Here is a 111,371-nt window from a genome sequence, read left to right as displayed (position 1 = left end):
CCGGAGAGATATTTGGAGGTCCCCAGCACCACCGCAACCCGGTTGTAGGGCACCTTGTCTACCTGATCGTAGGTGTAGTGACGGGCATCCGAGACGATCCACTCGCTGTAGCCCAGCAGCATGGCAATCAGGGCCAGCAGCAAAACGAGGCAGGCGAGGAGGATCTTGGCAAACTTCTTCATGCGCGGTGCGGTCAGGGTCTGAAGTTGGGAGTGGCTATCGGCATTCTATTACAACTCGGCCGCTGGCGTCAGGCTTGATAACGGGCGGGCACCTCATTCGGGCAGAGGTTGTCGCAGCAGAGGCCGGGAGAGCGGGAGGATAAAGAGAGGGGCTGCGGTGGCAGCCCCTCTGTTGGGTGAAGGTCTATCAGTGGGCGGAGTCGTTACCCTTGCAGGCGTCTGACTCCTTGTTGGCTTGCCACCAGGGCAGCAGATCCCGGGCGAGCCACGCCTGATAGGCGTCGCTGTCGTTGGCGATCAGGCGGTCCAACTCCCCTTCGAAGTCGCTCATCGCCTGCTGTCGATCCGGATTGCGCAGCGCCTGTGCCAGCGCCAGCCAGCTGGCGCCGCGACCGGTATCATTGAGGAAACGGTGCACGGTATAGGACCAGGAGTAGACCATCTCGCCACCCTGGTCGTAGTCAAGGTGGAGGATAGCCGCCAGTGTCGGACGCTGTTTGGCGGGGCGGTTTGCTACGTTATCCAGACCCCGGGCAAAGCACTGGCCGTGGGCGATGTACTCTGCAATCCCCTCTGCCCACCAAGTGGTGCGGTTGAGCGGATAGTGGCCGAAGCTGCCGTACTGGTTGAAGCGGCCGTCGAGATAGTGAACGTACTCGTGGCGCAGGTTCCACACCTGGAAAGCGGGGCGTTTCCACTCTGCCTCATAGGCGAAGAAGCGGGCCTGATTGCCGGGGCGAGCCGGATCCCCCTCGATATAGATGCCGCCATTGTCGGTGGATACGCCAAACAGCGCGCTGCCGTAGCGGCCCCAGTCGGCGGAGGAGTTGAAGATCACCAGCTCCAGCGTTTCGTTGTGATCATCGGCTACCGGTTGCCAGCCAGTCTCCATCTGCTGGTGGAAGCGCTGCTCTTCATCACCCAGCTCGCGGCAGATCCCTTCGGCCTGAGCCAAGGTCAGATCCTGGGCGCGCAGACGCAGGGTGGGCGAGCAGGTGTGCTCGAACGGCAGAATATCTTCCATGCGGATCGGTGTGCAAAGCCCGGTAAACTCGCCGCTGACACAAGCCTCGCTGGTGCGATCCGTGTAGGTGAGGTAGTAGCTGGAGAGAGTCAGGGAGACCTCTTCCAGCATGGCAGCCGGATGCTGTCCGCCCGGGATCAGCCCTTGCTGGCGCATGATGGCGATCACATCGCGATCCAGCTGTTGGCGATAGGCGATCGCCTTATCCGGGCTGGTGTGATGGAGGTAGCGCATCATCTGGTAGAGGCGGCTATGGGCATCGAGGATGTTGTTGAAGATAAACAGATCCCGTGAGCCATCGCGCTGTTTCCAGAGGGCCAGCTCGCTCAGGCCCAGTTGCAGCAGGCTCTGGCGCAATGCCGCTTCCTGTTGCAGCACAGCTGCGCTGAAGTCTGCCTGCTGACCGTAAGAGGCGCTCTGATCGACCAGATTGAGCAGCTCGAACAGGCCATCGGCCCAGGGTTTGTGGCCATTGATCTGTGCCGCATGTTGCACCGCATAGCCGAGCACCTGGTTGAGCTGGGCCAGCATGGGGGCGGCACTCTGGCGGAAGGCGGCTTGCCCAAGTTGTCCCTGCGCTGCCACGCTCCAGGCTTCCAGCACTGTGCCAGCCTGATCCTGCGGTTCAGCTCCCAGCAGCAATGGGTGGTTGAGCAGATCAATCATTACCCCGGCCAGTGCCCGGGCAGCCTGATCACTCTCTTTGCCAACGCCGCCGTGGTAGTTGTGGGCGCGCACATAGTAGAGCAGCTTGTCCATTGCCGGATGGGTCGGCTGGTTGGCCGCCAGCAGAGCACGCATGCCGCGCACCACCGCCATCAGCTTGGCGTCATCGTGGCCGTAATCCGCCTGCCAGGCAGGACTGTTCTGGCCGCTCACGTCGGCTACCAGTTTGGCGGCATCGCTGTCGAGCAGATCCACATCGGGCTGCTCGGGCTCGGAGCAGAGACGACCGTTGGCGCGGCGGCACTCCAGCTGCTCCTCCTTGCTGGCCAGCACGATGGGGCGATTGAGCACCCGGCTCTCCTGCCACTCTTTGCTCTCTGGCAGGGGTTGCCACTCGCCGCCAGCGACCGGGTATTGGTAGCCGTTATCCTGCAGCGTCACCTGAACCTCGCTGCCAGCGGGGATCACCTGACGGCAGATGCGATAGCGGATGGTGTTGCTCCCCTCCTTGCGCTCCTGCGGCTCATCACACTCCTGCTGAGGCGTGAGCTGATCCAGCTGCCACTGATAGCGGCGCCAGACATGGATCTCGCTGACCTGAGCGGCAGCCTGACTGCCTGCCACCGGCTGCAGGCGGAAGAAGATCTGCTCCAACCGGCCATCCCGCTCACTCGGGGTCTCTTCAAGTACCTGCAACTGCTGCCAATCCTGCGGCTGATAGTGCCACTCCGACTCTGCGCAGCGGCCTTGTGCGTTGAGTTCGCAGCGATCCAGCTCCCTTTCGCTCTGACCCAGGATGATGGCTTGTGGCAGCGGCAGACGATCCTGCCGCTGGGCGGTCGGCGTGCCCGCCAGCTGCTCCCAGCGACCCTGCTTGAGGCCATAACCAAAGTCATAACTGCTGGCGGGAATGAGCTTGCCCGCCGGAATCCGATCTTCACAGCGCACGAAGCGGATCTGCCAGCCCGCATCTACCTTGAGCTGCGGCTCGCCACACTGTTGCTCGGCCAGTGCGGCGAGAGCGCTGCTCTGCCAGTCGAAGCGACGGTAGACCCTAAGCTGCTGGTAAGGAGCGTTGCTGCTGCGCGCCTTGAGCTCGTAGGTGATCTCGGTGATGCGCGCGGCCAGTTGCCGGCTCGATTCGCCAGTCAGCTGATACTGTCGCCAGTCATTGGGGGAGTAGTTGGCTTGCGCCGAGGATGTAGCCAAAAGCAGGGGGCCTGTCAGCAGCAGCCACCCGGTACCTGAACGGTTCATTTTTATCCCTTTGTTCTTGTTTGTGTATTGTCTTGCGAGTAATCGCAAGGCAATTTAAACGGTTCCAAAGGGATATCAATTGCCAATTAAAAATCAGATAAATCAATAAGATGGTGGCTTTTTGAGTCTGATCGAATTATCGCGGGTTGGCGCCGCAGTGAGGACTCACATGTTTCTTTTTTGTTTTCAAAGAAGATCGGTAAATTGTGAGTCCGATCTCATTCAGCTTGTCGTACCCGAGTGGTCTGTTGTCGGGCTACCTTGCCCAGCAGTTGGCGAGAGGGCTTGAGATTGCCGCCAAGATCGGGCCAGGGGAGCCAGTGGTCGGGCACCATAAAGCCGGGCAGGGTACTACGGATCCAGGCTGCCAGTTCGGAGTCGGGAACCGGCTCGCCGTGCCAGTCGATAAAGGCGGCGGGGCGTTGCCCCCACTCGTCGCTCGGCACCGGCACCACCAGCGCCTGGGCGACGGCGGGATGATCTACCAGTCGCTGCTCTATGGTTTCGGGCTGGATGTTTTCGCCACCCGAGATAAAGAGGTTGTCGAGCCGTCCCTCTACCAGCAGCTCCCCTGCCGCAGTGAACCTCCCCTTGTCGCGGGTATGAAACCAGCCTTCGTTATCGAGGGGCAGTTCCAGCTCGCCATCTCGGTAGTAACCAGCAAACAGGGTAGCGCCGCGCACGCAGATCTCCTGCTCCCTGATGCACACTTCCCGTCCCGGTAGCGGTTTGCCAACTACGCCTGCATCGCCGGGGATAGCGGTGCAGACCTGACTGCCCATCTCGGAGAGACCATAACTCACCTTGGGTTCGAGCCCCATGGTGCAGAGGCGGCTCACCAGCGGCTGCGGGATGGCGGCGCCACCGAGCAGCAGCTCGCGCAGGCGGGTGCGGGCGGGAGCAAAACCCTCTGCCAGCAGGCGCCAGAGCTGGGTAGGTACCAGAGACAAGTGAGTGATGGGTTGGCACTCCAGCCGCTCCTTGAGGGGGCGTTCACGTTGATCCAGTACCAGAGTCGCACCCGCCAGAAAGACCCGAAACAGGATGGCGTAGCCGCCCACATGGAACAGTGGCAGGGAGAGCAGCCAGCCGCAGGTCTCATCGAGGGGAATGAGGGTGGCAGAGCCGCGTGCCGAGGCAAGGTGGTTGCAGAGCCGGTGCGCCACCGCTTTCTGCGTACCGCTGGAGCCGGAGGTGAGGATCATGTTGTTGAGCTGAGTCGATTCCAGCGGCCACGCTTCCTCGCTTGCCGGCAGTTCGCGCGTGAAGTCGAGCTGCAAGGGCTGCCAGTTGTCTGCCGGGATCTCCCCTGCCGACCAGAAGGCATCGGCATCGAGTTGCACCGCCAGCTCGCGCTGCTTTTCGAGAGGAAAGGCGGGGTTGAGCGGGCAGAACACCACGCCGCTGCGTACGCAGGCCCACGCCAGCAGCACATCTTCCAGCGCACCGCGCACCACCGCCGCCAGATGAGCGCCACGACGCACTCCGGCTTGTTCCAGCTGTTGGCACAGGCTGTTGAGGCGAGCATCGAGCTGGCGATAACTGAGAGGCGAGGCGGTGTGGATGGCAATGCGGTTCGGGGCTGTGATTGCCCGGTGGCGTACCGGGCAAGGCGTCTGTTCGGGTGAACGGGAGGGGTCAATCACGGTAATACAGTTGCTCCAGTCGGCTCAGATCCGGTTTGCCATCTTCCCCCAGCAGATTGCCTGCCATCCAGCGGCGGGTATCCAGACCCGGCGCCTGTTCCGGCGCCCATTCGCCCGCCAGATGAAACAGCTGGTTCAGGCCCAGATCCGATTCGAAGCAGGAGGAGATGATCACCTTGAGCCGCAGTTCGCGGGCGCGGGCGATCAGCGCTTCGCAGTTGGCGAGTGAACCGAGCAGGGTAGGCTTGAGCACCAGCGCGCGCAGTTGCGGGATCGGCTCCCACGGCTTGCCTTGTGCCAGCAGTTCGTCCAGCGCCACCGGCATGCCGGTGCGGTTGGCGACAAAGGCGATATCGGCAAAGTCGGCGCAAGGGTCTTCCAGATACTCGATACGATTCGGGTCGAGGTGGCCGCAGAAGGTCCACGCCTCCTCGCGAGTCCAGCCCTGGTTGGCATCCAGCACCAGCTTGAGGGAGGGGAGGCGATCGCACAGCAGGCGGATCAGCGCCAGCTCGTCACGCATCGGGTAGCGCGCCACCTTAAGCTTGGCCTTGCCGGGCGTGCGGTGCAGCCACTCTTTCCAGTTGCGCAGCAGCTCCTGGGGGGAGCCTTGAATGAGGGGATAGGGCTCCGGCAGCGGGTTGCGCTGCTCGGGCCATGTCCGGCGCGCGCAGTCGAGGCCAAATTGCACCGACGGCAGCACGGGGTTCGGGGTGTCGCCGGCGGCCAAGGCTGCCAGCGTGGCAAGGGCTTCTGCCTCTGCCTGTTGCAGGCTCTCTTTCGAGAAGCCGGGCAGGGGGGCAATTTCCCCCCAGCCGTCGTTGATGCGCACCAACAGCCCCTCTCGCGCCACCTCCACCTTGCCGTGAAAGGTCAGTGGCTGGGTAAAAGGCAGTTGATAGCGATACAGGGCTAGTGTCATCAGGGGTTCCGCTTGTATTTGGAGAAGTCGGGGCGACGCTTTTCATTGAAAGCGTTGCGGCCTTCCTGACCCTCTTCGGTCATGTAGAAGAGCATGGTGGCATTGCCCGCCAGCTCCTGCAAGCCCGCCTGACCATCACAGTCAGCGTTGAGGGCGGCTTTCAGGCAACGCAGCGCCATCGGGCTGTTTTGCAGCATTTCACGGCACCAGCGCACGGTTTCGCGCTCCAGTTCTGCCAGCGGCACGACGGTGTTGACCAGACCCATGTCGAGGGCTTGCTGGGCATCGTACATGCGGCAGAGGAACCAGATTTCGCGGGCCTTCTTCTGGCCGACGATACGAGCCATGTAGGAAGCACCCCAACCGCCGTCGAAAGAGCCTACTTTCGGGCCGGTCTGGCCAAACTGGGCGTTGTCGGCGGCGATGGTCAGGTCACACATCATGTGCAGCACGTGGCCGCCACCGACTGCGTAACCGGCCACCATGGCAACAACAGGTTTCGGGCAGGTGCGGATGTCGCGCTGGAAGTCGAGCACGTTGAGGTGGTGAGTCCCCTCATCATCCCGGTATCCACCGTAGTCGCCACGGATCTTCTGGTCGCCGCCGGCGCAGAAGGCTTTCTCGCCAAAACCGGTCAGGATGATGGTACCGACCTGATCGTCATAACGGGCATCGGCCAGTGCCTGCAGCATCTCTTTGACGGTGCGGGGGCGGAAGGCGTTGCGCACCTGGGGACGGTTGATGGTGATCTTGGCAATGCCATCGTTGGACTTGTGATAGAGGATGTCCTCGTAACCGGCGGAGCAATCCTGCCACTCAACAGGAGCGTACAGTTCCGCTTCCGTCATTGCTTCAATCATGGTTTTTTTCCTTCTGATCTGGGAGAGTGCAGTTGAGCACCGAGTTGAACACTGAGTTGAGCAATCCCGGCATGTTGAACGGGTGCATACAGTTCAGCTTCCGTCATTGCTTCAATCATGACTCGTCTCTTCTTGTTGGTTGACCCACTCCGCGAGGAGTCGGGCAAAGTTATCAGGCTGATGGGCGTGCAGATTATGGCCGCCATCCAGCACCAAGTGGTTGATTCTGCGATCCTGGTTTGCCAGCTGGCAAGCCAGCTGATGGAATTTGTGATCCCGCTTGCCACTCACATAAGTAACCGGCAGCTGGCTCGCCATGAGCCAGGGGGCGAGATCCGGCTGCTTGCCTAGCGAGGTGGCGCGCAGCATGGTGGCGATGCCCTGACCGTCGTTGCCAAGGCGGCGGGCGATCTGGCTGGCCCGGGCCGCATCGTCAAGATCGGCAAACACCCCTTGCCGGTACCAGTCTGCAAGCACGTCAGCCAGGGGCTCATGCTCAAAGCGCTGCGCCCACTGTTCATCGTGCTGGATGCGGGCGGCCCGTTCACTGGCCGGTAGTCCCGGGTTGCAGTTCTCCAGCAGCAGCCCCTGCAGCCCGGCGGGCTCGCGGCTGGCGTGATAGAGGGCCAGTCGCCCACCCAGCGAGTAACCCGCCAGCAGATAGCGTTCAAGGTTGCGGCTGGCCAGCTCGGCGACCAGCCACTGGTGGCTCTGCTCAAAGTCGTTGACGTTGAGAGCGCTATGCTGACCATGACCCGGCAGATCGAGGGTGATGCATCGGATGGCGGGCAGCCGGTCGATCACCGGTTGCCAGTCGCCGCTATCCCCCAGCAGGCCGTGCAGTAGCACCAGTGGTACATTGGCATCTTTATTTGCCACGGATGGCGGCCCCCAGCGCCTTGAGATCATCGGCCACCTGCTCGCTCGGTACCCGGATCTCGATCAAGGTAACGCCATGTTGGAGGGCGGCGCTGTAATCGCGTTCGAACTCAGGCAGGGTGGTCGGCGCCCGATAGGCGAGACCAAACATGGCGGCAGCATGTTCAAAACTGAGGCCGTGGGGCAGCCGGTAGTAGCTCTCCAGCAGCTCCCCTTCGGTGGGCACCGGCAACATACGAAAGATGCTGCCGCCATCGTTGTTGAGCAGGATCACCACCAGCGGTCGACTCGCCTTGCTGAGCAGGGCGAGGCTGTTGAGGTCGTGCAGGGCGCTGAGATCCCCAAGCAGCAGGGTGGTGGGCTCATCACTGTCCTGCTCGATTGATTGGGCAAAACCGTAGGCGGTGGCGATCAGGCCATCGATGCCGGAGGCGCCGCGGTTGGTCATCACCCGGCTCGGCCCCTTGCCCGTTTCGCCGAGCATATCCATCAGTCGGGCTGGCATGCTGTTGCCGACAAACAGTTGCCCTTCGATCAGGCGGTTGAGGCGATGGCAGACCCCGAGCTCGGAGAAGTGCTCGCAGGCGGCGGTGATCTGCTGGCTGGCGTTATGTTGCAGCTCTGCCAATGTGTGCCAAGGGGCTTGTGTGGTGACCGGATGGGCCGCAGCAAAGGCGCTGGCACTGCAGAGCAGCCGGTTGCGCAGCCGGTAGTCGGGATCTAGCCGCGCCGGTTGCGGATCCACCAGCCAGTAATCCTGCCATGAATGGTGTTTTATGAACTGGCCAAGCCGCTTGGAGACAAGCCGCGCGCCAAATTGCAGCAGCACCTCGGCGCGGCCCAGCTCGGCGACAAATTCAGGGTCGTTGAGCGCCAGATCCATATGGATGAGGTTGCGGCTATCGAAGCGGATCTGGCTCTGCAGGTCTGCCAGTAGCGGCCAGCCGAGTAGTTCTGCCAGTGTGGCGACGGCCTGTGCCTGATTCGGGTCTGTAATGCGGCCAGCTACAACGATGCCGCGCTGTTGTCGAAAGGTTTCCCACTCCGCCTGAGGAGGGCAAGTCGGTTCGCTCTGTTGCCACGGACTCCAGGGTGTCTGCGAGTTGAGCCAGTCACCGAGGGGGGCCAGATAGTCGGAGAAATCCTGATAGTGCTCGCCCGGGTAGAGGGGCTCGGGGTACATGCAGTTGAAGTGCACCACCCCGGGGGTGAGCACCTGCTTGGCCAAGGCTTGGTCCACCGAACTCAGCACAAACGCCGCCGGAATGGTCGGGGTGGGGCTCGGCAGGTTCTGCTGATAGACGGGGTAGCGGCCGAAGATCCCCTGCTGGTCGATCGCCTGATTGGCGCCGTTGTCGATAAGCTCGTGAGGGCGATCGGCGGAGAGAATAATCAGCGGCACGCCGGTGAGCTGGGCCTCTGCCACGGCGGGCCAGAGGTTGGCTACCGCGGTGCCCGAGGTCATGATCACCGCCACCGGCCGGTTGCTCCCCTTGGCCAGCCCGAGCGCCATAAAGCCGAGGCCGCGCTCGTCAAAGTGCAGGTGACGACGAAAGCCCTGATGGGCCGCGGCCGCCATGGTCAGCGGCGCAGAGCGGGAGCCGGGGGCCAGCGCGATGTCGCGCACCCCGAGGCGAAAGAGCTCCTCCAGCAAGAGGGAGGACCAGACGTGGTTGAAGGTGGCGTGCTGGTTCGAAAACGGGGGGCAGGCAAACTCTTCGCTGGCAGGCTCTTTACGGGTGGGCATAGGGGCTCTCGTAGCGTGAAAAGGGTGAATGACTATCCCAGCAGGGAGAGCACATTGGCGATCTTGTTGTCGAGCTCGGCCCACTCGGCGACAGGCTCGGAACCGGCGACAATGCCGGCACCGGCAAACAGGGTGACGCTGCCCGGCTGAATGCGGGCGCTGCGAATGGCGACCGAGAACTCCGAGGTCTCCCGGCTCAGCATGCCGCAAGCACCGGCGTACCAGCCCCGATTATAGGGTTCGAACTCGCGGATAAAGGCGAGCGCCGCTTCGCGCGGGGCACCGCCCACCGCAGGAGTCGGATGAAGGGCGTCGAGCAGGTGCCAGTCGCAGACCCCAGGTTTGAGCTCGGCTTCGATATCGCACTTGAGGTGCTGCAGCAGCCGCAGTTTGAGAATGCGCGGCTCGGTCAGGGTGGCATCGTGGGTCAGTGGCGCCAGACGGCTGAGGATGTCGGCATGTACCAGCCGGTTCTCCAGCCGGTTCTTGCTGTCGGCCAGCAGCTCGGCAGCCAGTTGGGCATCCACCTCTTCATCGCCGGAGCGGCGGATGGTGCCCGCCAGCGCCTCAGTAAAGAGGTGGCGATCTTCCCGGCGGTAGAGCCGCTCGGGGGAGCAGGCGATAAAGGCCTGCTCGGGGGAGAATTGAAAACCGAAGTGGAAGCAGTCCTGGGCGTGGCGGGCCCACTGGTCGAGCATGGCCCAGGGATTGATATCCGCATCATGGTTCGGACTGGTCAGCAGGCTCTCCCGCGACAGCACCACCTTGGGAGTGTGGGCCTGAAAATCGGGGGCAGTGACGCGCTCAACCAGCGTCTGCCACTGGGCGGGGCCGGGGCAATCCTGTCGCTGCCAAGGCTGCTTTTGCAGGGCGGGCAGCGGGGCTTCCGGGCGCAGGGCATCGAGGGCGGCGTCGGCCGCCTGCAGTTCGGCCTCGAGATTGTTTTCATCCAGCCAGAGGTTGAGGCAGAGACTGACGCACTCGCCACGGCGCACCAGCTCGATGCGGGGCAGCACGAAACGGCAGGGGCCAAACCCTTGCCAGCCGGACTGGGCCGGATCGAACGCCAGACCGCCATAGTAGCGGGGGCTGTCATCATGGGGCTCTGCCGTGTTGCTGCACACCTGACGGATATCTTCCGGCGCAGTCAGCTCCTGAATGGCGCCCAGCGCGACATATTCGGGGCTGCTCTGGCCACGGGCATGCCAATAGATACGCGGATAGAGGGTTTGCGCCGCGAGCCAGCCCAGAAAAGAGCGGATCTCGAACGTCACGCGCAGCCGCACGAAGCCGCTGGCCTTGCTGTGACGCAGGGCGTCCAGTTGTTGCTTGATATGGGTCTGAGCCAACATGGATTCTTTTCTGAGCCGGGTAGTAACGAGCGATCCGGTAGCTGGATGCCGTAGGTTTATGCCAAAGGGCGATGATTTCCTATATATTATCTGCCCATTCGTCCATGTAAATCGCCCGCGGGAGCTTCACTCTCCGGGGCCAAGTATACCCAAATCCGGTTCGATAACCCTTAACACGATCAATATCCGATTGTTTGGCCATCACAAAATGACAAATACCTTCTCTGTTTGGTTGCTGGCGGCGCGTTTGCGAACATTGCCGCTCGCCTGCTCTTCCATCCTGCTGGGCTCGGGGCTGGCTGCCAGTCGTGGTGCCTTCGATGGCGCCATCATGGCGCTCTCCCTGCTGACCGCCATCCTGCTGCAGATCCTCTCCAATCTGGCCAACGATTACGGCGATGCGGTCTCCGGCGCCGACAACGGCGAGCGGATCGGTCCGCAGCGGGCGGTGGTCTCCGGTCTTATCACCAAAAAGCAGATGTGCGTGGCGATGGGGCTGACCGCACTGGCGGCGGTGGCCAGTGGCCTGCTGTTGCTGGGCTGTGCCTTCGGCGGCCAGTGGCTGCAGATTTTGGCATTTGTGGTGCTGGGTGGCGCGGCCATCGTCGCGGCGGTGACCTACACCGTCGGCAAGACCCCTTACGGCTATCGCGGGTTTGGCGATATCTCTGTGTTCCTCTTCTTCGGCCTGCTCGGGGTGCTCGGCTCCTACTACCTCTTCACCAAGACGCTGGAGTGGGATCTGCTATTGCCTGCCACCGCCTGTGGCCTGCTGGCCACCGCCGTGCTCAATATCAACAATGTGCGCGACATCGAGACCGACGCCGCCAGCGGCAAGATCACCCTGGCGGTGCGCCTTGGCCGCCATCGCGCCATCGCCTATCACTGGGTACTGCTGGGGGCAGCGCTGCTGGCGACCATCGCCTTTATCCTGATCCAGCCCGCCAGTTTCTGGCCGTGGATCTTCCTGCCCGCCATGAAGCCTCTCAGCGATGCGGCCAAGACTCTTCGCGAAAGCTACGATGGCGAGGTGCTGACCGGTTCCCTCAAGAAGACCGCCATCAGCGCGTTTCTGTTCAGCCTGCTGCTCTCCATCGGGTTGGCGCTCTCCTGATGAACGACCGGCTTGTTGTTATGTGAAACGGGCTCCCGAGGCGGGAGCCCTTTTTGTGTGCCGATGCTACGCGTTGGTACTGAATCAGTCAGACAGGAAGACTGCCATGCGTGCATCACTCAAACAGAAAATCATTCAGGTATGCCAGCAGAAAATCGCCCAGAAGGGGGAGACGGTCGGGCTCTCCTTTTATGCTTTTTTTGCCAATCGCAATGACGATCCCGAGTTGTTGATGGAGGCGGCGACCTGGTGGATCCGGACCCACAAGCTCGATCACTTCGAGAAGGCCAAGAAAATTCTCTTGTTGGTCGAGCAGGAGTGATAGTCGGCGGCCATGAAACAGAGAGGGCTCCCAAGCGGGAGCCCTCTATGCTGGTTAATGATGTTATCGACTAGCTGGCGCGTGCCACCCTGAGAGGGCGGCGGGAGAAAATCAGGGTATCCAGCAGCCAGATGGCGACCATGGAGGCGCCCACCAGCGGGAAGGCGATCCCCAGCAGGATCAGCAGGGCGATGGCACCACGCATCGGCGGCAATTTGGCGGGCAATGGCGGCGCGGCGAGACGCCCTTGCGGGCGGCGGCACCACCAGATCCAGAGGCCGCTCACGGCGCTGGCCAGCACCATCAGGCAAATAAGCAGCATGGCGAGCTGATGGGGCCAGCCGTAGAGCTTGCCCATGTGCAGCATGACGCCGCTCTCCACCGTTTTGGCGACCGGGCCGTAATCCTGCCAGCGCACATCGGCCAGCACCTTGCCGCTGTATTGATCGATATGCAGGGTGGCGTCGTTGCGCGGATCGTCGGCAAACAGGGCGATGGTGTAGACGCAGGTGGCGCCGACCGGCGGTGTGATGCTGTAACCCGGTTGGACTCCCCGTTCATTAGCGATCTCGACCACCCGTTGCAGCGCAATGTGCTGGCTCGCCATCACCACTCCCTCGTGCTCGCCGTGGTTCATGGCACCGTGATCGTGCCCCTCATCGACCGGCTGCGAGCTGGGCATGGGGGTGTTCTCCACCGCCCAAGGGACGGTCTGCTCATGGGCCTGATTCAGGGTGCGGGCCAGCGGCGCCGATTTGGGCACCTCGTTCCACATGGCGGCCGGGAAGCGGTTCCAGACCGCGGCGAACTGATCGCCCCAGAAACCGGTCCAGGTCATGCCGCTCAACAGCAACAGCAGCAGGAAACCTGCGCCCCAGAAGCCGACCACGGCGTGCAGATCGCGCCACCAGAGGCGGCCACGCTGGCTCACTCTGGGCCAGAGAATACCGCCCACGCCAGGCCCCTTGCGCGGCCACCAGAGATAGAGTACGCTCAGCAGCAACACTATCCCCCAGCCGGCAGCCAGCTCGATCAGCCTATCTCCGGTGGTACCGAGCAGTAGCTCGGCGTGCAGAGCGCGAGCGACTGCCTGCAGATTCCACTTGTTATCCATGGTGCCGAGCAGGGCGCCGCTGGCGGGATCCATAAACAGAGTCAGCTCCTGTTCACCCCGATTGACGATGAACTGAGCGCTCAGGTCGGGAGCGGCAGGCGGCAGGTACTTACGCAGGCTGGCATCGGGCATGGTCATCATCGCCTTGGCCAGTAGCTGGTCGGCACTCAGGGTCTGGCTGGCGGGGGTGACCTTCATCAGCTCGGGGTACATCAGGTTGTCGAGCTGGGGTTTGAACAGATAGACGATCCCGGTCAGTGACAGCAGGATCAGGAAAGGTGCGACAAAGAGACCGGCGTAGAAGTGCCAGCGCCAGATCCGTTGGTAATGACTCGAGTCCCTGTTTTTCATTGCACATCCTTGTTGAGGTGCCAAACCTTTCGGCTGGTGGAATGTTTGTGGCGGCGCGGATGATAGCAGTAACGTTTCGTTAACTGCAATCGCACATCTTGAGACCGATTCAGTGCGGGATGTGGGTAACATGAGGTGCCGACGGTTTGCTGGATAGGATGACCACGCTTTGGGGAAAGCCTGTTTGCTGCTGGACTTTTCCTTATAAATTATTACCTTGTGGTAACAATTTGCAGGCGATGGTGGTGGTAACGGAATGGGAGCAGTCATGCAGCCACATGGGCAATTCGACATGGAGCGCAGGGGCCAGATGCTGATCTGCCGCCCGAGTGGCCCCTTCAATTTGGCAGGTGCCATGGCCTATGAGGCGCGATTTCGTCACGAACTGGCCGGTCTGATGGATGGCCCCTGGGGGATTGTCGAGGTCGCAACCGAGTTTGAAGCGGCCGGGCCCGAGGTGCTGGCCTGTTTTCGTCGCCAGTTTGGCTGGTGTGCCGAGAGTGGCTGTCAGTTTCTGGCGGTGGTTTTCGTAGGGGGCTTCAAGCGCTATCTGGCGGATAACATCTTCAAGGGATTGCCCTTTCGGGCGGTACGTTACTTCGAGCAGGAGGCAGCGGCCATCCAGTGGCTGGGGGAGCAGCTCAACACCGCTCCCTGTGAACCTGCGAGCGCTTGACGACCCCGAATTCTGGTTGGCTCGGGTTTACTCCAGCTTGATAAACCACTTGTCCCGCTCGTCAACGCAGTCGGGTTCACCCATTTCGAATTCACGGCAGATCAGCGGTCGCACCTCGTAGATACGGCACATCATGGTGTTGCGGTCGAGGGCGGCGCACCAGCCATCGTCCAGCCGGCGCATGACCGGTATCTCGCCATCCCGTTCCAGTACATAACGGTCCGGCACGCCGGTATCGGTAAAGAGCATCACCTCGAGGCGGCAGCAGCAGGCTTCGCAGTTCTGGCAGCTCACTTCGGTTTGGATTGCTTGGGTCATGGTGCCTGTCTTGCCGCATGGCGGCATTGGAGATATGAAACAGGCGCCTGTCAGGCGCCTGTGGTCTGGCTAACGGCTTGCAAAGAACCTTAGCCCAGTTTGCGGGCGCGGTAGCTGCGACCCTTGATCTTGCCTTCCTGCAACCGCTTGAGGGCGGCGCTCGCCACGCTGCGCTTCACGGCGACGTAGGAGTACTGCTCGGAGATCTGGATCTTGCCGACGTCGGCGCCGGCAATGCCGCCTTCGCCCGTCAGGGCACCCAGAATGTCACCGGCCCGCACCTTGGTCTTGCGACCTGCATCGATGGAGAGGGTCACCATCTGCGGGGCGATCGGCTTGATGTCGCGGCCGATGCTGTCGAGATCACCCAGCGGCATCGGAGCCTGCTGGTACTCTTCGATAAAGTTGACGCGCTGGGCCTCGTTCGGCTGATAGAGACTCAGAGCCAGACCCTGCTGGCCGGCACGACCGGTACGACCGATGCGGTGCACGTGCACTTCCGGATCATAGGTCAGCTCGTAGTTGATGACGGCGCCCAGCTCCTTGATGTCGAGGCCGCGGGCCGCCACATCGGTGGCCACCAGAATGGTGGCACTGCCGTTGGCAAAGCGCACCAGCACCTGATCCCGCTCGCGCTGTTCCAGATCGCCATTCAGCGCCAGCGCCGAGAAGCCCTTGGCGGCCAGATGGTCGGCTACGTCGTTACAGGCGCGCTTGGTGTTGCAGAACACCACGCAGGAGCTGGGCTGGTAGTAGCTCAGCAGCCAGGTGAGGGCGTCGAGGCGCTGACCGGCAGGCACTTCGTAGAGCTTCTGTTCGATGGCGCTCCCCTCGTGCAGGGACTCCACGCTCACCTCGACCGGATTGCGCTGCACGCCGCGGCTCATCTGGGCGATCCCTTCCGGATAGGTCGCGGAGAAGAGCAGGGTCTGGCGCTGCTGGGGGGCATAGCTGATGACCCGGTTGATATCTTCGCCAAAGCCCATGTCCAGCATGCGATCCGCTTCATCCAGCACCAGCGTCTTGAGGCCGGATAGCTCCAGCGTGCCTTGCTCCAGATGCTTGAGAATACGACCCGGGGTGCCGACGGCAATGTGGGCACCAAAGCTCAGGGTGGCGGACTGCGGTGCGGTCGGGGTGCCGCCGCACAGGGTCACCAGCTTGACGTTGGGCAGGGCGCGCGCCAGACGACGGATCTCCTGAGCCACCTGGTCCGCCAGTTCGCGGGTCGGGCAGAGCACCAGCGCCTGCACTTCGAGGCGGTTGACGTTGAGCTTGGCCAGCAGGCCGAGGCCGAAGGCGGCGGTCTTGCCGCTGCCGGTTTTTGCCTTGGCGATCAGGTCTTTGCCATCGAGCACCAGGGGCAGGCTCTGGGCCTGGATCGGGGTCATCTGCAGGTAACCCAGGCTGGTGAGGTTCTCTTGCAGGGCGGGGGAGAGATTGAGGCTGCTAAATTCGCTGTTGTTCACAAAAGGACTCTATTTCGGAGAAAACGGGGATGCGCTAGCGCTAAGGCCGCGCATCATACCAGAATGTGGCACCGGATGTGGCGGATTTTTGAACGGCTGGTCACGAGGGGCCATGAAAGGTTCATTTGTTGCCAAACCGATCGCGGACGATCACCGACAATGCGATAAGGACTATTTTTCAAACACTCATCTAATTATTTATCATGGATAAACGTTTTCTATTTTCAGTATTTTAATATAATGACTGGAAAATATTCTGCGAGCAGTTACTGCGCCACAAGGAATGTTGCGAAAATGCTGATTAAATATTTTCAAAGAACATGAAAACGGCGCCGCCATTACTCAACATGATGTTTTTAAAGGATTTATGTTACCCGCGTTGCGCGATTAATATCAGTTCATTGCACAATTAATTTAAAAACGTTTGTATTATCCTGCCTCCATAATATTGCGCGGGATTGTGATGGCTATCTGATTTTTAAATGTGCAAATGTCTATGATGGCGCCGGTCAAAAATTACAATTTACTCAGGTGCTACAGGTATGGAATACGTTCACTTTGTGCTCGGACTGGTGATGGTCCTCGCTCTCTCTCTGCTGGCTAACCGCCACAACTGGAAACAGATCAAGCTGCGTTATATCGGCCAGCTGCTGGTGGTCGAACTGGCGCTGGCCTGGTTCATGCTGAACTCCGAAGTGGGTCTGGCGGTGGTGGGTGGCTTCGCGGCCGGCTTCACCAAGTTGATGGAGTTTGCCAAACAGGGTACCGACTTCGTGTTCGGTGGTCTGGTCAACGAAGGGGCCTTCTCCTTCTTCCTGATGGTGCTGATGCCCATCGTCTTCATCTCCGTGCTGATCGGTATTCTGCAGTACATCCGCCTGCTGCCGCTGGTGATCCGCGGTATCGGTACCGTGCTGGCCAAGATCAACGGCATGGGCAAGCTGGAGTCTTTCAACGCCATCAGCTCGATGATCGTCGGCCAATCCGAGAACTTCATCGCCCTCAAGAACATCCTGCCGCACCTGAACGAGAAGCAGATGTACACCCTGGCTGCGACTGCCATGTCTACTGTATCCATGTCCATCGTCGGTGCCTACATGCAGCTGATCGAGCCGCGCTACGTGGTTGCCGCGCTGGTGCTCAACATGTTCAGTACCTTCGTGGTGCTCTCTCTGATCAACCCCTACGAGCCGGATAACTCCGTGACCGACATCAAGGCTATTGCCGAAGGTGACGAGCACCACACCCCGAAGAAAGAGAACTTCTTCGAGATGCTGGGTGAGTACATCATGGCCGGTTTCACCGTTGCCGTTATCGTGGGTGCCATGCTGGTGGGCTTCATCGCTCTGATCGCCCTCATCAACTACCTGTTCGAGATGGCATTTGGCGTGAACTTCCAGTTCGTCATGGGTTACCTCTTCTACCCGATCGCCTGGATCCTGGGGATCCCGAGTGGTGAAGCGCTGCAAGCCGGCTCCATCATGGCGACCAAGCTGGTGACCAACGAGTTCGTGGCGATGATGGATCTGGGCAAGGTGGCTGCCGAGCTCTCTCCGCGCACCGTCGGCATCCTCTCCATCTTCATGGTCTCTTTCGCCAACTTCAGCTCCATCGGCATCATCGCCGGTGCGGTAAAAGCGCTGAACGAAGAGAAGGGCAACATGGTTTCCCGCTTCGGCCTGAAGCTGGTCTACGGTTCTACCCTGGTCAGCCTGCTCTCTGCCGTTATCGCAGGCATCATGATCTGATCCTCTGGCGGCACCCGCCACGGTTTGAGCCCCTGACCTCGTCAGGGGCTCTTTTGTTTCTGGCTCACAGCCGCCAGCCGCACCACCAGCCGGCGACCAGCAAGGTGAGGGTGCAAAAGCCGGTTTCGATGGCACCGCCGCTGCGCAGCGGCCAGCCCGGCAGGCGGTAACGGCGCTTGATGGGCCAGAAGAGCGGAATGCCCGCCGGGGTGAGCCAGTCCCCCAGCAGATGGCTGAGGTAGCCGACGATCAGCGCATCCTTGACCCCCATGGGCAGGGTGTCCGGCGGCAGGCTCTGGTTCAGCCCCCAGACGGCAGCAGCGACCGCCAGCAGACTGTGGGTGAAGCCGCGATGGCCGAACAGCCGCGACAGAGGTTTCGAGATCCACGGCAGGCGCTGCCCCAGCACCGATTTGGGGTGGTCGAGGTCGGGCAACAGGGCGCTGGCCAGCGCGGCAGGGATTGTCTGCCACAGGCTGGCATCGGCCAGTGCCGGAGTGAGCTGCAGTTTATGGGCGATCAGGGTGCAGGTAACGGAGAAGAGCAGGTGCCCTTGGGCGGTCATGATGATTACGGCGTGGACAAGATGGCGGCGCATCTTACCAGCCTGACGGTTGTGGTCAGTTCTTATTTTAAAAATCAGGATGTTACGGCGAAAAAGCGCCCAAATTGGGCGCCTTTATAGCCTATTTACAACTTGCCTTTGACCAGCCACTTGTCGAGAGCGTTGGCGAAGCGCTGTTTGTCGGCGGCATTGAAGGGGGCCGGGCCGCCGGTCTGCACGCCAGCCGAGCGCAGCTCTTCCATAAAGTTGCGCATGCCGAGCCGTGCCTTGATGGTCTCGCGGGTGTAGATCTCGCCGCGGGGATTGAGCGCCTCGCCACCGGCATCGATCACCCAGGAGGCGAGGGGGATGTCGCCGGTGATCACCAGATCGCCGGGCTGAACCTGCTGGGCGATGACATGATCTGCCACATCGAATCCCTTCCCCACCTGCTGGGTTTTGATGAAGGGCGAGGGGGGCACCCGCAATCCCTGATTAGCCACCAGGGTGGTGACGACTTGGGCGCGGTGGGCGGCGCGGTAGAGGATCTCCTTGACCGGAATGGGGCAGGCATCGGCATCAACCCAGATGGGCATGGCATGGTTTCCTGTAGTGAAAGCGGATGGAAAACGAGAGCGGGCATGTTAACACAGGCCTCCCTTCCCGGCGCGGGGCTGAGTCGGCCCCGCCTTTGGTGTAAGCTGGGGCCAGCACATGAAACGAGAAGGAGACGAGATGGATCGGGTGCCCGGTGAAGTGATTTATGCCCTGACTCTGGATGGCAAGGGTGGCATGGCGCCGCTGACGGCGGGAAGCGAAGTCCCGGCGGCACATCCCGGCTGGCTGCATCTGGATTACGGCAATCCCGATTCGGCGCGCTGGCTGTTGCAGACCCCCTTGCTCAGCGAGGCGGCCAGGGAGTCGCTGCTCGGCCAGAGCAATCGTCCCAAGCTGGTGCGGATGGGGGAGACGGTGCTGCTGATCCTGCGCGGCATCAACCACAACAAGGATCACAGGCCCGAAGAGATGGTGGCGCTGCGCATCTTCATCACCCCGGATCTCATCATCAGCAGCCGTCGTCGTCCGCTGCTCTCCGAGCAGGATGTGTTCAACCAGCTCAAGCTGGGGGGCGGCGCCGATACCCCGGCCGACTGGCTGGTGGAGATCTGCGATGCCCTGACCGACCGGGCGGGGGAGTTTGTCGAGGAGCTGCACGACAAGATCCTCGATTTGGAGGAGATGGTGCTGATGCGCGACATGCCAGCCAATGGCCGGCTGGCGCTGATCCGCAAGCAGCTCATCATGATCCGTCGTTACCTCTCCCCCCAGCGGGATCTGGTGGCGCGCCTTGCCAACGAGAAGATCAGCTGGCTGGATGAGGATGATCGCCGCCGTCTGCTCGATATCGCCGACCGGCTGCGGCGCTGGCTCGATGACCTCGATGCCGGAGTGGCGCGCACCGCCGTGCTGGCAGATGAGATCAACAATCTGATGGCAGAGGCGACCAACCGCCGCGCCTACCAGATGTCGGTGATGGCGCTGCTCTTTTTACCTGCCAGCTTCCTGACCGGTCTGTTTGGCATCAACCTCGGCGGTATCCCCGGGGCCGAGAATCCGACTGCCTTCTGGGTCTTCTGCGGATCCTTGGTGGCGCTGGCAAGCGGGCTGGCTATCTGGCTCAAGCATCGGCGCTGGTGGTAAGGAGGCATAACCCATGTGGCAATCAATTGGCCTGACCCTGCTGCTGTTGCTGGGTCATACCCTGATCCGGCGGCTTATTCACAAGAGCCTGCTGGCGCTCGGTCAGAGCAGGCAGGTGAGCGAGAACCGGGTGCTCTACGTGGCCCATGTGTTCCACTTCCTGCTCGGCTGCGCCACCTTGCTGGTGCTGGCCGGGGTGTGGGGGCTCGACTTCTCCCGACTGGTGGTGCTCGCGTCCTCCTTCTTTGCGGTATTGGGGGTCGCCATGGTCGCCCAGTGGTCGATCCTCTCCAACATCACCGCCAGCATCACCATCTTCTTCGCCTTCCCCTACAAGATTGGCGACCGGATCCGCATCCTCGACAAGGATGATTCGGTCACCGGCGTCATCACCGAGATCGGCCTCTTCTACGTGCGGGTGCGTGATGACAGCGGCGATCTGGTCACCTATCCGGCCAACCTGATCCTGCAAAAGCCGGTCAGAAAGCTGGAGGGCAAGGTGGCGGAACCGCTGCAACCGGAGTAGAAAGCAACCGGAATAACAAAAGGCTCCCTCGGGAGCCTTTTTACTGTGCGGTGGGTGGCGCTAGCGTTCGAAGAAGCGGTAGAGGTGCTCCACCTGAACCGGGCAGTCGGCCACCTGATGCAGATGTTCGCGGGCCTGCTCAACGGTGCCGAAACTGACCGGGCAGCCGAGGGTGTCGGTCAGCTCGTAGAGGGCGCCATCCTTGCCTCTGAATTCGATGAGCCAGCCGGGAATAGCCACATCGTGGAGTATTTCGGCCTCTTGCAGGATCTGTTGCTGATAGAGCTTACGAAGTTCACTGACTGTCATGATGCTCTCCTGTGGGGAATATCCAGCTCCAGTCTATGCCTGCCCTTTATATGCAGCAACGGGATCATCCCCGCAGGACCTCCCATGCCCAGCGGATGCGGACAAAAGTCTCGGCATTGCCGCCCCGATCCGGATGGTGCAGCAGTGCCAGCTCCCGCCAGCGGCGGCGGAGCGCCTCCTGACTTACCCCTTCATTCAACTCGAACAATGCCAGCGCCTCGGCTTTGTGCCCCTCACCGTCGTAAGCGCGCCAGAAGCGGTTGAGCAGGGCCTCCACTTCGGCACGGTCGGTCTGCCAGAACACCTGCCAGTCGAGATAGTAGCTACGCAGATTTTCGCCAAGGGCAAAGCCGTGGTTGGCCTCCAGGTTCCCAGCCAGCGGTTCGAGCCGGATATCCAGGGTGCTGATCACCAGCCACCAACCCTCTTCATAAAGCTCGGCCTGCAGCTGGTAGAGGGCGTTCATGATCAGGAAGTTGACCCGAAACAGCTGCAGCTGCTCGTCGTCGGCCAGCCGGGGGATCGCTCCCTGCTGGCGCAGAGCCGCCATCAGTTCATGCACCTTGTAGCTGCCCGCCGCCTGTTGCAGCAGCACCAGCAGAGGGGCGACCAGCGGATTGTGGTTGGCTTCGTTCATTCGGCGCCCTGCTCTCTGGGCGGCTGCAGGGCGATCAGCAGCTCACCCGCCTGCGGGGTGACGGGGCCGGTGACGATCCGGGGCTTGCCCTTGCCATCGATTACGAACAGCGGGATGGCGCCGGGATTGGCGGCCTGATACTGGGCCCAGTCGAACGCCTCGCTCAGGCGGGTCGCTTTGATCTGGCCACCCCGGCTCAGCAGGCCGCTCAGCCGGGCATAGTTGATGTCGGGGCCGAACAGGTTCTGGCGAGCGCGAAAGGTGGCGCTCTCCCGGTTGGCCTTGCCGTGTTGCTCGCTGGATCGCAGGGAGTAGACCTGCTCCTCGCCGTAGAGGTGGGCGAAGTGCAGCACCCCGAGGGCGTTGTTGTGGCGGTTGGGGGAGAGTGCCAGCACGGTACTGATGCTGGTAAGCGGCAGGTGCAGCTCGGCATGTTCCGACTGGGGGTTGCCGAAATAGCAGGGGAGGTTGCTCATCCGCGCCTGTTTGCAGAACTCCCAGGCGGGATCGCAGAGCTGTACCGGCACCCCCTGATCCGCCAGCGCCCGGCCTATGGCCCGCGCCACCGAGTTGGCCCCTATGATCAGCCAGGTGTTGGGGGCGCTCTGGCGCATCTTGAGCAGGCTGGCCAGCGGTGCCGAGGTGAGGCTCTGCAACACCACGGTGGAGATGATCACCGCAAATACCAGCGGCACCAGCTTGTCGGCATCGGGGATCTCGGCCTGATGCAGGCTGATGGCAAACGAGGCACTGACTGCCGCCGCGACTATGCCGCGAGGGGCGATCCAGCTTAGCAGGGCGCGAGCTCGCCAGGAGAGATCCGAGCCCCAGGTCGAGACCAGAATACAGAGCGGGCGCGCCACAAACTGCACCACGCAGAGCAGCGCCAGCACCATGGGGCCGAGCTGCCAGAGCTGGGCCAGGTCGAGGCGAGCGGCCAGCAAAATAAACAGGCTGGAGATAAGAATAACCGCGAGATCTTCTTTGAAGGCCAGCACCTCCTCCAGATCCAGCCCATCCTGATTGGCGAGCCAGATGCCAAATACGGTCACTGCCAGCAATCCCGATTCATGGCTCAGCCAGTTGGAGAAGCTGAAGGTGACCAGCACCAGCGCCAGCACGCCGAATTTGTGCAAGCTGACCGGTAGCCAATCCTTGCGAATAAGCAAGGTGGTGATCCAACCTGCCGCTACCCCGATCAGAGAACCGACCAGTACCGTCTTGCCCAGTGCCAGCAGGGTATGGCTGATGAGATCCCCCTGACTGCCGAGGCGTACCGCCTCGAACACCAGCACCGCAAACAGGGCGCCGATAGGGTCGATGACGATCCCCTCCCAGCGCAGGATCCGGTCTACCTCCCGGGTGGGGCGGATCACGTTGAGCATGGGGGCAATCACCGTCGGACCCGTCACCACCAGTACCGCGCCGAGCATGGTGGCGACCCGCCAGTCCAGCCCCAGCAGGAAGTAACCGGCGCTGCCGATGACCGCGAAACTGACCAGCATGCCGGTGGAGCAGAGGTTGCGCACTACCTTGCCGATCCCCTTGAGCTCTGTCAGATGCAGGGTCAACGCCCCTTCGAACAGGATGATGGCCACCGACAGGGAGACCAGCGGAAAAAGCAGCTCTCCGAGCAGGGCATCGGGGTTGAGCAAGCCGCTGACCGGACCCAGAGTCAGGCCGGTAAGAAGTAGAAACAGGATGGCGGGTACCCGCAGCGACCAGGCGAGCCATTGGGCCGCACGGAGACCAGGGCGATCCCGGCCAGAGAGAGGGCAATCATGCAGACCTCGATTCAGGCAGTGAGTATGGAGCTAGTGTAGTGGCTAAGTTGGTCAGATTGACACCTGAAGGAGCGTGCATTATGGCCGGGATGGGGAGATGTGCGACAGTCGGCGTCATGGTGGCTGGCTGTGGTGTGCAGGGCGCCAGCCAGACGCCAACCGTGGTGATGGGGTGGCCTTGGGGCTGGATTAGATGGGGCTCTCCTTGTGGAGCTCGCCGACACAGTTGGCCAGCGCCAGTACCAGTGCGGAGCGCACCATCTGATCGAGCCGGTTGAGCTGCATCTGGTAGAAGGCCCAATCCTCTTCGCTGGCGGGGGGCTCCAGCTTCATCATGCCGCCCTGATTGACCCCGTGCAGGCTGTCGAGCAGATCGCGGATCGGCTTGTCGCTGAAGCGGTAATCCTTGGGGTCGCGCACCAGAAAGTCGCGGATCTTGATATAGGCTTCGATATCCTGATAGCGCTCGAGTGAGATGAGGCCGAGGGCGAAGATGAGCTTGAGGCGCACCTCCAGCTGGCCGAGGGGGCCGCTCTGGTTGAGCAGGGGTTCGATGGCGTATTTGACGGCATACTCCTCCTGACGGAACGCGCGTCGCATCAGGGAGTCGACCGCCTCTTCCAGGATGGTCACGGCTTCGAGAAAGAAGCCGCGGGGGCCATCCTGCTCGTTCAGTCGTTCCAGTACTTCATCTTCCTGGTGTGTGGTCATAGGTGCATTGGGTCCAGCTGACAGGGAGAGAGTGGGCCTCTCTCCCGGTTTTTATCATATGGGGCACATTCCCTTGCCATTCAAGCGCTTGGCGCGCTATCAGTGGTGGCTGAATGCGCCGCAAGCAGGGTCATTACAGGGTTTCGTAACGGGCGACGATGGCGCGAACCACTTCGCTCTCTTCATCCAGTCCGGTGACGCGGGCCAGCGCTTTGGCCGGGCCAAGCTCCGCCAGCAGGGCTTGCAACTCCACTGCCTGCGGGTCATCGGCATTGCGATAGTGGAGCGCCGCGGCGATCCCCTCCTGCAACTGCTCGTTGGGCAGGCCGTACTCCAGGGTGCCCAGCAGCGGCTTCACCAGTCGATCCCCCGCCGCCAGCTTGCGCAGTGGCTGACGACCGACCCGGTCAATCTCGTCCACCAGATAGGGGTTGGCGAAGCGGGCCAGGATCTTCTCGATATAGGCGGCGTGCAGGCGCGGGTCGAAGCCGTAGCGTTTTACCAGCACGGCACCGCTCTCCTCCATGGCGCGGCGCACCTTGCTGCGGATCACCGGATCTTCGATCGCCTCGCGCACTGTGCGGTAGCCCCGCAGTTTGCCGAGATAGGCGGTGACGATGTGGCCGGTGTTGAGGGTGAACAGCTTGCGCTCGACGAAGGCCATCAGGTTGTCGGTGGGCTCCATGCCCGCCACCTGTGGCAGCTCCCCCTTGAACTGGGTCTGGTCAACGATCCACTCGCTGAAGCTCTCTACCATTACTTCCAGCGGGTCATCGTTGGCAGCCGCGGCGGGCGGCACGATGCGATCCACCGCCGAGTCGACGAAGCCGATGCAGGATTCGAGCGTGGCATGATACGCGACCGGCAGGTACTTGAGTACCTCCCGCTTGAGGTGGCTGGTGCCGCGCACCATGTTTTCGCAGGCGATGACGTTGAGCGGAGTCAGGTTGCCGGCATCGAAGCGAGCTTGCAGCCCCTTGGCCAGGGTGCTGGCAATCTTGTCCAGAATGTTGGGGCCGACCGCGGTGGTGACCAGGTCGGCGGTGATGATACGGGCGATCACCTCGTGACCGGCGGAGCTCACCGCCGCCACGTTGCGCACCACGTCCAGCTTCTGATCCGCACCCACCACATGGACCTTGTACTCTTGACGGTGGTTGAGCTGGTCGATCAGGGTGTCGTTGACGTCGGCGAAGGTGACCTGATGGCTGGCATCCGCCAGCACTTTGCCGATAAAGCCGCGACCGATGTTACCAGCACCAAAATGCAATGTTTTCATGATATTAACCTCTTGAACCAAAGACGATGAAAGATGATTAGGCAGCCTGTTCGGCACCCAGCAGATCCAGGAAGGCCTGGGGATCCGTGGTGCTGGCCAGCCGGTCGATGAGACCGGGTTCATCCAGTGCATTGGTCAGGCGGGTTATCACCTGCATGTGTTCGTCGTTGCGGGCGGCGATGCCGATCACCAGCCGCGCTACCTCATCGGCAGCCTCGCCAAAGGCGACCCCGGCCGGGTACTGGCAAATGACGATGCCGGTACGCTTCACAAACTCCTTGGCGGCGATGGTGCCATGGGGCACGGCGATGGATTCGCCGAGGTAGGTGGAGACCAGCTGTTCGCGCTCCAGCATGGCGTTGACGTAGTCAGGAGCCACGTAGCCGCGCTCGGCCAGCAGTCGGCCTGCGGTCAGGATGGCGGCCTCCTTGTTGTCCGCTTTCAGTCCCAGATGCACGTCATTACGGCTCAGGGTAAAGACTTCGGCCGCTTGCGGCTCGTAGCTGTCGTCGTTGGCCGCCACCAGCAGCTGCGGGTTGGCGATGTCATCGTTGGCGGCCTGGGTCAGGCTCTGTACCAGCTCCTGATAGAGGCCGTTGTCGAGGAAGTTGGTTAGGGAAATATGGTGGGCATGCGGCGCATGGCGACGGGCCCGCTCGGTCAGATCCTTGTGGGTGATGACCCAGTCCACCTGATCGTCGAGCTGATCGATGGCGCGGTTGGTGACGCTGATATCGAGCCCTGCGGCCTGCACCCGCTTGCGCAGCAGGCCGGCGCCCATGGCGCTGGAGCCCATGCCCGCATCGCAGGCGACCACGATATTGCGCACCGCCATCAGTTCGCCGCCCGGCTTCTTGGCCGCTGCGGTTTCAGGCTTGCCGCCCTTCATGGCTTTCATCTTGCGAGTGGCTTCACCGAGGGCATCTGCCTCGTCAGCTTCCGGTTGCTGGGCGCGAACGAATGCGGCGGCGACCAGGAAGGAGACCAGAGTAGCGCTGATGATGGAGAGGGCGACCCCGATCAGGGAGGCTTTCGGCGTCATCAACAACACGGCGAAGATGGAACCCGGTGAGGCAGGGGAGACCAGACCTGCATTGAACAGGGTCAGGGTAAAGACCCCGGTCATGCCGCCGGCGATCACCGCCAGAATGAGGCGCGGGTTCATCAGCACATACGGGAAGTAGATCTCGTGGATGCCGCCGAAGAAGTGAATGATGGAGGCACCTGCAGCGGACTGCTTGGCGGCGCCGCGGCCGAACACCATGTAGGCCAGCAGCACGCCCATGCCCGGGCCCGGGTTCGCTTCAATCAGGAAGAAGATAGAGCTGCCGTGCTCGGTCGCCTGCTGGATCCCCAGCGGCGAGAAGATGCCGTGGTTGATGGCGTTGTTGAGGAACAGGATCTTGGCCGGTTCAACGAAGATGGAGGTGAGCGGCAGCATGTGGTTTTCCACCAGGAAGCCGACGCCACCGGCCAGCAGGCCGGAGAGCACCTTGACGAAGGGGCCGATCACGAAGAAGGCGAGGATCGCCAGCAGCATGCCGATAAGCCCGGCAGAGAAGTTGTTGACCAGCATCTCGAAGCCGCTCTTGACGCGACCGTCCATCGCCTTGTCGAAGCGCTTGATGGCCCAGCCACCGAGCGGGCCGACCATCATGGCGCCCATGAACATGGGGATATCAGTTCCCACGATGACACCCATGGTGGTGATGGCACCGACCACGCCGCCGCGCTCACCGCCCATCAGTTTGCCGCCGGTGTAGCCAATCAGCAGCGGCAGCAGGTAGGTGATCATGGGGCCGACCAGCTTGGCCAAGGTGTCATTGGGCAGCCAGCCGGTGGGGATGAAGAGGGCGGTGATAAAGCCCCAGGCGATAAAGGCGCCTATGTTGGGCATGACCATATTGGACAGGAAGCGTCCAAAATTCTGTATCTTGACTTTGGTATCCGGTGATAACATGTCGGGACCCCGTTTTAAGCCTGTTTGATTAAAAGTGGTAGTCGGGATGGCCGGTTTTGCCGAACCTCCATCCCGGTCGTCTAAGCAACTTCAATCTACCAGCTTGATATCAAATTAGGCTGAAAACGGGGTGTCTTGTGATCCAGCTCTCAGATACCCAGCGGTACCCCCTCCATAACCAGTGATCCACATCACATACTCATGCTGTAATTCGGCTACATTTCGATCTTTTATGTTTTACGTGATTATTTTTTGTGATCTGTCTCACCAAAGTTGCTTTGTGGTCCTCTTGCTAAATAGTGATTGGTGTCACAAATCTGATTTTTGTATTCGAATGGGACAAGTAATTCAGTCACTCATCAGCGGGTAGTGACGATGGATTTATCGCAACACTCCATTGCTTACCAATGAATCAATAAATTTGTAACCCGCTTTCAGTTTTTACGGTCGGCGATGAGGGCTCTTTTGCGGCTGATTGATGGGAATGGGCGCCAACATGCAGGATGTTATTGCGCGGCTGACGTTCGGGGATCTTGCTTGCCGTGCAGGGCTGATAGCAGATAAAAACAAACCGCCAGCAGGCGGTTTGTCAGTTTTTGCGATCTGGCCCCTGTGGAGGCAGCGGCTCAGTAGAAGCCGGCATCCTCGGGAGAGGGGCGGGTCTTGAAGCGGCGATGGAGCCACATGTACTGCTCCGGCGCCTTGCGCACGGCGGCTTCGATCTCGCGGTTGGCGCGGGCGGCATCAACCATGTCATCTCCGCTCGGGTAGTCGGCGAGCGGCGCGCCGATATGCAGGGTGTAACCCTCGCTGGTGCGGATGTTGTAGCAGGGCAGGGTTACGGTGTTCTTCACCCGCGCCAGGGTGGCGGTGCCGGTGATGGTGGCGGCCTGCTCTACCGCGAAGTAGGGCACGAACACGCTGGCGTGGCTGCCGTAGTCATGATCCGGTGCATACCAGAGGGCATCGCCGTTGCGCAGCGCCTTGATCATCCCCTTCACATCCATCCGGTCCACCAGATATTTGTTGGAGGCGCAGCGACCGTGGTACTGGGCATACTCCAATACCGGGTTGGTGTTGGGGCGATAGACCCCCACGCCGGGGCGCACCAGCCCGAAACAGCGGGCGTTGAGTTCCAGCGTCAGGAAGTGGCAGGAGAGCAGCAGCATGCCCTGACCTTTTTCCATGGCGGCGATGACGTGCTCTTCCCCTTCCACCTTCATCAGGTTGCGCATCCGCCAGTCTGGCCAGAACCAGGCGATCCCCACCTCGAACACGGCGCAGCCCACGCTCTCGAAGTTGGCCTTAAGCAGTTTCTCCCGCTCATCCCGGGTCAGCTCGGGCATCGCCAGCTCCAGATTGCGACGGGCAATCTTGACCCGGGACTTCAAAATCCTGGCGGCGAGACGACCGAGCTGACGGCCCAGCCACATCTGGCTACGCCACGGCAGCAGGGTCAGCAGCCAGAGCAGGCCTAGGCCGAACCAGCTGGCCCAGTAACGGGGATGAAACAGGCGGGGCTCCAGGCGGGGAGCGTTGTCATGGGCCATGGCTAATCTCTTGTTCGCAAACACAATCGGGGGATTCTAGCCGAAAAGGGGGGGCGGGGGCGAATGGCTGTGTGCTGGTCAGAGGGGTAGCCTGCGTCCGGTTAGCGTGACAGCGGCGGCAACTGCGGTCGGCTTTTTCTACACCGGATAAAAGAGTGTGATAAAATCGCCCGCTGATTTTTCAGGTTTTGAGAGTCGATACAGATGAAGATCACCCTGCCCGATTTTGAAAAAGCCCGCGTTCTGGTCGTTGGCGATGTCATGTTGGACCGTTACTGGCATGGCCCCACCGGTCGGATCTCCCCGAGGCGCCGGTGCCCGTGGTCAAGGTTGAACACATTGAGGAGCGCCCGGGTGGCGCAGCCAACGTGGCCCTCAACTCCGCCGCCCTTGGCGCTCACGCCGTGCTGCTTGGCTTGACCGGTCAGGACGAGGCTGCCGATGCTTTGGCTGGCCAGATGGCTGGCGTCAAGGTGGCCTGTGACTTCGTTCGTCTGGCCGACTTCCCGACCATCACCAAGCTGCGGGTGCTGTCCCGCAACCAGCAACTGCTGCGTCTGGACTTTGAAGAGCCCTTCCACTCCGTCGATGCCACCCTGCTGATGACCAAGGTCGAGCAGGCGCTGCCGAATAGCGACGTGATGATCCTCTCCGACTACGGCAAGGGTGCTCTCAACGACGTGCCCGGCATGATCCAGCGCGCCCGTGCCGCCGGTATTCCGGTGTTGGTCGACCCCAAGGGGACCGACTTCGAGAAGTACCGCGGTGCCACCCTGCTGACCCCCAACATGTCCGAATTCGAGGCCGTGGTAGGCAAGGTGAAGAGTGAAGAGGAGCTGGTCGCCAAGGGACTGGATCTGGTCAAGCGCTTCGAGCTGGATGCCCTGCTGGTCACCCGTTCCGAGAACGGCATGACCCTGATCCGCGAAGGTCAGCCGGAGTTGCATCTACCGGCTCAGGCCCACGAGGTTTACGATGTGACCGGTGCCGGTGATACCGTGATCTCCACCCTGGCCACTTCGCTGGCGGCAGGCAAGAGCCTGGGCGAAGCCTGTGCGCTGGCCAATACCGCTGCCGGTATCGTGGTCGGCAAGCTGGGTACCTCTACCGTGAGTCCGGTCGAGCTGGCCAATGCTCTCTATACCGAGCAGGAGACCGGCTTTGGCGTTATGTCCGAAGCTCAGCTGAAAGTGGCGGTTCGTGCCGCCCGTCTGCGCGGCGAGAAAGTGGTGATGACCAACGGCTGTTTCGACATCCTGCACGCCGGCCATGTCTCCTATCTGGCCAACGCGGGCAAGCTGGGGGATCGCCTGATCGTGGCGGTCAATACCGACGAGTCGGTTCGCCGTCTGAAAGGGCCGGGTCGTCCGGTCAACCCGACCGAGCGCCGCATGGCGGTGCTGGCTGCGCTGGGCGCGGTGGATTGGGTAGTGCCCTTCTCCGAGGATACCCCGCAGCGTCTGATCGCCGAGATCCTGCCGGATCTGCTGGTCAAGGGCGGCGACTACAAGCCGGAAGATATCGCCGGTTACGCCGAGGTGACCGCCAATGGCGGCGAGGTGCGCGTTCTCAACTTCGAGGATGGCTGCTCCACCACCGATATCATCAAGACGATCCGCGAGCGCGGCTAACGTTCTGCTGGCCCCGCAATCTGGCGGGGCTCACTATCCGCGGTAGCAAGCCGGCAGAAATATGGATAACAAAAAGGCGACCTTGCGGTCGCCTTTTTCATGTCCGATAGCGGCTATCAGCCTTTGGCTTTTGCCGTGGCAGGCATCAGACCCTGGTTTACTTCCACCAGATCCTGCGCTTCCAGAATACCGGCAGCCTGTTTCAGGCTCAGGATATTGAGAATGTAGTTGTAACGGGCTTCGGAGAGCTTCTGCTTGGCCTCGTACAGCTTGCGAGTGGAGTCCAGCACGTCGACGATGGTACGGGTACCCACTTCGTAACCGGCTTCGGTCGCCTTCAGGGCGCTGTCGGCGGAGACCACAGACTGGCTGTAGGCGCGCACCGAGCCGATGCTGGCGTTCACGTTGTTGTAGGAGGAGCGCACTGTGCTCTGCACCGAGCGGAAGTTCTTCTCAAGCAGTTCGCTGGCCGCTACGTAGTTGTATTGAGCCTGCTTCACCTTGGAGCTGGTGGCGCCACCGCTGTAGATGGGCAGCTTGAAGGTCAGACCGATATTGGCCTGATTGTCATTGCCGCCCGGCATGCTATCCAGCTTGTAATCGGTATTGCTGGTTTGCAGTCCGGCATCCAGATCCAGCGTCGGCTCATGGCCGGTCTTGGCCAGATCGATCTGCTCCTTGGCAATGTCCTTGCTGATGCGGGCACTGTGCAGTTGCAGGTTCTTGTCCAGCGCCAGCTCCAGCCACTTGTCGGAGCCGAAGGCGGTCTTCTGTGGGCTGAAACGATCTGTGTTCAGCACGTCCAGATTGCGATGATCGATACCGGTCAGCTCGCGCAGGGTCTCGTAGCTGTTGTCCAGCGAGTTTTCGGCATTGATCTCGTCAGCCAGCGCCTGGTCGCGGGAGGCTTCGGCTTCATGGACGTCGGTGATGGCGGTCAGGCCCACTTCGAAACGCTGCTGGGTTTGCTCCAGCTGACGCTCTACCGCAACCTTGTTGGCACGAACGAACTCCAGGGTATCCATCGCCTTGAGCACATCAAAGTAGGCTTTGGCGGTGCGCACCATCAGGTTCTGGATTTCGAGGTTGTAGGCAACATCTGACTGGGTAGCCTGCTTCTCGCTGATATCCAGATTGACCCAGTTACTGCGACGATAGAGGGATTGCGACAGCGTCACTTCACCCTTGGCTTTGGTATTGCTCTGGGTATCGTTCTTGTTTTGCAGATAATTGAGCCCGGCACCCAGATCGATCTGGGGCAGCAGAGGAGCACGGGATTCGTTGATCTTCTCGAAGGCCTGGTCGCGAACGGCTTTGGACTGCAGCAACTGCGGGTCTTTGATCTGGGCTTGCTGGTAGATGTCGAGCAGGTTTTCGGCATGGGCACCGGCACTGACGCCCAGCAACACCATGACTGACAAAAGTGTTCTTTTCATAGATCGTTTTAACCTTATGTAGTAACCCAAACTGGTTGCTGGAGAGGCAAATATTGTCACCGACCAAGCTTGATTGCAGCTTAATCACTCTACTATAAGCAAAATTTAATGCTAAGAGTCTCAGGTCCGGTGACGGGAACGTCAAGAACCGGACGCAGTTTTCTCCCCGCGCGCCTAGCCAAATGGTCTGTGGCTGCTAAAATCCACCCCTCATTACCATGGCACGCCGAGTGAATGAACGTTCATTCATGTTCCTCGGATTTTATGGTCAAACTGATACAAGTCAAGCTGACGGGAGCCCCGGATGTCGCAGCAACCCTTGCCGCAAGATCGGCATTACGCCGCCGATGATGTGAAAATCATTGAAAAATCAGATGGATATAACGGCTTCTTCAAGGTGAATGTCTATCGTCTGCAGCATCGGTTATTTGCGGGCGGCTGGAACCAGCCCATCGTGCGCGAGCTGTTCGAGCGGGGCCATGCTGCCGCGCTGCTGCCCTATGATCCGGTACGCGACCAGATAGTGCTGGTGGAGCAGTTTCGTATCGGCGCCATGGAGACCTGTTCCACCCCCTGGCTGCTGGAGCTGGTGGCCGGCATCATCGACGAAGGGGAAACCGCCGAGGCGGTGGTGCGCCGCGAAGCGGTAGAAGAGGCCGGGATCGAGGTGGCCCGCTGCGAGCATGCCATCAGCTATCTGGTGAGCCCAGGCGGCAGCACCGAGCGGATCGAGGTCTTTGTGGGCGAGGTGGATGCCAGCAAGGCCGAGGGGCTGCACGGTCTGTCTGATGAAGGCGAGGATATCCGGGTGCACGTGGTGAGCCGCGAACAGGCCTACGCCTGGCTCAAAGAGGGACGCATCGACAATGCGGCCTCGGTCATCGCCCTGCAGTGGCTTGCCCTCAACCATGGCGAGCTGCGTGCCCGCTGGCTGGCAGATCGCTGAGGTGGCGCTGACCCTGCAACAGAGCAGGCGCTATGTGCCTGATCTGATGTCCTTGCAGCGTACCTGCGAGGTCAATTACATGGCGTTGATGAAACTGCTGCCGCCTGATGGGGAAGTCGGCGCCGAGCGCCGCTATCGGGTCGGCAACGATCTGCAGTTCCAGCTCACCATCATTGGCGAGAGTCGCTTCACCAATCAGGTGATCCTGAGCCAGCACAACCCCGAATTGCCCGAATATTTACAAGCTCAGATAGAGATTCGTTTGTATCATGATGTGCGGATGGCGGAAGTGTGTGCAGCGCAACAGATTTCCCGTTTGCAACCACGTTATGATTATCCCAATAAAAAGATGCACCAGCGGGATGAAAAGGAGCAGGTAAATCTGTTTCTGGCCGAATGGCTAAAATTTTGTCTCAGACATGGTACCAGCCCGATCAATATCTCCAGTTGAACAAATAAAAAGAAGCGTGATTTTGGAAACAGAGCTCCCCCAGGCGCAGGACGGCAGTGTGCGCCTGTTGCAAATTACCGACACCCACCTCTTCGCGAGTGCCGAAGGGCGGCTGTTGGCTGTGCGCACCGCAGAGAGTCTGGCCGCCGTGCTGGAACAGGTGCAGGTCAATGAACACCCCTACGAGGTGATTCTGGCGACCGGCGATCTGTCGCAGGATCACAGCCCGGAATCCTATCAGCGTTTCGCCTCCATGATGGCGCCTCTGGGTCGCCCCATCTACTGGCTGCCGGGCAATCACGATGACAGCCCGCTGATGACCGAATACCTCCATGCCGCCGGGATCAGCGAATCCAAGCAGCTGGTAGGCGATCACTGGCAGGTGATCCTGCTCGACACCCAGGTGCGCGGCAAACCTCACGGCATGATTGGCGATCACCAGCTGGCCGCCCTCGACCGTGCTCTGCGCCAATATCCTGATCGCCACGCCCTTATCACCCTGCACCATCAGGCGGTGCCGGTGGGCTGTGCCTGGCTGGATCAGCATAATCTCAAGAATGCCGATGATCTGTTTGCCGTGCTGGCTCGTCATCCGCAGCAGAAGACCATCCTGTTTGGCCACGTCCATCAGGAGTTTGACGAGGTGCACCGCGGGGTGCGGCTGATTGCCAGCCCCTCCACCTGCATTCAGTTCAAACCGCTATCCGACGGCTTCGCGCTGGATGAATCCGGCCCGGGCTGGCGCTATCTCACCCTCTATCCGGATGGGCGGGTGGCCAGCGAAGTGTGGCGCCTGCCGGTGGGGCAGTTTGTGCCCGACCCCAACGCCACCGGTTATTGAGGAGAGCATTCCATGAAGTCCGTTCTCCTTTATCTGCACGGTTTCAACTCCTCACCGGGCTCCGCCAAGGCGCAGCAGATGGCTGCCTGGGTGGCCGTCAACCGGCCCGACATCGAGGTGATCATTCCGGCCCAGCCCAATACGCCAGCGGCGGCCTGGGCGGCTATCGAACAGACCATTGCCAATTTGCAGAGCTGCTATGGTAGTGACTACAAGCTCGGCGCCGTGGGCAGCTCCCTCGGCGGCTTTATGGCGACCCGGGTGAGCGAGCAGTACGGCTGCCGTGCGGCGCTGATCAATCCGGCGGTGCGCCCGCACGAGCTGCTCTGTGACTACCTTGGCCCCCAGACCAATCCCTATACCGGGGAGCAGTACGAACTGCTGCCTGAACATATGGACGAGCTGCGGGCACTGGCGGTTCTGGTGACGGCGCCGGAGCGACTCTGGATCCTGCAACAGCAGGGGGATGAGGTGCTCGACTATCGCAAGGCGCTGGATGAATACCGCTTTGCCCGCCTCTCGCTGGAGTGCGGCGGCAACCACGCCTTTGTGGCGTTCGAGCGCTACCCCGCACAGATTATCCGTTTCCTCGGGCTTTAATCATGCAACCGCCGTTGGCCGCCTTTCTGGAACAGGTACTGGCCACGGCGCAAGCGGGCCTCACCTACTCCAAAGACCCCTTCGATATCGGCCGTTTCGAGGCGCTGCGAGCGGCCACAGTGGCCCTTATCGCCAACCAGAGCGAGCTGGCGCCGGAAGCCATCAGTGACTGGATTGCCCTCGACAGCGGTTACCCCACCCCCAAGCTCGACGTGCGGGCCTTCATTCAGAACGATGCGGGCCATATCCTGCTGGTACAGGAGCGCAGCGACGACTGCTGGACTCTGCCCGGCGGCTGGTGCGATATCTGCGACTCGCCGGCGGATGCCGTGGTGCGTGAAGTAGTGGAGGAGACCGGACTTGAGTGCCGCGCGGTGCAGCTGCTGGCCCTGTTCGACAAGTTAAAGCACCCCCATCCGCCCCAGCTGCCTCACGCGCACAAGGCTTTCTTTCTGTGCGAGGTGACCAGCGGCCAGCTGCTGGGCGAAACCGATGAAACCAAAGGGGCGGGGTACTTCCCCATTGACGACTTGCCCCCGCTCTCCTGCCATCGGGTGGTGGCCTCCCAGTTGCGCACCCTCCATGAGCACTTGCTGCAGGGGCGGCGCGATACCCTGTTTGATTGACATCTGAGGAAGTGAACCCGTTCGAGCTGGGGGCGGTGCCGACGCGCGATGGCGTGCACCATCCTGCGGGGCAGTGTTAATCTTTAGCGGCCTGTTTACTTTGCCTCGCCCGGGGCAGGGGATGGCCTGACTCTTCTGAACTTCACTGCCAACAGGGAGCACGTTTGTGACAACTCCTTCTGCGCTGCCGGATCTGGTACTGGGCGCCTCTCTCTACTTTCCGCCGCTGTTCAAGGCGGTGCTGCTCGGCCTGCTCTGCTGGCTGCCGGTGCACCATCTGCTGCGTGACTGGCTCTATGGTGGGGATGTCTGGCACCCTTTGTTGATGGATCTCTCCCTCTTTATCCTCGCCGTCAGCGGCGCTCTATGGATGCTGTTACATGGCTAAATCACCTCTCGCGACCCTCAAATACTTCTCCACCCTGCTGGTCTGCGCGCTGGCGCTGGCGGCGGGCTGGTGGCTGTGGAACTACTACATGCAGGGGCCCTGGACCCGGGATGGCAAGGTGCGCGCCGAGCTGGTCAGCATTACCCCCGAGGTGTCGGGCAAGATCATCAAGATAGCGGTGAAGGACAACCAGTTGGTGAAGGTGGGTGAGGAGATCTTTACGCTCGACCCCGAGCCCTACCGGATCGTCCTCGATAATGCCCGGGCGGCGCTGGCCAAGGCGAAATCGGATCTCGACAAGGCGGAACATGAGGCGAACCGCCGCAGCGGCCTGTCGCGCAGCGTCATCTCCGCCGAGACGATGGACGAAGCCCGCCTCAATGCCCAGGCGATGCAGGCGGCCTATCAGGTGGCACAGGCCAATCTGGAGAAGGCGGAGTGGTCGCTGGCCAAGACCCGGGTGCATGCCGCGAGCGATGGCTACATCACCAACCTGCAGACCCGGGTCGGCAACTATGCCAGCGCCGGCGTGCCGCTGGTGGCGCTGGTGGATACTCACTCCTTCTATGTGCAGGGTTACTTTGAAGAGACCAAGCTTGGCCACATAGCGCCGGGCAAACCGGCCGAAGTGGTGCTCTACAGCGGTGAGCAGCGGTTGCGCGGCGAGGTGGAGAGCATAGGGCGCGCCATCCACGATCAGAGCGTCGATGGCGGCAACGGCCTGCTGATCGACGTCAAACCCAACGTGCCCTGGGTGCGGCTGGCCCAGCGGGTGCCGGTACGGATCAAGCTGCTGGATGTGCCGGCGGACGTGACGCTGATCGCTGGCACCACCTGCACCATCACCATTGGCGAGTAGGGTGAGCGAGTCATTCTGGCTGCGTACTCCCTGGGGGAGGGCGACAGGGGGGCAGTGGCGTTATGCCCTGCGCAACGCGCTGGCCATGTGCCTGTCGCTCTGGCTGGCCTTCGTGCTGCAGCTCGACTCCCCCTACTGGGCGATGAGCTCGGCCGCCGTGGTGAGTTTTCCCACCGTGGGCGGAGTGATCAGCAAGAGTCTGGGACGGGTGGTTGGCAGCCTGATGGGGGCGATGGCGGCGGTGGTGATCACCGGTCTTGGTATCAGTGATCCCTGGCTGTTCAGCTTTCTCATCGCCCTCTGGCTGGGTTTGTGTACCTACATCTCCAACCACTATCAGAACAACGTCTCCTACGCCTTTGCCCTCGGCGGTTACACCGCCGCCATCATCGCCTTCTCCTGCGTCAATGTGGCGGATCCCCACCATATCTTCGATATTGCCCAGGCGCGGGTGAGCGAGGTGATCATCGGTATCCTCTGCGGCGGTCTGATGATGATGATCCTGCCCAGCACCTCGGATAGCGAAACCCTGCTGGAATCCTTGCGCAAGAGCCAAGCTCGCCTGCTGGAGCATGCCCAGCTGCTCTGGCTGGGGGAGATGACGCCCGAGGTTCGCAGTTCCCACGAAGGGCTGATCGGCCAGATCCTCACCATGAACGTGCTGCGCATACAGGCGGTCTGGAGCCATCATCGGTTGCGGCGCCAGAACCGGCTGCTCAACTTCCTGCTCCATCGCCAGCTGCGGCTTATCAGCCTTATCTCCAGCCAGCGCCGCATGCTGCACAACTGGCCGGAACAACCGGAAGGCATTCAGGCGCTGCTTGCCACCCTGCTGGCCGAGCTTGGCAAGCCGGAGTGCGACAAGTATCGGGTTGCGAGGTTGCTGGCTCCCCTGATGCCGACCGGCGAGCATGATTACCGGTTACGCACCTTTTTGCTGCGGCTGCGCCACTTCTGCTGGAGCTATCTGGAGTGCCAACGCTGGCTGGAGCGGCTTGCCCGTTACGACGATCAGGAGTGGCCGGCGCCACCGCACCACTCTTCGCTCACCAGCCACACCGACACGCTGGAGGCTGCCTATAACGGCGGGCGTACCTTCCTCTGCGTGCTGCTCGGCTGCACCTTCTGGATCAACAGTCAGTGGGATGCGGGCAGCTCGGCGCTCACCATGCTCTCCATCTGCTGCGTGCTCTACTCGGCGACCCCGGCCCCGGCCCAGGGGGCCAACACCATGCTCAGGGCGATCCTGCTGCTCAGCCTCATCTGCTTTGCGGTCAAGTTTGGCCTGATGATCCGCATCGACGACTTCTGGATCTTCTGTCTCTTGCTCTTTCCGGCGCTGCTCACCATGCAGCTCTGCAAACAGCAGCAGGTGCGGCAGGCGGGCCTCTGGGGCCAGATGATCGTGCTGCTCGGCTCGTTTCTCGCCATCACCAATCCGCCCAGTTACGACTATCAGCAGTTCATCAACAGCAGCCTCGCCCAGATGCTGGGGGTGATGAGCGCCGCGCTGGCGTTTCAGCTGCTGCGACCCAGCTCGGATCGGCGCAAGAGCCGCCGGATTATCCGCTCCCTGCGCCGCCACTTCATGGATCAGCTGGAGCCAGCCCCGCGCCAGAGCGAGAGCCAGTTCGAGTCGCTGATCTACCACTGCATCAGCCAGCTCGGTCAGAGTCAGGATCAGACCGCCCGCCTCTGGGTGCTGCGCTGGGGCGTGGTGCTGCTCAACTGCAGCCATATCGTCTGGCAGCTGCGCCAGTGGCGCGGTGACGAGCACCCCCTCTATCTGGTGCGCGACAACTGTATCCGCAGCCTGAAGGGGATCCTCACCGAGCAGGGGGTGCAGCATACCTCCCTGGATCGCACGCTGACCGAGCTGCAGCGGATCAGTCAGGGGTTGGCCAACCATGGCGATGGCACGGCGCGAGAGCTGGCAGGCATGGTGTGGCGGCTGCAAAGCTCCCTCTCCCAACTGCAACAGGCGCTGCCGGGCCCCGCCGAAGGGAGCTGAAACAGCCTTGGGAGGGGCACAATCCCCTCCGGATCACCCTTTCCCGCAGCCAAGTTTGTCCAATACCCTCCCAACGAGTAAGATTCTCCCCAAACGTCAATTCGCAAGGCCCTCCATGTCTACTCAATACAATGCGGATGCCATTGAGGTCCTCAATGGCCTTGAGCCGGTGCGTCGCCGCCCCGGCATGTATACCGACACCACCCGGCCCAATCACCTCGGCCAGGAGGTCATCGACAATAGCGTCGATGAAGCGCTGGCAGGTCACGCCCGCAATCTGGAGGTGATCCTGCATGAAGACCAGTCCCTCGAAGTGATCGACGACGGCCGCGGCATGCCGGTCGATATCCACCCGGAAGAGGGGGTCAGCGGGGTGGAGCTGATCCTCTGCAAGCTGCACGCGGGCGGCAAATTCTCCAACAAGAACTACCAGTTCTCCGGCGGTCTGCACGGGGTGGGTATTTCGGTCGTAAACGCCCTCTCCGATCGGGTCGAGGTGACGGTGCGTCGCGACGGTCAGGTCTACGACATCGCCTTCGAGCGTGGCGAGAAGGTGCAGGAGCTGACCATCACCGGCACCTGCGGTCGTCGCAACACCGGCACCCGGGTGCGCTTCTGGCCGCAGGCGAGCTACTTCGATTCGCCCAAATTCTCGGTCACCAAGCTGGAGCACCTGCTCAAAGCCAAGGCTGTGCTCTGCCCCGGCCTCACCATCAAGTTCCTCGACAAGAACACCGGCATCAAGCTGGAGTGGTGCTACGAAGATGGCCTCAAGGATTATCTGGTCGACGCGGTTAAGCAGTTCACCTGCCTGCCGGAGCAGCCTTTTATCGGCTCGTTCAGCTCCGAACAATCGGCGGTAGACTGGGCGCTCTGCTGGTTGCCGGAAGGGGGCGAGTGCCTTGCCGAATCCTATGTGAACCTCATTCCCACCGCGCAGGGCGGTACTCACGTCAACGGCCTGCGTCAGGGCCTGCTCGACGCCATGCGCGAGTTCTGCGAGTTCCGCAACCTGTTGCCGCGCGGGGTCAAGCTGACCCCGGAAGATATCTGGGATCGCTGCGCCTATATCCTCTCCATCAAGATGCAGGATCCGCAGTTTGCCGGCCAAACCAAGGAGCGGCTCTCCTCCCGCCAGAGCTCGGCGTTCGTCTCCGGCGTGGTGAAGGATGCCTTCAGCCTCTATCTGAACAGCAATACCGAGCTGGCGGAGCAGATCGCCGAGATCTGCATCTCCAGCGCCCAGCGCCGGATGCGCGCCGCCAAGACGGTGGTGCGCAAGAAGATTACCCAAGGCCCGGCGCTGCCCGGCAAGCTGACTGACTGTAACTGCGCCGACCCCATGCAGGGGGAGCTGTTCCTGGTGGAGGGTGACTCTGCGGGTGGCAGCGCCAAGCAGGCGCGGGATCGCGAGTTTCAGGCGATCATGCCGCTGCGCGGCAAGATCCTGAACACCTGGGAGGTGGAGGCCGGTCAGGTGCTCGCCTCGCAGGAGGTGCACGACATCTCGGTCGCTATCGGGCTCGATCCCGACTCAGAGGATCTCAGCGGCCTGCGCTACGGCAAGGTGTGCATCCTCGCGGATGCGGACTCGGACGGTCTGCACATCGCCACCCTGCTCTGCGCCCTGTTCGTGAAGCACTTCCGCGCGCTGGTCAATCAGGGCCACGTCTATGTCGCCATGCCGCCCCTCTACCGGATCGATATCGGTAAAGAGGTCTACTACGCCCTCGACGAGGACGAGAAGAACGGCGTGCTGCAGCGGGTCGAGGCCGAGAAGAAGAAAGGCAAGGTGATGGTGACCCGATTCAAGGGTCTGGGTGAGATGAACCCGAAACAGCTGCGGGAAACCACCATGGATCCCAACACTCGCCGTCTGGTGCAGCTCACCATGGAGCCGGCAGGAGAGAGTGAAGGGGATGCGGCTGACGAGACCCTGCAGCTGATGGACATGCTGCTGGCCAAGAAGCGGGCGAGCGATCGCCGCGAATGGCTCGAAGAGAAGGGCAACCTCGCCATCATTTAAGCCGTCGGTCACCTGCCGACCCGCATTTCAGGCGTGCCCTCCAGGGGCGCGCCATAGCAAGAGAAAAACATATGAGTGATGCTATCGAGCTCAGTCTGGACGGGGTAGAGCGCCAGCCAATGCGCACCTTTACCGAACAGGCTTACTTGAACTACTCCATGTACGTCATCATGGATCGGGCTTTGCCGCATATCGGCGACGGCCTCAAACCGGTGCAGCGGCGCATTATCTACGCCATGAGCGAGCTGGGTCTGTCTGCCCTCTCCAAGCACAAGAAGTCCGCCCGTACCGTGGGTGATGTGCTGGGTAAGTACCACCCCCACGGCGACATCGCCTGTTATGAAGCCATGGTGCTGATGGCCCAGCCCTTCTCCTACCGCTACCCGCTGGTGGATGGTCAGGGCAACTGGGGTGCGCCGGACGATCCCAAATCCTTCGCCGCCATGCGTTATACCGAGGCGCGGCTGTCGCGCTTCTCCGAGCTGCTGCTCTCCGAGTTGGGGCAAGGCACGGTGGAGTGGACGCCGAACTTCGACGGCACCATGAAAGAGCCGGTGGTGCTGCCTGCCCGTCTGCCGCACATCCTGCTCAACGGGGTGACCGGTATCGCGGTGGGCATGGCGACCGACATCCCGCCCCACAACGCGCGGGAAGTGGCCTACGCCTGTGCCGAGCTGCTCGACAACCCCAATGCGGGACTCGATGTGTTGATGCAGCACATTCAGGGGCCGGACTACCCGACCAACGCCGAGATCATCACGCCGCGCGACGATATCCGCAAAATCTACGAGACCGGCAAGGGCTCCATCAAGCAGCGAGCGGTCTGGAGCGAGGAGGATGGCGACATCGTCATCACAGCGCTGCCTCATCAGGCCTCCGGCGCCAAGATCATGGAGCAGATTGCCGCCCAGATGGTGGCGAAAAAGCTGCCGATGGTCACCGATCTGCGGGATGAATCTGACCACGAGAACCCGACCCGTCTGGTGATCGTGCCGCGCTCCAACCGGGTGGATGTAGAGGGGCTGATGGCCCACCTGTTCGCCACCACGGATCTGGAGAAGAACTACCGGGTCAACCTCAACATCCTCGGCCTCGACAACCGGCCGCAGGTGAAGTGCCTCAAGACCATCCTCAGCGAGTGGATCCAGTTCCGCCGCGAGACGGTGCGTCGCCGCCTGCAATTCCGCCTCGACAAGGTGCTGGCTCGCCTGCACATCCTCGAAGGCTTGCTGAACGCCTATCTCAACATCGACGAGGTGATCGAGATCATCCGTACCGAGGATGAGCCGGGCAAGGTGATGGTGGAGCGTTTCAACATTACCGAGACCCAGGCCGAAGCGATCCTCGAGCTGAAACTGCGCCATCTGGCCAAGCTCGAAGAGTTCAAGCTGCGCGCCGAACAGAACGAACTGGCCGAAGAGCGCGACAAGCTGGAGCTCATTCTGGGCTCCGAGCGTCGTCTCAACACCCTGCTCAAGAAAGAGCTGCTGGCCGATGCCGAGAAGTACGGCGACGATCGCCGCACCCCGCTGGTGGAGCGTGCTACCGCCGTGGCGCTGACCGAGAAGGAGCTTATTCCCAGCGAACCGGTCACCGTCATCCTCTCCGACAAGGGGTGGGTGCGCGCCGCCAAGGGCCACGACGTGGATGTCGAGGGGCTCTCCTACAAGGCGGGGGACAACTACCTCACCCACGCCTTTGGCCGCAGCAACCAGCAGGCGGTGTTCCTGTCGAGCTTTGGCCGCACCTACTCGCTGGAGGCGCACACCCTGCCCTCTGCCCGCAGTCAGGGCGAGCCGCTCACCGGCCGCTTTGCACTGGGCGCCGGTGAAGAGGTGCGTCATCTGGTGATGGGCAACGAAGGTGAGCCGTATCTGATCGCGAGCGACGCCGGTTACGGCTTTGTCTGCACCTATGACGATCTCATCGGCAAGAACAAGAACGGCAAGGCGCTGCTTACCGTGCCGGAAGGGGGTCTGGTAATGGCACCCCAGAAGATTGGCTCGCCGGAGACCGATCTCTGCATGGCCATCTCCAACGAGGGTCGCATGCTGCTGTTCCCGATGAACACCCTGCCGGTGCTTGGCAAGGGCAAGGGCAACAAGCTCATCAGCATTCCGTCGGCTCGCGTCAAGGCGCGGGAGGAGTTTGTGGTGATGGCCGCCGTGATCCCGCAGGGCCAGTCGGTCACCCTGTTTGCCGGCAAGCGCAAGCTGACCCTCAAACCGTCCGATCTCGACTACTACCGTGGCGAGCGCGGCCGCCGCGGCGCCAAGCTGCCCCGCGGTTTGCAGCGCGTCGATCGCATCGAGATTGAACCCGCCGCCGGTGCCGAACCGGTAGCCGGGGAAAATCAGGAAGGGTAATTAATATAGAAGGGCGCGAAAGCGCCCTTCTATTTAATTATTAAGTAAATGGTCTCCGGTTAATATTTAACGTCTTCATTGCAATTATTGCAAATTATAAAACAAGCATTGTTACGGAAGTTGTCTGTATTCCCACATTTCTCACAACGAAGCTTTTCGAATTTCTTGGTTGTTGATATTTCACTGTAGAGCCTTTCCGATAAGCCTTTTCTAGGTTTCATTCGGTTGCTTTTGGCTGGATTTGGTTTTCCATTGTACATGCTATAAAAATCATTTTTTGCCACTTCCTTTTTAGACGCTTCAAGCTTTTGGTTTTCAAGAAGTAGCTTCTCTTTTTCTTTATTTTCTTTTATTATTTTGACTTGGTTTTGTGCATTCTTTTCTGATAAATCCGAATCGAAAAAATAGAGTTTCCCTGTATCCTTGTTATATGTTAACTCATCCAGTGATACTAGCCTATCAACAGCTCGCACTGAAACTGTGGCTGTGTCTTGTAATTCATCTACGTAATATTCGTGGTAATAGCATTTTAATAACAGTTTCTCTGCAACAGAACTGGCAGATTTGGCTTCATCATCAAATATGAAAGCATTAGATTTGTTTGCGTAGAAAATATCAAGCTCAGTGAATTTTCTTTCCTCAAAACTCAAGAAAATCCATAAAATAAATGCAGCGCTATTTTTATAAAACTCTTCGCGATCAATTATGATATCGATAAATGTTGTGGAAACTTGCAGTTCAAAAGCAATTCTTACGCCAAGCTTGGTATTGATTGCAGAAACGTCAGGTCTACGCCATTTTTTTGCAATCCCAGTAACATTTTCCTCTCGGAAAGTTTTTTCTACTTCTACACCACTAAAAGTGGGATCACTTTCTAATAATTTGGCAATTAACAGCTTGTTGACTCTATGCAAGGGGCCTTCTTTTTGCCCATTATATTTCATTGCATTTATTTCATCGAAAGTAAGGTGGGATGTTGTCTTGATTGGACAGTCATCAGAGTCCTTAATATGCCTAAAGTAGAAACTTTGATCTGAACGGCCCGCCAATATTACAGGTTGGTAGCATGTTGAACACAACATGGCTAATTCACCAACTCTTGGCCTCAGTTTTCGCCTCATCTCAAAGAGTTCTTTCTGGGGGCGTTCTAAAATATCTCTTACAAAATAAATTTTCCCATCTGAAGGAGAAAAGATTTCTTTGATCGTGCTCTGTTTCATCAGTGTTCCTCCATAAACTTCTGAAAAATAGTCGAAATGAGCAATGTTAAATTTTGAACAGTGTACCTCGTAAAGGGCATTGTATGAAGCTCTACGCTTTTTGTGTCGGGCCGTAGGTCTGATTAGCGAAGCGTAATCAGACGATCACGAAAACAGGTTGCCGCAATTCTGCTGGTGCTCCAGCTGATCTCTTCTTTATGTCTATAGCCACCGGGTTGTGGTACGGACGATTACGCTGCGCTAATCGACCCTACTTCTCTCTGTTTTCTTTAACGTCCTGCTGCTTGTCGGTGGTTTGCTCCCCCTCATCCCCGACCCTTCTCCCCTTATCTATGGCAAAGAGTGGGAGAAGGGAGCAGAGATCGCAGCCATTGATAGTGACCGTGGTATGGCGTGATAGCTAAGCCTGACAGCTACGGCTACAGAGTGGCAGGTGCTAATCCCCTCTCCCCTTGGGAGAGGGTTAGGGTGAGGGAAAGCTGACGATAGGGGCAAACATCACAATGGGCGCCAGGTTGCCAGCCTGCAAAAGATCCACCTATCCCGCCAAAAGCGAGGGCCCCGCCATCCATGATGGCGGGGCCCTTCGCATTATCAGCCGCGTTGCTGATTCAACCGTTCGCTCTGGCAGGGGCCACTGAAATGGCTGGCTCGAGCCCGATTAGACAGGAATGGCTGTCGCCGCCGGAGGCGGGGTGATTTTCGAGGCGATCAGCAGGCGCAGGCGGGGCACCAGCAACAGCAGGACGATCCCGCCCGCCATCGAGCCCCAGCCCAGCATGTTGAATACCGAGCTGTAGCCCGGGTTGGTGGCCACCGGAGAGCTGCCGATATTCTGCGGCATGGCGCTGGAGACATAGCCCGCCAGCACCGAGGCAACGCCGGTCACCATCATCCAGCAACCCATCAGCAGACCCTGCAGGCTGGCGGGGGCCAGCTTGCCGATCATGGCGTAACCGATGGGAGAGATAAGCAGCTCGCCAAAACTCTGCAGCACATAGCTGATGGCGATCCACTTGAAGGCGACCAGCCCGTCGGCTCCCACCAGATGGATGCCGAGCGGCAGCACCAGCATGCCGAGCCCCATGCAGAACAGGGAGGCGGCAAACTGGGAGGGAATGTCGATATTCCAGCCCTGTTCGCGCAGTCGCTTGAACAGCAGCGCCATCAGCGGGCCACCGATGACGATGACGAGGGTGTTGATGTTCTGGATCCACTGGGGAGCAACCCGCAGCCCGAACACGTTGAGGTTGATGTTGTGCTCGGAGAAGAGCATTAGCCCCATGGGCGCCAGCTGGTAGAGCGACCAGAAGATAAGGGAGCCAAGGGCGAGGATCAGGTAGGCCACCATGCGGCTGCGCTCGGCGGCGTCCGGGTGGCGGGCGGTCATCACGCAGAGCAGCACCAGCACCACGGCGCCCAGGATCAGCACGAAGCTGCCGCTGAAGCTGGCGTGGGTCAGCAGCAGGCGCAGCGCCGGCACCAGCATGGCCAGAATGGCGATACCGGCCAGCATGCGGCGGTAGAAGCCGCTCCCTTTGACATGGCGCAACGGGGTGCTGATATCCGCCAGAATCGGCCAGCAGGCGAAGGTGGCGATGATGGCGATGATGTTGCCCAGCGTCGCAAACAGGAACAGGGTGCGGTAATCCTCGGTGAGCTGGAAGTAGCCCGCCACCGTGAAGCCGATAAAGAAGCCCAGATTCATCCCGGCGTAGTTCCACAGGAAGGCGCTCTCGCGGCGGTGATCATCCGGGGCGAAGCGCTGGGTCAGCATCATGTTGAGGCAGGTGACGTTGAGGCCGCTGCCGGTGAGGAACATGGCGAGCCCCCAGTAGAGGCCGGTGATCCCCATCTCGGCGATGAAGTAGCAGCCGATCACCTGCAGCACCATCCCCATCACGAACAGGTTGCGGTTGCTGAGGTAGCGCCCACCGAGATAACCGCCAAACAGGTGCAGGCCATAGTTGAAGGCCCCGAAGACCCCCATCATGGCGTTGGCCTGGGATTCACTGAAGCCGAGCCGCTTGGTGGCGTAGAGCACCAGCGTGGAGTAGAGCACGGCAAACCCCAGGGTCGAGAAGGTCTGGATAAAGAACAGCGCCCCGGAGCCGGGGGGAATGGTGGGGTGTTGATTCGAAGCGCTCACGGTCTGTCTCCTGTGAGAGAAGAAAGTCATTACTCGTCCTGAGAGCGTACCGGTCTGCTGCCGGCTAGCCTTGTGCGCTTCCATGCTGGTCTGAAGGCCGGTCTGTCATTTAGCGGCCAAGCGGTACAAATAGCCATACCTGAAATTTAATCCGGCGCGATTAATTGCTTTTTATTGATCTATTCCGCCTTTTTATGCGTGATTGAGTCGTGGTTTAAGCTCGGTTTACCACGCGATTGCGGCACGGTTGATGTGATCCAGTCGGCTATTTGGTGCCGATTATGGCGCTGTAGCGGGATCTGCGCCCCGCTTTGTTGTCCCGAAACGCAGCTGTCGCCAAGTTGTTGTATTGCAGGTTGTTTATTCATCCCTGGGCATTGAGTGAATAAATATTGGGAAGAGAAGGGGCAGCCTCAGGGTGACTTGCGTGTGTTCTCTCTTTGCTGTCGAGAGGGTGAGGGGAGGATAGAACAACGCCCGGCAGGCCGGGCGTTGTGGTGCGACTGATGGGCGGTGAAAGCGGCCTTAAAAGTCGTGGTAGAGCGGCCAACCGAGCAGCGGGTGCTTGAGACCGGCGCGCATCTCGACGTTGTCGAGCTTCTCCGGCGAGGCGTTCTCTTTTTGCAGCAGCTGGTACTGGCGCACAAAGCCTAGGGTGTGGAGCAGATTGGGCACAAAGCCCGGGCTCAGCTCCTGACGCAGGGCGGTGGCCATGTCGGCGGGCAGCGCGCTCAGCATCAGGGTGAGTTGGGCGGCGAGGTAGTCGGTGTCATACCAGCTCTCGTCGAGCTCAATCTCCCGCGCCAGTTTGCGCTTGAGATCCTGCTTCACCTTGAGCGGGGCGGCGCCACTGCCCTTGCCGCAGAGGATGCGGTAGAGCAGTGCTTCGGCCAGCTTGTCCTCCATGGTGGGGTGGTCGCTTTCGCAGGCGAAGAAGTGCTGGTCGATGAGCTCCATCAGGCGGCTCTTGTTGTGCTCGGTCAGTGCTTTCTCGTACTCCTGCCACCCTTGCCACTCCTCCACATCGGGCGGGCTCGAGATCTTGTCCAGCAGGCGGGCATCCACGTCACCGTAGAGGCTGTTGCCTGCCTGCTTGGGGCTGACGGTAATGAGCATCGACCAGCCCTTCTGGAACGGCTTGATGGGGCCTTCCGGTGCCTGCAGCAGCGCCAGCGCCTTGGCCGGATCCCGCGCCGAGAGCTCCTGCAGGCCGAGGCTCACTACGCCGATGACGTCGTGGGCGGCCTGCTCCAGCAGGTGCATCTTGTACTTGTTGTAGTACTTGTCGGCGAATTTGAGGCTCATCAGCACCGCCTTGCCCTTGATGGCGGCGAGCTGTTGCTCGGTCAAACGTTCATTGTCGCGGCCAAAGCGCAGCACCTGGGTCAGAAAGGGGCCCTGGTTGGCATCGCGAATGACTAACTGCATGAATGGGCTCCTTAATCCAGAAAGCTGAACATGTCGTCGACGTCGCCGTACTCGTCTTCCTCGACCTTGTTCTTCTCTTTGGCCTGCATCACCAGCTCGGCGGCAAACTTGTTGATGATGCCGTCCCAGGTTGAGTGTTCGTTGCGCAGCAGCGCCTTGATGGCTTTCTCCACCTCGGGGGCCAGCTCGCGAATGAGCATCAAGAGGCTTCTCGGGTCATCCAGCGCGTAGTCGTGGACATCCTCGCTCTGCTGGCGCTCGCTGTAGCGCAGGGACTCTTCGAGATCTTCCTCTTCGGCGTGCAGCACGTCGCGATAGCCTTCGTCCTCTTCATAGCGATCGCCGCGATAGAACTCGATAAAGGGGATGGCGAGGTAGAAGAGACCGGCCGGATCTTCGGCCACGCACTCGAGGATCTCGCGCTGCTTGGCCTCGCTATCCTGGGTGCGGATCAGGTAGTTGAGGAAGTCGAAGGTGTGCTGTTGCAGCTCGTCGGCGTTGTTCTTGATCGCCTCTTCCCAATAGAGCGGCTGCTGGCAGACGATGTCGCGGATCCGCTCCGGGGTCATCAGCTCGGAGATGATGGAGGGGAAGGAGATATCGTGCTGGCCGTTAATCTGGGTCAGAGTAACGATATCAATGTTTTCAATCACTTCTGCCAGCTGGTCGTCAGACATGGTCTTGGCGATCAGCTCGAACTTCTCGCTGGCCTGCTTCGGCTCGATAACGGCCAGCTCTTTGATCTCGATGGCGGTAATTTCTATCAGACTGTTGCTCATGCCTTGCCCCAATTAGAAACGGACTTCGTCGTACATATCCTGATCGCCGTCGTCATCACCATAGCGGTCATTGCCGCCATGGTAGTCGGCGTCGGCATCTTCCCCGTCTTCATCTTCTTCGTCGCGCAGCTCATAGTCGTCATCGCCGTGGTGGCTGCCGCGCGGCAGCGGGTTGTCGAGCAGGAACAGCACGGCGCAGGCTTCCATCAGCTGATCTTCGCTCTGGGCCCGCACCGCCTTGACCAGCGGCAGGGCGGCGTTGTTGAAGCCGACGCTCACCTTGAACTCGTCCCAGCTTGGCTGCTCGCCGCTGGTGAGCCACTTGTTCCACTGCGACTTGGCCTTGGCCGGGAACTGCACCCGGCCATAGAGGGCCAGCGGCAGATACTCGGGCATAAACTCCAGCATGCTCATATCGGCCAGCAGCAGGCTCTTCATCTGGTCGGTGAACTGTTCCAGCCCCTTGGGGTCGTCCTGATCCCGGTAGGATTCGATGTTTTCGCTGGCATCGCTTTGCAGCGACTTGAGCCGCGCCTGGTCCCATCTCTTTTGCATAGTTGCTCTTTCTGCCTGCTGTTTCAGGGGTAGAACTGATCCCACATCTCCTGCATGGCGGAGGCGGGGTCGGTCACGATGACGTTGTTGAAATCCTTGATAAAGGCGGCCCGCTGTTTCGGATCGGACAGCACTTCATAGGCCTGCTTTACCTGGTGCAGCTTGATGGCTGCCTGCTCTTTCTCTTCTTCACTGGCCCCGTGCAACTTGTCGGGGTGGTACTGGTTCGACAGCCGACGATAGGCTTTCTTGATGTCGTTTTCGCTGGCATTGGACTTGACGCCCAGCACCCGAAAGTAGTTGTTCATGGCAGATCCTGCATCACTGGCATCATAGGATTCACGCTGCGAGTGCCTGATGGTGGGGATTGGCAAACCAGGCACGGCAAAAACCCGTCATTTTAACGGAAACAGCCCGCCAACGCGATGAGTTGGGCGATCAATTAATGGGCGAGATGAAGAGGTGTCAGTTGAGCGTCTATTGTTGCCAGTCGATCTGGTCAGTGCAAGGGCGGTGGGGCAAAAGCGATGAAAAAACGGGCAGGAAAGGAGCGGGTGGCAGGCCGGGGCGAGGCTGCCGCCGCAGGGGTTACTCCTCCCAGAAGGAGGCGGAGGTGTGGTAGATCATCTTCTTGCTCATCCCGCCATCGACCACCAGATTGGCACCGTTGATAAAGTCGTTGCGAGGATCCGCCAGAAAGAGGCAGGCGCGGGTGATGTCGTCGGGGCGACCAACCCGGCCGCTCGGGTGCTGGCGGTGATCCGCCTCGGTCAGGGTGTGGTAATCCTCCGCCTGGATCCAGCCCGGACTGATGGCATTGACCGTGATGGGATGGTCGGCCAGCGAGTTGGCGAGGGACTGGGTGAGGGCGACCAGCGCCCCTTTGGAGGCGCCGTAGGCATCCCAACCCGGTTCGTTCTGCTGCCAGCGGGTGGAGGCAATATTGATGATGCGGCCATAGGGCAACCCGCAGTTGGCCTGCACAAAGGCGCGGGCGCAGAGCATGGCGCCGCGCACATTGACCGTCATCACCTGATCGAACTGGGCTGCGCTCAGCTCCTCGAAGCGGGTGTGGAACTTGCTGATGGCGCCGTTGTTGATCAGCAGATGGATGCCGCCATGTTGTGCGCGCACCTCCGTAAAGAGCCGCACGATGGCCTGCTCATCCCGCAGATCGAGCGGGTGAAAGTGGATCTCGGGATGGTCGAAAGCGTGAGGAGCCAGATCGGTGGCGATCACCCGATAACCCGCCTCGGCCAGCCCGATGCAGAGCTGGCGGCCAATCCCGCCAGCGGCGCCGGTGACCAGTGCAATTTGGGGGTGATTGGTCAGCTCGTTCATTGTGCCGCTCCGTTGCGCGCCCGCAGCACCTTGATGAGGGCTGACACCTCCTGCTGACCAAACCCTTGCGCCACCCCTTCCTCAAACAGATCGGCGGCAAAACGCGGGAAGCGGCTGTCGATCCCGGCATCGGTGGCGTGACCTGCGAGGCGGCTGATGGCGGCGCTCCAGGTTTTTAGGCTGGCGTAGGGGTGATCGAAATCGCCGCTCGCCAGCGTCTTGCCAAGATGGGCCACATCGCCCCCCAAAATCGGGGAAAGTTCGCTGAACTGGGCGCACACCTTGGCTACCGGCAACCCTTCAGCCTCGCAGATCAGGGCGCCGTGCAGAGCACCGAGCAGACCACCGGCAAAGTAGGCGGCGACAGCGCAATCTTGCGCCGCGGCGGCGCCCACCGCCTCGGCCACATGGTCGAGGGTGGGGGCGAGCAGGCGCAGCACCGGCTCGGCGTCGCTAAAGGCCGCGCTGGCCCCCGAGCAGATGATGCTGGCATCGCTGGTGCCGATCTGATCCGGGAAGCAGAGGATGGCGCCATCGAGATAGCGGGCGCCGCGGGCGTGGCTCCAGCTCTCCAGCGCTCTGGCCCCCTGCGGGCTGCCGGTAGAGAGCTGCACCAGCAGCTTGCCCGCCACCGCGTCGCTCGCCTCATCCAGCAACTGTTGGCTGACGGCGTAGTTATCGACGCAGACAAGGATGATATCGCTCGCAGCGATGGCCGCGCCAACCGAGGGGGCGAGTGTTGCACCCAGCGCTTGCAGCGGGGCGGCCTTGGCGGCGCTGCGATTCCAGACGGTGATCGGATGGCCCGCCTTGAGCAAGGTGGTGGCGAGGGCGGAGCCCATGGCTCCTAGGCCGATGACAGAGATATGGCGCATGATGGCTCCTGGCTGTGTTGATAGACGCTGATATAGAGAATTAGGATGCCTTGTGGCAGGTAAGCCACTATATTTGCCCCGTGTAGCCGTGAAAAATGGCTTTTATGACTGTCTGGTATAGGTGAATTCTATGGATGTGCGAACCCTGCGTGCGTTTGTGGCTGTCTTCGAGGAGCGCAACATCACGGCGGCGGCCACCCGTCTTTTCATTACCCAGCCCACCCTCTCCACCACCATCAAGACGCTGGAGGATGAGCTGGGGGTGATCCTGTTTGTGCGGCAGGCACGCGGGGTGGAGGGGACCGAAGCGGCCCACCGGCTCTATCCCCGCGCCAAGCGGCTGATCGCCGACACCGATTCCCTCGCCCGCGAGTTTCGTGAAACCTCCCCCTGCCTCGAGCTGACGGTGGGGATTGAGGCAGACCTTGGCGATGGCGTGATAGGGGCGCTGGTCAACGGGGCGCTAGCCCACGAGGAGATCCTGCTGACTCTTAAGGAGGGCTGCTGTGGCGATGTGCGGCTGGGGTGTGAATCCCTGCGTTGCGGTGACGAGCTCTTTATCCCCCTGCTGGAGGAGGAGTTTGTGCTGGTGCTGCCGCCGGATCACCCGCTGACGGGCAAGGGATCGCTCACCCCGGATGCGCTGGCGGACGAGCAGTGGGTCACTTGCCCGCGCCACGACTCCCACCTGCGGCTGATCGCCATCCTCGGCAATCAGGCGCCACTCTATCCACGGCGGGCGGGGTCGCTGCGACTGGCGGCGACCATGGTGGCCGCCGGGGCAGGGATTGCCTGGTTGCCTCATTCCCTCTGTCCGTCCGGTTGTACAGTCGCCGAGCTGGCGGCTTCTTCCTTCAAGCGGCGGGTAGGGCTCTGCTACGCCCCTGATGCATTGCGCTCGACGGCGGTGACCGCGCTGCTGGAGCAGGTGCGCGGGATGCAACTCCCCGCCTGATGTCGGCATAAAAAAGGGCCATCCGGTGGGATGGCCCTGTTGCAGGCAGTGATGTTGCGTGGCTAGAGCGATGCCCACCAGAGCCGCAGCTGCAAGCCCCACTTCGAGCTCCAGCCGGTGGTGCTGCTCACAAGCGTCCCATCCTTGATAACGAGGAACGTCGGGGTAACCCCCACCTGCCACTGGGCGGCCAGCGCTCCCGACTCGTCGTTGTGGGTCGGGAAGGTGAGCCCCTTCTTGCTCATCCCCTTGCCTAACTGCTCCGAATTGCCGGAGCGCAGTGCCACTGTCAGCACGTTTTCCCCCTCTTGCCAGAGCTGCTGCACGGCCGGGGTGGTGAAGCGGCAGACACCGCACCAGCTGGCCCAGTAGTAGACCAGCAACGGCTTGCCCTGACTCAGGGTGGCGAGATCCGTGCTGCTGCCATCCTGCAGGGTGACGGGGGCGCTCATCGCCCCCTCAGGCAGGGTCGGGCTGCGCCACAGATCGAGCAGGGTCGAGATGACCAGCGCCATCAGCAGCAGCCAGAGCGCCTCCTTGCCCCAGCGTCGCCAGCGGGGTTGAGGGTTGATTGTTGTCATCCCTTACCCCTGCTTGGCCAGTTCGGCCTGCACCAGTTGCTCCAGCTCCTCATTGGGGATGGCGCCCGGTACCAGCTGGTTGCCGATAAGCGTCGCCGGTGTGCCCTGTACCCCCAGAATGGTGCCGATGCGCAGGCTGTTGCGCAGCTCCTCGGTCGCCTTGGCGGCTGGTTTGAGCGCGGTGTTACCGGTGGCGGCCAGCGCCTTGTTGATGTCCGCCTCGGTCAACATCCCCTGCTTGCTCATCAGCTTGTCGTGCAGGGTGAGGAAGCGGGCGGGATCTTGCTGCCACAGGGTCAGGCTGTATTGGGCCGCCTTGGCGGAGGTCTGCCCCTTGAACGGCAGCAGCTTGATCACCAGCCCCAGATCATCCGGATAGGCCTTGAGCAGCTTGGTCAGCTGGGGATCGAACTGCTTGCAGTAGGGGCAGTTGTAGTCGGTGAACAGCACCAGCGTCAGCTTGGGGTTCTTGGCGCCGAGGCGCGGGCTGGTGGCGCTGTTGAACAGCACATCCTTGTTGCCCTTGATGAAGTTGCCAAGCTGCGCTTCCTGGGCTGCCGCGTTCTGTTTCTCCCAGGATTCGGCGGCCTCGTCGAGGATCTTGGGGTTGGCGATCAGGGTCTCGCGGATCAGCTCCTTGATGCGCGCCTCCTGCTCCGGGGTGAAGGGGGCGGCGTGCAGGGCCGGAGCCAGCAGGGCTGCGGAAAGGGAGGCCAGCAGGGTCAGGGCGCTCAGAGTCGGTTTCATGGTTGCTCCTTAAAATCGGGTGGTGCCAGCCTGAAGCAGGCCAGCCTTGTGCAATGTGGTCAGCAGATCGTCCTTGTCGAGCAGGGGTGACAGCGTGACCCCCTGCGGCAACTCCGGGCCGTAAATCTGGTTGAAGGGGACGGCCGCCGCGCCCCGCTTACGCAGGAAGGCAGCGATGGTGTCGCTTGGTTTGCTCCAGTCGCCGCGCAGGGCCACTACATCGGGGGCCGAGAGGGCCTGTTGTACCTCATCGCGCAGCAACACGTTGTATTTGTTGGCCTTGCAGGTGACACACCAGTCGGCGGTGACATCGATAAAGACCCGCTTGTTCTGGGCCAGCGCATCTGTGATGGCGCGTTCGGAGAGCGGCTGCCAGACCACCTTGTCAACGCTGGTCGAGCCCTGCGCGCTAAAGGCGCCGCTCAGCAGCAGGGGGCTGCCAATCAGGGCGGCGAGGGCGATCGCCAGCGTGAAGCCGCGCATGCCGTAACGCCAGATGATGCCAATCAGCAGTGCCAGCAGCATGGCAACCATCAGCCAGCCGGTGGCATAGCGGCCGAGATGATTGTCGAGCAGGCTGGTGAGCCAGAGGCTGGAGCCCAGCATCATCAGGCCGAGCAAGATGCGCAGATGGTTCATCCAGCGCCCTGGTTTCGGCAGCCAGATGGCGAGTCTTGGCAGGGCCGCCACCAGCAGCCAGGGCAGGCTCATGCCAATTCCCAATGCCGTGAAGATCAGCCAGAGCTGGCCAAGTGGCGCCGCCAGCGCAAAGGCCACCGCGGTGCCGAGGAAGGGGGCCGAGCAGGGGGTCGCCAGCAGAGTGGCGAAGCTCCCCTGCAGGAAGTGACCGCCGAGGCCGTTGCCGCCGCTGGTGGCGAGGCGGGTGCTGAGGGCGCTGGGCAGGCGGATCTCGAACAGCCCCAACAGGTTGGCGCAAAACAGCAGGGTGACCAGCACCATCAAGCCGATAAAACCGGCGCTCTGGAACTGGATGCCCCAGCCGACGGCCCCTTGCGTGGCGCGCAGCAGGCTGCTCATGGCCGCCAGCACCCAGAAGGAGGTGATGATCCCGGCGCTGGCGGCGAGGAACTGCTTGCGCACCGTTCCCTGTTCACGATCCTGATGTTGCAACACAGTTCCCAGCTTGAGCGCCAGCACCGGCAGCACGCAGGGCATCAGGTTGAGGATCAGGCCGCCGAGCAGCGCCGCTCCCAGCAACCAGAACAGCGAATGGCTCTGGTTAGGCAGCGCGAGCGGCGCGCCGATCGTCCCCTTGCCCTGCCACGCCTGTTCGCCACTGGTGAGCAGCAGGCCGAGGGATTGGCCGCGTAGATCCGGCGCATCCCCCTGCCAGCCGTCGCTCACCGGCACCCGGGCGATCAGGGTGTTGCCCTCGACCTCAAGCGCCGGTTTGCCAAACTCGGCCCCCTCCAGAGCGTCGATAAAGAGCGCTGGTGATTGCCAGCCCTCTGCCCGCTCGGCGCGCAGTTGCAGCTGGTTGTGCTGATAACCGAGCTCGACCCGGGTCTCAGCAGGCAGCGGCTGGGGCAGGTTGCTGATGGCCTTGGCCCAGCCGAAGTCGAAACCGGCTGGGGCCTGCCCATCCACCGCGAGGGTGAAAGGGAAGTCGGTCAGGATGCAGACATTGCTGCAGGTCGATAGGCGCAGAGTTCCCTTGAGCGGTTGCCCGGCGGGGTAGTTGAGGCTCAGAGGGAAGGTCACATCTCCCTGATAACCCTGGGTGCTGAGCCCGGCTACCTCGAAGTGACGTGGCACCGGCCAGCGCCACTGAAAGTCACCGACCGGCTCATCCCACAGGATCTGGGGGGCAATCCCCCCTTCTCCCGGGCTGTGCCAGTAGGTTTTCCAGCCCGACTCCAGTTCGACATCGAGCAGGATGCGGGTCTGATCTGCCGTGCTGCGGTCGGCCTGCAGCCGTATCCGGGCGTGATCATTCTGTGGGCTGGTGAGCCAGCCCGTGTCGCTGGCCAATCCTATGGATTGCCACAGCAGACCGCCCAGTAGCAGGGCCGCCTTGAAGAGATTCGACATCTTTTTGGTCTCGCAAAAATGAGTGACAGCTAACGAAAGAACGCAGCCAAACTCATTCCCGCCAGACGCAGAGGGTGAGGTGCAGACGCCGCTCGGGCGGCGAGATGACTCTGGGAGGGGGCAGTGGCGGTGTGTAGCGCCAAAGGGGGGCCAGCAGTGCAATCAGCAGGGCGACGGCAAAGAAGAGCTGTTCGACGCAGAGCAGGGTGGCGGCGCTCAGCCATTTGCCATTGAGCTGGCAACTGGTGGGCTGCGGGCTGGCCGGTTTGGCATCCTCTTGATCCGTTGCCGAGCCTGGAACGGGCAGTGCCTGACAGCTGAGGGCGTGATCGAGCAGGGCAAGCCGGGCCAGCGGCTGGGCCGCACAATTGAGCACCAGCAGGCAGACCAGCAGCAGGAGATGTTTCGCTACCCGTTGTTGCAACATCATGTTCGCCCCGTCCATCAAGATGGGGCCATCCTAACGACCAATGGCGGGTGGGGCAAGTCGGCGGCGTATTGATGAGCAGCAATGTGGGTAGCGCGACGGGGAGGGTGGTCGGTTCTGTTTGGCGAACGCTTGTTCGCTAAAAGGGGGATCAGTATACTGCGCCGAGTTAAAACTCGAGGTGTTCGATGCTCAAAATTGCCCGTGTGCTGCTGCTTGGTCTGCTGCTCATTTTCTGGTTCCTGTTCGGCCTGCTGCTATGTCTGGTTCGTCCGCGCCATCCCAACAACGTCTATGTCTTCGCCCGCATGTATCACGCGGTCTGCCCGCTGATCGGGCTGCGAGTCAAGGTGACGGTGGCCGACGAGGTCAAATCGGTCGGCCCGGCGGTCTACGTCTGCAACCACCAGAGCAACTTCGACATCTTCACCGTGACCGGTGCGGTGCAGCCTGGCGTGGTGGCGGTGGGCAAGAAGAGCCTGCTTTGGCTGCCGCTGTTCGGCCTTATCTTCTGGCTCTCCGGCAACGTGCTGATTGACCGCTCCAACCGCTCCCGTGCCATCGGCACCATAGGTCAGGTGGTGGATCGCATCAAGAACCGTGGCACCTCCATCTGGATGTTCCCGGAAGGGACCCGCTCCCAGGGACGTGGCCTGCTGCCGTTCAAGGCGGGCGCTTTCCATACTGCGGTACAGGCTGAAGTGCCCGTGGTGCCCATCGTCTGCTCCAGCTACTTCGGTCAGGTCGATCTCAATCGTTGGGACAACGGCGAAGTGCTGGTGGAAGTGATGGCGCCGGTCTGCAGCAAGGAGCACGGTGCCAGCGGCATTCGCGATCTCTCCGACACCTGCCGCGCCCGGATGGAGGCCAAGCTGACCGAACTGGACAGCAAGCTGGGCCACAGCCACGCTGCCTGACGGATAGCGCAGACGAATCGACAAGGGAGCCAGAGGCTCCCTTTTTTGTTGGTAAAAATCACCACTAGGTTGGCTATTTTCACCAATAAACGCTTCTTGAATTTCCTCGATAAATTCCCATCTATATGTAAAACAACAATAATTTTTCTTGGCACGGCTCTTGTAATGCAATGGGAAGAGATAGCCATCCATCAACAAGGAGCCAGACCATGAGCGTATTCAGCCGCCTGACCGACGTGATAAATGCCAACCTGCACAGCCTGCTCGACAAGAGTGAAGAGCCGGAGAAGATGCTGCGCCTGATGATCGAAGAGATGGAGCAGGTGCAGGTCGAGATGCGTACCCAGGCCGCCCGCGTGATTGCCGAACAGAAGCAGCTGGAGCGTCACCAGCAGGCGTTGCAGGCGCAGATCCTGGAGTGGTCGGCCAAGGCCGAGCTCGCCATCCAGAAGGGACGTGAGGATCTGGCCCGCGCCGCCCTTACCGAGAAGCTGGCGGAGGTTAAAAAATGTGAACAGCTGGAGCAGGACAAGGCCCGGGTGGCCGAGGTGCTGGCCCAGCTCAGCGCCGACAGCGAGCGGTTGGCAGCCAAGCTGACCGAGGCGCGCGAGAAGCAGAAACTGCTGACCCTGCGCGAGCAGACAGCCCACAGCCGCATTCGTGCCCGCGCCCAGGTGGACAACCAGCGCATGCATGAGCTGATGGCGCGCTTTGATGGTTTTCAGGGCCGGGTCGATCAGCTGGAAGCCCAGTTGGAGGCGGCCACCTTGGGGCAGAATCCCTCGCTGGAGGCCCAGTTCCGCGAGCTGGAGCTCAATGACGAGATCGAGCGCGAGCTGGCTCGCCTCAAAGGCCAGAAGGCGGAGGCGTAATCATGAGCCCCTGGCCCAAGGATCTGGTGCATCGCAAGCTGACCGGGGTCTGCGCCGGTATTGCCAGGCGGTTGGGGGTCTCCAGAGTCACGGTGCGGGTGGTGGCACTGCTCGCCCTGATCCTGATGCCGCCGCTGGCACTGGCCGCCTATCTGCTGGCGGTGCTGGTGATGCCGCCCCGTTATGAATTGAAGCGCTGGCTGGATTGACCGAAGGGTTGATCAGCCGGCAGACAAGGTACTGATAAGGAGCAAGTTATGCTGGAATTTTTCATATTGCTGGTGGTGCTGCTGGTCATGGCACTGACCGGTTTTACCCTGGTAGCCATGTTGCTGGTGAGCGGCCTGTTCGTGCTGCTTGGGGCGCTGGGCGGCATGCTTGCTCTGATCATCAAGCTGGCCCCCTGGTTGCTGCTGGTGCTGGCGGTTTGCTGGTTGATCAGCAACCGCAGCAAGCGTTCCAATACCTATCTCTAACCAGCCTGAGGTTGTGCAAGACGTTGTGTGATGCTCCCTGATTTCCCCTTTCCGGCCACTCATCGAGTGGCCTTTTTTTGCCTGTCGTCCTCAAGGCTGGGTGGCTGCGGGTAACCACTGGGGGCTCCAGCTCTGCCAGAGTGCCGGGCTTTTTATCAGCTGTTCCTTGAAGGATTTTGGCTGCTGCTTGAGGCGATATTCGATGCGCAGGGCCGCCCCCTTCTCGCCGACTTCCTGTTGCCACGCCAGCGTCAGTGGCCCCTTGCCGCGCAGGGCGCGAGCGCCCTTGCCACTCTGGTGCTGGTGCAGACGGCGCAGCGGATCCGTGCTGATCCCTGTATAGAGCAGGCCGGTGGCAGTTCGCACCATATAGACAGACCAGCGGGAAGGGGCGGATGGTTGCGGCGCTGGAGTGGTGGTCGCGGGTTCTCTCATTCAAATTCTCTGTGCCAAACTCAGAGGCAGCTCAAGGAGGTGCGATGAGAGTCTGGTTTTGGTTGTGGTTACTGTTGTCGGTCCCGGTTCTGGGGGAGACGATCCGTCTCTACGATTACCATCAGCATCCCCCCTTCAACACCGGAGTGGATGCAGGGCTGAGCCGCGAGCTGGTCAAGTATCTCAATGAAAAGCTGGGGGGTGAACCCAGAATCGAGCTTTGGCTGGTCAATCGCGCCCGACTGGCGCTGGAGATGGCAGATCCCGACTTTGACGGTCTGGTGGTCTGGGTCAATCCCGCCTGGGTGGGGGATCTCCATCGCGAGCGCTATCTCTGGACTTTCCCGGTGATGCGCGACACCAACGAGCTGGTCTCGAACATTGACAACCCGGTCACCTATCGCGGACCCGACTCCCTCAAGGGGTTGATGTTTGGCGGGGTGGAGGGCTACCGCTATCAGGGGATCGATGATGCGGCTGGCCGCGGCGAGCTGGTACGTCAGGATGCCAAGAAGGTGAAGACCAATCTTGAGCTGCTGGTGCGCGGTCGCATCGATGTGACGCTGGTGAGTGGTTCATCGCTGGGCTTTTTCATCGACTCACAGCACTATCAGGGCAAGCTGTTTATCTCGCCCTTCCCCCAATCCAGCTATACCCGCCATATCCTGCTGCCCAAATCCCGTCCCGAGCTGCATGCCACCCTCAACGACATCGCCGAGCAGATGGACAGAGATCCCCGCTGGCACAAGGTGCTGGAGTCCTATCGCGGCACGCCCTGAGGGCGGCGCTTGAGCCGGTGCAGTGGCAACAGGCTCACCAGCAGACCTGCCCAGACAAAGGCGAAACCGACTGCCTTGATGGGGTCCGGCGCCTCACCAAACCAGTAGATGGCGAGCAGGAAGGCGAGGCTGGGCTCGATATATTGCAGCAGCCCCACCGTGCTCATCCGGGTTCTCGCCACCGCGTAAGAACAGCCCCACCGGCAGCAGAGTAGCGGGTGCACTGCCCATCAGCAGCAGCTTGTCGGCCAGATCTCCGTTCACGAATGCCCCTTCCCCGTGCCACGCCAGCGTGCCGATGATGATCAGCGCGACGGGCAGTTGCACCATGGCTTCCAGATAGAGGCTGGTGCCGGTGTCGTAGTGGATCTTTTTCTTGATAAGGCCGTAGCAGGCGAAGTTGGCCCCCATGATGAGGGAGAACCAGGGGAGCTGGCCGTAGCAGAAGAGCATGTAGGCGAGACCCGCCAGCGCCAGGGCTACCGCCAGATGCTTTTGCGGGGTGAGCCGTTCTTTGAGGAACAACACAGCGAATACGATATTGAACAGTGGGGTCATAAAGAAGGCGAGGCTGGTGGTCAGCACTTGCCCGGTAGTGAGGCACCAGGTGAACATGCACCAGCTGATGGACATGACGGGGCCCGCCAGCAGAATGAGGCCGAGCTGGCGCGGCTCGCTGCGCAGTTGTGCCCAGGGCACCTTGTGGCCAAGCAGCAAAAACAGGGCCCCCAGCAGCACCACAGACCAGAGCACCCGGTGGGAGATCAGCTCCCACATGTTGACCTCAGGCATGAATTGATAATAGAGCGGCAGCATCCCCCACAGGATGAAGGAGAGGGTCGCGGTACCGGTACCTAGCCAGTTTTTCATTATTGTCCGTTTATTAAATTAAACATTCATGGCGATAGTAGGGGGCTCGCCCTGTTTCCACAAGAGGGAAAACAGGGAAATGCTGGTACTATCAACGTCATGCAGCGAATCGATAAGTTGTTTGAGCAAATCAGGGCCTGCCGTCTGTGCGAGGCTCATCTGCCGCTGGGGCCTCGTCCGGTGATCCGCGGGGCCGAGAGTGCCCGTTTGCTGATCATCGGTCAGGCGCCCGGCACCCGGGTGCATGCCAGCGGTATCCCGTGGGATGACCCCTCCGGTGACAGACTGCGTCAGTGGTTCGGGGTCGATAAGGCCACCTTTTACGACGAATCCCGCATTGCGATTATGCCGATGGGGCTCTGTTATCCCGGCAGGGGAAAATCCGGCGATCTACCGCCGCGCCCAGAATGTGCGCCCACTTGGCACGACAAGGTATTGATGCTGTTGCCTAATATCGAACTGACCCTGCTGATCGGCCAATATTCACAAGCCTACTATCTGCGGGGGGCAGCTAGGGGCTCGCTCACCGACACGGTGCGCAGCTGGGCCGACTATGGCCCCGGCTGGCTGCCGTTGCCGCATCCCTCCCCGCGCAACACCCTCTGGCTCAGGAAGAACCCCTGGTTCGAGCAGGAGATCGTCCCCCATCTGCAGCAAAGGGTCGCCCCGCTTCTGGGGAGACCCTGAGTATTAGAGCGCTGGCTCGGCCAGTGGTTTTGGCTTGCTGCGGGCCATTGCGATGAGCGGCAGGACGATGCAGATACAGCCCAGCAGCAGCGGCAGGCCCGGTTGCTCGTCAAACAGCCACACCCCAATGGCGACGGCCATCAGCAGACCGGTATATTCCGCCGAGGCGATCTTGCTCGCCTCCGCCTTGCGATAGGCCACCACGCACAATCCTGCATAGACCATGATCAGCGCCGAAGAACCGAAGGCGGGCCACCACATCTGCCACTGCCAGTCGCCCCCTTCCCACAATGCCAGCGCCAGAATAAAGGGCATGCTCAGCACGTTGGTGAAAAACAGGGTCTGGGCGATGGGCTGCTTGAGCGGGATCCGCTTGATCAGCAGATTGTTGAGCGCCATCGACAGCGCTACCCCGAGCGCCGCCAGTGCGGCCCAGTTCACTTCAGTCGGGCGCAGCACGATCAGTACCCCGATAAATCCGATGACTGCGGTCAGCACCTTCTGGCGCGAGATCGCTTCTCCTGCCATCCACACCGCCAGCGGCACCATCATCAGGGGGGCGGCATAGAAGAGGGCATTGGCAGTGGCGAGCGGCAAGCGGGTGAGAGCGACCACCATCAGGCAGACGCCGACCGCCCAAATATGGGCCCGCAGCAGGTGCCACTTGATGGCCACCGGCGGGTTGCGGCGCCACGACCAGAGCAGCCAGGGCATCAGCAGAATGGCGGCCGAGAGCTGGCGGAAAAAGACAAACTGGAAGATGGGCTGATCCGGCTCCAGCACCTTGACCAGCGCATCGGAAAAAACTGCCACCATATTGCCCAGCACCAGATAAAGGATGCCGATCCCTACTGCATTCATACCACCTCCCACTTCAGATGAGCGGAGGGTAGCGTGCCGGTTGATATCCAGTAAAATGATAAAAAATGACCACCCATGAGATATTTAGATAATGAAGCTTCCTCCCCTGCGTGCCGTGCAATATTTTGAAGTGGTCGCCCGGCTGCTCAGCTTCTCCCGCGCCGCTCTTGAACTAAACGTCAGCCAGAGTGCGGTCAGCCACCAGATCCGTCTGCTGGAGGATTTTCTGGGGGAGCGCTTGCTGCTGCGTCAGGGGCGGCTGCTCTCGTTGACACCCCAGGGAGAGAGCTACTTCGAGGGGATTGCCGCCGGACTCAGCCAGATTGCCCAAAGCAGCGAACAGTTGCGTGGTGGTGGCGAGATGCGAGTCCGGCTCGCGGTCTACAGCTCGTTTGCGGTGAAGTGGTTGATCCCGCGGTTGGCCGGATTGCGCCAGCTCTATCCCGAGCTGGATTTGAGTCTGGAGATGGTAGCGGAGGATCCCGAGCTCTCCGATCGGGTGGCCGACTGTTTTATCACAGTCTCACCCCATGGGCGGGGCTACTGCCACGACCTTATCTATCAGGAGCGACTCTTTCCGGTCTGCAGCCGCCGTTTGTTGCAGCAGGTGGATGGGGAGTGGCCAGATGCCATCTGGCAACTGCCGCTGCTATCGGTGCAATCCATCTACAAGGCGCGGGGGGAGGATTGGCAGCGCTGGGCCAAGGCGGGTGGCTTGGTGATCCCTGACGAAGCGCGGATGCACCACTTCAGCCATGTGCTGCTGGCGATGGAGGCGGCGGCCTGGGATCAGGGGGTGGCGTTTGTGAATGACTACATGCTGCGGCCAGATGATCCCCAGCTGGTGGCCTTGCCGGTACACCAGCTGGAGACGGGGGATGCCTTCTATTTCACCTGCAAGCGCTCACGGGCCCATGAGCCCGCCATCAACCGGTTACGCCAGTGGCTGATGATGGAGACACGCCAGAGCATGCCGCTCTAGCGTGGTATCAAGCCTTCTTGAACTGGCTTAGGACAAACAGGCTGGTGGCACAGACCACTACTGACGGGCCCGCCGGGGTGTCCTGATACCAGGAGAGGGTCAGTCCGCCGAGTACGGCGAGGCAGCCGATCAGCGCGGCAAAGCCGGCCATCTGCTCCGGCGTCTGGCTGAAACGTCGAGCGGTGGCGGCGGGGATGATCAGCAGGGAGGTGATGATCAGCGCCCCGACAAACTTCATCGCTACGGCGATCACCAGCCCGATCAGCAGCATCAGCACGCAGCGCAGCACATCTACCCTAACCCCTTCTACCCGCGCCAGCTCTTCCGAGATGGTCATGGAGAGCAGGGGATCCCACAGTCGCCACAGGGTGAGCAGTACCAGCGCGCCACCGCCGTAGATCCAGAGCAGATCCATCGGTTGTACCGAGAGCAGGTCGCCAAACAGGTAGGCCATCAGATCCACCCGCACGTTATCCATAAAACTCAAGGTAACCAGACCGAGGGACAGGGCACTGTGAGCCAGAATGCCGAGCAGGGTATCGGTGGCTACCTGCTGGTTGCGACTCATGATCACCAGCAGCATCGCCATGGCAAGGCAGCAGACCACTACCGCCAGGGTGAGATCCACCTGCAGCAGGATGCCCAGCGCAATACCAAACAGGCAGGCATGGGAGAGGGTATCGCCAAAATAGGCCATTTTGCGCCATACCACGAAGCTGCCGAGGGGACCGGCCAGCAGGGCGATGCCGAGACCGGCCGCGAGGGCGTATAACAGAAAGCTGTCCACTTGAATGTCCTGTTGCTTGCGCTATTTGCTGTGAGCGTTGTTGCGAGAGGGCAGGCGGATGACGGGGGCCTGCGGTTCATGATGATGGTGTTCGCCATCGCAGTGGTGGTGGTGGGTATAGACCGCCAGCACCTCCTGCTCCGGTCGCCCGAACAGACGGGCAAATTCGGGGTGGCGGGCCACGCTTTCCGGCTCGCCATGACAGCAGACGTGGCGATTGAGGCAGATCACCTCGTGGGTGCTGGCCATCACCAGATGCAGATCGTGGGAGACCATCAGCACGGCGCAATTAAATTCGGCGGCAAGTTGGCCGATGAGGGCGTAGAGCTCGATCTGGCCGGTGATATCAACCCCTTGCACCGGTTCGTCCAGTACCAGCAGCTCGGGCTTGACCAGCAGGGCGCGAGCCAGCAGCACGCGCTGCATCTCACCGCCGGAGAGCTTCTGCATCCGGTTTTCCAGCAGACCCTCTGCGCCCACCCGGGTCAGCGCTTCATCGATGGAGAGGCGGCTGTTCTTACCCAGTTGCAGGAAGCGGCGCACCGTCAGTGGCAGGGTGGGATCCAGATAGAGGCGCTGGGGCACATAGCCGACTCTCAGATCGCGGCTGCGGGTGATCTTGCCCGAATCCGGTGTGAGCAGACCCAGCACCAGCTTGCTCAGGGTGCTCTTGCCCGCCCCGTTGGGGCCGACTAGCGTGGTGATTTTGCCTTTATTGAGGGTAAAGGAGACCTTGTCGAGCACAGAGCGTCCATCAAACGAGAGAGAGACCTCTTTCAGCTCTACCAGTTGGCTCATGACAACTCCGGGGTTTACAGCCAGTGAGAGTTATAATATAACAAAAAGCGGCTGTTATATTATCACATACTCACCCCCTGACGAGATTCACCAATGAGAATTATTGCGCTTTTCACTGCCCTGCTGGCGGTGAGTTTGCCTGTTCGTGCCATTGAGGTACTGACCACCATCAAGCCCCTTGGCTTCATCGCTGCGGCGATCACTGACGGGGTGAGCGAGCCCAAAGTATTGCTGCCGACCGGTGCCTCTCCCCACGATTTCTCCCTGCGTCCGTCCGATATTCGCAACATCAACAGTGCTGGTCTGGTGGTGTGGGTCGGCCCCGAGCTGGAAGGTTTTATGGCCAAGCCGCTGGCCAACCATCCTCATGCTTTGACCCTGACTCAGGTTGAGGGGATGCCGCTGTTCAACTACGCGACTCAGGATAGTCACGATTCCCATAACCATGATGATCAAGATCATGCCGCCCACGAGCACGGTGACCATGATGAAGGGCATGAGGGACATCATCACGAAGGGGTCGATCCCCATATCTGGCTTGGTCCGACGCAGGCCAAAGTGATTGCCAAGGCGATCGCAAGTGAATTGGGCAAGCTGGATCCGGCCAATCAGGCTCGCTATGACGCCAACCTCGCGGCATTTGATACCAAGGTGGATGCCAAAGACAAGGTGATTGCCGGCCAGATGAAGGCAGTGAATGAGAAGGGGTACTTTGTCTTCCACGAGGCGTATGGCTACTGGGAGCGCCACTACGGCATGAGTTCAAAGGGTCACTTTACCGTCAGCCCGGAGCGTCGCCCGGGAGCAAAAACACTGGTCGAGATCCGCAAGGCGCTGGAGGAGAAGCAGGCAAGCTGCATCTATGCCGAGCCGCAATTCTCACCGGCTGTGATCGAATCGGTGGCACGCAATACTGGCGCCAAGGTGCTGTTGCTGGATGAGGTGGGTGAGCAGGTACCGCTCGGCCCGGATGGTTATCCCCAATTCATGCAGCAACTGGCAGACGCATTCGCCCAGTGTCGCTGATCAGCGGCTGAGCCTCTCATCCGGACGGACTATACTGACCTCCAGCATCTGACATGGAGTGTCCGGTATGAAATGGTTGTTGATCCCGGCCTGTACTCTGGCGCTATGTTGCGCCAACGTGCAGGCTTCGCGTCTTTCCGAATATATTGCCAGTCCGGACCTGCGGGCCAAGCTGCAGGAAGTGTATGGTGGCAGGGCCATCCAGCGGGCCGAGGCATTTTCTCGCTTGCTCACCCCCAGAGCGGGTACAACCGACCAGCAGAAGATCGAGCTGGTGAACAACTACTTCAACAATCTGACCTACAGCGAGGATCCCAAGCTGTGGGGGGATGAGGATTACTGGGCCAATCCGCTGGAGTTCATCGGTGCCCGGGGTGGGGATTGCGAGGATTACAGCATTTCCAAGTACTATACCCTGATGGAGCTGGGGGTGGATGAGAAGAAGCTGCGGCTGGCCTACGTCAAGGCTGTGCGTTACAACCAGTTCCACATGGTGACGCTCTACTTCCCGACACCCAAGGCTGACCCACTGGTGCTCGACAACATCAACAGCCGGATCCTGCCGGGCAGTAAGCGTACCGACCTCATTCCCGTTTACAGTTTCGATGCCAAAAGCATCTGGATCATGAAGTCACGGCGGGAAGGGACGCTGGCGGGGAGTGCCGATCGGTTGGCGCAGTGGACATCTATGAAGACCCGCTTCTCCAGCGAGCAACTGCGCTCTCCCCGTCGTCAGCTATAGCTTGCCCGCCGCCTTCAACTCATCGAAATATTTCGCTGCGCCCGGATGCTGCTCAATACTCAGCACCGGGCCGGTTTTATTGCGTGCCCGGTGAAACATATTGGCGTAGCCATAAGTCTGCTCATTGAACTTGGTCTGCTGGGTCAGCATGGCCTTGGTCAGACGATAGACAGACTCTTCCGGCATGGTGGCATTGGTAACCAGGGTGGCGGCAATGGCAAAGGTGGGAGTTGCCTTCAGATTGCCGGGGTAGATGCGGGCAGGCACCTGACTGCGTTGGTAATATTTGACCCCCTTGAGTAGCTGATCACGGGTGGCCCCATCAATGGGGAGGAAACTGACCGCGCAACGTTTGGCGGTGTCGAGCACAATCCGGTTCGGGTGTCCCATCACCAGTGCAAATGCGTCGATCTGCTTGCTGCAGAGCGCATCCGGCAGGTTGGCCATGCTCTTCAGATCGAGATCCTGCTCTTTCGCTCCCAAGATGTTGAACAGGGTCAGCGCCGTCTGGCGGGTTCCCGAGCTCTTCAACCCCATGTCGATGGGGGCGAGCTTGAGCTGTTCCAGTGAAGTAATATCGCCATCGGCACGGATCACTATGGTGAAGGGCTCGGCATGGGTGGCAAACAGGGCGCGCAGCTCAGGTTGCGGCTGCGTGGCAAAAGGGCCCAAGCCCTGGCTTGCCTGATATAGCCAGTCTGACTGCACCATGGCGTAGGCGGTCTCGCCACTCTTGAGTCGCGTCAGGTTTTCTATTGAACCCGATGAGCTCTGCAGTGTGCACGCAAGTTGCTCGTCGACCTCATGAGCCAGACGGCAAAACTCTTTGGTTATCTGGTGATAAATCCCCTGCTCACCCCCGGTGGTGATAGTGACGGTTTCAGCCATCAGGCCGGGTTGCCACAGCAGGGGCAACAGCATGGCGAGCTTCTTCATGATTGCGCCTCCTTGGCATAACCATCGATACCCCAGGTCCGCAGTTTGTCGATGTCGCGGCACTCTCCCGATTCTGCCAGTAGGGTATAGCCAGCAGCATGCATGGTTTGGGAGAGCAGATTCCAGTAGAGCGGCTAATCGGTCAGCTGACAGCTGATAAAAATGGGATTGAGCGGGTCAAGTTGATTGAAGGTATCCGCATTGAGGGGAATGGCGCTGAAGGCGAGCTCACACCCCTGTTCCTGCAACGCAGCCAATGTGGCTTGGCCGTGGGCGGGAAAGGTGACCACATCCCAGCGCCAATCCAGAGTTTTGCCGCGGCCTTGGCTTAGCAGAGGGGCGATCTCGGACCATTGCGGGTGATTGAGCAGGGAGAGGGGCAGCAAGATCCCCTCTATATGAGAGTGCTGCCACTGTTGCAGGGCGCTCTGGATGGTTGCGAGATCGCTGTCGGCACCGAGGGGCTGACTGGGCAAGAAACGCTGATAGAGGGCGATCTCCCCTTGTGTGGAGACAAATTTTTGCAGTTGCCCGCCTTCCGGCAGTGGGCTCACTCCTTGCAGCGGCTGTGGGGGCGTCAGTGGCAGCTGTTTTCCCAGCTGGGTGATTTTGAGTCGTTGTTGCAGCAGATCCCGTTTGCGTTCGGAAACCAATTGGTTGATGGAAAGTGCCACTTCTTTGAGGTCTTGCAACCAGGGAGTAGGCAGGGTGCTGTTGAACTGGTGTTTGCGGATGCGGATCAGCTGTAGGTTGATCTGCTCCAGGGGCTGCAGCAGGCGTTTGCACACCAGGGAGATGATCAGGGTAAATACGACGAGGCCCGCCAGCAGTGCCAGACCGGTGCGACTGATGGCATTCCACAGATGCTGATAGGCGTAGCCGCTATGCCCCTCAAGGGTCAGAGTGCCCAGCATGCGCCAGCCATCGGTCAACTCTTGCTCAATTTTGACGGGGGGCATGCCGATAACCGAGGGAAGCCAGCCGGGGACATTTTGCTGGGTAGAGTGGAAGACCTTCTGAAACAGCAACTGGCCATCAGGATCGATCAAGGTGACCGAGCTGACGAAGCCGCCATCGAACATGGCATTGACGATGGTCTCGGCCAGCACATTGTCGTCATTGAGCAGGGTTCCTTGCAGCACCAGCCCGAGAGCGGTGATGGCGGTTTCCAGGTTGGCTGACATCTGGTCGAGGATGGATTGGCGGACCGTCGTGACTTCCAGTGCAAACAGCAGCGCTGCACCGATCAGGAACAGGACGACAATTATTCTGATTAACAGTTTTGCTAACGACATATCCACTCCATGGAAAAGTTATCGCAACATTCCAGGTTTCTATTCAGTATCGAATCCGACCCGGTTCTTAAAAATAGGAAAAAATGGTTAAAAAAGACGATCATTTCTGCCCATCCGGGCGGGTTATGCATAAAATGTGAGGTTCATGCAGATTGTGATGAACTATTTGTAACTATTTGTGTCCAACAAACAGTTTTATACGGTTTTGTCACAACTGACATCGCAACTCACACTCTTTAGATCTAAATACAGGATAGCGGATGAAACGTCTCCGTCCCTTGGTAGTACAGGCTGCCAATTGGGAACCACCGGTTCCCCGCAAACACTTTTACGCCATGCTGATGCTGACGGCCATGACCCTGTCAGCAGTGGCATTATTGCCAGCTCCGGGTGACATCCTCGAGCGGCCGCTGCGTCTTGAGTTGCCCATTGATACCGCAGGTACGGCAACCAACGAAAACAACACCGACTTTAACGAAATTCCCGATCACGAACTGGTTGAGCAGAGTGTGCCGGATGACGACATCCCGGTCGACACCACCCCCCAGTGGCAGGATTACCGGGTCCGCAACGGCGAAAACCTGACCGCCATTTTTAACAATCTCGGTCTCTCCACCACCACCCTCTACAAGGTGCTGGACGCGGACAACAAGAACTATCTGGCGCGCCTCAAGCCGGGCCAGAATATCGAGCTGCTGATCGATCAGGACAACATCCTGCAGCAACTCAAAATCCGCCTGAACATCAAGCAGACGCTGGTGATGGCGCGCAGCGATGATGCCTATACCGCCTCCATGATCAATGAGAAGGTTGAGTGGCAACCGCAGCGTTACAACGGCGTGATCAACGGCAGCTTCTATGTCAGTGCCCGCAATGCGGGGATTCCGGCCAACCATATCCAGAAAATTGCCAACCTGTTCCAGTGGCGGATGAATTTCGCCAAGGATCTGCAGAAGGGCGACAAGTTCAAAGTGCTGGTACGCCAGGAGACGGTGGAAGGCAAGAGCACTGGCAACAGCCAGCTGCTGGGTGTGGAAGTGACCAGCCAGGGCAAGACGGTGTCGGCCTGGCTCTCCGATGACGGCAACTATTACGACGGTCAGGGCAACAGTCTGGAGCGCGGATTCCGCCGCTACCCGACCCACAGCCGCTATCGGATCAGCTCCAATTTCAACCCGGCGCGCAAACATCCGGTAACCGGTATGGTGCGTCCTCACGAGGGCACCGACTTTGCGGTGCCGGTGGGCACGCCAGTGCTGGCGACCGGTGATGGTATCGTCCAGAAGGCAACCAGCCACCCGCTGGCGGGCACTTATATCGTCATCAAACATGGCCGTACTCTCTCTACCCGTTATCTGCACCTGAGCAAGCTGCTGGTCAAAACCGGTCAGCGAGTGAAGATGGGCGACAAGATCGGCCTCTCCGGCAATACTGGTCGCTCGACCGGTGCTCACCTGCACTACGAGCTGCGGATCAACAACCGCCCGGTCAATGCCATGACAGCCAAGCTGCCGATGGCTGAACCGCTCAGCGGCAAGGAGCGTCGTCAGTTCCTTGCCAAGGTGAAGAGCTACCGCAAGGAGCTGGCCGCGGGTTGATTCCTGTCGTCACAGCCTGAAATGAAAGGCCCCGCCAGATTGGCGGGGCCTTTTTACATGCGCAGTGAGGTCAGTAACCCTTGTCGAAGTCGATTTTGCCATCCAGTGGCTGGCCATCGATAAAGCGGATGTAGTTGCGCACAAAGATCTGGGCTACATCATCCGGGAAGCTGTAGGCGCTGTTGTGGGGGGTGACGATGAGGTTGGGTTGGCCCCACAGTGGACTGTCGGCGGGCAGCGGCTCCTGCTCGAACACATCCAGCACTGCCATCGCCAGCTTGCCGGTGCGCAGTGCGGTGAGCAGATCGCCCGAGTGTACGGCGCTGCCACGGCCGACGTTGAACAGGATGGCGCCCGGTTTGCAGTGTTCGAAGCGGGCGGCATTGAACAGATGACGGGTATCGCGGGTGGCTGGCAGCACGCTGACGATGACATCTGCCTGCGCCAGCATCTTGTTGAGCGCAGGTAGCTGATAAACCTGATCAAACCCGGCCCGCTCCCGACCGCTGCGGCTGATGCCCAGCACCTTCATGCCAAAATGTTTGCCGGTGTGGGCGATATGCTGGCCAATGCTGCCAGTACCCAGGATCAGCATGGTGCGCCCCTTGAGGCCCTGATAGGGGTGGCTTTGCCACAGTCGCTGTTTCTGCTGCTCCCGATAAAGGGGGATTTGGCGCATCAGGCTGAGCAGATGACCAAAGACATACTCGCTCATCAGCGGGCCGAAGATGCCACGCACATTGGTGAGTTGATAGTCACGGCGACTGTCAGGGTCGAGCAGCACATCGACTCCCGCATAGGTGGACTGGAACCAGCTCAGCTTGTTGGCTTTGGGCAGCAGCGGTTTGGCGCGGGCCGGTTCGGCCATCAGAATATGGGCTTCGCCGATCAGCTTCTCGGCATCGCTCTGGTTATCGGCCCGCAGAATGCGCAGGTGGGGGAGGTTGGCGGCCTTGAGCAGCCGTTCGTAGTGAGCATTATCCTGGCTGAGCAAAAGAAGGGTACGTTGGCTCATACTCTTGTTCCTTATCAGAATTTGCGGCGCAACAAGATGCCGCTCTCGACCCATCTTACCTGACTTCATATCGCAACATAGCCGACCAGGGCGCTTTTTCGTTTTCGCCGCGCCCCTCGTGGGCTACAATCTGCCCCACATTTTGCAAAGGATCCGACTCCAGTGTTTGGTGACAAGTTTTATAAGCGACTGGCCGAGCTACAGCCTTGGCAACAGACCGTCTACACCCTGGCGCTGGCAGAGCGCATGTACCCCAACTATGCCCTGTTCTGTCAGGCTTCCGGCTTTGGCAATGCAGGCGCTTTCCGGCATGCGCTGGATCAGATGTGGGTCTACCTCACCGTCAAGGGATCCCGGGTCAATCTGGGTGCCATTCTCGAAGAGTTCGAGTCTCACATTCCGGACCCCCGCAAGTTTGAATCCTACGGTGCCTATCCGGCGCTGGATGCCTGTGTTGCGCTGGGCTGCGCCTATAACTCGGTGATCTGCCGGGTTGGCGAAGAGGCCAACGATGCCAGTCATGCGTCAGTCGGTACCGTGGCCGGTTTTATCGAGCTGCTGGAAGAGCGGGATCTGACCGAAGAGGAGCTCTACGAGCACGAGTACATGGAAGCCGAGCTGGAGTTCCAGGTCGAGCTGCTCAAGCGGGTTGCTCATGAGCGCGACAGCGATCGTATCCTGGCCATCAGAGTATTCGCCTCTCAGGATGGCGTCTCCAATATCGGGATCAGCCTGGAAGAGTAATCCTCTGCGGCCCCTGATCGAAAAAGCTCCCGTTCGGGAGCTTTTTTTATGCCTGAAATTGTTCAGCAGCTTATGCCTGCTCTTCGGTGAGGGGTCTGACGCTCAGCACCGGGGCTGCGTCGATTTCGTCTGCATTCATCATGGCGGAGATGCGTTGCAGGGAAGAGAGCAGCAGGGTCTGTTCCCACGCTTCCAGCGCCTGAAAACGCTGGATGAAGCGCTCTTGCAGCGGGGTCGGGGCCTGGGCCAGCAGGGCGCGGCCTGCGTCAGTCAGTGTCGCGTGAACCTTGCGCTTGTCGGTATTGCTGCGAACGCGCTGCACCAGTTGACGGCTCTCCAATCGGTCCATGATGGTGGTGGCGGTGGCCTGGCTCATGTTGGTGTGATCGGCCAGCTGACGCATGGAGATCTGTCCCAACTCGTCGATCCCTTTGAGCAGCAAGAGTTGCGGGGAGGTGAGCCCGGCTTCTTTGATCAAGCGCCTGGAGTGCATGTCGATGGCACGAATAATCTGGCGCAGGGCGACCAGCACTTCATCATGTTTTTCCATGGGGTGTGCGTCATTGGAGGGCTATGGAGAGGGGCAAAATTTTCCGCCTAATTCGTCACAAGGTCAATATGGTTTTTGTTGTAATAATTTCTGCTCTAATTAATTTTGTGTTAGGTTGACGGGTATTTCACGGAATTCACCCTGACATTTGAGGAGCGAAATGATGAATGACGAGCTGGATATCAAGTCTCTGGTGGCCGAGTTACGTGTGGTCAGAGTGCGCTATGAACTGCCGGATACCTCGGCTTTTGTGCGCTATCAGCCTGCCTATGATGAAGACCCCAACAACCTCAAGGTGCACCACTATGATGGTGAGTTACCCCTCTCTTGCAGTGAGACAGGTACTTTCAACCTAAAGGAGTTGGTGAATGAATTACGCTACGCCTATGTGCTGGTGCACCTCTTTCCTGACGAAAGTGCCATGAACTTCTATCTGACCGGCCTCGATACCGGCCTGGCCCAGCTGGAGTTCATCGGCGGCTCTTACGACTTCAACCGCCTCTGGATCACCAGCGGTGTCTCCAATTTGGGTGTCCCCATGGCCATCTTCCTTGGCAAGCGTCACGCCGTGAACGGCCAGCCCTCGGTTTCGCTGGTGGATCACCGCGAACAGGCGGCCGGCAAACTGGTCTATCGTGCCATCGGCGGGGCCGGTGATCATGTGGGCGAAGACTTTTTCAACAACGACTAAGGAGGCTGGATGCGAGCAAGCAAAGGGCTATTGAAAGGCCTCAACCCCACCATGGCCATGACGGCCCTCACCGTGATCACCCTGTTTTTGCTGTTTGGCGTTTTTGTTCCCGATACCGCAGCCGCCTGGTTTGTCGGTGCCAAGGATCAGATTATTGCCGGGTTCAAGTGGTACTACATTCTGGTGGTCGCCCTGTTCCTGTTCTTCGCTGTCTACCTGATGTTCAGCCGTTTTGGCAGCATCCGACTGGGTGACGACGACCAGGTACCGGAGTTCGGCTACTTCGCCTGGTTCTCCATGCTCTTTAGCGCGGGCATGGGGATCGGTCTGGTGTTCTGGAGCATCGCCGAGCCGATGAACCATCTGCAGGGCAATCCGTTCATTACCGAAGGGATGACCCCGGAAGCGGCCCAGATCGCCATGCGCCTCACCTTTTTCCATTGGGGCCTGCACCCCTGGGCCATCTATGTGATCGTTGGCTTGTCGCTGGCTTTTTTCAGTTATCGCCGCAAGTTGCCGCTGGCTATTCGCTCCGTGCTTTACCCCATTCTCGGTGAGCGCATCTACGGCTTCTGGGGCCATGCGGCCGATGTGCTGGCGGTGTTCGGCACCGTGTTCGGGGTGGCAACCTCCCTCGGTCTGGGGGTCTCCCAGATGAATACCGGCCTCAACCAGATGTTCGGTATGGCAGTGTCGCAGTCCAACCAGCTCTGGCTGATTGGCGGTATCAGCCTGATCGCCACTCTGTCGGCGGTTTCCGGGGTCGGGCGCGGGGTGAAGATCCTCTCCGAGCTCAATATCTGGTTGAGCGTGTTCGTGCTCGCACTCTTTCTGGTGCTGGGGCCGACCACCTATATCCTCAACGCCTATGTGCAGAACATCGGTGATTACCTGCAGAACATCGTCAAACTGAGCTTCTGGACCAACACCGAGGCCAACGGCACCTCGGCCTGGCAGTCGAGCTGGACGGCGTTTTACTGGGGCTGGTGGATTGCCTGGGCGCCGTTTGTCGGCATGTTTATCGCCCGCATTTCCAAGGGGCGTACTATCCGCGAGTTTGTGCTCGGTGTGCTGCTGGTACCCTCGCTGCTCGGCATGTTCTGGCTCACCGTGTTTGGCGGTACGGCGATGAATCTGGAGCTGTTTGGTGGCGGCGGCGTGGTCGCGGCGGTCAATCAGGATGTGACGCTGGCGCTCTACAAGACGGTCGAGCTGTTGCACTGGGATACCTTCGGCTGGATCGCCAAGGCCGTGTTGACCCTGCTCATCTGCACCTACTTCATCACCTCCAGTGACTCGGGCACGCTGGTCATCACCACCCTGCTCTCCATCGGTGATCAGGAGCCGCCGGTACTGCACCGCGCCATATGGGGTCTGGGGCAGGGGCTGGTTGCCGCTATTCTGCTGGTTTCCGGCGGCCTGGCGGCCTTGCAGGCGGCCAGCATCATAGCCGCGCTGCCCTTCTCGGTGATCATGCTGGCGATGTGCTATTCGCTGATGCTGGGGCTCAAGCAGGAGAGCCAGCGCCAGTTTGAGTATCGCCAGAATCTCAAGCGCCACGATGGCTAATCCCATATGAGCCTGATGGAGCGAATTGGTCCGGCATAACGGCACCAGCAGGGGTTAGCACCCCTTCACATATAAACCTGGATGCAAAACGGCCGCCCTGGCGATGTTCTCCTTGCGGAGCTCATCATCAGAGCGGCCGTCTGTTATGGGGCCGAGGTTACTCCTCGATAAAGGTCCACTCATCCTTGATGCGGCTGATGGCATCGGTGCGCTTTTTGGCGAGCTGCTCCTTGATCTCTTCTCCCTTGTAACCGGCCGCCACTATCTCTTTCACCGGCACCGCTTGGGCGGCAGCCAGCGCTTCGGCCACATAGTCCGGCTCGGCGTAGACCCGCTCCTCGAAACCGGTACGGCCGTGGAAGTCGGCGCGGCAGGCATCCAGCAACTGGGCAAAGCGCTCGGGGCGGCGCCAGGCATCCGCCTTGTCGAACACCTTGAGCAGGGTGGCGGGCTTGAGTTCAAAGGCGATGTGGATGTGGGTGTGCAGATCGCTCACCAGCAGCGCCAGATCCCGGCACTCGTTGGGAACCCGGAACCGCTCGCACAGGGCGCGAATAAGCGGCAGCCCCTTCTGGCCGTGACCGTGATGGCTTGGCCAGAACTCCTTGGGGGTTACTCCCTTGCCAAGGTCGTGGCAGAGGGCGGCAAAGCGCACTGTCAGCTCGGGGGAGATCCGGCACGCCTGCTCCAGCACCATCAGGGTGTGGATGCCGGTGTCGATCTCCGGGTGCCACTTGGCCGGGGCGGGGACGCCGAACAGAGCGTCGATTTCGGGGAAGAGTGCCTTGAGGGCGCCGCACTGGCGCAGCACCTCGATAAAGATCTGCGGGGTCGGCCCCAGCAGCACCTTCTCCAGCTCCTTCCAGACTCGCTCCGGCGTGAGGTGGGCCAGCTCGCCAGCGGCCGTCATCTCGCTCATCAGGGCGAGGGTTTCCGGCGCGATGGTAAAGCCCTGAGCGTGGAAGCGGGCGGCGAAGCGGGCGACCCGTAGGATGCGCAGCGGATCTTCGGCAAAGGCGGGAGATACGTGGCGCAGCAGCCGCTTTTCCAAATCCTCGATGCCACCGTAGGGATCGTGGAGCTGGCCCTGATCATCTTCGGCGATGGCGTTGATGGTGAGATCCCGGCGCAGCAGATCCTGCTCCAGCGTCACATCGGGGGCGGCGTGGCAGACAAAACCGGTGTAGCCCTGACCCTGTTTGCGTTCGGTACGGGCGAGAGCATATTCCTGCTGGGTTTTGGGGTGAAGAAACACGGGAAAGTCGCGACCGACCTGGGTAAAACCCAGCGCCAGCATCTGCTCCACGGTGGCGCCGACCACCAGATGATCCCTGTCGCCCTGCGGCAATCCCAGCAGGCGATCCCGCACTGCGCCCCCAACCAGATAAGTCTGCAAACCGTCTCTCCCGTCATAAATCGTGGGGCCGAGTATATCGTCTTTGTTATCGCTTTGCTGCCTGACCACCACCTGCCCGCAGCGCCAGTCAGCGCGGCTTTGACTTGGCCGTGACGAGGCCTTACGCTGCCGCACCAGATAGCTGGCGCTGTGCTGCGGGATGACTTTATGCCCGCTCAGGCCAGATAAGCCGAAGGAACCGCAGAGCTCCCCTTATATCAACGACATGAGAACAACGTGAATCAATCAACCTTCGCAAGCCGGGTTCTGGAGTGGTACGAGCTTCATGGCCGCAAAACCCTGCCCTGGCAGCAGGAGAAGACCCCTTACCGGGTCTGGGTCTCGGAGATCATGCTGCAGCAGACTCAGGTCGCTACAGTCATCCCCTATTACCAGCGTTTTATGGCGCGCTTCCCGGATGTGGTGGCGCTGGCCGATGCCCCTGTCGACGAGGTGCTGCACCACTGGACCGGGCTTGGCTACTACGCCCGGGCCCGCAACCTGCACAAGGCGGCCCAGCAGATCCGCGATCATCACCACGGCCTCTTTCCCGAGCGCTTTGACGAGGTGATGGCGCTGCCGGGGATTGGCCGCTCAACCGCCGGGGCCGTGCTGTCGCTCTCTCTAGGTCAGCCCCACGCCATCCTTGATGGCAACGTGAAGCGGGTGCTTACCCGCTGGCTGGCGCTGCCGGGCTGGCCCGGCCAAAAACAGGTGGAGAACGAGCTGTGGGAGATCGCCATCCGGCTCACCCCCAAGCTGGGAGTGGCGCAATACAATCAGGCAATGATGGATATCGGGGCCACTATCTGCACCCGCAGCAAGCCTGCCTGTGATCGCTGCCCGGTGCGGGCCGATTGCCAGGGGCTGTCGCAAGGCAAGCCTACCGCTTATCCCAACAGCAAGCCCAAGAAGAGCATTCCGGCTCGCGATGGCATCATGCTGTTGATCCGCCATGGTGACGAGTTATTGCTGGAGAAGCGGCCGCCACAGGGGATCTGGGGCGGGCTCTACTGCTTCCCGCAGGTGGCCTCGCTGGCGGAGGTGGATGGTCTGCTGGCATCCCTCGGCCTGAGCCATCACGGTTATCGTGAACTGGCCGGTTTTCGCCATACCTTCAGCCACTTCCATCTCGATATTCAGCCGCTGCTGATTGACATTGATGAGGCGCAGCCGCTGCGGCTCATGGAAGCAGATAACCGACTCTGGTATAACTTACGCCATCCTGCCGAGGTGGGGCTGGCGGCCGCCACGGCCCGTCTCCTCGCCTATCCAGAGTTACAACCATAGAGGTCAACATGAGCCGTACTGTATTTTGCCAACGCCTGAAAAAAGAGGGCCCGGGTCTGGATTTCCAACTCTATCCCGGTGAGCTCGGCAAGCGGATTTTTGACAACATCAGCAAGGAAGCCTGGGCCGAGTGGCAGAAGAAGCAGGTGATGCTGATCAACGAGAAAAAGCTCAACATGATGAATCTTGAGCATCGCCAACTGCTGGAAAAAGAGATGGTCAGCTACCTGTTTGATGCAGGTGAGGTGCAGATCGAAGGTTACACCCCGCCTGCCCAGTAAGCTCTCCGGCTGTTGTACGTGTGAACAGGTGCGGGAATGGCGCCACACTGGCGTGACCGCTCCTGAAGTCGCAGCAAATGAATGATGGGCAGCTCTGCTGCCCGGTTTGAGGATCCTATGGGCCGAATTTTTTGGCTGCTGTGCACCCTGCTGTTTCTCTCTGCCTGCTCATCTTCCCCCAAGCCCAGCGGGAGTGAGGATGACGATCTGGTCAACGGCAAGGACATCCGCGGTTTTGAACACATGATCAGCGCGCTCTCCCATAACGTGAACGAGATATGGGGGCGGGAGGCGCTGTTTGCGGGCAAGTTTGACTACGTCAAATACACGGATCAGTACAAGAGCCGGGCCCACATCGACTTCTCCAGCGGTCACATCATGGTGGAGACGGTCTCGGGCATCGATCCCCGCGCTCACCTGCGCCGCGCCATCATCGAGACTCTGCTGACCCCGGACGATCCGGCGGAAGTGGATCTGTACTCCGACCGGGAAATTTTGACCGGCGGCGAGCCTTTCCTCTACGGTCAGGTGCTGGACAATCAGCGCCAGCCAATCCGCGCCTCCTGGCGCGCCGAGCGTTATGCCGATTACCTGCTCAACACGGCGATGAAGAAGCGCACTCTGGGGATTCGCACCATCTTCTTCGTCGATATTCCCATGGTGGCCAACCATGAAGATCGACGGGGCTACAAGTATGCGGGGATCATCCGGGAAGCGTCGCGCAAATACGGCGTGCCGGAGAGCCTGATCTATGCGGTGATCAAGACCGAGAGCAGCTTCAACCCCTATGCGGTGAGCCATGCCAACGCTTATGGCCTGATGCAGGTGATCCCGGCTACTGCCGGTCGTGACGTCTATGTGCGGGTCAAGGGCAAGAATGGCCAGCCAACCCGGGAGGAGCTGTTCAACCCGGCCTACAACATCGATGTCGGTACCGCCTATCTGCACCTGTTGCAGACCGTCTATCTGGCGGATATTCAGGATCCGCGCTCCCGTCGTTATGCGGTGATCTCCGCCTATAACGGTGGTGCGGGCGGGGTACTCAATACCTTCTCCAGCGATCGCAAGGCGGCGCCGGGCCGGATCAACCGGCTCTCCCCCGAGGCGGTCTATCAGGTGTTGACCGAGCAGCATCCCAAAGAGGAGGCGCGCCGTTACCTCTACAAGGTCAATCAGGCCGAGAAGGGGTTCAAGAGAGCTTTTTCTAGTCGGGCCGGTTAAGCTGTGACGCTGGGTTAACCATGCAAAAGGGCGCTTGATATCAAGCGCCCTTTTAACGTCTGGCCAGTTCGTCGTTGAAGTGGCCTTATTTGGCGATAAAGCCGCCCTTGGTCTGCGGGGCCGCGCCCACTTTCTCCAGGGTTTTCACTTCCACTTCGGTTTTGTTCCAGCTGTGGTCCACTTCACCACGGATGCGGATCTGATCATCCGGGCCCACTTCGGTGCCGCGCCACACATCCTGATCCACTTCGACCTCCACCTCACCGCTGGCATCACGGAACAGATAATTCTCGCCGCCCAGGTGCTTGACCAGTTTCCCTTCCAGGGTGGCCCAGCTGTCATCGGCCAGATCTTTCAGTTGAGCAACGGAAACCTTGTTCTGCTCCTGCGGGCCGGTATAGGCCGCCATGGCAAAAGAGGAGACAGACATCAGGGTCAACAGTCCGATTACGCTTGCGCTTGCCTTGTTCATTTCATACTCCTGTCGTTGGTATGAGGGCATTGTGCCGGGGGGGGCGTGAAACAAGCGTGAAAGAAATAGGCTGGTGTGATTGTCTGTTTTGTGAGCGCAATCGATTTCATCGGTGGCGGAACATGTGTGATTTCATCTGGAACTGTAATCTGTCGCCTTCACCAGAAGTCAGTGGCAGCAGACTCTTCCCATGCCTGTCGCCACTCGAGGAGAAGTCCGCAGGTCTCACCTGCTTAATCGAAGAGCATAACAATATGAAAAAATGGCTTGTTTGTTTATTGGGGTTAATGGCATTGACCGCGCAAGCGGCAGAGGGACGCCAACCTTTTTCCCGGGTCGTGATGTTTGGTGACAGCCTCTCCGACACCGGCAAGATGTACAAAAAGATGCGGGGGTATCTCCCCTCCAGCCCACCTTACTTCAACGGGCGTTTCAGCAACGGCCCGGTGTGGCTGGAGCAGTTGGGTGACGAGCGTTTCCCCGGTCTGGTCGTGGCCAACGAGGCGGAAGGCGGTGCGACCGCGGTGGCCTATAACCATCTGGGGGCTCTGAACGGCTGGCTCGGTTTCTGGTCCTGGGACCCCAAATATCAGGTGATCAACAACCTCGATTACGAGATCGATCAGTTCCTGAAAAAGGACAAGTTCCGTCCCGATGATCTGGTGGTGATCTGGGTCGGTGCCAACGACTATCTGGCCTATGGCTGGAACACCGAGCGGGATGCGGATCGGGTGATCGATACCATCCGGCTGGCATCCAACCGGTTGGTGCTCAACGGTGCGCAGCAGATCCTGCTGTTCAACATCCCGGATCTGGGGCAGACCCCGTCAGCCCGCAGCATGAAGGTGGTGGAGAAGGTGCGCCATGTGGCCAGCTACCACAACCAGAAGTTGCAGAACCTCACTCGCGAGCTGGCTCCCCTTGGCATCGTGAAGCTGTTCGAAGTGGACAAGCAGTTTGACGAGATGATGCGCGATCCCCAGCAGTTTGGTCTGAGTGACACAGAACACGCTTGCTACGGTGGCGGCTATACGTGGAAGCCATTCTCCGGCAGCGCCGCCGAGGTGGCTGCGACCCCGGCTTTGAGTGTCTCCGAAAGAGTGGCTATTACCGGTAACCCGATCCTGGCGCAGGCGGTGGTGAGCGGGCAAGCAAAAGGGCGAGCCGCAACTCTCAACTGCGATGAGCATATGTTCTGGGATCAGGTGCATCCGACCAGGACGGTGCACAAGGTACTGAGCCAGCGTGTTGCTGACTTTATCGATCAGCACTACGAGTTTGTTCGTCACTGATATCGCTTCGGGCCAGCATGTTGCTGGCCTTTTTTCCCTTTCAGCCCTCATCTGTGCGTCTTTTTGCGTCACATCCAGTTCAAATAACAAACGTTTGTTGCTGTTTTTGTAACGTGGTTGCGTTAGAGTGTTTTTTGTTAATTGATATCAGTGACTTGAAAATAGGCTAACGTTGATATGCTGCGATCGCTTTTGGGTGGTTGCACCTATAAGACGAGGTGATATCAATCAACCTCCTCCTACATAAAGTTGCAGAGGCTCAAACATGAAAAAATCATTGATTACCTTGCTGGTTACCGGCTTGCTGGCTGCCAATGCCCAGGCTGCCGGTCAAGACAACACCTGGTATGGCGGTGCCAAACTGGGTTGGTCCAACTTCTACGGCATTGATGAAAGCAATGCCCTGACCCTTGGCAATGAGACCAACGATGCCTTGGGGGCAGGCGTGTTTGGCGGTTATCAGATCAACCAGAATCTGGGGCTGGAGCTGGGTTACGACTATCTGGGCAATTACAAATACGATGCCACTACGGCGGCAGGCGCTTTCAGTGATGAAGTAAAAGCACAGCTGGCTCAACTGACCCTGAAACTGGGTTTCCCGGTTACCGATAATCTGGATCTGTATGGTCGTGTCGGTGGCGGTTATGGCTGGGCTGATACCAAGAGCGATGTCTACAAAGATGACAGCCGCTTTGTCATGGTCGGTGCACTGGGTGCCGAGTATGCGTTCAATCTCGACTGGGCCGCTCGCCTGGAGTACCAGTACACCACCCCGTATGGCAGCCGCGATGATACCGGTCTGAGAATGGATAACGGCCTGCTCTCACTGGCAGCGGTTTATCGCTTTGGTCAGGTTGCCCCTGTGGCGCCCGCCCCGGCTCCGGAACCTGCTCCTGCACCTGTGATGGTTGAGAAGCAGTTTACCCTGAGCTCCGATGTGCTGTTTGACTTCAACAAGGCGACCCTCAAGCCAGAGGCCAGTCAGGCACTGGATAGCCTCTATAGCCAGATTGAAGAAGCACGACCCAAAGATGGCGTGGCAACCGTAATTGGTCACACCGACCGTATCGGTTCCGATGCCTACAACCAGAAGCTTTCCGAACAGCGTGCCCAGACCGTTGCCAACTATCTGGTTGGTAAAGGGATCCCGGCCGCCAAGATCAATGTGGAAGGGCGTGGTAAATCCTCGCCGGTTACCGGCGACAGCTGCGTCAGCAAGTCCAAGCGTGAGCTGATCGTCTGTCTGGCTCCGGATCGCCGTGTTGATGTGAAAGTCGAAGGTGTCAGCGAGGTGCAGGAGTAATCCTTCACACTGAGCAGAGTTCCACTGGGGCTGGAATGAACAGCCCCTGTCGGAGCAAGAGAGACCAAAAAGCCAGTCAGTTGATCTGACTGGCTTTATACATTGGCATTGCGGTCGGGCAGGGGACAAATCAGGAAGGGAGTGGCATCACCCGGTTGCGCCCCAGCTCCTTGGCCTTGTAGAGCAGCTTGTCGGTACGTTCGACCAGGCTGTCAGCGCTCTCCTGACCGTTGAACTCGCCCACGCCAAACGAGGCTGTGATGTGGTCGATGCGCCGGCCCGATTTGCGATCCAGAATCGACATCCGCTCGATAGCCCGGCGCATGCTCTCTGCCATCTGTCTGGCCAGCGCCAGCGAGCGATGGGGTAACAGCAGGGCAAACTCTTCTCCGCCAATCCGGTAGGCGGTGACCCCCTCTTTGCTGGCATCGCGCAGCCGTTTGCTGAAGGCGCGCAGGACCTGGTCGCCGAGCAGGTGGCCATACTCGTCGTTGAAACTCTTGAAACGATCGATATCAGTCAGGATCAGCGAGAAGGATTGCTGGCTGCGGATCAGCCCCTCCAGCTCCAGATCGAAGGCGCGGCGGTTGAGCAGGCTGGTGAGGGCATCTTCGTTGGCCAGCTTGCGTGTCTCGTTTAGGGCTGCCCGCAGCTCCTTGATCTCTTTCTCCGCATTGCTGAGCTGGTTGCGAAAGTGCATGGTGGACATGCGCACATCCCGCGATTCGCGCACCAGCTCCCGCAGGATCCCCATGGTGTCCTCCAGACTGAGGCCCTCATCGTCGATCTTGCTCAACTTGTCGAAACTCTTGTCGAGCATCTCCTGAAACATGCCGGTATCGGAGATGGCGTCCTGCATGGAGTGGCCTAGCTCGTTGGCCATGGCGGCGAGGCTCAGTTTCATCGCCTCCATCTGCTTCTCGTCCTGAGCGGCCAGATACTGGTGATAGAGGCGCTCGCAGGTCGTGAGCGAGCAGGTTCCCTGCATTTTGACTGCCTGATCAATCGCCTGGTTGAGCTCGGGCATGCTGGCCGAGACATAGTTGTACCACAGGTGGTAATTGTCCGGCGTCGTGGGGATCTGGTACTTGATCATCAAAGGGACCGCCTGTTTGAGATAGGCGGCGGATTGGGCAAATGTGTCCTTACTCATGAGTTCTGTGTCTCATCATGCCAGCGAACTGAAGATAGTATGACAGAGAGATTGGCCAAAAGGCAGCCGATGGATGCCATTCGCCCCCCCCTCCGATATAATGGCACCGTTACCACCTACCCTAAGGCCTGCTTATGTCTCAAAAAGATCCTTTCCTCGAACGCGAGGCCGAAAAATACGATAACCCCATCGCCAGTCGCGAGTTGATCCTGGAACTCATCAAGGGCCATGAAAAGCCCATGTCCCGTGAAGAGTTGGCCAAGGTCCTCAAGCTGAAAGATGAAGAGCCGTTGGAAGCCTTGCGTCGTCGTCTGCGCGCCATGGAGCGTGATGGACAACTGGTATTCACTCGCAACCAATGTTATGCCCTGCCGGATCGCCTGAATCTGGTCAAAGGTTATGTAATCGGCCACAAGGATGGCTTCGGTTTTCTTCGTCCGGAAGGTGGTGGTCCGGATCTGTATCTGAACAACCGAGAGATGCAACGCCTGATGCATGGCGATTATGTGCTGGTGCAGCCGACCGAGATTGACCGCAAGGGTCGTCAGGAAGCGCGTCTGGTGCGCCTGCTCAAGTCCCGTGAGGCAGACATTGTCGGCCGTTACTTCGTCGAGAATGGCGTTGGTTTCGTGGTGCCGGATGACAGCCGTATCGGCCAGGACATCATCATCCCGGAAGGGGAGAACAAAGGGGCTCGTCAGAGCCAGGTCGTGGTTGTGCGGATCAATCAGCGCGCCACCTCCCGCATCAATGCCGTAGGCACCGTACTGGAAGTGCTGGGCGAGAACATGGCGCCGGGCATGGAGATCGAAATTGCCCTGCGTACCCACGGCATTCCGCACACCTGGCCGGAAGAGGTGACCAAAGAGGTTGCCGGTCTCGGCGAGCAGGTGCCGGAGAAGGCCAAAGAGGGCCGCATCGACCTGCGCGCTCTGCCGCTGGTGACCATCGACGGGGAAGACGCCCGCGACTTCGATGACGCCGTCTTCTGTGAAGCCAAGCGTGGTGGCGGCTGGCGCCTGTGGGTTGCCATTGCTGACGTTTCCGCTTACGTGAAGCCGGGCACGGCGCTGGATGCCGAAGCGTATCAGCGCGGCAACTCCGTCTACTTCCCCGAGTTCGTGGTGCCCATGCTGCCGGAGGTGCTCTCCAACGGTCTCTGCTCGCTCAACCCGCAGGTTGACCGCCTCTGCATGGTGTGCGAGATGACCATCTCCGCCGCTGGCCGCATGTCCGGTTACAAGTTCTACGAAGCGGTAATGAACTCTCACGCCCGTCTGACCTACACCAAGGTTGCCGCGATCCTCGATGGCGATCCCAAGCTGCGCCAGCAGTATGATCCGCTGGTGGGCCACATCGAGGAGCTCAACAACCTCTATAAGGCGCTCAAGCATGCCCGTCATCAGCGCGGTGCGGTGGAGTTCGAGAGCGAGGAGACCCGCTTTATCTTCAACGCCCAGCGCAAGATCGACCGCATCGTGCCGCTGGTACGCAACGATGCCCACAAGATCATCGAAGAGTGCATGATCCAGGCGAACGTGGCTGCTGCTCGTTATATCGAGAAGAACGAAGCTGCCGCCCTGTTCCGGGTACACGATCGTCCTGGCGAAGAGCGTCTGACCGGTTTCCGCGATTTCCTGGCCGAACTGGGTCTGGAGCTCAAAGGCGGCCTCGAGCCCGAGCCGAAAGACTTTGCCGAGCTGGCTGCCAAGTTTGAGGGACGCCCGGATGCGGAGCTGCTCTCCACCATGCTGCTGCGCTCCATGCGTCAGGCCATCTATCAGGCTGACAACATCGGTCACTTCGGTCTGGCGTTGAAGTCCTACGCGCACTTCACCTCGCCAATCCGTCGCTATCCCGACCTGATCCTGCACCGGGCGATCAAGTATCAGACCGCCAAGGAGCAACAGGGCAACCTGCGCCACAAGTGGACCCCGAGCGGTGGTTATCACTACCAGCTGGAAGAAGTGGACCCGATGGGCGAGCACTGCTCCATGACCGAGCGCCGTGCCGACGATGCGACCCGCGACGTGGCCGACTGGCTCAAGTGCGAGTACATGCTGGATCACGTGGGTGACGAGTTTGACGGCGTCATCGCCAGCGTTACCGGCTTTGGTTTCTTCGTCCGTTTGGCGGAGATCCATATCGATGGTCTGGTGCACGTCAGCACACTCACCAACGACTACTACCAGTTTGATCCCCTGCACATGCAGCTGATCGGCGAGAACTTCCGCCGCCGCTACCGTCTGGGTGACAAGGTGCGCGTCAAGGTGATGGGCGTGAACCTGGATGATCGCAAGATCGACTTCGTGATGGTCGAAGAGCCGCTCAAGGCTACCGGCAAGAACGCGAAAGAGATGGCGCGCAAGCAGGCCGAGATCAAGAAAGAGAAGGCCAAGAGCGCCCAGCGCCACGAAAAACGTAAAGAGGGCAAGGATCACGGCAAATCCGACAAGGGTGGCCGTGCCAAACCGAGCAACAGACGACCGAGCAAAAAGGCTCGCGATAAGGCCAAGAGCACTAAATGAGTACTGAACTGATCTACGGCATTCACGCTGTCACCGCGCTGCTGGAGCGCACCCCGGAGCGTTTCATCGAGGTATGGGCGCTGAAAGGGCGGGATGACGACCGGCTGCAACCCCTGCTGACCGAGCTGGAATCCCTCGGCCTCAAGGTGCAGAGCGTGAACCGCAAGACCCTTGATGACAAAGCGGAAGGCAACAATCACCAGGGCATCATGGCCCGGGTGAAAGAGGCGCCGAAGCTCGCCGAGCACGACCTGGCCAGCCTGCTGGACGAGCTGGCGGCACAACAGAGCCAGCCCTTCCTGCTGGTGCTGGATGGCGTGACCGACCCGCACAACCTCGGCGCCTGCCTGCGCAGCGCCGATGCTGCCGGGGCTCATGCGGTCATCGTGCCGCGGGACAAGGCCACGGGTCTCACCCCGATCGTGCGCAAGGTTGCCTGTGGCGCCGCTGAAGTGGTGCCGCTCATTCAGGTCACCAACCTGGCCCGCACCCTGCGCGAGCTGCAGGAGCGCGGCGTCTGGATTGTCGGCACCGCTGGCGAGGCCGATCACGACCTCTATCAGGCCAAACTGACCGGCCCGATGGCGCTGGTGATGGGTGCCGAAGGTAAAGGTATGCGTCGCCTGACCCGCGAACATTGCGACGAGCTGGTGAGCATCCCGATGGCAGGGGCGGTATCCAGCCTCAACGTCTCGGTGGCAACCGGCGTTTGCCTGTTTGAAGCCGTGCGTCAGCGTCGCGGTTAATCATGCTGACTGACAGACCCCCCTTCGATTGGGCGCAGGTCGCAGATAGAGAGGAGGCCGCGCGCCTCCTCTCTTTTGCCCGCCCGCTGACCCTCAGCCCGAAAAGCTGCCTCTGGCACGCCGGTGACAGCCCGGATCTGCTGGTCAGGGTGGAGCAGGGGCTGCTGCGGGCCAAGCTGGTGCTGGAGGATGGCCGCGAGTACATCAAGGAGTTCTATTGGGAGGGGGACGAGTTTCTCGACTTTCACCACCTGCTCAGTGGCGAGCCGGCCCGCTACAGCGTGGAGGCGCTGGAGCCCTGTCGTCTGCAGCTGTTCAGTCTGGCCGACCTGCGCCAGCTGCCCGGCTGGCCGCGCTGGTACCAGCACCTGCTGGAGGTGCAGCTGCGCATCAAAGAGGAGAAGGAGCAGTTGCTGCTGACCGGCAGCCCGCAGGCACGCTATCAGCACTTTCTCGACAGTTTTCCTGCTCTCGATGCCAGAGTGCCAGACCACCAGATTGCCGCCTATCTCGGTATCACTCCCATTAGTCTGAGCCGCATTCGCAAACGGCTGAAAGAACTTAACAAAGGTTAATGCAGGGCGCTGGCGCCACGATTATGCTGGCAGGCCGAACTGATAAGGAGTTGCCGATGAACTGGATCCTGAAACCCTGGTCTGAACTGACCACTGACGAGTTGTATGAGTTGCTGGCGCTGCGGGCCGAGGTGTTCGTGGTGGAGCAGACCTGCCCCTTTCAGGATCTGGACGGGCTCGATCGCCGCGACGGGGTCTGGCACCTGCTCGGCTATCAGGGCGATCTGCTGGCCGCCTATGCGCGGATTATGGCGCCCGGCATCGGCGATGAGAGCGGTTCCGCCATCGGTCGGGTGGTGACCTCACCCAAGGCGCGCGGCGGTGGTCTTGGTCATAAGCTGATCGGCGAGGCGGTCAAGGCGTGCGAGGCGCGCTGGCCGACCCACAGCATTTGGCTGGGGGCACAGGCTGATCTGCAAGGCTTCTACGGCCAACACGGTTTTGTGGCGGAAGGGGAAGGCTATCTCGAAGATGATATCCCCCATATGGGGATGCGCAGAGTGGTGGCATAACCACTCGTCAGAGTGATTCAGAATGCAGAAGGGCCATCCCGCGGGATGGCCCTTCTCTTTATCGCCAGGCGATCACTTCTTCTTTTTCTTCTTGGCGGACTTCTTCTTGTCGACCGGCTTTTTCTTCTTCACCGGTACCCGCGCTTCCTTGTGTTTCGGGCGCAGCTCGTCGATCACCCGGCGCTTGAGGCGCTCTTCGGTGTAGCGCTCGATCTTGGCGATCATCGCCATGTCGTGGGCTTCCACCAGGCTGATGGCACAGCCACGGTTGCCGGCGCGGCCGGTACGACCGATCCGGTGGACGTAAACGTCGGCGCCGTAGGGCATGTCGTAGTTGATGACATGGCTGACGTTCGGCAGGTCGATGCCGCGGGCGGCGACGTCGGTGGCGATCAGGAAGGGTACTTCCCCTTCGTGGAACTTGCGGATCGACTCGATACGCTTGCTCTGCTCCATCTCGCCACGGATCCAGGCGCAGGAGATACCTGCAGCCTGCAGCTGGCCGGAGAGCTCCGCCAGACGCTCGCGAGTCTTGACGAAGATGATCGCCTTCTGGGTTTCCGGATCTTTCAGGATATGGGTCAGCAGCGCCAGCTTGTGGGCGGCGTCATCGGCCAGATGGATCCACTGGGTAATGGGGCGACGTTCGCTGCGCGGCGGCTCGGCGTGCAGCTCCACCGGATCCTTGAGGATCTCGTTGGCGAACTTCTCAAGGCCGGCCCCTTCCAGGGTGGCGGAGAAGAGCATGGTGTGCTTGCGGTAGCGCGCTTCGGCCACGATGCGGTTCACATCCTTGATAAAGCCCATGTCCAGCATGCGATCCGCTTCATCCAGCACCAGCACTTCGATGTCGTGGCTCTCGAACTCCTCTTTCTCGATGTATTCGAGCAGACGACCAGGGGTGGCCACGACGATGTCGGTGGTCTTGGTCAGGGCAGGCAGTTGCTCTTCATGGCTGACGCCGCCGATGATGGTCTCGATGCTGAGGTTGGTGTGAGCCGCCAGCGCCTTGGCGTGTGCGGTCACCTGCAGAGCCAGCTCGCGGGTCGGGGTCAGGATCAGCATGCGGCAGGGGCCCGGCTTGCGGCGCGGGAAGTCCAGCAGGTGCTGGAGTGCCGGCAGCAGGAAGGAGGCAGTCTTGCCGGTACCGGTCGGAGCGGATGCCAGAATATCGCGGCCGTCCAGGGCTGGCTCCAGCACCATCTGCTGGATGGTGGTGGGGCGGGTGAATCCCATCTCGGCCAAGGCCCGGTTGAGGGCGGGGTGCAGGTCGAAATCATCAAAGGACTGGCTCATGGCAATACTCGGTCATTAAGGAAACGGCAGATTATAGGCGATTATCTCGTCGGCTCCTATTGGTGAGTGTGTCTTAGCCGCTATAATCGCCCACCATTTTTGCAGATGACGGGGGCCAGATGGGACGTAGTCGCGGATTTACCTTCAAACAGTTCCATATCAATCACGATCGCTGCGCCATGAAGGTAGGCACCGATGGCATTTTGCTCGGTGCCTGGGCGCCGGTCGAACAGGCGCGTCGAGTGCTCGATATCGGCACCGGCAGCGGCCTGATCGCCCTGATGCTGGCCCAGCGCAGCAGATCTGACTGCCGTCTTGATGCGGTTGAGCTGGATATTAATGCGGCCAGTCAGGCGCGGGAGAATGCGGCTGCTTCTCCCTGGGCCGATCGGGTGACCATCATAGAGAGTGCCATTCAGGATTATCAGGCTGCCCCTTACGATCTTGTCGTCTCCAACCCTCCCTATTTCGTGGCAGGCCAGTCATTTAGCGATCCGGCGCGGGCGTTGGCCCGCCATACCGGCGCCCTCGACAGCCACGCATTACTGGCGGCCTGCGATCGTTTGCTGAGCCCGAACGGGCAGGTAGCGCTGGTGCTGCCGACGGCGATGGCCGATGAAATTTTATGCATTTCGGCGAATTATGATCTGCATGGCATTTGTTATACAGCTGTTATCACCAGAGAGGGTAAAGAGGCAAATCGTGTTTTATTGCTACTTGGCAGAGGATTAAACAGGTGTGAGAGGGGTGAAATTGTGATCCATTCTGCTGATGGGGCCTATTCCGACAGATATATCCAACTGACCAACCCCTTCTATTTGAAGATGTAAATTTCGTCTTGAACTATTTTTTCACGCCATTATGCTGGTTCCAGATCGAGCGCCCGCTCCAGACCAGCTAAAACCACTGGTTGCGATGAAAAAACATGCGGGGCTCTTTTTTTATACCCCCTGAACACACCCGGTCAGCGACCGATAAAAACTATAACAAGCAATAATTTACAAGACAGACGAGGTTGAACTTGACGAAATCACTCACATTGTCCGATGTACTCGGATTAGGGTTTATGACCTTCGCCTTCTACTTGGGCGCCGGTAACATCATTTTCCCGCCGTTGGCCGGTTACATGGCTGGTGAGCACCTCTCCCTGGCGATGTTTGGCTTTCTGGTCACTGCCGTGGGCCTGCCTCTGGTAACCATTCTGGCCGTGGCGAAAGCCGGTAACGGTTGGGCTGGCATGACCAAACTGCTGCCTGCCGGTGTCGCGACTGCGCTGGCCGTTGCCATTTATATCATCATCGGCCCGGCCTTTGCCGCGCCCCGTACCGGTCTGGTTGCCTACGAAATGGGCCTCAAGCCATTCATCGGTGATATGGGGCAGGCGGGTCTGGCGGCTTATACCGTGATCTTCTTTGGTGTGGCCATTCTGGTCTCCATGAACCAGGGCAAGCTGATGGACGCCATCGGCAAATACCTGACTCCGGTACTGATGCTGCTGCTGCTGACTCTGGCGATCGGTGTATTCGTAGCACCGCAAGGCTCCATGCCTGATGCGTCCGGTGACTATCAGAACAGCCCCTTCGTGAAAGGGATCCTGGAAGGCTACAACACCATGGACACCCTGGCGTCCCTGATGTTTGGCGCCCTGATCGTCGATCTGCTGCGCCAGAAAGGCATCAACGATTACAAGAGCCAGTTCAAGTATCTGGCCATTGCCGGCCTTATCTCTGCCGTTGGTCTGAGCGTGGTGTACGTCTCCCTGTTCCAGCTGGGTAACACTGCAGCCGGTGTGGCGACTGATGTCAGCAATGGTGGCGCCATCGTCAACGCCTACGTACTGAGCCTGTTTGGTCAGCCGGGTCAGTTCATTCTGGCGGCCATCATCACTCTGGCTTGCTTCACCACTGCCGTGGGCCTGATCTCTGCCTGTTCCGATTTCTTCCACAATCTGACCGGCATGGCTTACAAGAAGCTGGTGGTGTTGCTGGGCGTTATCTGTGCCGTGGTGGCCAACGTGGGTCTGAGCCAGTTGATCAGCCTCTCCATTCCGGTGCTGGTTGCCATCTATCCCGTTGCCGTGGCGCTGGTACTGGTCACCTTCCTGAAAGGTTACTTCGGCCGTCCCCGTCTGGTGTTCCGTGGCGTGTTGATGGTTGCCTTCCTGTTCGGTTGCCTGGATGGTCTGGGTGCTGCCGGTATGAAGATGGATGCGTTTGCCTTCCTGCCGCTGTTCGACAAGGGCCTCGCCTGGCTGATGCCGACCCTGCTGGCCTGCGTAGTTGGCGTGATGGTGCGTCCAACCGAGATGGCTGCCGAAGCTGCCTGATCACACCCGATCTGATATTGCCAAGAGCCTGCCCCGTGCAGGCTCTTTTGTTTTCTGTGAGCCTAGCTTCTCGCCTAGCTTTGCTGCCGTAATTGTCACTGTACGCAGATAGCATCTGAGCAGCCGTATCTTGCCGCTATAACCCGTTTCCCTCTTCTTGCCTCCAATACGCCACGTGTGACACCTGTTTATGAATTGCTGAGTTGTTCGGCGATTAATTCCACAGCGGTAAATTGTTTCAAGATATTAATTGGTGATTGAGATCGAACTCCTCTTCTTTATGCTAAAGGTGGTGCGCCTCATCCGGTCCGCGGGCCGTGTGGGGGCGAGAGGTATTGTTACCGGTTATCTGCCAGGCAGTGGGTGCAATCAATAACAAGCTGATAAGGCAGATGAGGTTGAGTTTGACGAAATCATTGAAGTTGTCCGACGTATTCGGATTGGGGTTTATGACGTTTGCCTTCTATCTGGGGGCAGGCAATATCATTTTTCCGCCGCTGGCCGGTTTTATGGCCGGTGAGCATCTGCTGGCCGCCATGTGCGGCTTTTTGCTGACGGCGGTGGGTTTGCCGCTGATCACCCTGATTGCGGTGGCCAAGGGGAGCTCGGGGGGCGGCGCGAGTGGCTGGACCGGAATGACCCGCTATCTGCCCGCCGGGGCGGCGACGGCACTGGCCATCGCCATCTATATCATCATGGGGCCTGCTTTTGCCATTCCCCGCACCGGTCTGGTCGCCTACGAGATGGGGCTCAAGCCCTGGCTCGGCGATGCCGGTCATGCGGGGCTGCTGATCTACACCCTGAGTTTCTTTGCGCTGGTGATCTTGGTGGCGCTCGATCGGGGCAAGCTGCTCGATGCGGTCGGCAAGTATCTGACCCCAGCCCTGATGGCGATGCTGCTTATTCTGGCGGTCGGGGTCTTTATGACGCCGCAGGGCACCATGCCTGATGCCAGCGGTGAGTACATAGATGCAGCCCTGACCAAAGGAATGCTGGAGGGGTACAACACCATGGATACCCTGGCCTCCCTGATGTTTGGCGCCCTGATCATCGGGTTGCTGCGCCAGAAGGGGATCGAGGATTATCGCAGCCAGTTCAAATATCTGACCATTGCAGGCTTGATCTCGGCGGTCGGGTTGTCGGCGGTGTATGTCTCGCTCTTTCAGCTGGGCAACAGCGCCGGTGGGGTGGCGAGCGATACCAGCAACGGCGGCGCCATCGTCAATGCCTACGTCCTGAGTCTGTTTGGTCAACCGGGTCAGTTTATTCTGGCTGCCATCATCACCCTGGCCTGTTTTACCAGCGCTGTCGGCCTGCTCTGTGCCGGTGCCGACTACTTCCATGGCCTGACAGGTTGGGCCTATCGCAACTGGGTGATCCTGCTGGGGGCGCTCTGTGCACTGGTGGCCAATGTGGGGTTGAGCGAGCTGATCGGCCTCTCCATCCCGGTGCTGGTGGCCATCTATCCGGTCGCCATCGCGCTGGTGCTGGTGACCTTCCTCAAGGGATGGTTTGCCCAGCCACGGCTGGTGTTTCGTGGTGTGCTGACGGTCGCCTTTCTGTTTGGTTGTCTCGATGGGCTGGGGGCTGCCGGGATGGCGATGGACGGCTTTGCCTTCCTGCCGCTGTTCGACAAGGGGCTTGCCTGGCTGCTGCCGACTCTGCTGGCCTGCATCGTCGGCATCCTGGTGCGACCAAGCGGGAAGTTGGCGGCCGAAGCGGCTTGATTCAGAAACAACGAGATAGCAAAGAGGCCAGCAACTGCTGGCCTCTTCTGTTTCTGCCGGATCCGTTACCGGATCAGATTTGCGGGCCTTTCGGCTTGGGTTTGCCCTCCAGACCATACCAGTGGGTTTCTACCCGTCCGGCATGCCACTCGAAGGTGCCCCAGGGCTGCTTGGCTTCCCAGCGCGGGAAGTTGATGAGCACCCGGTTATCTTCGTACTTGTAGAGGGAGGTGCTGATCTGAATGTCCGACAGGATCAACAGCAGGGCCCAGCAGATGAAAATCCATTTCAATGCTTTCCACATAGGGTTACTCGAAGCAGATTTCGATAGTGGCGCGACCGAAATCCGATTCGAACGGCATCATGATCTTGGTGCCATCTGCACGGTGAGTAATGGTGTGGTTGGGACCGGAGACGATGATGGGGGTTGCCATGTCAAACTCGTAGCCCTTCTCGCCCAGCATCCGCTTGGCACCGCCGGTCACCATGTTGGTGATTTCACCGACCATGTCGGTCACCTCTTCGTTGATGGAGGCGGGCGCTTCCCCCAGCATGCGGCGCATGATCTCCAGTGCCAGCCCCTTCTCGAAGCTGATGGAGAGGGAGCCACGGGTCTGCGGGCCGACCATGCCAATAAGGCCTGAGACGTCACCGCGCGCCAGCTCATCCATCTTGCGTTTCGGTTTGCCCGGTTTGAGTTCCAGCTGTGCCATGGTCGAGAGCACATTGAGCAGGGATAGCAGGAACGGATTTACAAAATCAGCCTTCATGATGACTTCCTACAGTGGGCGTACAACGGGCACATTGGCCATGTGCCTCTATCGTCTTATTGGTAATAGTAAAACCATGCAAGTGGGCCTGCTCGGAAAACGCGCTATCGATCGCCGTATCGTGAAGCTCGACCACATCCCCGCACTCGTCGCAGATCAACAACTGCATCGGGTGAGCGTGATCGAAGTGGCAGCAGAAGATAAACGCGTTGAGAGATTCCACCTTGTGAGCAAAGCCCTGTTCGAGCAAAAAATCGAGTGCCCGATAGACGGTTGGCGGCTTGGCATTGGCTTCGGTTTGTTGCAGCTGGGCCAACAAATCATAGGCGCTGATGGCGTTGCCGTGTGCCGCCAGCAGGCGAAATACCTGACGTCGGGTCGGGGTGAAGCGGATCCCTCGCTGTATACAGAGTCGCTCGGCTCGTTGTAAAAGTTGGTCTTGATTCATGATCGCGCAGATACCCTTTCTATTAGCCGGATACTATCACAGGGCCTCGCATGGCGCGGCGACAAAATTCATTTTCTGGGGCTGCTTCACGTTGTGATAAAATCCGCCCCTTTCTTTAGCCAACCCGGATGATTTTTATGCAGGCGCAGCGTTTTTCCATCGCCCCCATGCTGGACTGGACTGATCGGCATTGCCGTTACTTTCATCGACTGATTAGCCGCCAGACCTTGCTCTATACCGAAATGGTGACCACTGGCGCCATCATCCACGGTAAGGGTGATTATCTGGGTTACAGCGAGCAGGAGCACCCCATCTCCCTGCAGCTGGGTGGCAGCAATCCAGCCGATCTGGCGCGCTGTGCCAAGCTGGCCGAGGAGCGTGGCTATGACGAGGTGAACATCAACGTCGGCTGCCCCTCCGATCGGGTGCAGAATGGCCGCTTTGGTGCCTGCCTGATGGGTGAACCGGCGCTGGTGGCTGACTGCGTCAAGGCGATGCGCGATGTGGTCGATATTCCGGTGACGGTGAAGACCCGTATCGGCATCGACGAACAGGACTCCTACGAATTTCTGCAGGCCTTTATCGAACAGGTGCGCGATGCCGGTTGCGATACCTTTATCGTCCATGCCCGCAAGGCGTGGCTGAGCGGCTTGAGCCCCAAGGAGAACCGCGAGATCCCGCCCCTCGATTATCCCCGCGTCTATCGGGTCAAGCAGGATTACCCGGAGCTCACCATCGCCCTCAACGGCGGTGTCACCTCCATGGAGCAGACTCTCGAGCACCTGCAACACGTCGATGGCGTCATGATGGGGCGTGAAGCCTATCAGAACCCCTACATTCTGGCGCAGGTAGATAACCTGGTGTTCGGCCAGAACAACGCCGTGCCGAGCCGCCATGAAGTGGTGCGGATGATGCTGCCCTATATCGAGCAGGAGCTGGCCAAGGGCAACTACCTCTCCCATATGACCCGCCATATGCTGGGGCTGTTCCAGAACATGCAGGGTGCTCGCGCCTGGCGCCGTCACCTGAGCGAGAACGCCTGCAAACCGGGAGCGGATATTCAGGTGGTGCTGGATGCCATGGCCAAGGTGCCGGAGTTTGCCAGCAGCGAGGCGGCCGAATAAGCCAGTTGTGCCAGGGCAAGAACAACAAAAAGCGCGTCAGTTGACGCGCTTTTTTGATCGCTGTCGCTTCAATATCTGAACTGGTTGATCAGCCGCGAGAGATCCTGCAGCCGCTCTACCAGCAGGGTGATGCCATCGAGGGCCTGCCTGCTGTTGTCGGCGGTGTGGCTGGCCAGCTGGTGGATCTGGTGCACCCCTTCATCGAGCGTCGCCGTGACGTCGGCCTGCTGACTCACCGCTTGGGCGATCTCGTCGCTGGTGCGGGTTACCTGCCCCAACATTTGGTTTATCTGGGTGAGCACGTCGGCGGTGGTGCCCGCGTGCTGCTGGCAGCGCACCGAGGTCTGCGCCCCTTGCGTCATCCCCTCCGACAACTGTCGTGTAGTCTGTTGCAGCGCCTGGATCATCTCGTGGATCTCGCTAGTCGAGGCTCGGGTCTTCTGGGCCAGCGCCCTCACTTCATCCGCCACCACGGCAAAACCGCGCCCCTGTTCGCCCGCCCGGGCGGCCTCGATGGCCGCATTGAGGGCGAGCAGGTTGGTCTGGTCGGCGATTTGACTGATCACCTCCAGAATACCGCTGATCTTCTGGCTGTCGCTGGTGAGCTGGGCCAGCACGGCGTGGTTGGCATCCAGCTCCTGATGGAGTTGGTTGACGGCAGAACGGGTGGTCGCCAATGCTTGCAGCCCCTCGTCGGAGACCTGCTGTACCTCTATAACCAGATTGCTCGCCTCATGGGCACTGTGGGCCACATCCCGAATGGAGTGGCTCAGCTCGGTGATGGCGGTCGCCAGCTGCTCGCTGTGGGCGCGCTGCTGCTGTAGGTGGGTATCGATGGTCTGGATATTGCCCCGGTCATCTTCGGCAGCCTGCAGGATCTGCTGGTTGGTGTCGGCGCTGCGCCCGACCACGGCCTTGAGCTCGGCCTGCTTCATCCGCAGGGCCAGTTCGACGGCCGCCAGGGTGTCGCGCCGTCGGGTGTAGAGCACCTGACAGAGGCGGGTTCCCTTGTCTTGATCGGCAAGGGTGAGCAGATGAGCCAGCCGTTGCTGCAATCGCCAGCCGTGGGTTGCCTGTGCCAACAGCAACAAGGCGGTGGGCAGCAACCAGAACAGGTTGCCGGTAGCAAAGGTAGCAAGGGTGGTGAACAAGGCAGAAGCGGAGAGCCAGAGAGTCAGCTGACCCGGTTCAATGTGACACCGGCTCAGCCAGGGAAGTGCCTTGCCGCTGCGCAGCAGGCCATAGAGCTGCTCGGCCCAGGCCACATCGCTGGCGGCGGGTTTGGTGCGCACCGACTGGAACTCGACGATCTCCTTCTGCGCATTGAGGATCGGGGTGACGTAAGCGTTTACCCAATAGAACTGACCGCTTTTGGCGCGGTTCTTGACCAGCCCCATCCAGCTTTTGCCCTGTCGCAGCCGCTGCCACATGTCGGCGAAGGCCGCTTTGGGCATGTCGGGGTGTCGCACCAGATTGTGGGGTACCCCTTCCATTTCGGCAGCACCATACCCGGCTACATCACAGAAGTGCTGGTTGGCATAGGTAATATGACTGGCGGGATCCGTGGTCGAGATGAGTGCGATGTTGTCGGGGAAGTGTATCTCCCCCTCCTGATGGAGTTTGGTCATGTGTCGTTCCTGAAAAAGCCAAATAACTGATAAATATGTTTTTTATTGTCGTTCTCAGTTAATCATTCTAAGGCTCTTCAGTGACCCGAACTTGGCTTGGGTCAATTAATCAACACAATGAATTGATGAAGTAAGGGTCAGCTGGCCGGTGTGAAATCGTGAACTTCGCCGCTTCTCGGTTTAAAGCGCGGATCGCTATCTTTGTAGCTACGCACCAGCTCCATCGTTTTGCAAAAGCTGGTCTGCTTGTCGTACTCCTGACGAGCCAACTCGATGGCCCGCTCGGCCCGGCGCCGTTCCATCTTGTCAGACTTGCGATCGCTGAACTGTTGCTGCTGGTGCAGCATCCAGCCGACAAACTCTTGCTGGCATTGGGATTCGCTGTTGGCCTGAGCAGGCAGGGTCCACAACAATGAGAGCAGTATCAAATAACGCATGTCTGACTGGGTATTGAAGATTAATTGAACAGAAGGGGCGGCATTTTAGGCTGGAAATCGGGGTGTGAACAGTATCAATAGCGAGGCCCTGCGGGGCCTCGCATCGTTGTGGCCGGTGTCAGTGTTTGACGAGATACAGCTGGCGGCTGTAGGCCACATCTTCCGGGTTGTTGATGGGGTAGCCCTTGAGCCATGGCTTGATGAGGCGGGCATTGGTGTATTGGTAGATGGGGGCGATGGGGGCTTGATCCAGCAGGATCGCCTCCGCCTCGCCAAACAGCTTGCTGCGGCTGGCGGCATCCTGAGTGCTGGCCGCCTCTGCCAGTAGCTGGTCATAACGGGCATTGGCAAAGCCAGCCATATTGCCGCTGTGACGAGAGCCCCACAGGCCAAGGAACGCTGAAGGGTCGTTGTAATCGGCGACCCAGGAGGAGCGGATCACCTCGAACTGACCGCTCTGGCGGCTGTCGAGATAGGTTTTCCACTCCTGATTGGTCAGCTCGACCTCGGCGCCCAGCTTTTGCTTCCACATGCTGGCAATCGCCAGTGCCATCTTCTTGTGAATTTCCGCGGTGTTGTAGAGCAGGGTCAGCTTGAGCGGCTTGTCCGGGCCGTAACCGGCCTCCTTGAGCAGGGCCTTGGCCTTGCTGTCCAGCGCCGGCTGGCTGCTGGTGGAGAGCAAGTTGGCGGCCGGGGTAAAGCTGGCGGTTACATCTGGAGTGAAGTGATAAGCCGGTTTCTCGCCAGTGCCGAGCACCTTGTCGGCGATCAGGGCGCGGTCGATGGTGTAGGAGAGCGCCTTGAGCACCCGCACATCGTTCAGTGGTGCCTGACGGGTATTGAAGGCGTAGTAGTAGGTACCGAGCTGATCCGGGGTGTAGACCTCATTCGGGATCTGCTGCTTCAGCTTGTCGTACTGCTCCTTGGGGAAGGATTCGGTGATATGCAGATCGCCCGCCAGATAGCGGTTGGTCGCCGCGCTCTCCTGATTGATCGGCATGAAGATCACCTTGGTCAATACGGTATGGGCCCGATCCCAGTAATAAGGGTTGGGGGTCAGCTCCAGCTTCTCGTTGACCACCCGGTTGTTCAGCACAAAGGCACCGTTGCCTACCAGTTTGCCGGGTTGGGTCCATAGGTTGCCGTACTGCTCGATGCTGGCCTGATGGAGCGGCGACAGGCTGGGGTGGCTCAGCAGGTTCAGGAAGTAGGGCACCGGCTGGGAGAGGGTCACTTGCAGGGTGTGGTCATCGAGGGCCTTGACCCCCAGCTCGCTGGCAGGCAATTTGCCAGCGACTATTTCGTCCACCTTGTCGAAACGGGCCAGTTGGGCAAACCAGGCGAAGGTGGCCGCCTCTTTCGGATCGACCAGCTTGCGCCAGCCGTAAACGAAGTCGCCGGCCTTGACCGGATCGCCGTTGGACCAGCGCGCATCCGGGCGCAGATGGAAGGTAAAGAACTGGTTGCCCTTGTTTTCCCAGCTGGCCGCCACCCCGGCAACCGGTTTGCCATCCGGCCCCTGGGTCAGCAGCCCCTCGAACAGATCCCGCAGTACCTGCAACTCCGGCAGGCCGACCAGCTTGAGCGGGCTCAGGCTCGCAGGTTCATCCTTGAGGTGGCGAACGACAATCTGCTTGGCGGCGAGTTGTGTTCCGGCGGGAATATCGGCAGCCTGGACAGCAGCACAGCCCAGCAGGGCCAGCAAGGGGGTCCATCCTTTCATGGGTCGGATCCTTCAAATAGTGTGAAGCGGGGAGAAAACTCGGCGAGAAAATATCGCCGACAGATGGGAAATCATGATATCCCGTTTGCTGGTCTGACCGCCAGCATTCGACTCTCACTCCCAATCGGGGTAGAAGAGCGTTCCCGGCGTCTGTGCAGTTCAATGTGGTGAGGAGTGTCAAACGATGAAAGCATGGTTAGTGCTGGCCTGTGTGTTGAGCCAGGGTGCCTGGGCGTTGGCCCCGTGCCAGAGCGACACGGCGGTGGGCAACTGGTGCGAGATCGGCATCAATGCCTTGCACCCGACTCAGGGGGGCGTCGGCCAGATCCAGGTCGATGAGACCCAGGCCACATTGGCGGGCATGAGCGCAAAGCAGCTCGACAAGTTGATGAAAAAGAAAGAGATCCCCGTGGTGATTGCGCCGGATGGCAGCTACTGGCTGGTGGACAGGCACCATCTCACCAAGGCGCTGTGGCAGCAGGGCGTCAAGGATGCCCGGGTCAAGGTGATTGGCCGCCTGCAGGACAAAGCCAACTTCTGGAGCCAGATGCAGAACAACCACTGGGCCTGGCTCAAGGATGAGAAGGGACAGCCGCTGACCCCGGAGCAGTTGCCGACCAGTATCGACAAGCTGCCTGATTATCCCTATCGCACCCTCGCCGGACTGCTGCAGAATGCGGGCTACTTTCGCAAGGACAAACAGGTCTATTTCGTCGAGTTTGCCTGGGCCAGCTGGCTCGGCAAGCAGATGCAGTGGATGCCGGTGGACAGCGCCAATCTGGCGGCCCGCCTGCAACAGGCCAAACGGCTCGCCTGCGGCAGCGATGCCAGTGGCTTGCCCGGTTATCCCGGCAAGCAGTGCAGCCTCAACCAGTCCAAAAGCGCGCAATGAGTGGATGTGCGATGCCGGCACCCTGAGCATGCCGGAGATAAAAGAGGGCGACCCCGGGGTCGCCCTTATGCTGTCAGCTACTGGTTAGCGGTGGTCACTCATGGCGCTCCGCCCAGCGGGCAGCCGCCTGCTCAAGCAGGGCGACTTCGCCTTGCTGGATCAGCGGTAGGAGATCGTTGACCTGTTGATCCGGCCAATCCCACCAGACGAGGGCCTGTAGCCGGGCAATCTCCTCCTCACCAAAGCGCATCCGCACCACCCTGGCCGGGGTGCCCGCCACCATGGCATAGGGCGGCACATCCTGATTGACCAGCGAACGGGCGGCGATGATGGCGCCGTCGCCGATGGTGACGCCGGGCATGATCATCGCCTCCATGCCGATCCAGACATCGTTGCCGATGCGGGTATCGCCAGCGGGGCGGTAGCTGCGCTGGAGCGCCGCCAGATCGGCGAACGGATAGGTGCTGATGAAGGACGTGTTGTGGGTGTGGTTGCCGCCCATGATGATCTTTACCCCAGCGGCAATCTGCACATAGTCGCCGATATGGAGCCGGTCGATATGCCAGAGCGGCTCCCAGCCGGTGTCCGGGCTGCGGCTGAAGGGATCGCCATGGAGGTAGCGCACTGCCACCTCTTCGAAGGGGCCATCCCAGGCACCCGAGTAGTAGCTGTGCTGCCCCTTTAGGCAGATATTGGGGTTGGTCACCGTCAGGTGCAGGTATTCGACCTGCGACCAGTGTTGGCAGGGGTTCATGTTGGTACTCCTTTGCTGAATGGATCGGATGGGTTGCGTTCGCGTGAGCGCAGCTAATAGATCCAGACCAGCATGCGGGGCACGCAGAGCAGGGAGCAGCCCAGCATCTGCGGGAGGCGTGGTCGCATTGTGGGGCTCCAAAGAAGAGGGAAGGGCGCGATCATAAGGTCGGGCGCCGGGTTTGCCAAGGTTGCGCAGAGATCCTGCACTAACCCTCTGGTTGATATTTATTCTCAATTAGCCATGATAACACTCCCACCATGACGGATTCGGGAGAGTGAGATGACACCGCAAAGTTGGCAACGATACATGCTGGAGGCGGAGCGTGCCTGGCAGGCCGGTTCGCTGGGGGCGGCGATCTGCTTTTATCAGCAGGCGCTGGGGGATGTTTACGAGATGACCCAGGTCGAGTTGACCGAGCTGGCCACCATGCGGGTCGCCACCTGTCATCGGCTGGCCGACTTCTGGCGGGCGATGGATCAGCCGACTTACGAGCTGCGCTACCTGAAGCTTGCCTCCGAGCTGGTCACTGCGCTGGTGCCGCAGTGCCCCAATCGGGAGTGCGAGGCGCTGATCAGCGAGCTGGGTTGCTGTCGCGGCGCCCTGCTCGCCTTTCTCAAGCGCCACCCCAATCCGGAAATTGCCCGGCTGATCCAGCTGCAGGACAAGGTGCAGGGCTGCGAGCTGATCGGCCGTTTTCGCCTCAACTGACTGGCGTTGAGCGGCAGCTCAGCTCCGCCGTTTGAGTTTCTGGGCGATGCGCTGCTGCGCCTCTTCCCCCTGCAGTGCCTGGGCGAAGGCGCGCGCCTCCAAATCGATGACAAAGTGCACTGCTTGTTTGAGCTCCTGTTTCAGCAGTGCCTTGCTCTTTTGCAGCGCTCTGGGCGGTTTTGCCGCCAGCTTCAGTCCCTGCTCGCGGGCAAAGGAGAGTACTCCATCGGCTGCCACTACCTTGTTGGCCAGCCCCAATCGCAGCGCCTCTTCGGCATCAATCGCCTCGGCCAGCAGCAACAGCTCGGCCGCCTTGAGGTGCCCCACCAGACGCGGCAGCAGCAGGCTGGAGGCGAACTCCGGTACCAGCCCCAACTCGACGAAAGGAAGCTGCAAGCGGGCGTTATCCGCCAGATAGACCAGATCGCAGTGCAGCAGAATGGTGGTACCAATCCCCACCGCCGGGCCTGCAACGGCGGCGATCACGGGTTTGGGGAAGTCGGCAAGGGTGTGGAGGAACTGCAGGATGGGGTCGTCGGGCTCCAGAGAGCTCTTGCCCATAAAGTCGGCCAGATCATTGCCCGCGGTAAAGCAATCCTGCTGCCCCTGCAACAACAGGACATGCACCTCCTCATCGGCTGCCGCCTCTCGCAGCGCTGCCACCAGTTGCTTATGGAGCTCGGTATTGAGAGCGTTGCGCTTGTCGGGGCGGTTGAGGGTCAGGGTGAGCAAGCCATCCTGCTGCTCGGCAATGAGAATGGGGGCCATGTCTAAATCCTTGTTATTGAAAGGTGCAAAAAAGGTTGCTGCTGGGGTAACCTTGGCGCCGTTTAACAACATCATAAAAGGATTTCAACCATGTTTAAACGTGCGTTTTATTCTCTGCTGGTTCTGGGTATGACGGCGCCTGCACTGGCCAAGGTCGAGGCTGTCGACGGCTATGTGCGCCTGTTGCCGCCGGGCTCCCCCAACACTGCCGCCTTTATGGTGCTCAAGAATGACGCCGACCAGCCGGTCAAGCTGGTGGCGGCGGCTTCTGCTGCGGCCGGGCGTGCCGAGCTGCACACTCATCTGCACGAAAATGGTGTGATGAAGATGCGTCAGGTCGAGAGCATCGAGATCCCGGCCAAGGGCGAAGCGGTGCTGAAACCGGGCAGCCTGCACATCATGCTGTTCGAGGTGGGCACGCTCTCCGAGCAGACTCCTTTCCCGCTCACCCTCACCATGGACGATGGTCAGAAGCTGGATCTGTCACTGCCGGTGAAGCCGATTGAGCCGATGGCAGAGATGAAGCATATGAAGCACTGACATTTGTCGTCGTTTGTTCAGGATTGACGCTGGGTATTTTGGCTGCACCGAGTAAAATAGTGCTCTTTTCCATGTATGCAAGAGGAAGTGACGTAATGAAAAAGACGCTGATTGCCGGTTTTGTGCTGGCTCTGTGCAGCCAGAGTGCCATGGCCGCTGACGACTGGCGTTTTGCCGCCGGCGCCGACGTATGGGCCGCCAAGGGCAGTGGTCAGGCTTATGGCACCAGTGCCGATGGCAGCTATGACGACAGCTACAACTGGAACGGCTATCTGCAACTGGAACACGGCATCATCTTCCTGCCGAACGCCAAGTTTGAAGTCTCCGATTTCAGCACCTCCGGCGGCAATTTCAAAAACGATCTGACAGCCTACGATCTGAGCCTCTACTACCGTCTGTTCAACAACGATCTGTTCAAGATCGATTTGGGTATGACCGGTCGTCACTACGATGGCGAGCAGGTCTACTTCGGCCGCAAGGGTTATGACGAAGATACCCTGATGGCCTATGCCGGCAGCGAAGTGAAGATCCCGGGCACCGGCATCGCCTTCTTCGGCGATCTGCGCACTCACGATGCGGACAACTATGACTACCGTCTGGGTGGTTCCTACAAGTTCTCCTCCATGCCGATCAAGCTGCGTGCCGGCTGGCGTGAAGCCAAAGTCGACTTCGCCAATATCGACCAGTCTGTCGATGGCTGGTTCATGGGCGGCGAATTCACTTTCTAATCTGACGTTGTCTGACAACGGGGGGTGATATTCTTCGCCAACATCTATCAGCGCATTCTGTCGATGGCTGGTTCATGGGCGGCGAATTCACTTTCTAATATGACCGTCAACTGACGGCGAGGAGCGATAATGGGCCACATCATAGTGACAGGTGCCGGTTCTGGTCTCGGCCGGGCGCTGACCATCGGACTGGTTGAGCGGGGCCATCAGGTCTCCATGATGGGGCGCCGTTATCAGCGACTGCAGGAGCAGGAACAACTGCTCGGCAGCGCGGTGATCGGCATCGCGGCCGATCTGGCGCACCATGAAGAGGTCGACGTTGCCTTCGCCGCTGCGGTGGAGTGGGGAGGGCAGCCCGACATGGTGATCCACTGCGCCGGGGTGGGCGAGTTTGGCCCGGTCGGTGTCTACACCGCCGAGCAGATCCGCCGGGTGGTGGAGAGCAACCTTATCTCCACCATTCTGGTGGCCCAGCAGACGGTGCGGCTTATCGGTGAGAAAGGCGGAGTGCTGGCCAATGTGCTCTCCTCCGCCGCTCAGGTGGGCAAGGCCAACGAGAGCCTCTACTGCGCCTCCAAATGGGGGATGCGCGGCTTTCTCGAATCCTTGCGCGCCGAGCTGAAAGGCTCGCCACTGCGGCTGGTCAACCTCTACCCGAGCGGGATCCGCAGCGAATTCTGGGATAACTCAGATCATGTGGACCCGAGCGGCTTCATGACCCCGGAAGATGCGGCGGCCTATATGCTCGACGCGCTGGAAGCCAGAAGCAGTTGCCACGTGACCGATCTCTTTATCGGTCGCAATCCCTGAGGCAACCCTTCATCCGGTTGCCGTCGTCAGCACACAGAAACAAAAAGCGCGCCAAATGGCGCGCTTTTCTATTCAGGTAAGGGGGCGGAATTAACGGCCCAGCTTGGCCTTGAGCATGGCGATGATGTCGCTGATGGCCACTTCCTGCTTCTCGCCGGTACGGCGGCACTTGTACTCCACCACGCCGTTGTCCAGACCGCGATCGCCGATGACGATGGCGTGCGGGATGCCCAGCAGCTCCATGTCGGCGAACATTACGCCCGGGCGCTCTTTACGGTCGTCGAACAGCACGTCCACACCAGCGGCTTTCAGCTCGGCGTAGAACTGTTGTGCCTGCTCGGCCACGCGTTCGGACTTGTGCATGTTCATCGGCACGATGGCCACTTCGAACGGGGCGATGGCGTCCGGCCAGATGATGCCGTACTGGTCGTTGTTCTGCTCGATGGCTGCGGCCACCAGACGGGAAACCCCGATACCGTAGCAACCCATCTCCATGGTGACGGATTTGCCAGCTTCGTTCAGCACGCTCGCCTTCATCGCTTCGGAGTACTTGGTACCCAGCTGGAAGATGTGGCCCACTTCGATGCCGCGCTTGAGCAGCAGCTTGCCCTGGCCGCACGGGCTCGGGTCGCCTTCTACCACGTTGCGCAGGTCGGCAACTTCGTAAGTGGTGATGTCGCGATCCCAGTTGGCACCGGTCAGGTGGAAGCCGGTCTCGTTGGCGCCGCAGACGAAGTCCGCCAGATGGGCTGCGCTGCGATCGACGATGATGCGACCGGCAAAGCCGACCGGGCCGATGGAACCTGCATCGCAACCGGCGGCCGCTTTAATCTGCTCGTCGTTGGCGAAGGTGAGCGGGTTGGCCACGCCAGCCAGTTTCTCTGCCTTGATTTCGTTCAGTTCGTGGTCGCCACGCAGTACCAGCGCGATGACGGCCTGCTTGCCGTGCTCATCTTCCTCTGCCAGTACCAGCAGGGTCTTGGCGATGGCGGTCGGTGCCACGTTCAGGAAAGCGGCCACTTCGTCGATGGTGTGGACGTTCGGGGTGGCAACCTTGGTCAGGGCTGCGGTGGCGGCAGCGCGCTCACCAGCCGGAGCCAGCGCTTCGGCCATCTCGATGTTGGCGGCGTAATCGGAGCTGTCGGAGAAGGCGATCAAGTCTTCACCGCTCTCGGCCAGCACCTGGAATTCGTGGGAACCGGTACCACCGATGGAACCGGTATCGGCCTGCACCGGACGGAAGTTCAGGCCCATGCGGGTGAACGCCTTGCAGTAGGCGGCGTGCATCTTCTCGTAGGTATCGACCAGAGATTCCTTGTCGATGTGGAAGGAGTAGGCATCCTTCATCAGGAATTCGCGGCCACGCATCACGCCGAAACGGGGGCGCACTTCGTCGCGGAACTTGGTCTGGATCTGGTAGAGGTTGAGCGGCAGCTGCTTGTAGCTGTTCACTTCGTAACGTACCAACGCAGTGATCACCTCTTCGTGGGTCGGGCCCAGCACGAAGGGACGGTTGTGACGGTCGGTCAGACGGCACAGCTCGGGACCGTAGTCATCCCAGCGGCCGGACTCCTGCCACAGCTCGGCGGGTTGTACCACCGGCATGGAGACTTCGACGGCACCAGCATTGTTCATCTCTTCGCGAACAATGTTCTCGATTTTCTTCAGTACCCGCAGACCGGTTGGCAACCAGGCATACATGCCGGAGGCCAGTTTACGGATCATCCCGGCGCGCAGCATCAGCTGGTGGCTGACAACTTCAGCGTCGGAGGGGGTTTCCTTGAGAGTGGAAAGCAGATATTGGCTGGTACGCATCGCGGTAGACCTTAGCTAGAACGGGCGCGGGGCCCAGGATAATTTCAAGGGCGGAATTTTAACAGGCTGGGCGTTGCGGCCCAAGGGCTAAATTTGCCGCAACCCGAAAGGTGGCCACGCCCGGCAGATGGTCAGGGCAATGACCATTGCAACAAGCAGGCTTTTTATGCCTGCAATTTGGCCGGATCTCCGCTAAACTCTGCCACCTTTTCTCGATGGGCATGGCTCTGCCGCGTTCATCACCCCCCATTTTTAGTACTTTTGGAGCCGCTCATGCCGTTAGTGGGACATCAACACCAGATCGAGATCCTGGAACTGACCGACAAAGGAGATGGCAAAGGACGCCTGTTCGATCGCCCCCTGTTTGTCGAAGGTCTGCTGCCCGGTGAGCAGGCGCTGGTGGAGTTGACCGAGGTCAAGCCGAACTATCTGCACGGCAAGGTTGCCGAGCTGCTCCAGCCCTCCGCCGATCGGGTTGCCGATTTCTGCCCCAACACCGAGTGTGGTGGCTGTCAGGTACGTCCGCTGGCCTATCCGGCCCAGCTCAAGCTCAAGCAGGCCTTGGTGCAGAGCGCACTGGAACAGGTCGGGCTGGGTGACACCCCGGTCAAGGATATCCTTGGCATGGAGAGCCCGTTCGCCTATCGCAACAAGGCGCAATATGCGGTGCGTGGCTGTGACGCCGGTGCCGAGATTGGTTTTTATCGCAAGCACTCCCACGATCTTCATCACCGCCGATGACTGTGCGGTGCAGGATCCGCTGCACGTGGAGCTGAACGCCCGGGTGCGCAACTGGATGCGCGCGCATGACATCGCTGCCTATGACGAAGTGAACCACAGCGGCTGCGTGCGCAACCTGATGACCCGCAAGGGCTTCAAGAGCGGCGAGCTGATGGTGGTGCTGGTGACCCTGAGCGAGGAGCTGCCGTTCGAAGCCGAGCTGCTGGCAGCCCTGAGCGATCTGCCGGTCACAACCCTGGTGCAGAACATCAACGATGAGCGCACCAACCGCATTCTGGGCGCGACCAACCGGGTGCTGCTCGGCGAAGGGGTGATCCGCGACAAGATCCATGAGCTCGAGTTCGAGATCTCGCCGCTCTCCTTCTTCCAGAACAACCCGACCCAGACCGATGTGCTCTACTCCAGCGCCCTCGAGTATGCCGAGCTGACCGGTAACGAGACGGTGTTCGATATCTATTGCGGTATCGGCACCATCTCCCTGTTTCTGGCTGGCAAGGCCGCCAAGGTCGTCGGGATCGAGTCGGTGGAGAGCGCCATCAGCGATGCCCGTCGCAACGCCGCCCTCAACGGCATCGAGCACACCGAATTCCACGTCGGCAAGGCCGAGCAGCTGATGCCCGAACTGCACGCCCAAGGTGTGACCGCTGACGTGGTAGTGATGGACCCGCCGCGCAAAGGCTGTGACAAGGCCGTACTGCAGACCCTGGTGGCCATGGCGCCGCGCCGTCTGGTCTATGTCTCCTGCAACCCGCAGACCCTGGCCCGCGATCTTGCCTGGCTGGTCAAGCAGGGCTTCGTGCTGGACGAAGTGCAACCGGTCGATATGTTCCCGCACTCCATGCACGTCGAAGCGGTTGCCCGCCTGAGCCTGCCTGCCAAGGCATAAGTCGCACCCGACTCTTGCCCATAAAAAAACGACGCCAGCTGGCGTCGTTTTTTTATCTCTGCAATCGGCGGATGGGCGATTAGCTGGCGCTCTGGCGTACCTCGGCGGCGATCTGGTCGAGCAGCTGTTGCCAGCCCTGGCCCAGCTCGTTCACCAGCGCGTTGTAGCCATCGGCCGGCAGGACCCGCTCCTGACGGAAGGGGGCATCGCGCAGCACGGTGCCATCTTCCGCCAACAGGCGCCAGCGACCGCTCAGCACGGCGCTGCCGTCATGACGGCCCTGAAAGCGCTCCACCAGAATGGTCAGCACCGGCCCCTTGCGGCCGCCATCCTGCCGCACCACCCAGCCCGGCAGGCGGGTGGAGAGGCCATTGAGGGTGAGCTGGTTGAGCTGATCGTCCAGCGCACCGGCCCAGCGATGGTACTCGGTGAAGTGGAGCTCTTGTCCTTCCAGCTGATAGACCAGACTGATCCGGTCGAGCTGGCTGGCCAGCGCCACCGGGCGCAGCACCAGCTGGTGCTGCGGTTGGGCCGGGGCCGTCACGGGTTGCTGGTTGTCGGCATCGAGCGAGTAGTAGTGCATGCTTGGCTGGCTGCCGCAACCCGCCAGCAGGCCCAGCAGGGCCAGCGTCAGGATCTCTTTTTTCATTGTTTGCCTCGCTTGGGCTCAGGGTCCGATGGATGCGCGCGATCGAAGATCAGCGAGCTGGGCTGCTCGTTGAGGGAGTGCACCAGCGGCTGCAGTTCGCGCATCAACTGATTGAGGGTCTGCACCGACTGACGCAGGTCCTGATTGGTCTGCGACTGGGCATCGTAGGCCTGCAGGGTCTCCTGCAACTGCTTGAGGCTCTCGTTGAGGGAGGCGGGCAACTGCTGGGTAGAATCCTTGGCGGTGAGCTTGTTCAGGTTGGCGCTGACTGCACTGATGTTCTTCAGGGTGCCATCCAGGGTGGTGAGTGACCCGTTGACCTTGGTCAGGGTGGTGGCCATGTCCATGTCGACAAACTTGTCGAGGATGAGGTTCACCTTGCGTTCGATCTGATCCAGCCCGCCCTGCACGGTGGGGAAGACCTGATAACCGGCCAGCTTGGTCGGTTCGAAACGGGGGACATCAGGATAGAAGTTGAGATCGATGATCTTGCCACCGGTCAGCAGGCTTGCGGTCTTGAGGCTGGCACGGAGCCCCTCCTTGAACTGCTTGCCGAACAGGGCCCGCCACTGATCTTTTTCCGCTTTTGCGTAGCGGTGGGAGAGGCGTTGTACCTCGATGCGTGCCAGTACCGGGATCTGGCGGCTCTGGAAGATGCGAACCCCCTTCTCCTCGACCATATAGGGTGCCGAGATAACGGTACCCACGCGGATGCCACGGTACTGTACTGCGGCGCCGGGATGGAGACCGGCCACGTTATCTTCGAACAGGAAGACGTAGTCGATGAACTGATCCAGGCTACCGGCCAGCACGCTCGCCTCATCCTGGAACAGGGTAAACTCCTCGTTCGATTTGACGGGTTCACCAGGTGACCAACCGGCAGGCAGCCCCATGGTGATCCCCCCATCGAGCAGGCTCTCCAGCGAGTCCATCTTCACCTTCATCCCCTCGCTGCTCATGGAGACCTCAAAGCCCGGGGTCAGCCAGAAGCGGGAGTTGCTGCTCACCAAAATGTCGTAAGGGGCGTTGATGAAGATTTGATACTGCATCTCGCTCTTCTCGGGCAGGAACTTCGCCTCTTCTACCTGGCCGATGGTGAAGCCCTGATAGCTGATGGGCGAGCCAGCCCCCAGCGCACGAGCGTCGCTGCTGGTGAGGGAGAGACGCAGCCCTTTGGCATCGAGGGAGGCGAGCGGCGGTTTGTCGAGCATGGTGTACTGATCCCGCGCCCGACCTTTCTTGCCAGGGGCAAGCTCGATGTAGGCGCCGGAGAGCAGGGTACTGAGGCCGGATACGCCCTCGCGCCCCACGCGGGGTTTCACCACCCAGAACTGGCTGTCACCGCGCAGCATGCCGGAGGCAGCACTGGTCAGCCTGCCTTTGAGCACGGCGTGGCTGTAGTCAGCGCTCAGCTCGACCGTTTCGATGCGGCCGACATCCACGTCGCGAGAGCGGATCACTGTCTTGCCTGCGACTATGCCCTCGGCGGTGGCGACGGTCAGGGTGAAACTGGGACCTTGTGAGTACCAATGTTGAAACAGCATCCAGATACCGATGAACAGCGCCAGCAGCGGCACCATCCAGATTGCGGCGGCCGAGCTCATAAAGTCAGAGCCCGGTTTCCACCTTGTTTTACGCTCACTCACGTTCGCGTTCTCCTTGTTGTAAATCCCAGATAAGGCGAGAGTCGAAACTCATGGCGGCGACCATGGTGATCAGCACCACGCCTGCAAAGGCGACGGCCGCAGGGCCGGGGTAGATGGTCATCAAGTTGTCGAGCCGGATCAGGCCCGCCAGAATGGCCACCACGAAGACGTCGATCATCGACCAGCGCCCGACAAATTCAGTCATGCGATAGAGTTTGAGCTTGCCAAGGGGGGAGGTGACATTGCCGCGCTGCACCATATAGCAGAGCCAGAACAGTGCCAGGATCTTCACTAGGGGAACGACCACACTGGCGAAAAAGATCACGGCGGCAATCGGGTAGGAGCCCAGTGACCAGAGCAGCACCACCCCGCCCAAAATGGTGGATGGGGTGCTATCCCCCAGCATCACCGTGTCCATAATGGGGTAGAGGTTGGCCGGGATGTAGAGGATGGCGGAGGTAAACAGTAGCGCCCAGGTGCGGTTCAGACCACCCGGCTTGCGGGCATGCAGCTTGCCGCCGCAGCGGGAGCAGCTGTGGCTACCCATCTCGCTCAGGGCACCACAGATATGGCAGCCCACCAGACCGGATTCCAGCGCGCACGCGTCCGGGTCGATCTCCCGCGCCTCGGTAGGGCCGAACAGCCGCTGCCACAGCCACATCTGATCCAGCGAGGAGATCATCTTGATGAGCAGCACCGTGTAACCGACGAAAGCCCAGAATGACAGCCCCATCTTGATGTCGGCCATTCCCATCAGCTTGACCAGCGAGATGAGCACCCCCACCAGAAAGACATCCACCATCAGCCAGGGTTTGATCCGACAGAGCAGACGGCCGAGGGATCGCAAGGCGTGGTTGTGCAGATCTTTATCGACCCGCCACAGCACCAGCATGATGGAGCCCATATAAACCAGCGGCAGGCCGATCAGGGTCAGGCTCAATATCGCGCCGAGAAACAGATAGCCCTCATCCACCAGGGTGGTGATGCTCTGCAAAAAGGTCATCTCCTGGCCCACCCCTTTGGCGGAGAAGGACATGAAGGTAAAGGCATTGGCGAGCACGAACATGATGAGCGCAGCAAACCCGTAGGAGATGGGACGCAGCTCCTGCTGTGGCAGGTGGCGACTCAGGGTGTGTCCGCAACGGGGGCAGCAGCTGGCCTGTCCCACCTCGAGCGGTGTGGCCGGGATCAGCAGGTCACACTCTTCGCAGGCTGTGGCATCATGGACATAGGTGGTGTGGTGTTGGTGTGAAACCGGATGCAAGATAAAACCCCAGATAAGGCCCGTGGTGGAGCCAGAGCTGGCGATTATCGCAGTTGTACCGGCCAGCGACCAGCCCCCAGAGGCCGCTATTGCTGGCGGGAGTGAGAATGACTTTGACAAGCCAGTGCCCATTTAGCACAATCAAACGCCACTTTTTTCCGCGGGACAATAATTTATGACAACTGAATCCCCAAGCTACTCCACCATCGAGCAAGCCTTCTCCCTCGGGAACGGGCAAGATTCTGCCCTCAACTGGTTGCGCAAGAACCGCAGTCAGGTCGCTATTTTTCTGGTGAGCGGCATCAAGCTGGAAGGCACCATCAGCGGGTTCGACCAGTACAGCGTGCTGCT

General features: G+C 60.2%; 106 protein-coding genes and 4 pseudogenes (2 of these 110 only partly in view). 51 read left to right on the top strand and 59 right to left on the bottom strand.

Translation table 11 applies throughout. The features are described 5' to 3' along the window. The 9 genes from ACTG2J_RS18385 to ACTG2J_RS18345 form a co-directional block, all read right to left on the bottom strand. Positions 1-182 carry the beginning of a vancomycin high temperature exclusion protein gene (locus ACTG2J_RS18385; protein ID WP_368176834.1) on the bottom strand. 670 nt of this gene lie to the left of the window's left edge, so 182 of the gene's 852 nt are visible here — the first part of the coding sequence; it begins with the start codon at positions 180-182; the stop codon falls past the left edge of the window. 187 nt (positions 183-369) lie between these two features. Continuing rightward, the gene (locus ACTG2J_RS18380) at positions 370-3,129 is read right to left on the bottom strand and encodes a collagenase (RefSeq protein ID WP_439997765.1); all 2,760 of its coding nucleotides are present in this window, start codon (positions 3,127-3,129) and stop codon (positions 370-372) included. A 218-nt stretch (positions 3,130-3,347) separates the two neighbouring features. Further along, on the bottom strand, positions 3,348-4,775 hold the full coding sequence (menE, locus tag ACTG2J_RS18375) for an o-succinylbenzoate--CoA ligase (RefSeq protein ID WP_439997764.1): 1,428 nt from the start codon (positions 4,773-4,775) through the stop codon (positions 3,348-3,350). Continuing rightward, positions 4,768-5,697, bottom strand: a complete 930-nt coding sequence (gene menC / locus ACTG2J_RS18370) for an o-succinylbenzoate synthase (protein WP_005335937.1) — start codon at positions 5,695-5,697, stop codon at positions 4,768-4,770. The genes menE and menC overlap by 8 nt, the downstream gene beginning before the upstream one ends. Then, positions 5,697-6,557: a 1,4-dihydroxy-2-naphthoyl-CoA synthase gene (gene menB / locus ACTG2J_RS18365; RefSeq protein ID WP_021231674.1), complete on the bottom strand. Its 861-nt coding sequence runs from the start codon at positions 6,555-6,557 to the stop codon at positions 5,697-5,699. The genes menC and menB overlap by 1 nt, the downstream gene beginning before the upstream one ends. Continuing rightward, positions 6,554-6,676, bottom strand: coding sequence for a hypothetical protein (locus ACTG2J_RS18360; protein WP_265177483.1), 123 nt, complete (start codon positions 6,674-6,676; stop codon positions 6,554-6,556). Before ACTG2J_RS18360 ends, menB begins: the two co-directional genes overlap by 4 nt. Then, on the bottom strand, positions 6,669-7,466 hold the full coding sequence (gene menH / locus ACTG2J_RS18355; protein WP_439989252.1) for a 2-succinyl-6-hydroxy-2,4-cyclohexadiene-1-carboxylate synthase: 798 nt from the start codon (positions 7,464-7,466) through the stop codon (positions 6,669-6,671). Before menH ends, ACTG2J_RS18360 begins: the two co-directional genes overlap by 8 nt. Continuing rightward, entirely contained in the window at positions 7,426-9,183 is a 1,758-nt protein-coding gene (menD, locus tag ACTG2J_RS18350) for a 2-succinyl-5-enolpyruvyl-6-hydroxy-3-cyclohexene-1-carboxylic-acid synthase (RefSeq protein WP_439997763.1), read from the bottom strand. Before menD ends, menH begins: the two co-directional genes overlap by 41 nt. Positions 9,184-9,215: 32 nt before the next feature. Then, complete coding sequence (locus ACTG2J_RS18345; protein ID WP_113739887.1) at positions 9,216-10,535, bottom strand: isochorismate synthase; 1,320 nt, start codon at positions 10,533-10,535, stop codon at positions 9,216-9,218. A 208-nt stretch (positions 10,536-10,743) separates the two neighbouring features. Here ACTG2J_RS18345 and ACTG2J_RS18340 point away from each other — a divergent pair, with 208 nt between their 5' ends. Continuing rightward, on the top strand, positions 10,744-11,649 hold the full coding sequence (locus ACTG2J_RS18340; RefSeq protein ID WP_162628413.1) for a 1,4-dihydroxy-2-naphthoate polyprenyltransferase: 906 nt from the start codon (positions 10,744-10,746) through the stop codon (positions 11,647-11,649). Between the two features lie 106 nt (positions 11,650-11,755). Beyond that, positions 11,756-11,971 carry a DUF6500 family protein gene (locus ACTG2J_RS18335; protein ID WP_005363132.1) on the top strand — a complete coding sequence of 72 codons (216 nt, stop codon included), beginning with the start codon at positions 11,756-11,758 and terminating at the stop codon, positions 11,969-11,971. A 70-nt stretch (positions 11,972-12,041) separates the two neighbouring features. Here the strand turns inward: ACTG2J_RS18335 and ACTG2J_RS18330 are convergent, their stop codons facing one another. Next, positions 12,042-13,436, bottom strand: a complete 1,395-nt coding sequence (locus ACTG2J_RS18330) for a PepSY-associated TM helix domain-containing protein (protein ID WP_439997762.1) — start codon at positions 13,434-13,436, stop codon at positions 12,042-12,044. A 268-nt stretch (positions 13,437-13,704) separates the two neighbouring features. Between ACTG2J_RS18330 and ACTG2J_RS18325 the strand changes: the two genes are divergently transcribed. Continuing rightward, the gene (locus tag ACTG2J_RS18325; RefSeq protein WP_439989254.1) at positions 13,705-14,112 is read left to right on the top strand and encodes a hypothetical protein; all 408 of its coding nucleotides are present in this window, start codon (positions 13,705-13,707) and stop codon (positions 14,110-14,112) included. Positions 14,113-14,139: 27 nt separating this feature from the next. Here the strand turns inward: ACTG2J_RS18325 and ACTG2J_RS18320 are convergent, their stop codons facing one another. Continuing rightward, complete coding sequence (locus ACTG2J_RS18320; RefSeq protein WP_113739883.1) at positions 14,140-14,430, bottom strand: YkgJ family cysteine cluster protein; 291 nt, start codon at positions 14,428-14,430, stop codon at positions 14,140-14,142. Between the two features lie 89 nt (positions 14,431-14,519). After that, a complete protein-coding gene (gene dbpA / locus ACTG2J_RS18315) occupies positions 14,520-15,899 on the bottom strand; it encodes an ATP-dependent RNA helicase DbpA (RefSeq protein WP_040067082.1) in 1,380 nt (459 codons plus the stop codon). A 542-nt stretch (positions 15,900-16,441) separates the two neighbouring features. Here dbpA and ACTG2J_RS18310 point away from each other — a divergent pair. After that, a complete protein-coding gene (locus ACTG2J_RS18310; protein WP_005363118.1) occupies positions 16,442-17,647 on the top strand; it encodes a NupC/NupG family nucleoside CNT transporter in 1,206 nt (401 codons plus the stop codon). Positions 17,648-17,711: 64 nt separating this feature from the next. Here the strand turns inward: ACTG2J_RS18310 and ACTG2J_RS18305 are convergent, their stop codons facing one another. Further along, positions 17,712-18,212, bottom strand: coding sequence for a metal-dependent hydrolase (locus ACTG2J_RS18305; RefSeq protein WP_041234360.1), 501 nt, complete (start codon positions 18,210-18,212; stop codon positions 17,712-17,714). A gap of 125 nt (positions 18,213-18,337) precedes the next feature. Then, the gene (locus tag ACTG2J_RS18300) at positions 18,338-18,787 is read right to left on the bottom strand and encodes a YaiI/YqxD family protein (protein ID WP_127006050.1); all 450 of its coding nucleotides are present in this window, start codon (positions 18,785-18,787) and stop codon (positions 18,338-18,340) included. Between the two features lie 139 nt (positions 18,788-18,926). Here ACTG2J_RS18300 and zntB point away from each other — a divergent pair, with 139 nt between their 5' ends. Beyond that, on the top strand, positions 18,927-19,892 hold the full coding sequence (zntB, locus tag ACTG2J_RS18295; RefSeq protein WP_005341467.1) for a zinc transporter ZntB: 966 nt from the start codon (positions 18,927-18,929) through the stop codon (positions 19,890-19,892). A gap of 13 nt (positions 19,893-19,905) precedes the next feature. After that, complete coding sequence (locus ACTG2J_RS18290) at positions 19,906-20,418, top strand: mechanosensitive ion channel domain-containing protein (RefSeq protein WP_439997761.1); 513 nt, start codon at positions 19,906-19,908, stop codon at positions 20,416-20,418. A 60-nt stretch (positions 20,419-20,478) separates the two neighbouring features. Here the strand turns inward: ACTG2J_RS18290 and ACTG2J_RS18285 are convergent, their stop codons facing one another. The 7 genes from ACTG2J_RS18285 to lpxL form a co-directional block, all read right to left on the bottom strand. Beyond that, a complete protein-coding gene (locus tag ACTG2J_RS18285; RefSeq protein WP_005363113.1) occupies positions 20,479-20,727 on the bottom strand; it encodes a hypothetical protein in 249 nt (82 codons plus the stop codon). A 64-nt stretch (positions 20,728-20,791) separates the two neighbouring features. Beyond that, positions 20,792-21,364: a DNA-J related domain-containing protein gene (locus ACTG2J_RS18280; protein WP_047436908.1), complete on the bottom strand. Its 573-nt coding sequence runs from the start codon at positions 21,362-21,364 to the stop codon at positions 20,792-20,794. Next, positions 21,361-23,037, bottom strand: a complete 1,677-nt coding sequence (locus ACTG2J_RS18275) for a cation:proton antiporter (RefSeq protein WP_439997927.1) — start codon at positions 23,035-23,037, stop codon at positions 21,361-21,363. Before ACTG2J_RS18275 ends, ACTG2J_RS18280 begins: the two co-directional genes overlap by 4 nt. Positions 23,038-23,337: 300 nt before the next feature. Further along, positions 23,338-23,859, bottom strand: a complete 522-nt coding sequence (locus tag ACTG2J_RS18270) for an MltR family transcriptional regulator (protein WP_439997760.1) — start codon at positions 23,857-23,859, stop codon at positions 23,338-23,340. 133 nt (positions 23,860-23,992) lie between these two features. Next, positions 23,993-25,138, bottom strand: coding sequence for a mannitol-1-phosphate 5-dehydrogenase (locus ACTG2J_RS18265; RefSeq protein WP_240533641.1), 1,146 nt, complete (start codon positions 25,136-25,138; stop codon positions 23,993-23,995). Between the two features lie 37 nt (positions 25,139-25,175). Next, complete coding sequence (locus ACTG2J_RS18260) at positions 25,176-27,098, bottom strand: PTS mannitol transporter subunit IICBA (RefSeq protein ID WP_439997759.1); 1,923 nt, start codon at positions 27,096-27,098, stop codon at positions 25,176-25,178. A 626-nt stretch (positions 27,099-27,724) separates the two neighbouring features. Next, positions 27,725-28,648 carry an LpxL/LpxP family Kdo(2)-lipid IV(A) lauroyl/palmitoleoyl acyltransferase gene (gene lpxL / locus ACTG2J_RS18255; protein ID WP_021231687.1) on the bottom strand — a complete coding sequence of 308 codons (924 nt, stop codon included), beginning with the start codon at positions 28,646-28,648 and terminating at the stop codon, positions 27,725-27,727. A gap of 204 nt (positions 28,649-28,852) precedes the next feature. Between lpxL and hldE the strand changes: the two are divergent. After that, positions 28,853-30,279: pseudogene (hldE, locus tag ACTG2J_RS18250) on the top strand (bifunctional D-glycero-beta-D-manno-heptose-7-phosphate kinase/D-glycero-beta-D-manno-heptose 1-phosphate adenylyltransferase HldE). Between the two features lie 116 nt (positions 30,280-30,395). Here the strand turns inward: hldE and tolC are convergent. After that, the gene (gene tolC, locus ACTG2J_RS18245) at positions 30,396-31,715 is read right to left on the bottom strand and encodes an outer membrane channel protein TolC (RefSeq protein WP_139443424.1); all 1,320 of its coding nucleotides are present in this window, start codon (positions 31,713-31,715) and stop codon (positions 30,396-30,398) included. Between the two features lie 304 nt (positions 31,716-32,019). On the opposite strand from tolC, the gene nudF reads away from it, so the two are divergent. From nudF to parC, 10 genes are all read left to right on the top strand, one after another. After that, the gene (gene nudF, locus ACTG2J_RS18240) at positions 32,020-32,661 is read left to right on the top strand and encodes an ADP-ribose diphosphatase (RefSeq protein ID WP_439989256.1); all 642 of its coding nucleotides are present in this window, start codon (positions 32,020-32,022) and stop codon (positions 32,659-32,661) included. After that, entirely contained in the window at positions 32,624-33,112 is a 489-nt protein-coding gene (locus ACTG2J_RS18235) for a DUF1249 domain-containing protein (RefSeq protein ID WP_234917221.1), read from the top strand. The genes nudF and ACTG2J_RS18235 overlap by 38 nt, the downstream gene beginning before the upstream one ends. 22 nt (positions 33,113-33,134) lie before the next feature. Beyond that, positions 33,135-33,953 (top strand): 3',5'-cyclic-AMP phosphodiesterase, encoded by an 819-nt coding sequence (gene cpdA, locus ACTG2J_RS18230; RefSeq protein WP_139461384.1) that lies wholly within the window; start codon positions 33,135-33,137, stop codon positions 33,951-33,953. A 12-nt stretch (positions 33,954-33,965) separates the two neighbouring features. After that, the gene (locus tag ACTG2J_RS18225) at positions 33,966-34,553 is read left to right on the top strand and encodes a YqiA/YcfP family alpha/beta fold hydrolase (RefSeq protein WP_439989257.1); all 588 of its coding nucleotides are present in this window, start codon (positions 33,966-33,968) and stop codon (positions 34,551-34,553) included. A gap of 2 nt (positions 34,554-34,555) precedes the next feature. Beyond that, entirely contained in the window at positions 34,556-35,179 is a 624-nt protein-coding gene (locus ACTG2J_RS18220) for an NUDIX hydrolase (RefSeq protein ID WP_439989258.1), read from the top strand. 145 nt (positions 35,180-35,324) lie between these two features. After that, complete coding sequence (locus ACTG2J_RS18215) at positions 35,325-35,567, top strand: DUF1656 domain-containing protein (protein ID WP_033113020.1); 243 nt, start codon at positions 35,325-35,327, stop codon at positions 35,565-35,567. Next, positions 35,560-36,426, top strand: a complete 867-nt coding sequence (locus ACTG2J_RS18210; RefSeq protein WP_113739873.1) for an efflux RND transporter periplasmic adaptor subunit — start codon at positions 35,560-35,562, stop codon at positions 36,424-36,426. The genes ACTG2J_RS18215 and ACTG2J_RS18210 overlap by 8 nt, the downstream gene beginning before the upstream one ends. 1 nt (position 36,427) lies before the next feature. Next, positions 36,428-38,437 carry an FUSC family protein gene (locus ACTG2J_RS18205; protein WP_113739872.1) on the top strand — a complete coding sequence of 670 codons (2,010 nt, stop codon included), beginning with the start codon at positions 36,428-36,430 and terminating at the stop codon, positions 38,435-38,437. Between the two features lie 115 nt (positions 38,438-38,552). Beyond that, on the top strand, positions 38,553-40,463 hold the full coding sequence (parE, locus tag ACTG2J_RS18200) for a DNA topoisomerase IV subunit B (RefSeq protein WP_439997758.1): 1,911 nt from the start codon (positions 38,553-38,555) through the stop codon (positions 40,461-40,463). A gap of 71 nt (positions 40,464-40,534) precedes the next feature. Further along, positions 40,535-42,829: a DNA topoisomerase IV subunit A gene (gene parC / locus ACTG2J_RS18195; RefSeq protein ID WP_439997757.1), complete on the top strand. Its 2,295-nt coding sequence runs from the start codon at positions 40,535-40,537 to the stop codon at positions 42,827-42,829. Positions 42,830-42,888: 59 nt separating this feature from the next. Here the strand turns inward: parC and ACTG2J_RS18190 are convergent, their stop codons facing one another. The 8 genes from ACTG2J_RS18190 to ACTG2J_RS18155 form a co-directional block, all read right to left on the bottom strand. Then, positions 42,889-44,049, bottom strand: a complete 1,161-nt coding sequence (locus tag ACTG2J_RS18190) for a DUF6035 family protein (protein ID WP_439989259.1) — start codon at positions 44,047-44,049, stop codon at positions 42,889-42,891. Positions 44,050-44,710: 661 nt separating this feature from the next. After that, a complete protein-coding gene (locus tag ACTG2J_RS18185; RefSeq protein ID WP_439989260.1) occupies positions 44,711-46,198 on the bottom strand; it encodes a peptide MFS transporter in 1,488 nt (495 codons plus the stop codon). Between the two features lie 525 nt (positions 46,199-46,723). After that, positions 46,724-47,626: a cold adaptation protein AtcC gene (gene atcC, locus ACTG2J_RS18180; protein ID WP_439989261.1), complete on the bottom strand. Its 903-nt coding sequence runs from the start codon at positions 47,624-47,626 to the stop codon at positions 46,724-46,726. Between the two features lie 11 nt (positions 47,627-47,637). Continuing rightward, positions 47,638-48,405 (bottom strand): cold adaptation protein AtcB, encoded by a 768-nt coding sequence (gene atcB, locus ACTG2J_RS18175; RefSeq protein WP_005335887.1) that lies wholly within the window; start codon positions 48,403-48,405, stop codon positions 47,638-47,640. Between the two features lie 12 nt (positions 48,406-48,417). Beyond that, a complete protein-coding gene (gene atcA, locus ACTG2J_RS18170; RefSeq protein WP_439989262.1) occupies positions 48,418-48,960 on the bottom strand; it encodes a cold adaptation protein AtcA in 543 nt (180 codons plus the stop codon). A gap of 23 nt (positions 48,961-48,983) precedes the next feature. Next, positions 48,984-49,268, bottom strand: coding sequence for a cold adaptation protein ActJcold adaptation protein ActJ (gene atcJ, locus ACTG2J_RS18165; RefSeq protein ID WP_005343121.1), 285 nt, complete (start codon positions 49,266-49,268; stop codon positions 48,984-48,986). 280 nt (positions 49,269-49,548) lie between these two features. Next, a complete protein-coding gene (locus tag ACTG2J_RS18160) occupies positions 49,549-50,301 on the bottom strand; it encodes an SDR family NAD(P)-dependent oxidoreductase (protein ID WP_335839138.1) in 753 nt (250 codons plus the stop codon). Next, the gene (locus tag ACTG2J_RS18155; RefSeq protein WP_216960739.1) at positions 50,298-51,176 is read right to left on the bottom strand and encodes an NAD(P)-dependent oxidoreductase; all 879 of its coding nucleotides are present in this window, start codon (positions 51,174-51,176) and stop codon (positions 50,298-50,300) included. Before ACTG2J_RS18155 ends, ACTG2J_RS18160 begins: the two co-directional genes overlap by 4 nt. 130 nt (positions 51,177-51,306) lie before the next feature. Here ACTG2J_RS18155 and ACTG2J_RS18150 point away from each other — a divergent pair, with 130 nt between their 5' ends. After that, complete coding sequence (locus tag ACTG2J_RS18150; RefSeq protein ID WP_439989263.1) at positions 51,307-52,131, top strand: LysR family transcriptional regulator; 825 nt, start codon at positions 51,307-51,309, stop codon at positions 52,129-52,131. A gap of 62 nt (positions 52,132-52,193) precedes the next feature. On the opposite strand, the gene ACTG2J_RS18145 is transcribed toward ACTG2J_RS18150, so the two are convergent. From ACTG2J_RS18145 to ACTG2J_RS18130, 4 genes are read right to left on the bottom strand one after another with little or no spacing between them, the layout of a single operon-like run. Next, a complete protein-coding gene (locus ACTG2J_RS18145; protein WP_439997756.1) occupies positions 52,194-52,712 on the bottom strand; it encodes a protein disulfide oxidoreductase in 519 nt (172 codons plus the stop codon). Between the two features lie 3 nt (positions 52,713-52,715). Further along, on the bottom strand, positions 52,716-53,459 hold the full coding sequence (locus tag ACTG2J_RS18140; protein ID WP_439997755.1) for a DsbA family protein: 744 nt from the start codon (positions 53,457-53,459) through the stop codon (positions 52,716-52,718). 9 nt (positions 53,460-53,468) lie between these two features. Continuing rightward, positions 53,469-55,511, bottom strand: a complete 2,043-nt coding sequence (locus ACTG2J_RS18135; protein ID WP_439997754.1) for a protein-disulfide reductase DsbD family protein — start codon at positions 55,509-55,511, stop codon at positions 53,469-53,471. A 52-nt stretch (positions 55,512-55,563) separates the two neighbouring features. Next, entirely contained in the window at positions 55,564-55,941 is a 378-nt protein-coding gene (locus ACTG2J_RS18130) for a hypothetical protein (protein WP_139730643.1), read from the bottom strand. A 185-nt stretch (positions 55,942-56,126) separates the two neighbouring features. On the opposite strand from ACTG2J_RS18130, the gene ACTG2J_RS18125 reads away from it, so the two are divergent. From ACTG2J_RS18125 to pspG, 4 genes are all read left to right on the top strand, one after another. Continuing rightward, positions 56,127-56,855 carry a 1-acylglycerol-3-phosphate O-acyltransferase gene (locus ACTG2J_RS18125; protein ID WP_005335875.1) on the top strand — a complete coding sequence of 243 codons (729 nt, stop codon included), beginning with the start codon at positions 56,127-56,129 and terminating at the stop codon, positions 56,853-56,855. A gap of 209 nt (positions 56,856-57,064) precedes the next feature. Continuing rightward, the gene (gene pspA, locus ACTG2J_RS18120) at positions 57,065-57,727 is read left to right on the top strand and encodes a phage shock protein PspA (protein ID WP_113739863.1); all 663 of its coding nucleotides are present in this window, start codon (positions 57,065-57,067) and stop codon (positions 57,725-57,727) included. 2 nt (positions 57,728-57,729) lie between these two features. Then, positions 57,730-57,936, top strand: coding sequence for a PspC domain-containing protein (locus ACTG2J_RS18115; protein WP_005335873.1), 207 nt, complete (start codon positions 57,730-57,732; stop codon positions 57,934-57,936). A 48-nt stretch (positions 57,937-57,984) separates the two neighbouring features. After that, positions 57,985-58,203 (top strand): envelope stress response protein PspG, encoded by a 219-nt coding sequence (gene pspG, locus ACTG2J_RS18110; RefSeq protein WP_005335871.1) that lies wholly within the window; start codon positions 57,985-57,987, stop codon positions 58,201-58,203. 90 nt (positions 58,204-58,293) lie between these two features. Here pspG and ACTG2J_RS18105 read toward each other — a convergent pair whose 3' ends face one another. Continuing rightward, positions 58,294-58,638 carry a GIY-YIG nuclease family protein gene (locus tag ACTG2J_RS18105; protein WP_113739862.1) on the bottom strand — a complete coding sequence of 115 codons (345 nt, stop codon included), beginning with the start codon at positions 58,636-58,638 and terminating at the stop codon, positions 58,294-58,296. A 44-nt stretch (positions 58,639-58,682) separates the two neighbouring features. On the opposite strand from ACTG2J_RS18105, the gene ACTG2J_RS18100 reads away from it, so the two are divergent. Next, complete coding sequence (locus ACTG2J_RS18100) at positions 58,683-59,417, top strand: substrate-binding periplasmic protein (protein ID WP_113739861.1); 735 nt, start codon at positions 58,683-58,685, stop codon at positions 59,415-59,417. Here the strand turns inward: ACTG2J_RS18100 and rarD are convergent. After that, positions 59,399-60,287, bottom strand: a pseudogene (gene rarD / locus ACTG2J_RS18095) (EamA family transporter RarD). The gene ACTG2J_RS18100 and the pseudogene rarD sit on opposite strands and share 19 nt — an antisense overlap. 99 nt (positions 60,288-60,386) lie before the next feature. Here rarD and ACTG2J_RS18090 point away from each other — a divergent pair. Then, the gene (locus ACTG2J_RS18090; protein ID WP_113739859.1) at positions 60,387-60,974 is read left to right on the top strand and encodes a uracil-DNA glycosylase family protein; all 588 of its coding nucleotides are present in this window, start codon (positions 60,387-60,389) and stop codon (positions 60,972-60,974) included. 3 nt (positions 60,975-60,977) lie between these two features. Here ACTG2J_RS18090 and ACTG2J_RS18085 read toward each other — a convergent pair whose 3' ends face one another. Continuing rightward, complete coding sequence (locus tag ACTG2J_RS18085) at positions 60,978-61,835, bottom strand: DMT family transporter (protein WP_005335858.1); 858 nt, start codon at positions 61,833-61,835, stop codon at positions 60,978-60,980. A 91-nt stretch (positions 61,836-61,926) separates the two neighbouring features. Here ACTG2J_RS18085 and ACTG2J_RS18080 point away from each other — a divergent pair, with 91 nt between their 5' ends. Then, positions 61,927-62,817: a LysR substrate-binding domain-containing protein gene (locus ACTG2J_RS18080; protein ID WP_113739858.1), complete on the top strand. Its 891-nt coding sequence runs from the start codon at positions 61,927-61,929 to the stop codon at positions 62,815-62,817. A gap of 7 nt (positions 62,818-62,824) precedes the next feature. Here the strand turns inward: ACTG2J_RS18080 and znuB are convergent, their stop codons facing one another. Continuing rightward, on the bottom strand, positions 62,825-63,604 hold the full coding sequence (gene znuB, locus ACTG2J_RS18075) for a zinc ABC transporter permease subunit ZnuB (RefSeq protein WP_043849673.1): 780 nt from the start codon (positions 63,602-63,604) through the stop codon (positions 62,825-62,827). 21 nt (positions 63,605-63,625) lie between these two features. Then, positions 63,626-64,402 carry a zinc ABC transporter ATP-binding protein ZnuC gene (gene znuC, locus ACTG2J_RS18070; protein ID WP_113739857.1) on the bottom strand — a complete coding sequence of 259 codons (777 nt, stop codon included), beginning with the start codon at positions 64,400-64,402 and terminating at the stop codon, positions 63,626-63,628. 93 nt (positions 64,403-64,495) lie between these two features. On the opposite strand from znuC, the gene znuA reads away from it, so the two are divergent. After that, positions 64,496-65,428 carry a zinc ABC transporter substrate-binding protein ZnuA gene (znuA, locus tag ACTG2J_RS18065; protein ID WP_113739856.1) on the top strand — a complete coding sequence of 311 codons (933 nt, stop codon included), beginning with the start codon at positions 64,496-64,498 and terminating at the stop codon, positions 65,426-65,428. Between the two features lie 67 nt (positions 65,429-65,495). Beyond that, the gene (locus ACTG2J_RS18060; protein WP_005335848.1) at positions 65,496-66,170 is read left to right on the top strand and encodes a transglutaminase-like cysteine peptidase; all 675 of its coding nucleotides are present in this window, start codon (positions 65,496-65,498) and stop codon (positions 66,168-66,170) included. On the opposite strand, the gene ACTG2J_RS18055 is transcribed toward ACTG2J_RS18060, so the two are convergent. Beyond that, the gene (locus ACTG2J_RS18055) at positions 66,165-67,106 is read right to left on the bottom strand and encodes a TAXI family TRAP transporter solute-binding subunit (RefSeq protein WP_362786263.1); all 942 of its coding nucleotides are present in this window, start codon (positions 67,104-67,106) and stop codon (positions 66,165-66,167) included. The two genes, ACTG2J_RS18060 and ACTG2J_RS18055, sit on opposite strands and share 6 nt — an antisense overlap. Continuing rightward, a pseudogene (locus tag ACTG2J_RS18050) lies at positions 67,103-68,401 on the bottom strand (LapD/MoxY N-terminal periplasmic domain-containing protein). Before ACTG2J_RS18050 ends, ACTG2J_RS18055 begins: the two are co-directional and overlap by 4 nt. 260 nt (positions 68,402-68,661) lie before the next feature. Here ACTG2J_RS18050 and mepM point away from each other — a divergent pair. Continuing rightward, positions 68,662-69,999, top strand: a complete 1,338-nt coding sequence (gene mepM / locus ACTG2J_RS18045) for a murein DD-endopeptidase MepM (RefSeq protein WP_113739853.1) — start codon at positions 68,662-68,664, stop codon at positions 69,997-69,999. A 70-nt stretch (positions 70,000-70,069) separates the two neighbouring features. Here the strand turns inward: mepM and ACTG2J_RS18040 are convergent, their stop codons facing one another. After that, complete coding sequence (locus ACTG2J_RS18040) at positions 70,070-71,014, bottom strand: D-2-hydroxyacid dehydrogenase (protein ID WP_005363043.1); 945 nt, start codon at positions 71,012-71,014, stop codon at positions 70,070-70,072. Positions 71,015-71,176: 162 nt separating this feature from the next. Between ACTG2J_RS18040 and ACTG2J_RS18035 the strand changes: the two genes are divergently transcribed. Further along, positions 71,177-71,758 carry a YjaG family protein gene (locus ACTG2J_RS18035; RefSeq protein ID WP_005335839.1) on the top strand — a complete coding sequence of 194 codons (582 nt, stop codon included), beginning with the start codon at positions 71,177-71,179 and terminating at the stop codon, positions 71,756-71,758. Between the two features lie 70 nt (positions 71,759-71,828). Here the strand turns inward: ACTG2J_RS18035 and ACTG2J_RS18030 are convergent, their stop codons facing one another. Next, the gene (locus ACTG2J_RS18030; RefSeq protein ID WP_021231719.1) at positions 71,829-72,308 is read right to left on the bottom strand and encodes a MarR family winged helix-turn-helix transcriptional regulator; all 480 of its coding nucleotides are present in this window, start codon (positions 72,306-72,308) and stop codon (positions 71,829-71,831) included. Between the two features lie 163 nt (positions 72,309-72,471). On the opposite strand from ACTG2J_RS18030, the gene ACTG2J_RS18025 reads away from it, so the two are divergent. After that, positions 72,472-72,999, top strand: a complete 528-nt coding sequence (locus ACTG2J_RS18025; RefSeq protein WP_069526903.1) for a hypothetical protein — start codon at positions 72,472-72,474, stop codon at positions 72,997-72,999. A 9-nt stretch (positions 73,000-73,008) separates the two neighbouring features. Next, on the top strand, positions 73,009-74,568 hold the full coding sequence (locus ACTG2J_RS18020; protein ID WP_439997752.1) for a BCCT family transporter: 1,560 nt from the start codon (positions 73,009-73,011) through the stop codon (positions 74,566-74,568). Between the two features lie 157 nt (positions 74,569-74,725). Here the strand turns inward: ACTG2J_RS18020 and ACTG2J_RS18015 are convergent, their stop codons facing one another. Continuing rightward, on the bottom strand, positions 74,726-75,964 hold the full coding sequence (locus ACTG2J_RS18015; protein ID WP_113739852.1) for a multifunctional CCA addition/repair protein: 1,239 nt from the start codon (positions 75,962-75,964) through the stop codon (positions 74,726-74,728). A gap of 237 nt (positions 75,965-76,201) precedes the next feature. On the opposite strand from ACTG2J_RS18015, the gene mutY reads away from it, so the two are divergent. The 3 genes from mutY to mltC all read left to right on the top strand — a co-directional run bounded on the left by mutY (position 76,202) and on the right by mltC (position 78,756). Beyond that, positions 76,202-77,254: an A/G-specific adenine glycosylase gene (gene mutY, locus ACTG2J_RS18010; protein ID WP_042052456.1), complete on the top strand. Its 1,053-nt coding sequence runs from the start codon at positions 76,202-76,204 to the stop codon at positions 77,252-77,254. Positions 77,255-77,262: 8 nt separating this feature from the next. Then, positions 77,263-77,535: an oxidative damage protection protein gene (locus ACTG2J_RS18005; protein WP_005335828.1), complete on the top strand. Its 273-nt coding sequence runs from the start codon at positions 77,263-77,265 to the stop codon at positions 77,533-77,535. Between the two features lie 117 nt (positions 77,536-77,652). Then, positions 77,653-78,756, top strand: coding sequence for a membrane-bound lytic murein transglycosylase MltC (gene mltC / locus ACTG2J_RS18000; protein WP_031227922.1), 1,104 nt, complete (start codon positions 77,653-77,655; stop codon positions 78,754-78,756). 85 nt (positions 78,757-78,841) lie between these two features. Here mltC and ACTG2J_RS17995 read toward each other — a convergent pair whose 3' ends face one another. Next, on the bottom strand, positions 78,842-79,228 hold the full coding sequence (locus ACTG2J_RS17995) for a YgiW/YdeI family stress tolerance OB fold protein (protein WP_005335826.1): 387 nt from the start codon (positions 79,226-79,228) through the stop codon (positions 78,842-78,844). 254 nt (positions 79,229-79,482) lie between these two features. Here ACTG2J_RS17995 and ACTG2J_RS17990 point away from each other — a divergent pair, with 254 nt between their 5' ends. Together ACTG2J_RS17990 and ompA are read left to right on the top strand one after the other, a co-directional pair. After that, on the top strand, positions 79,483-80,520 hold the full coding sequence (locus tag ACTG2J_RS17990) for an SGNH/GDSL hydrolase family protein (protein WP_113739851.1): 1,038 nt from the start codon (positions 79,483-79,485) through the stop codon (positions 80,518-80,520). Positions 80,521-80,785: 265 nt separating this feature from the next. After that, positions 80,786-81,823: a porin OmpA gene (gene ompA, locus ACTG2J_RS17985; RefSeq protein WP_005363030.1), complete on the top strand. Its 1,038-nt coding sequence runs from the start codon at positions 80,786-80,788 to the stop codon at positions 81,821-81,823. 130 nt (positions 81,824-81,953) lie between these two features. Here the strand turns inward: ompA and ACTG2J_RS17980 are convergent, their stop codons facing one another. Continuing rightward, the gene (locus tag ACTG2J_RS17980; RefSeq protein WP_005363029.1) at positions 81,954-82,976 is read right to left on the bottom strand and encodes a GGDEF domain-containing protein; all 1,023 of its coding nucleotides are present in this window, start codon (positions 82,974-82,976) and stop codon (positions 81,954-81,956) included. 134 nt (positions 82,977-83,110) lie between these two features. Here ACTG2J_RS17980 and rnr point away from each other — a divergent pair, with 134 nt between their 5' ends. From rnr to ACTG2J_RS17960, 4 genes are read left to right on the top strand one after another with little or no spacing between them, the layout of a single operon-like run. Next, positions 83,111-85,504 carry a ribonuclease R gene (gene rnr, locus ACTG2J_RS17975; protein WP_106844083.1) on the top strand — a complete coding sequence of 798 codons (2,394 nt, stop codon included), beginning with the start codon at positions 83,111-83,113 and terminating at the stop codon, positions 85,502-85,504. Then, the gene (gene rlmB, locus ACTG2J_RS17970) at positions 85,501-86,250 is read left to right on the top strand and encodes a 23S rRNA (guanosine(2251)-2'-O)-methyltransferase RlmB (protein ID WP_005354834.1); all 750 of its coding nucleotides are present in this window, start codon (positions 85,501-85,503) and stop codon (positions 86,248-86,250) included. The genes rnr and rlmB overlap by 4 nt, the downstream gene beginning before the upstream one ends. A gap of 2 nt (positions 86,251-86,252) precedes the next feature. Next, the gene (locus ACTG2J_RS17965; protein ID WP_005354833.1) at positions 86,253-86,825 is read left to right on the top strand and encodes a Crp/Fnr family transcriptional regulator; all 573 of its coding nucleotides are present in this window, start codon (positions 86,253-86,255) and stop codon (positions 86,823-86,825) included. Positions 86,826-86,881: 56 nt separating this feature from the next. Beyond that, positions 86,882-87,337 carry a GNAT family N-acetyltransferase gene (locus ACTG2J_RS17960; protein ID WP_439997751.1) on the top strand — a complete coding sequence of 152 codons (456 nt, stop codon included), beginning with the start codon at positions 86,882-86,884 and terminating at the stop codon, positions 87,335-87,337. A gap of 72 nt (positions 87,338-87,409) precedes the next feature. On the opposite strand, the gene srmB is transcribed toward ACTG2J_RS17960, so the two are convergent. Further along, entirely contained in the window at positions 87,410-88,633 is a 1,224-nt protein-coding gene (gene srmB / locus ACTG2J_RS17955) for an ATP-dependent RNA helicase SrmB (protein ID WP_439997750.1), read from the bottom strand. 119 nt (positions 88,634-88,752) lie between these two features. On the opposite strand from srmB, the gene ACTG2J_RS17950 reads away from it, so the two are divergent. The 3 genes from ACTG2J_RS17950 (at position 88,753) to brnQ (ACTG2J_RS17940) (ending at position 92,686) form a co-directional block, all read left to right on the top strand. Further along, on the top strand, positions 88,753-89,463 hold the full coding sequence (locus tag ACTG2J_RS17950) for a tRNA1(Val) (adenine(37)-N6)-methyltransferase (RefSeq protein WP_201907536.1): 711 nt from the start codon (positions 88,753-88,755) through the stop codon (positions 89,461-89,463). 191 nt (positions 89,464-89,654) lie between these two features. Then, positions 89,655-90,959, top strand: a complete 1,305-nt coding sequence (gene brnQ / locus ACTG2J_RS17945; protein ID WP_005335813.1) for a branched-chain amino acid transport system II carrier protein — start codon at positions 89,655-89,657, stop codon at positions 90,957-90,959. 449 nt (positions 90,960-91,408) lie between these two features. Next, positions 91,409-92,686, top strand: coding sequence for a branched-chain amino acid transport system II carrier protein (brnQ, locus tag ACTG2J_RS17940; RefSeq protein ID WP_279497722.1), 1,278 nt, complete (start codon positions 91,409-91,411; stop codon positions 92,684-92,686). A gap of 73 nt (positions 92,687-92,759) precedes the next feature. Here brnQ (ACTG2J_RS17940) and ACTG2J_RS17935 read toward each other — a convergent pair whose 3' ends face one another. The 3 genes from ACTG2J_RS17935 to zur are packed head-to-tail and all read right to left on the bottom strand — an operon-like array spanning position 92,760 to position 93,904. Beyond that, positions 92,760-92,990, bottom strand: a complete 231-nt coding sequence (locus tag ACTG2J_RS17935) for a hypothetical protein (RefSeq protein ID WP_005335809.1) — start codon at positions 92,988-92,990, stop codon at positions 92,760-92,762. A gap of 4 nt (positions 92,991-92,994) precedes the next feature. Further along, positions 92,995-93,456: a chemotaxis protein CheX gene (locus ACTG2J_RS17930; protein WP_005343179.1), complete on the bottom strand. Its 462-nt coding sequence runs from the start codon at positions 93,454-93,456 to the stop codon at positions 92,995-92,997. Continuing rightward, entirely contained in the window at positions 93,446-93,904 is a 459-nt protein-coding gene (zur, locus tag ACTG2J_RS17925) for a zinc uptake transcriptional repressor Zur (protein WP_005335805.1), read from the bottom strand. Before zur ends, ACTG2J_RS17930 begins: the two co-directional genes overlap by 11 nt. Before the next feature lie 137 nt (positions 93,905-94,041). On the opposite strand from zur, the gene dusA reads away from it, so the two are divergent. Then, positions 94,042-95,028: a tRNA dihydrouridine(20/20a) synthase DusA gene (gene dusA / locus ACTG2J_RS17920; RefSeq protein WP_439997749.1), complete on the top strand. Its 987-nt coding sequence runs from the start codon at positions 94,042-94,044 to the stop codon at positions 95,026-95,028. Between the two features lie 68 nt (positions 95,029-95,096). Here dusA and ACTG2J_RS17915 read toward each other — a convergent pair whose 3' ends face one another. The 3 genes from ACTG2J_RS17915 to ACTG2J_RS17905 all read right to left on the bottom strand — a co-directional run bounded on the left by ACTG2J_RS17915 (position 95,097) and on the right by ACTG2J_RS17905 (position 98,816). Continuing rightward, positions 95,097-96,656 carry a methyl-accepting chemotaxis protein gene (locus ACTG2J_RS17915; RefSeq protein ID WP_439989268.1) on the bottom strand — a complete coding sequence of 520 codons (1,560 nt, stop codon included), beginning with the start codon at positions 96,654-96,656 and terminating at the stop codon, positions 95,097-95,099. A gap of 137 nt (positions 96,657-96,793) precedes the next feature. Further along, positions 96,794-97,093, bottom strand: coding sequence for a hypothetical protein (locus ACTG2J_RS17910; protein ID WP_005335795.1), 300 nt, complete (start codon positions 97,091-97,093; stop codon positions 96,794-96,796). 118 nt (positions 97,094-97,211) lie between these two features. Beyond that, positions 97,212-98,816 (bottom strand): peptide ABC transporter substrate-binding protein, encoded by a 1,605-nt coding sequence (locus ACTG2J_RS17905; RefSeq protein WP_439997747.1) that lies wholly within the window; start codon positions 98,814-98,816, stop codon positions 97,212-97,214. Positions 98,817-99,000: 184 nt separating this feature from the next. Between ACTG2J_RS17905 and ACTG2J_RS17900 the strand changes: the two genes are divergently transcribed. Continuing rightward, positions 99,001-99,708: a ParB-like protein gene (locus ACTG2J_RS17900; RefSeq protein WP_113739841.1), complete on the top strand. Its 708-nt coding sequence runs from the start codon at positions 99,001-99,003 to the stop codon at positions 99,706-99,708. Positions 99,709-99,802: 94 nt separating this feature from the next. Here ACTG2J_RS17900 and ACTG2J_RS17895 read toward each other — a convergent pair whose 3' ends face one another. Then, positions 99,803-100,462 (bottom strand): CatB-related O-acetyltransferase, encoded by a 660-nt coding sequence (locus tag ACTG2J_RS17895; protein WP_113739840.1) that lies wholly within the window; start codon positions 100,460-100,462, stop codon positions 99,803-99,805. Positions 100,463-100,744: 282 nt separating this feature from the next. Between ACTG2J_RS17895 and ACTG2J_RS17890 the strand changes: the two genes are divergently transcribed. Further along, positions 100,745-101,173: a DUF2753 family protein gene (locus ACTG2J_RS17890; protein WP_439997745.1), complete on the top strand. Its 429-nt coding sequence runs from the start codon at positions 100,745-100,747 to the stop codon at positions 101,171-101,173. Positions 101,174-101,191: 18 nt separating this feature from the next. Here ACTG2J_RS17890 and ACTG2J_RS17885 read toward each other — a convergent pair whose 3' ends face one another. Beyond that, positions 101,192-101,941 carry an enoyl-CoA hydratase-related protein gene (locus ACTG2J_RS17885; protein ID WP_439997743.1) on the bottom strand — a complete coding sequence of 250 codons (750 nt, stop codon included), beginning with the start codon at positions 101,939-101,941 and terminating at the stop codon, positions 101,192-101,194. Between the two features lie 90 nt (positions 101,942-102,031). Here ACTG2J_RS17885 and ACTG2J_RS17880 point away from each other — a divergent pair, with 90 nt between their 5' ends. From ACTG2J_RS17880 to ACTG2J_RS17870, 3 genes are all read left to right on the top strand, one after another. Next, positions 102,032-102,481, top strand: a complete 450-nt coding sequence (locus tag ACTG2J_RS17880) for a copper chaperone PCu(A)C (protein WP_139402721.1) — start codon at positions 102,032-102,034, stop codon at positions 102,479-102,481. A 95-nt stretch (positions 102,482-102,576) separates the two neighbouring features. After that, entirely contained in the window at positions 102,577-103,209 is a 633-nt protein-coding gene (locus ACTG2J_RS17875) for a TIGR04219 family outer membrane beta-barrel protein (RefSeq protein WP_005354809.1), read from the top strand. A gap of 129 nt (positions 103,210-103,338) precedes the next feature. Beyond that, positions 103,339-104,019, top strand: coding sequence for an SDR family oxidoreductase (locus ACTG2J_RS17870; RefSeq protein ID WP_042052437.1), 681 nt, complete (start codon positions 103,339-103,341; stop codon positions 104,017-104,019). Between the two features lie 90 nt (positions 104,020-104,109). Here the strand turns inward: ACTG2J_RS17870 and ACTG2J_RS17865 are convergent, their stop codons facing one another. Beyond that, positions 104,110-105,834: a proline--tRNA ligase gene (locus ACTG2J_RS17865; protein ID WP_439997741.1), complete on the bottom strand. Its 1,725-nt coding sequence runs from the start codon at positions 105,832-105,834 to the stop codon at positions 104,110-104,112. Positions 105,835-106,107: 273 nt separating this feature from the next. On the opposite strand from ACTG2J_RS17865, the pseudogene rlmD reads away from it, so the two are divergent. Beyond that, a pseudogene (gene rlmD / locus ACTG2J_RS17860) lies at positions 106,108-107,461 on the top strand (23S rRNA (uracil(1939)-C(5))-methyltransferase RlmD). Between the two features lie 79 nt (positions 107,462-107,540). Here the strand turns inward: rlmD and ACTG2J_RS17855 are convergent. The 3 genes from ACTG2J_RS17855 to ACTG2J_RS17845 are packed head-to-tail and all read right to left on the bottom strand — an operon-like array spanning position 107,541 to position 111,020. Beyond that, entirely contained in the window at positions 107,541-108,110 is a 570-nt protein-coding gene (locus ACTG2J_RS17855) for a PqiC family protein (protein WP_439997740.1), read from the bottom strand. Beyond that, complete coding sequence (gene pqiB, locus ACTG2J_RS17850; RefSeq protein WP_439997739.1) at positions 108,107-109,756, bottom strand: intermembrane transport protein PqiB; 1,650 nt, start codon at positions 109,754-109,756, stop codon at positions 108,107-108,109. The genes ACTG2J_RS17855 and pqiB overlap by 4 nt, the downstream gene beginning before the upstream one ends. Beyond that, positions 109,749-111,020 (bottom strand): PqiA/YebS family transporter subunit, encoded by a 1,272-nt coding sequence (locus ACTG2J_RS17845; RefSeq protein WP_431362934.1) that lies wholly within the window; start codon positions 111,018-111,020, stop codon positions 109,749-109,751. Before ACTG2J_RS17845 ends, pqiB begins: the two co-directional genes overlap by 8 nt. 175 nt (positions 111,021-111,195) lie before the next feature. On the opposite strand from ACTG2J_RS17845, the gene hfq reads away from it, so the two are divergent. Continuing rightward, positions 111,196-111,371: the 5' portion of an RNA chaperone Hfq gene (gene hfq / locus ACTG2J_RS17840; RefSeq protein WP_005335772.1), read on the top strand. 184 nt of this gene lie beyond the right edge of the window; only the first 176 of its 360 coding nucleotides appear in the window; it begins with the start codon at positions 111,196-111,198; its stop codon lies beyond the right edge, outside the window.

It is taken from the genome of Aeromonas sp. 6P (assembly GCF_051919525.1).
In the GTDB taxonomy this organism is placed as follows: Bacteria; Pseudomonadota; Gammaproteobacteria; order Enterobacterales; family Aeromonadaceae; genus Aeromonas; species Aeromonas veronii.
Note: the sequence above shows the minus strand (reverse complement) of the source record. Positions and strands in the feature narration are given on the sequence as shown.

Excerpts from the sequence above, each read along its gene's own strand:
- ACTG2J_RS18380 (WP_439997765.1), bottom strand. The coding sequence starts at position 3,129 with ATGAACCGTTCAGGTACCGGGTGGCTGCTGCTGACAGGCCCCCTGCTT.
- menC (WP_005335937.1), bottom strand. The coding sequence starts at position 5,697 with ATGACACTAGCCCTGTATCGCTATCAACTGCCTTTTACCCAGCCACTG.
- menB (WP_021231674.1), bottom strand. The coding sequence starts at position 6,557 with ATGATTGAAGCAATGACGGAAGCGGAACTGTACGCTCCTGTTGAGTGG.
- ACTG2J_RS18360 (WP_265177483.1), bottom strand. The coding sequence starts at position 6,676 with ATGATTGAAGCAATGACGGAAGCTGAACTGTATGCACCCGTTCAACAT.
- menH (WP_439989252.1), bottom strand. The coding sequence starts at position 7,466 with ATGATCTCAAGGCGCTGGGGGCCGCCATCCGTGGCAAATAAAGATGCC.
- menD (WP_439997763.1), bottom strand. The coding sequence starts at position 9,183 with ATGCCCACCCGTAAAGAGCCTGCCAGCGAAGAGTTTGCCTGCCCCCCG.
- ACTG2J_RS18345 (WP_113739887.1), bottom strand. The coding sequence starts at position 10,535 with ATGTTGGCTCAGACCCATATCAAGCAACAACTGGACGCCCTGCGTCAC.
- ACTG2J_RS18340 (WP_162628413.1), top strand. The coding sequence starts at position 10,744 with ATGACAAATACCTTCTCTGTTTGGTTGCTGGCGGCGCGTTTGCGAACA.
- ACTG2J_RS18335 (WP_005363132.1), top strand. The coding sequence starts at position 11,756 with ATGCGTGCATCACTCAAACAGAAAATCATTCAGGTATGCCAGCAGAAA.
- ACTG2J_RS18330 (WP_439997762.1), bottom strand. The coding sequence starts at position 13,436 with ATGAAAAACAGGGACTCGAGTCATTACCAACGGATCTGGCGCTGGCAC.
- ACTG2J_RS18325 (WP_439989254.1), top strand. The coding sequence starts at position 13,705 with ATGCAGCCACATGGGCAATTCGACATGGAGCGCAGGGGCCAGATGCTG.
- ACTG2J_RS18320 (WP_113739883.1), bottom strand. The coding sequence starts at position 14,430 with ATGACCCAAGCAATCCAAACCGAAGTGAGCTGCCAGAACTGCGAAGCC.
- ACTG2J_RS18310 (WP_005363118.1), top strand. The coding sequence starts at position 16,442 with ATGGAATACGTTCACTTTGTGCTCGGACTGGTGATGGTCCTCGCTCTC.
- ACTG2J_RS18305 (WP_041234360.1), bottom strand. The coding sequence starts at position 18,212 with ATGACCGCCCAAGGGCACCTGCTCTTCTCCGTTACCTGCACCCTGATC.
- ACTG2J_RS18300 (WP_127006050.1), bottom strand. The coding sequence starts at position 18,787 with ATGCCCATCTGGGTTGATGCCGATGCCTGCCCCATTCCGGTCAAGGAG.
- zntB (WP_005341467.1), top strand. The coding sequence starts at position 18,927 with ATGGATCGGGTGCCCGGTGAAGTGATTTATGCCCTGACTCTGGATGGC.
- ACTG2J_RS18290 (WP_439997761.1), top strand. The coding sequence starts at position 19,906 with ATGTGGCAATCAATTGGCCTGACCCTGCTGCTGTTGCTGGGTCATACC.
- ACTG2J_RS18285 (WP_005363113.1), bottom strand. The coding sequence starts at position 20,727 with ATGACAGTCAGTGAACTTCGTAAGCTCTATCAGCAACAGATCCTGCAA.
- ACTG2J_RS18280 (WP_047436908.1), bottom strand. The coding sequence starts at position 21,364 with ATGAACGAAGCCAACCACAATCCGCTGGTCGCCCCTCTGCTGGTGCTG.
- ACTG2J_RS18270 (WP_439997760.1), bottom strand. The coding sequence starts at position 23,859 with ATGACCACACACCAGGAAGATGAAGTACTGGAACGACTGAACGAGCAG.
- ACTG2J_RS18265 (WP_240533641.1), bottom strand. The coding sequence starts at position 25,138 with ATGAAAACATTGCATTTTGGTGCTGGTAACATCGGTCGCGGCTTTATC.
- ACTG2J_RS18260 (WP_439997759.1), bottom strand. The coding sequence starts at position 27,098 with ATGTTATCACCGGATACCAAAGTCAAGATACAGAATTTTGGACGCTTC.
- lpxL (WP_021231687.1), bottom strand. The coding sequence starts at position 28,648 with ATGGCCCATGACAACGCTCCCCGCCTGGAGCCCCGCCTGTTTCATCCC.
- tolC (WP_139443424.1), bottom strand. The coding sequence starts at position 31,715 with ATGAAAAGAACACTTTTGTCAGTCATGGTGTTGCTGGGCGTCAGTGCC.
- nudF (WP_439989256.1), top strand. The coding sequence starts at position 32,020 with ATGTCGCAGCAACCCTTGCCGCAAGATCGGCATTACGCCGCCGATGAT.
- ACTG2J_RS18235 (WP_234917221.1), top strand. The coding sequence starts at position 32,624 with ATGGCGAGCTGCGTGCCCGCTGGCTGGCAGATCGCTGAGGTGGCGCTG.
- ACTG2J_RS18225 (WP_439989257.1), top strand. The coding sequence starts at position 33,966 with ATGAAGTCCGTTCTCCTTTATCTGCACGGTTTCAACTCCTCACCGGGC.
- ACTG2J_RS18220 (WP_439989258.1), top strand. The coding sequence starts at position 34,556 with ATGCAACCGCCGTTGGCCGCCTTTCTGGAACAGGTACTGGCCACGGCG.
- ACTG2J_RS18210 (WP_113739873.1), top strand. The coding sequence starts at position 35,560 with ATGGCTAAATCACCTCTCGCGACCCTCAAATACTTCTCCACCCTGCTG.
- parE (WP_439997758.1), top strand. The coding sequence starts at position 38,553 with ATGTCTACTCAATACAATGCGGATGCCATTGAGGTCCTCAATGGCCTT.
- parC (WP_439997757.1), top strand. The coding sequence starts at position 40,535 with ATGAGTGATGCTATCGAGCTCAGTCTGGACGGGGTAGAGCGCCAGCCA.
- ACTG2J_RS18190 (WP_439989259.1), bottom strand. The coding sequence starts at position 44,049 with ATGAAACAGAGCACGATCAAAGAAATCTTTTCTCCTTCAGATGGGAAA.
- atcC (WP_439989261.1), bottom strand. The coding sequence starts at position 47,626 with ATGCAGTTAGTCATTCGCGATGCCAACCAGGGCCCCTTTCTGACCCAG.
- atcB (WP_005335887.1), bottom strand. The coding sequence starts at position 48,405 with ATGAGCAACAGTCTGATAGAAATTACCGCCATCGAGATCAAAGAGCTG.
- atcA (WP_439989262.1), bottom strand. The coding sequence starts at position 48,960 with ATGCAAAAGAGATGGGACCAGGCGCGGCTCAAGTCGCTGCAAAGCGAT.
- atcJ (WP_005343121.1), bottom strand. The coding sequence starts at position 49,268 with ATGAACAACTACTTTCGGGTGCTGGGCGTCAAGTCCAATGCCAGCGAA.
- ACTG2J_RS18160 (WP_335839138.1), bottom strand. The coding sequence starts at position 50,301 with ATGAACGAGCTGACCAATCACCCCCAAATTGCACTGGTCACCGGCGCC.
- ACTG2J_RS18155 (WP_216960739.1), bottom strand. The coding sequence starts at position 51,176 with ATGCGCCATATCTCTGTCATCGGCCTAGGAGCCATGGGCTCCGCCCTC.
- ACTG2J_RS18150 (WP_439989263.1), top strand. The coding sequence starts at position 51,307 with ATGGATGTGCGAACCCTGCGTGCGTTTGTGGCTGTCTTCGAGGAGCGC.
- ACTG2J_RS18145 (WP_439997756.1), bottom strand. The coding sequence starts at position 52,712 with ATGACAACAATCAACCCTCAACCCCGCTGGCGACGCTGGGGCAAGGAG.
- ACTG2J_RS18140 (WP_439997755.1), bottom strand. The coding sequence starts at position 53,459 with ATGAAACCGACTCTGAGCGCCCTGACCCTGCTGGCCTCCCTTTCCGCA.
- ACTG2J_RS18135 (WP_439997754.1), bottom strand. The coding sequence starts at position 55,511 with ATGTCGAATCTCTTCAAGGCGGCCCTGCTACTGGGCGGTCTGCTGTGG.
- ACTG2J_RS18130 (WP_139730643.1), bottom strand. The coding sequence starts at position 55,941 with ATGATGTTGCAACAACGGGTAGCGAAACATCTCCTGCTGCTGGTCTGC.
- ACTG2J_RS18125 (WP_005335875.1), top strand. The coding sequence starts at position 56,127 with ATGCTCAAAATTGCCCGTGTGCTGCTGCTTGGTCTGCTGCTCATTTTC.
- pspA (WP_113739863.1), top strand. The coding sequence starts at position 57,065 with ATGAGCGTATTCAGCCGCCTGACCGACGTGATAAATGCCAACCTGCAC.
- ACTG2J_RS18115 (WP_005335873.1), top strand. The coding sequence starts at position 57,730 with ATGAGCCCCTGGCCCAAGGATCTGGTGCATCGCAAGCTGACCGGGGTC.
- pspG (WP_005335871.1), top strand. The coding sequence starts at position 57,985 with ATGCTGGAATTTTTCATATTGCTGGTGGTGCTGCTGGTCATGGCACTG.
- ACTG2J_RS18105 (WP_113739862.1), bottom strand. The coding sequence starts at position 58,638 with ATGAGAGAACCCGCGACCACCACTCCAGCGCCGCAACCATCCGCCCCT.
- ACTG2J_RS18100 (WP_113739861.1), top strand. The coding sequence starts at position 58,683 with ATGAGAGTCTGGTTTTGGTTGTGGTTACTGTTGTCGGTCCCGGTTCTG.
- ACTG2J_RS18090 (WP_113739859.1), top strand. The coding sequence starts at position 60,387 with ATGCAGCGAATCGATAAGTTGTTTGAGCAAATCAGGGCCTGCCGTCTG.
- ACTG2J_RS18085 (WP_005335858.1), bottom strand. The coding sequence starts at position 61,835 with ATGAATGCAGTAGGGATCGGCATCCTTTATCTGGTGCTGGGCAATATG.
- ACTG2J_RS18080 (WP_113739858.1), top strand. The coding sequence starts at position 61,927 with ATGAAGCTTCCTCCCCTGCGTGCCGTGCAATATTTTGAAGTGGTCGCC.
- znuC (WP_113739857.1), bottom strand. The coding sequence starts at position 64,402 with ATGAGCCAACTGGTAGAGCTGAAAGAGGTCTCTCTCTCGTTTGATGGA.
- znuA (WP_113739856.1), top strand. The coding sequence starts at position 64,496 with ATGAGAATTATTGCGCTTTTCACTGCCCTGCTGGCGGTGAGTTTGCCT.
- ACTG2J_RS18060 (WP_005335848.1), top strand. The coding sequence starts at position 65,496 with ATGAAATGGTTGTTGATCCCGGCCTGTACTCTGGCGCTATGTTGCGCC.
- ACTG2J_RS18055 (WP_362786263.1), bottom strand. The coding sequence starts at position 67,106 with ATGAAGAAGCTCGCCATGCTGTTGCCCCTGCTGTGGCAACCCGGCCTG.
- mepM (WP_113739853.1), top strand. The coding sequence starts at position 68,662 with ATGAAACGTCTCCGTCCCTTGGTAGTACAGGCTGCCAATTGGGAACCA.
- ACTG2J_RS18040 (WP_005363043.1), bottom strand. The coding sequence starts at position 71,014 with ATGAGCCAACGTACCCTTCTTTTGCTCAGCCAGGATAATGCTCACTAC.
- ACTG2J_RS18030 (WP_021231719.1), bottom strand. The coding sequence starts at position 72,308 with ATGGAAAAACATGATGAAGTGCTGGTCGCCCTGCGCCAGATTATTCGT.
- ACTG2J_RS18025 (WP_069526903.1), top strand. The coding sequence starts at position 72,472 with ATGAATGACGAGCTGGATATCAAGTCTCTGGTGGCCGAGTTACGTGTG.
- ACTG2J_RS18020 (WP_439997752.1), top strand. The coding sequence starts at position 73,009 with ATGCGAGCAAGCAAAGGGCTATTGAAAGGCCTCAACCCCACCATGGCC.
- ACTG2J_RS18005 (WP_005335828.1), top strand. The coding sequence starts at position 77,263 with ATGAGCCGTACTGTATTTTGCCAACGCCTGAAAAAAGAGGGCCCGGGT.
- mltC (WP_031227922.1), top strand. The coding sequence starts at position 77,653 with ATGGGCCGAATTTTTTGGCTGCTGTGCACCCTGCTGTTTCTCTCTGCC.
- ACTG2J_RS17995 (WP_005335826.1), bottom strand. The coding sequence starts at position 79,228 with ATGAACAAGGCAAGCGCAAGCGTAATCGGACTGTTGACCCTGATGTCT.
- ACTG2J_RS17990 (WP_113739851.1), top strand. The coding sequence starts at position 79,483 with ATGAAAAAATGGCTTGTTTGTTTATTGGGGTTAATGGCATTGACCGCG.
- ompA (WP_005363030.1), top strand. The coding sequence starts at position 80,786 with ATGAAAAAATCATTGATTACCTTGCTGGTTACCGGCTTGCTGGCTGCC.
- ACTG2J_RS17980 (WP_005363029.1), bottom strand. The coding sequence starts at position 82,976 with ATGAGTAAGGACACATTTGCCCAATCCGCCGCCTATCTCAAACAGGCG.
- rnr (WP_106844083.1), top strand. The coding sequence starts at position 83,111 with ATGTCTCAAAAAGATCCTTTCCTCGAACGCGAGGCCGAAAAATACGAT.
- rlmB (WP_005354834.1), top strand. The coding sequence starts at position 85,501 with ATGAGTACTGAACTGATCTACGGCATTCACGCTGTCACCGCGCTGCTG.
- ACTG2J_RS17965 (WP_005354833.1), top strand. The coding sequence starts at position 86,253 with ATGCTGACTGACAGACCCCCCTTCGATTGGGCGCAGGTCGCAGATAGA.
- ACTG2J_RS17960 (WP_439997751.1), top strand. The coding sequence starts at position 86,882 with ATGAACTGGATCCTGAAACCCTGGTCTGAACTGACCACTGACGAGTTG.
- srmB (WP_439997750.1), bottom strand. The coding sequence starts at position 88,633 with ATGAGCCAGTCCTTTGATGATTTCGACCTGCACCCCGCCCTCAACCGG.
- ACTG2J_RS17950 (WP_201907536.1), top strand. The coding sequence starts at position 88,753 with ATGGGACGTAGTCGCGGATTTACCTTCAAACAGTTCCATATCAATCAC.
- brnQ (WP_279497722.1), top strand. The coding sequence starts at position 91,409 with ATGACGTTTGCCTTCTATCTGGGGGCAGGCAATATCATTTTTCCGCCG.
- ACTG2J_RS17935 (WP_005335809.1), bottom strand. The coding sequence starts at position 92,990 with ATGTGGAAAGCATTGAAATGGATTTTCATCTGCTGGGCCCTGCTGTTG.
- ACTG2J_RS17930 (WP_005343179.1), bottom strand. The coding sequence starts at position 93,456 with ATGAAGGCTGATTTTGTAAATCCGTTCCTGCTATCCCTGCTCAATGTG.
- zur (WP_005335805.1), bottom strand. The coding sequence starts at position 93,904 with ATGAATCAAGACCAACTTTTACAACGAGCCGAGCGACTCTGTATACAG.
- dusA (WP_439997749.1), top strand. The coding sequence starts at position 94,042 with ATGCAGGCGCAGCGTTTTTCCATCGCCCCCATGCTGGACTGGACTGAT.
- ACTG2J_RS17915 (WP_439989268.1), bottom strand. The coding sequence starts at position 96,656 with ATGACCAAACTCCATCAGGAGGGGGAGATACACTTCCCCGACAACATC.
- ACTG2J_RS17910 (WP_005335795.1), bottom strand. The coding sequence starts at position 97,093 with ATGCGTTATTTGATACTGCTCTCATTGTTGTGGACCCTGCCTGCTCAG.
- ACTG2J_RS17905 (WP_439997747.1), bottom strand. The coding sequence starts at position 98,816 with ATGAAAGGATGGACCCCCTTGCTGGCCCTGCTGGGCTGTGCTGCTGTC.
- ACTG2J_RS17900 (WP_113739841.1), top strand. The coding sequence starts at position 99,001 with ATGAAAGCATGGTTAGTGCTGGCCTGTGTGTTGAGCCAGGGTGCCTGG.
- ACTG2J_RS17895 (WP_113739840.1), bottom strand. The coding sequence starts at position 100,462 with ATGAACCCCTGCCAACACTGGTCGCAGGTCGAATACCTGCACCTGACG.
- ACTG2J_RS17890 (WP_439997745.1), top strand. The coding sequence starts at position 100,745 with ATGACACCGCAAAGTTGGCAACGATACATGCTGGAGGCGGAGCGTGCC.
- ACTG2J_RS17885 (WP_439997743.1), bottom strand. The coding sequence starts at position 101,941 with ATGGCCCCCATTCTCATTGCCGAGCAGCAGGATGGCTTGCTCACCCTG.
- ACTG2J_RS17880 (WP_139402721.1), top strand. The coding sequence starts at position 102,032 with ATGTTTAAACGTGCGTTTTATTCTCTGCTGGTTCTGGGTATGACGGCG.
- ACTG2J_RS17875 (WP_005354809.1), top strand. The coding sequence starts at position 102,577 with ATGAAAAAGACGCTGATTGCCGGTTTTGTGCTGGCTCTGTGCAGCCAG.
- ACTG2J_RS17870 (WP_042052437.1), top strand. The coding sequence starts at position 103,339 with ATGGGCCACATCATAGTGACAGGTGCCGGTTCTGGTCTCGGCCGGGCG.
- ACTG2J_RS17865 (WP_439997741.1), bottom strand. The coding sequence starts at position 105,834 with ATGCGTACCAGCCAATATCTGCTTTCCACTCTCAAGGAAACCCCCTCC.
- ACTG2J_RS17855 (WP_439997740.1), bottom strand. The coding sequence starts at position 108,110 with ATGAAAAAAGAGATCCTGACGCTGGCCCTGCTGGGCCTGCTGGCGGGT.